Source organism: Aggregatibacter actinomycetemcomitans, assembly GCF_003130205.1.
GTDB classification, from domain to species: domain Bacteria; phylum Pseudomonadota; class Gammaproteobacteria; order Enterobacterales; family Pasteurellaceae; genus Aggregatibacter; species Aggregatibacter actinomycetemcomitans_A.
The window spans coordinates 1-115343 of the sequence record NZ_NRDF01000005.1 but is presented as its reverse complement, the minus strand read 5'-3'; the positions used below and the strand labels follow the sequence as shown (position 1 = coordinate 115343).

Here is a 115343-nt window from a genome sequence, read left to right as displayed (position 1 = left end):
TTTGCTCTATCGTCAACTTTTATTACCCATAAAATAAGATCAAGCTCTTTAATTTTCTCTGCATAAAGTTTCTCGTATTCTGAATGTCGATCCTTATTTTCAGCTACTCCAGGCAAATCAACAAAAGTAATTTTTGTACCATTTATTACGGCTTTCTCTTCTTGAATTTCTCTAGTACAACCTCCAACACCACCAGTTTCACAAATGGCTTTAGTTAGAATAGCATTCACAAGAGATGATTTTCCTGCTCCTGATTTCCCCATTATGCCAATTTTAGGCTCATAGTTAATTGTTTTAAATAGGCGTTCTTTTATCTTTGAACGGAGTGATTCTGGTAACTTATCTAACCATTCATCCAGAATTTTTTGATTATCCTTTTCGGAAGGATTGGTTCTATTATCCTCTACAACTAAATTATTCGTATTAGTTTGAGAAATGGATTGTTGAATTAAAAAAGGTGATATCATAATTTTTCCCTATTGTTTGTTGCTAAAAAATATTGGCATATTCGGATCAAGTTTCTCCAATAACGCTAACTTTCTATCAATTTTCTTCTTTACATTTTTAGAGCGATTTTCTACCCATTTCCATCTTCTTTTGGCTTTTAATAAATCCCGTTTCAGTTTCTTTTTATTTTTCTGCTTAAACCATAAACTTTCTTTTCTTGCTTTTCCTTTATAGTCTTTAAATTCTTCAAGACTTATTTTCTTTCTAACATAATATTTCATATTAAATCCATCCTAATTTCTGACCGCACTTATATAATTTTTAAGTTTATTCACCAACTTTTCCTGCAGATTATCTAGGCTCACAATGGTTAAATGAGGAAGCCAATATTGCACCAATGGAATAATTTCCATTTAGTGAATATTTTTACAGGCAATCAGGAGTTCGCCGTTTTCTATATGGCGAATAATTTCCTGATTCGGCAAGAGGGGGCGTCGGGTGAAATAATGGGCGACTTTGGCATCTACTTTGATGATGACTTCATCTAATTGATTGCCATGAGAAATGCTGTCGCTTTGGCTAATTTTTTCCAGGAATTCCAGCTTTGGCGTAAACGTTTGCTTCGTCAGTTTTAAAAAATGGATTTGGCTGAAACAAAAGGTTTTTTCTTTGCCGTTTTCCAAACCGATTAAATACCAAATGCCGTTTTTATTAAGCAGGATATAGGGTTCAAGCGTTCTGTTTGAATCGGGATAACCTTGCTTTTTATAAGAAAATTCAACCACCTGATGATGATCAATAGCCTGTTGTAACAGCTTAAATTCTTTTTGTCGGTGTTGGATGGATTCGTATTAAAAGCCTTTAACTTTAATGCTTTCCGTTAGGCTATGCTGGAAGAATTCGCGATCCAGTTTGGGGAATAAATTCTGTACGCTGGCGAAGCGGGCGAAACGCTGAATGTCAGATTGGGTGAAAACGCCCAGTTGGTTTTGGTTGATGGAATAATAACGCGGACCGGCTTTTTCCCAATTCAGAAATGCCAGACGGACATTGGGGTCTTTTTGTAGCGTTCGGGTTCCAATGGAAAAGCGCTGTGCTAATTCCGTTATATCGACTTGCCCGCGTGTGTTTAGCTCAATCAGAATTTCCGCTAAACGCAGGGCAAGCCTTTCGTTTTTACTTGTCATTGTTTTTGTCCTCTTCAGCAAATGTTGATGTAGTTTATTTTGCTGAATTGCACGGTTGGTTCGGGTTATAAAAAATGTTGTATATAAATGAAATAATATTTTGGGCGGGTATTGTAGAGTGTTTTATGTTCACTTCAAGTGGGGGCAATTTTTTAAATCTGTAAAATAATACGTTTAATATGAATGAGGTAATTGGAATGCGGGTTGGTTAGATAAGTAAAGTTGTGTAAATTTTTGAACTTTATCGTTAGGGGTGAAAATGTATGTAGGCGGAACTTAAATCGATTTAAAGTGCGGTCAAAAAATCCAATGGATTTTGAGCGTGGGCGATGTTTATGACTGCGTTAAAGATGAATAAACGAGTTTGTGAATAATTTTTAAGCAAGTTCCACTTTTCACAAGACAAAAAAAGCCCTTTCAAGGGGGAAGGGCTGAATAAAGTATTTTGAGTTATATTTTTCTAGGGTATGCGCGCATTATATACACCTAAATTAATATTGCAACATAATTTTAACAAAATATTAACTTTTATTTTCGTGAGGGTTGCGGGTGTTGGTGTTGACTAGGTTCCGCATTAACAGTGCGTAATCTAAGCCGATGTCTTGCGGCACGTCCAAGAAGACAAAATGTCCGTCGCCTAATGCGGCGTCCACTTCAGCGTTTTTGCGGTTGAGCATTTTGTTGATTTTGAAAACGATATTGCCTTGCGGTGTCATCATTTCCACTTCGTCGCCGAGCAGGAATTTATTTTTCACCGCCACTTCCGCCATGCCCTGTTCGTTACGTTTGCCGGTGAATTCGCCGACGAATTGTTGGCGTTCGGAAATGGAGTAGCCGTATTCGTAGTTTTGATATTCATCGTGAGTATGGCGACGTAAGAAGCCTTCGGTGTAGCCACGGTGCGCCAAGGATTCCAAAGTATCCATCAGGCTTTCATCGAACGGCTTGCCGGCAACCGCATCATCAATGGCTTTACGGTAAACTTGAGCAGTGCGGGCGCAATAGTAGAAGGATTTGGTGCGACCTTCAATTTTGAGCGAATGCACACCAAGTGCGGTCAATTTTTCCACGTGTTGTACGGCGCGCAAGTCTTTTGAGTTCATGAAATAAGTGCCGTGCTCGTCTTCAAAGGCGGTCATTTGTTCGTCAGGATTTTGTGCTTCGGTGTAAAGGAACACTTTGTCGGTGACGGCGCCTTCACCCAAGGTCGGGGCGACATTTTTCACTTCAATTTGTTGGCTAGGATCGATTTTCGCCACGATGTTGCCTACGTCGTCCACTTTGCCTTCTTCCATTTTATATTCCCAGCGACAGGCGTTGGTGCACGTGCCTTGGTTCGGGTCGCGTTTGTTGATATAGCCGGAAAGCAGGCAACGACCGGAATATGCCATACACAATGCACCATGAACGAAAATTTCCAGTTCAATATCCGGCACCTGTTGGCGAATTTCGGCAATTTCATCAAGGGACAGTTCGCGCGACAAAATTACGCGGGTCAAGCCCATTTGCTTCCAGAATTTTACCGTCGCCCAGTTTACCGCGTTGGCTTGCACGGAAAGGTGAATGTCAATGTCGGGGAAATTTTCACGCACCAGCATAATCAAGCCCGGATCGGACATAATTAACGCATCCGGCCCCATGTCGATAACCGGTTGTAAATCTTTGATAAAGGTTTTGAGTTTGGAGTTGTGCGGCGCGATGTTCACCACTACATAGAATTTTTTGCCGAGGGAATGAGCTTCATTAATACCGATTTTTAAATTGGCGTGATTGAACTCGTTATTGCGTACGCGCAAGCTGTAACGCGGTTGACCGGCATAGACCGCATCCGCGCCGTAAGCAAAGGCGTAGCGCATATTTTTTAACGAGCCGGCAGGAGAAAGTAATTCGGGTTTAAATGGGGTTGTCATAAAAGTCTCGTCTGATTTCAAGTCAGTAATTTGCCCAAGGCAAATCGTAAGGACGGCTATTTTAGGCGGATTTTGGTTTTTGTAAAGAAAAAGTGCGGTGGGTTTTTCATGTGTTTTTTACGCAAAACGCCCGCTTGGTTTGCGGGCGTGAAAACGTTGATTGAAACTCAAATTTTGGATTTATTCGTTAGTCCGATATAAAGACAGACAACAAAACCCAGAACCAATACATAAGGCGTAAATTGTGTCACGCCGGCAGGGGAGGCGGCGAGTAAAAAATTATGTGCAGCCGCCGCACCCAACAACATCCCTAATACAAAGAGCGCAGCGTCATTATTGCCTTCACCGATGTTCACCAATTGTTTGCCCGGGCAACCGCCGCCGAGTGAGAAGCAAAGTCCGCAAAGTGCCATGGATAAGAAATTCCAGACGTATTGATTGTGGGCGATGGGTTGTTGATCGAATCCCACATGGAATTGCCCTAATATGCTGTTGGTGATGGCAGCGAAGAGGACTAAGGCGATGACGCCGTTTAATAAATGGGCGTCGCGGAACAACACGAAATTACGGAATGCGCCGATGGTGCAGAAGCGTGATTTTTGCATTAACACGCCAAGTAATAACCCGCCGCCCAAAGACATCCAAATGGCGGCGTGTTGTGCGCCGGGACCTTTTTCGGAAAAAAAGACAGGCAAATTTTCGCCGAATTTAAATTGGCTGAGAAGTAACACCAATAAAATCAAGCTGAATATCGGGCCGATTAAACCCGAAGATTGGCTTTGTTCGGCAGATTTGCCGAGTGAAAATCCTCGGTTGGCGAAGAAAATGCCGCCTAATATACCCGCAAATAAGCCGAGGATACCTGCGATGGCAGTTAAATCGCCGCCGCCCAGACGCAAATAAGCACGCCACGGACAGCCCAAGAAAATGAGCGCGCCCAACATGGCGAAAAAGCCCAAGCTAATGCGTGCAAGAGGCGCCGAACCGCCCCGTGGACGGAATTCTTTGGAAAGAAAGGCACTGATTAATGCGCCCAGCACTAAACCGATAAGTTCGGGGCGCAGATATTGTAACGGTGCGGTGCGGTGCGGTACAGTCCTAACGCCCCTGCGGTGTCGCGCAAGAAGCAGGCTGCGCAAAAGCCCATATTGTCGGGATTGCCGTTGTAGGTTAGAAGTGGAGCAACGATACCAAGTGCAGCACCTGCAACCACAGGCCAAGTTAAGATTTTCATAATAAGACCCTTGTGATATCTGAAGTAAACGTGAATGATGTTTTTAATGCTTTAAAAACGCTTTCATTGTAAAAAGACGATAAAAATAAGAAAAGTATCTTGTGATGATATTGTGAGCGGGATCAAGGATTTGTTTTAAATGAAAAATTGACCGCACTTTTAGCGACGGGAAGCGCATTTTTCTCTCAAAGTGCGGTGGTTTTTGATGGCGTTTTTTTGATGTAAACTAATTAAAGGTTCAGATGATAATGAAATTGCATTTATTACGGGCGTATAATCGGCTTGTCGCCTGCTTATTGGGCGACAAGCAGTTTGGTTTGACGATTTAAAAGGAGCAAAAATATGTTAAAAAATATTGAAAAAGCTACCGTTCTTAAACTTAATGATCTTTTGGTATATCAAGACGGACAGGTTATCAGTAAAACATTTTCACAAAATCCCGCCGTGGGGTTAACCATGTTTTGCCTGCCGAAAGGCGAGGAAATCAGCGCCCATAAATCCCGTGGCGATGCCCTGGTGACAATGTTGGAAGGCAAAGCCAGAATCACCATCGACACAACCGACTACGAAGTCAATGCCGGCGAAAGTATCGTACTGCCTGCGGACATTCCTCATGCTTTGTATGCCTTGGAAAATTTCAAAATGTTTTTGACGGTGGTGTTCCCGAAAGAGGGAAGATAGTGAGGTAAGCAGAGAGGCACTTAATGTGCCTTTTATTTTTGTTGGTTAAAAAAGCCTGTTTTACCGGGCCTGTCTAAATTCTGCGTTTTTGTATGCGTTTAATCTGTTCCGTTTACACACGGATAAAACAAGAATATAAATTTGGTTATCATTAACTTCATAAACTAAGCGATAACCGGCAGCGCGGAGTTTGATTTTATAAAGGTTTTGATAACCTCTTAATTTGTCGCCGGGTACTCTCGGATTTTCTAAGCGTTCCGCAAGTTTGTTTTTGAATTGTTGGCGTATGGTATCGCCTAACTTTTCCCACTCTTTTAAAGCCCTTTTATCAAAAGTGAGTTTATAAGTCATCAAGGCTCACCTCAATCGGATCAAGGGTTGCCAGGCGCTCTTCAGCAATTCTGCCTAATTCTGCGTCTTCGGCCAGATTTTGAAAATATTCAAATAATGCAGGCGTGACGCAATAAAAGGCCGGTTGATTACGGTTTAATATGGCTACGGCACCATCTTGTTGGCTTGCGTACGCAATACCCATCGGATCCCGTTTTAAATCGGTAATGCTTGCGGCTTGTTGTGTCAAAATTTGATGTATTGCCATAATTTTTCCCTTTTTAGTGATTCCGGAGTCTTATAATAATACTTTAAAAAAATTTTTAAAGATATTCTTGAGTTATTTGGGCGGATAGATAAATAGTAAATCTTTAATCAAGAAAGTTAGTGTGGATGTGAATTATAAAATTTTAGTGATAGAAATAATGTGAATATTTCGAGAATTGGCGGAACGGACGGGACTCGAACCCGCGACCCCCTGCGTGACAGGCAGGTATTCTAACCAGCTGAACTACCGCTCCGAATTAGAATAGATAAAAGAATTGGCGGAATGGACGGGGCTCGAACCCGCGACCCCCTGCGTGACAGGCAGGTATTCTAACCAGCTGAACTACCACTCCGCACAGGTGAGGTGCATAATAATGGCGCGGGGGCACTCCGTCAACTTTTTTTTCTCTTTTGGGGTTACTTGTTTAATCGGTGAACGATTTTATTAATGACGGGTTTCTTCTTGAGATTGGCGCTCCCAAAGGCAATTATCCTTGCTTTTTTTATTGATTAATTTGAGGTATTCCAAATGCGCCTGCAGTTCTTCTTCCGTTGGGGTGAGCAGACGCAAATTGTGTGAAAAAACGACCGCACTTTGCACCTGCTGTTCGCCGGCGTGCTGAATAATTTCCGGTTCACTTTCATCAAACAAGCTGGTTTGCCCGCCCGTCATGGCAAGATATACATCCGCCAGAATCTCCGCATCCAGTAACGCGCCGTGCAGCGTACGTTTACTGTTATCTATCCCCAAACGGCTACAGAGCGCATCCAAGTTGTTTTTTTTGCCGGGATACATTTGACGCGCCATGGTCAGCGTGTCGGTCACCAGGCAAATGTCGTTGGTTTTAATCGGCAGGTTCAGCTTGGCGAATTCATAATCCATGAAGCCCACGTCGAAGGGCGCGTTGTGAATAAGTAATTCGGCACCTTTGATATATGCGATGAATTCATTGGCGACCTGACTGAAATCCGGTTTGTCCGCCAGCATTTCATCGGTAATGCCGTGCACCTTGATGGCATCGGGATCCACCGGGCGATTCGGTTTAATATAAATGTGAAAATTATTGCCGGTATAACGGCGGTTAATCATTTCCACCGCACCGATTTCAATAATACAGTGACCTTCATAATGGGCGCCTAACTGGTTCATACCGGTAGTTTCCGTATCCAGTACAATTTGGCGATTCGGGTTAATTTGAATACTCATAACGCTACTTTTTATCCGCAAAAATTTCGGGTATTATCGCCTCATTTGAAATAAATTAGTAGTCAATATGCGCAAACAAATCGAAATTTTTACCGATGGATCCTGCCTCGGCAACCCCGGCGCGGGCGGTATCGGCATTTTGTTACGTTACAAACAGCACGAAAAACAATTGTCCAAAGGCTTCTTTCTGACCACCAACAACCGCATGGAATTATTAGCGGTGGTGGAAGCCTTAAACAGCCTGAAAGAGCCCTGCGACATCCATTTATACAGCGACAGCCAATACATGAAAAACGGTATCACCCAATGGATTTTTAACTGGAAGAAAAATCATTGGAAGGCGAGTAGTGGCAAACCGGTGAAAAATCAGGATTTATGGATGGCGTTAGATCAGGCGATTGGCCGTCATAAGGTGGATTGGCGCTGGGTGAAAGGACACGCGGGGCATCGTGAAAATGAAATTTGCGATCAACTGGCAAAGCAGGGCGCGGAGAACCCGACGCTGAATGACGATGGTTACCAAGCGGAAGCATAAAATCCACCTGAAAAAAGAACCGCACTTTTCTCAACTACAGAAACAATCACATTTTCCTCCCGGATCCGAAGAAGTTTAAAAATCATCAAATCCGCTAAATAAAAAATCTGCTCAATGCCCAAAAGCGCAGGCTTTTTTCACGGTATGCTTACAATATCATTTTCACATTCCAACAGATTTATGGTATTTTAGGCGGCGGTTTTTTATCAGTTACGGACGCTTCACGGCGTCTTTATATTTTCATTAACTAAAAGGAAATTTGAATGGAAACGCAACAAGGCAGCCCAATGTCAATGTTATTTATTTTCGTCATATTCGGATTGATTTTCTATTTCATGATTTATCGTCCGCAGGCAAAAAGAAATAAAGAACATAAAAAACTTATGTCTGAACTAGCCAAAGGCACCGAAGTGCTTACCGCCGGCGGTATCATCGGTAAAATCACCAAAGTGGTTGAAAACAGTGACAGCATTGTTATCGCATTAAACGACAGCACCGAAGTGACAATCAACCGCAACTATATTACGGCTGTGTTACCGAAAGGTACAATCAAAACCCTTTAATCATACATTCCTCAAGGGAACAGGAAATCTATGTTAAATCGTTACCCTTTATGGAAGAATCTGATGGTGATCTTCGTGGTCGCCATTGGTATTTTATATGCTCTTCCAAATCTTTACGGTGAAGATCCTGCCGTACAAATTTCAGGAACTCGCGGTCAGGAAGCCAATTCCGCCGTCCTTAGCGATGTTCAATCCGTGCTTAAAGATAATAATCTGGCAACCAAATCCATCGTATTGGAAAACGGCTCGATTTTAGTGCGTTTTAACAATACAGATACGCAATTACTCGCCAAAGACAAAATTACCGAAAAATTAGGCACCAACTATTCCGTCGCGTTAAACCTTGCACCGGCAACCCCGAAATGGTTAAGCAGCATTGGCGGCAACCCGATGAAATGGGGTCTGGACTTACGTGGTGGCGTACGCTTCCTGATGGAAGTGGATATGAATTCCGCGCTTACCAAACGTCAGGAACAATTACAGGATTCCTTGCGTACCGAACTGCGTAAAGAAAAATATCAATACAGCGCCATTAAATCCATTGATAATTTCAGCACCGGTATAACCTTAGCCAATCCTGAACAACTTTCTGACGTACAACGTTACTTACACAGACAGCACCCGAATTTAGATGTTCGTACCACATCCGATAACACTTTGTCCTTAGGCTTATCTGATTCCGTATTGAATGAAGCCCGTGAGAGTGCTATTGAGCAAAATCTGAGTATTTTGCGCAAACGTGTTACCGAATTGGGTGTCGCCGAAGCCGTTATTCAACGTCAAGGGGCAGAACGCATCGTGGTTGAATTACCGGGAGTACAAGACACTGCCCGCGCGAAAGAAATTCTCGGTGCAACGGCTACCCTTGAATTTCGTATAGTTAATACAAACGCTAATTTAGAAGCGGCAGCACGTGGTATGGTGCCTTCCGATTCCGAAGTGAAATACGACAGAAACAATCGTCCTGTGGTGTTATATAAACGCGCAGTACTCGGTGGCGAACACATTACCAATGCCAGCTCTGGCGTCGATCAAAACACTTCCTTGCCGCAAGTGAGTGTGACCTTAGATAGCGAAGGCGGCGAAATCATGTCACAAACCACCCGCTTAAACCTAAAAAAACCGATGGCGACCTTATATGTAGAATATAAAGACAGCGGTAAAAAAGACGAAAACGGTAAAACCATTTTACAAAAACACGAAGAAGTCATTAACGTCGCGACCATTCAAGGTCGTTTCGGCAGTCAATTCCAAATTACCGGTATCGACTCTCCGGCAGAAGCACAAAACCTTGCCGTGCTACTTCGCTCCGGTGCGTTAATTGCGCCGATTCAAATTGTGGAAGAGCGTACCATCGGTCCGTCTCTCGGGGCGCAAAACGTAGAACAAGGCTTACAGGCCAGCTTCTGGGGATTAATGATCGTGGTGGCATTTATGGTCATTTACTACCGTAAATTCGGCATCATCGCCAGCATTGCTTTAATCGCCAACATCGTTTTATTGGTCGGTTTAATGTCGTTATTGCCGGGCGCCACGCTCACTATGCCGGGCATTGCCGGTATCGTATTAGCAGTGGGGATGTCGGTGGATGCGAACGTGTTGATCTTCGAGCGAATTAAAGAAGAAATCCGCAACGGTCGTCCAATTCAGCAAGCCATTAATGAGGGTTATAGCGGTGCATTCAGTTCCATCTTCGATGCCAACTTAACCACGATTTTAACCGCAGTCGCCCTCTACGCGGTGGGTACCGGTCCGATTAAAGGTTTCGCAATCACCCTATCTTTAGGAATTGCCATCTCAATGTTTACCGCAATCACCGGAACACGCGCAATCGTGAATTTCTTATACGGCGGCAAACGAATTGGTAAATTATCAATTTAACGGTGAGGAACATATTGTGAATTTAGAAAACAGAAGTCAGTCAATTCGAGAAATTCAAGGCATTAAACTCCCTTTCCGTTTAGTTGAGTTTATGAAATACCGCATGTGGGGTTATCTTGCATCGGTGATCATCATTGCCGTTTCCCTGTTCTTTGTATTTACCAAAGGCTTCAACTGGGGTCTGGATTTTACCGGAGGTGTGGTGGTAGACACCCACTTTTCTCAACCGGCGGATTTGGAAAAAATCCGCTCCACGTTGGTACAAAACGGGATCGAAAGCCCATTGGTGCAAACCACCGGCGGTGTGCGTGATGTGATGATTCGCCTGCCAGCGACAGATAACGCGCAAATCGGTGATAATGTTAAGAGGATGCTAAGTACGTTAGATAGCGATATTCAGATTCGTTCTACCGAGTTTGTTGGTCCGAATGTTGGAGAAGAACTGACTCAAGGCGCCATTTATGCCACGTTAACAACTCTTATCATGTTGTTATTTTATGTCGGTATGCGTTTTGAATGGCGCTTAGCTGTCGGTGGTGTACTTTCCCTTACGCACGACGTGATAGTCACCTTAGGTGCTTTCTCCTACTTGCAAATTGAAATGGATTTAACCTTTATCGCAGCGATTCTTTCCGTGGTGGGCTATTCCCTCAATGACAGTATCGTAGTATTCGATCGTGTGCGTGAGAACTTCCGTAAAATCAGACGGATTGCTTCTATCGACATTATTAACATTTCATTAACACAAACTCTCTCCCGAACTATTATGACCTCGGTGACGACGTTAATTGTGGTGATCGCCCTTTTTGTCTTCGGCGGCCCGACAATCCATAGTTTCTCATTAGCCCTCTTAATAGGTATCGGATTCGGGACATACTCTTCTATCTTTGTTGCGATTGCTATTGCATATGACTTAGGTCTTGACCGTGAGCACATGGTGCAACCCAAAGTGAACAAAGATGATATTGATGAACTGCCTTAGTCAATAACAAAAGTGCGGTTAAAATTCATAATGAATTTCGACCGCACTTTTTACTTTCAAACTTATCAATAGAATAAGACGGAGAATTAGAAGTAATATCTAATAGATTCTCAGATGAAAGTGCGGTTATTTCAATGAATTATATTAATTTTCACGAGGTAATATAACTGCTAATCGAATACCGTCCCTAAAATTATAATTATATTTTAAAAAAATTTTAAAGGAGCAGTATGAATTTTAAATTTAGAAAATCACAAAAAAGTGATAGAAACAACCCTGCACTACTCTTTTTGACCACTTTGCTCTGCACGTCACAAAGTATCGATGCTGCCCCCCAAACTACGGTTCTACCGGACATAGTAGTTACCGGGCAAAGTAAAACTTCATACGAGGATGAGCTGGAAAGCTATCTAAAATCCGGTTCGTATTCATATCTCAATGATACAAAAATCCAACGTTTTCGCGGTTCATCAGTAGGCGATTTTTTAAGCGGAATTCCGGGCGTCATGGTCGGCAACAAACGAAATAGCGGCGCTATAACCCCTATAATCAGAGGTATAGCCAACGAAAACAGAATTCCTGTTTTGATCGATGACTCGCTTCAGTCTATCCCTTCGTGGCAAGGTTATGCAGGTTCAAGTACCAGAACGTATCTGGATCCTGATCTCATCTCGCGCGTAGAAATAGAAAAAGGTCCGTCACTCAAAGCGGATGCCACCGGCGCCACAGGTGGTGTAGTGAGAATGAATACCGTAGGCTACAAAGACATAATCCCCGAAGATAAGAACTGGGGATTTCGCTTGCGGTTCGGCACGATGTCTAATACTACGGACAAACCGCCTCTTTATACACGCGGCGGATACCGCACCAAATGGATAGATGAATGCCGTACCAACCGTTCGGGTAAATGTCCCAAGCAAACCTACAACCCCGATGCGAAATACACATCCAAAAATCCTTTTCAAAATTTAGGCAAAAGCTACAACTACTCGCTCGCGTTTTCTAAAAAGTGGGAAAATGCCGACATTGTGTTGGCCTACGCGAAAAAGAAGCAGGGCAATTATTTCGTCGGACGCCATGGTGCCGTACCAGTGATAGAAGATATCGAATATAAAAATGAAGATGATTTTGAAGTACACAGAGACCCTACGAGAAAGGACAGATTCGGCAGACCTCTTGTGACTGAAGAGGATGTTAGAATCGGTAGACTGAGATTTAAAGAACAAAACGGTTATACCTACTTTCGTGGCGGCGAGGAAGTACTAAATACCAGCCAGAATAATAAGTCCTATCTGGCTAAATTTAACACCTACAACGACACCCATGCTTTAAATTTGACCTACCGCGGCTATAGAAGCAAATTCGGCGAGCTGATGCCATCCATTACGAGCTTTCGTGGAGATGGTGCGCTACAGGGAGAAGGAACGGAAGTAAAGACCGATAGCTACAGCGCAAAGTATATCTTCGATCCGGCAAATCCATTTATCAAGCTGACTTTAAGCGGATATTACACTAAAAGTGATACTTCTAGCTTTACGCCTTTCATTGAAGATCTGGTTGATTTCAGCTCTCGCCATGCGCGCTTTACGATCTCCGAGCAGAAGGGGCTAAATTTAAGCAACACCAGTGTAGCGCAAATTTTCGATAGACCACTAACAATAAACTACGGCATAAGTTACTCGCGTGAAAGAATTCATCCGCCTAAAGATATGGCCGATAGAGTACGCGCCAAAGGCTATCCTAACAATGCCGTCGCACCGTTTTACATCAGAAATGCAAAGCGTAAAGAAAAAAGTGTCTTCATTTCGCTTAACTATCCGATCATGAACTGGCTTAAAATAGATCTAGGTCTGCGACATATCCGCACCGCAATTCATGATTTTCAGCCCAGAGTCGAAGACAAATTCGTACGCAAAAATATGCCTGATCCGAAGAATTCCGTCTGTGAACCGGTGCGCAACAACCCGTTTCAAAAAAGATGCCGGATTTACTCTTGGCCGCAACCTCCAAACGTTAAGGCCACATCACCAATCGCGATGCTTACTTTTGAACCACATGAGAACGCACAAATTTACATAAAATATGCCGAGGCTGTACGCTCAGCGAGCTTGTTTCAAGCGTCGCGCGGATTTAGCACGCAGATAGTCGATTATCAAACCTACAAGTTAAAACCTGAGAGACAAAAGAACTGGGAAGTTGGTACAAATCTGTTATTTGATGATATAGGCGGCAGCGATAATCTTTTAGGTTTTAAATTTGCTTATTTTAATAACTTCACGAAAGATTATCTCACCAGAACGAGTACGCAAGGCAGACTACAAACCGTCAATATTAGATCCACCCTTTTTCGTGGGTATGAGACTTCGGCATATTTTGATATGAAAAGCTTCTATACACAGATAGGTATGACACACTATCTAAAAACGAAATTTTGCCGTAGGGACGATCAAGTCGGACGAATAAGAGATACAACGCAGTGCTTTGAGGGCGGTATCAGCGGAAGCAATCTCGCCAATACGTTGCCTCCTAAAACAACGATAACGACTACAGTCGGATTTAGATTTTGGGATGATAAACTTGAACTGGGTGCGCGCCACAATTACTACTCAAAACGCATAGTTTCGATATTTTCGCCAAACAATAGTACCGGGGAGACAAATTCTGCCGAATGGAAGCCATATGCAGTAGTCGATCTTTTCGCAAATTATAAAATTTCAAAGGATCTAACAATATCTGCAACGCTGGATAATCTGACTAACAGATATTATTTAGACGCGAACAATATGGGATTAAATCCTGCACCGGGCAGAACCTTGAGATTAAACCTGGATTATAAATTTGGGTCTATATTCAATTAGCCTTAAATGCCACACTAGTGTCATAAGGTTATTAATTGCTGCGTTTATGTTCTCAAAGTTAAATCTAAGTTTATATTCTTAAAAAAATAACGGAAAAGATTCTTTATCGATTCCGTTATGTCTCTCAATTTCTTTGGTTTGCAATGCGTTACCTTTATTTTTATATGACCAGCATAACCGCGCCAATCCAATCAACCCCAAATAAATAATGGTAGTCAAAGCAGTTTGTTTTTTGACTCAGATCAAACATTTCAGCTAATCACCAAAAAATGTGATTAAGATCACTTGTGCATACAATATAATTCTAACCAGTTATATTTTAATTTTTAAACTTTAGGAGAAAACATTATGAGTAATGTTGAAAATGCAGTAAGTCCTGCACAAGCAGAAGTGAATGCTCTGGTTGAAAAAGGTTTGGTTGCGCTGGAAGAATTCCGCCAATTAAACCAAGAGCAGGTGAACTACATTGTGGCGAAAGCCTCTGTGGCGGCGCTGGATCAACATGGTGTGCTGGCAATGCACGCTTATGAAGAAACCGGGCGCGGCGTATTTGAGGATAAGGCGACCAAAAATTTATTCGCCTGTGAATATGTCGTGAACAATATGCGGCATTTAAAAACCGTTGGCGTAATAAGTGAAAATGATGTAACAGGCATCACCGAAATCGCCGATCCTGTGGGCGTCATCTGTGGGATCACCCCGACAACCAACCCGACATCCACCGCCATTTTCAAGTCCCTCATTGCGCTAAAAACCCGTAACCCAATCATTTTTGCCTTCCACCCCTCCGCCCAACAATCTTCCGCGCACGCCGCCCGCATTGTGTATGAAGCTGCTATTGCCGCCGGTGCGCCGAAAAATTGTATTCAATGGATCGAAAAACCATCTATGGAAGGCACATCCGCATTAATGAAACACCCAGGCATCGCCACCATCCTTGCCACCGGCGGGAATGCCATGGTAGAAGCTGCTTATTCCTGCGGCAAACCGGCATTGGGCGTCGGTGCAGGTAACGTGCCGGCGTATGTGGAAAAATCCGCCAACTTAAAACAAGCAGTGCACGACATCGTGATGTCAAAATCTTTCGATAACGGCATGGTGTGCGCCTCCGAACAGGCGGCCATCGTCGATGAAGAAATCTATAACGATTTTGTAAAAGAAATGCTTTCTTACGGCGTTTATATGGTGAACAAGAAAGAAAAAGCCATGCTGGAAGAATTCATGTTCGGCGCAAAAGCCAACAGCAAGAACTGTGGCGGTGCGAAACTGAATGCCAATGTGGTGGGTAAACCTGCCGCGTGGATTGCGGAACAGGCGGGCTTCAAAGTGCCACCGCGAACCAATATTCTGCTTGCCGAATGTAAAGAAGTGGGCGAAAAAGAGCCGTTAACCCGTGAAAAACTCTCTCCGGTACTGGCTTTAATTAAATCCACTTCCCGTGAAGACGGTCTTGAAAAAGCGGAACAAATGGTGGAATTCCATGGTTTGGGTCACTCCGCCGCCATTCACACCTCCGATGCGGAGCTTGCCAAAGAATTTGGTAAACGGGTGAAAGCCATTCGCGTTATCTGGAACTCGCCTTCCACCTTCGGCGGTATCGGTGATGTGTATAACGCCTTCCTGCCTTCCCTTACGTTAGGTTGTGGTTCTTATGGTAAAAATTCCGTGGGCAACAACGTAAGTGCGGTCAATTTAATTAACATTAAACGAGTAGGCAGACGGAGAAACAATATGCAATGGTTTAAAGTGCCGTCAAAAATCTATTTTGAACGGGATTCAATTCAATATCTTCAATCCATGGGTGGCATGGAACGCGTGGTTATCGTGACCGACCGTACCATGGTGGACTTAGGTTTCGTAGAAAAAATCGCCCACCAAATTATGGCTCGTGGCAATCACGTAACCTACCAATTATTTGCCGATGTAGAACCGGATCCGTCCATTGAAACCGTACGCCGTGGTACGGAGTTAATCCGTAACTATAAACCGGATACCATTATCGCCCTGGGTGGTGGTTCGGCAATGGATGCGGCAAAAGTGATGTGGTTATTCTATGAACAACCGGAAGTGGATTTCCGCGATTTGGTACAGAAATTCATGGATATACGTAAACGCGCGTTTAAATTCCCGCAACTAGGTCGTAAAGCCAGATTTATCGGTATTCCGACAACATCCGGTACCGGTTCTGAAGTGACACCGTTTGCGGTTATCACCGAAGGTAATAAAAAGTACCCGATTGCCGACTACTCGCTTACCCCGACCGTCGCCATTGTGGATCCGGCATTAGTGATCACTGTACCGGCACATGTCGCCGCCGACACCGGCTTGGACGTATTAACCCACGCCACCGAAGCTTATGTATCCATTCTTGCCAATGACTTCACCGACGGTCTTGCACTGCAAGCTATTAAACTGGTGTTTGAGTTCCTGGAAAAATCCGTGACCGAAAAAGATCCGGAATCGCGCGAAAGAATGCACAACGCCTCCACCATGGCAGGTATGGCATTCGCCAATGCGTTTTTAGGGATGAACCACTCCCTTGCCCACAAAATCGGCGGTCGCTTCCATACACCACACGGACGCACCAACGCGATTTTAATGCCGCACGTGATTCGTTATAACGGTACCCGTCCGGAAAAAACTGCTACGTGGCCGAAATATAATTACTATAAAGCAGATGTAAAATACCAAGACATCGCCCGTATGCTCGGCTTGCCTTGCAGCACACCGGAAGAAGGCGTACGTTCTTACGCCCAAGCCTGCTACGATTTAGCTGTGCGCTGCGGCATAAAGATGTCCTTCAAAGAACAAGGCTTGGATGAAAAAGCGTGGATGGATGCCCGTCGCGATGTGGCACTGCTCGCCTTTGAAGACCAATGTTCTCCGGCAAACCCTCGTTTACCGATGGTCACCGACATGGAAGACATCCTGACCCGCGCTTATTTTGGTTATGATCCGAAGGACTATTAATTCGCCATTATGCGTTCCACAAAAAAGCCTGGAAATATTTTCCAGGCTTTTCTTTTTGGCTAAAAAGTGCGGTCAAAAAAATTATCCTCTTTTACGGCGTTTTAAGGTATCAAGCAATACGGCGATAACGATAATTGCCCCTTTAACGATTTGTTGCCAATACGGGTCAACGCCAAGCATATTTAATCCTTTATTGGTTGTACCGATAATCAATGCCCCAATAACGCACATTGGGATCGTACCGAAACCACCGCTTAAGGAAACCCCGCCGATAACGGCTGCCGCAATAGCATCAAGTTCCCATGCCAAACCGTAAGACGGGTTACCCGCATAAGTACGTGCCGCCAGCAATGCGCCGGCTAAACCGGATAGCGCCCCGCCAAGGATATAAACCCAAATTAAAGTTCGATTGGTGTTAATCCCGCAAATTTTGGCCGCATTTAAGTTTCCACCGACAGCATAAACGTGACGACCGAATGTTGAGCGGCTAAGTAAGATATGGCTAACGATAACAATTAAAATATATAACAGCACCAATCCCGGCAGCCCTAAAATATTGACATCGGCAATCCAGGTAAAGGCTTCGGAAGAAGCGTCAATCGGACGACCATCGGAATAAAGTTGCGCTGCACCACGTGCAATAATCATCATCCCCAATGTGGCGATAAACGGCGGAATGCTGCCAATTGCCGTAAGCCCACCGTTAATTAACCCCAATCCTGCACCGATTAAAATAGACACGGCAAAAGCAAGTAATGCGGCAGAAACAGTATCGCCGCCCGTTACCACTGAAGCGGAAACTACAGCAGTTAATGCGACCACTGAACCTGATGACAAATCAATACCGGTAGTAATAATGATAAATGTCACTCCAATGGCAATAATACCGAACATAGAGACCTGTTCAACAATACTCCACACTGTTCTTGCCGAGAAAAAACCATCAATTGAAACGGATAAGCCCAAAAAGAGAAGAATTAAAATTAGGACCATTCCATAAGCATTGATAATTTTCTTCAATGTCACGTTTTCCATAATAAGCCTCTCATTTTCTAATTAAAAAACCGATCCTGATAAATAAAAAAATTAGCCTGAAGCCAATTCAAGAATGCGTTCTTGTGTCAGATCCGTATGAGGAATAATACCCACTTGATATCCTTCATGCATTACCATCACGCGGTCGCTCATTGATAAAAGCTCCAACATATCCGAGGTAATCATAATGATGGTTTTGCCTTGTTTTGATAGCTCGACCATCAGCTTATATAATTCCGCTTTTGCCCCCACATCAATCCCTTTGGTCGGTTCATCCAGAATCAGAATGTCCGGTTCTAACAATAGCCAACGGGCAAGTAAGACTTTTTGCTGATTTCCCCCTGAAAGATTATTTGTAATCACTTCCACATTCGGGGCTTTTATCTTGAGCTTTGTTTTTTGTTCATTTGCTGTTCTTTTTGCTCTGACGACAGACACTAGGAAATTTTCCAGATACGGCGACATTTTCGGCATAATCATGTTGTCTGTAATGCTCAAATTTAAAAACAACCCGGTCAGTTTTCGGTCTTCCGTCACAAAACCGATTTTATATTTCATGGCATCTAACGGATTATTAATAATCGCTTTTTCGCCTTTAATATAAATTTCGCCGCTATCCGCCGGTTTATAACCGAATAACCCCTCCACGATTTCCGAACGACCCGCACCGACTAACCCCGCGATACCGAAAATTTCGCCTTTGCGCACGGCGAAATTAATATCCTGATATTTTCCTGCGCGGGTAAAGTGTTTAATTTCCAACACAATTTCATCGGATAAATCAAAACGCTCACGCTGGAACATTTCCGACATATCACGCCCTACCATCATGGAAATAAGCTGTTCTTTGCTAACGTCTTTGGTTGGCTTGGTATCCACATATTGACCGTCACGAATAACCGTAATTTCATCGGATACGCGGAAAACTTCGTCTAATTTATGGGAAATAAAAATAATCGCGATACCTCTCGCTTTTACCGTTTTAATAATGCGGTAAAGTTGCTCGACTTCATTTTCAGTCAACGCTGTGGTCGGTTCATCCATAATAATGACTTTTGCATCATTGGAAACCGCCGTAGCAATGGCAACCAACTGCGCTTTCGCCACCGAGACATCGGACATTTTGGCTGTCACATCCATCGGTACGCCCAAATCTTTTAAAATCGCCGAAGCCTGTTCATCCATTGCTTTTTGATCGAGAAAAAACTTGGCTTGCGTGATTTCACGTCCTAAGTAAAAGTTATCGGCAATGGTTAAATTGGCAGCCGGAGAAATTTCCTGCGGTACCATGGTTAAACCGCTATGGATAGCATCAATAGGGCGACTTGGCTTAAAAGGCTTGCCGTCTAAAATTAATTCTCCGCCATCATCCGGGATATAGATACCGTACAACACTTTCATCAAGGTGGATTTTCCGGCACCGTTTTCCCCCATTAACGCATGCACGCTTCCGCGTTTAACGCGAAGATTAATGCCGTCAAGCGCCTTCACCCCCGGAAATGTTTTCGACACATTTCGCATTTCTAAAATATAGGGAGAATTTGAACTGTTAGTCATTTTTAACTCCTTAAATCGGTTAAGAACGAATATTAAAATCGTCGTTATCGTTATAAAGTGCGGTCAATTTACTCCTTATATTTGTTGATATATTGCTCCTTCATATCGGGTGTAACCAATTCAAAAGGAATCCAGTTATATTTTGGAATATCTTCGCCTAACGCGGCTTTGTATGCCATCTCGGCACTCAAACGTCCCTGCCCTGACGCCGATTGATAAACAGTCGCGTCAAGACCGTTACCCAAATAACCTAAAGCATCCGGCGTCGCGTCAATGCCGACAATAAGTAGATCTTCATCTTTAAAGCCCAGTTTTTTCGCCGCGAGCAATGCCCCGATTGCCATTTCGTCGTTATTACTCAGAATCACATTGGCATCGCGATGTGCCGAAAGCAGATTTTCCGCCACTTCCATACCTTTTGAGCGATCCCATTTTGCCTCTTGCTCCGCCACCACCTTAATTTCAGGATGTTGTGCAAAAATCTTTTTATTGCCTTCCGTACGTTTAATTTGCGCTTCCAAACCCAATGGACCGAGTAAAATAATCGCTTTTGCTGGTTTACCGTTGAGCGAATTAACAATAAATTCCCCTTGCATTTCCCCGCTTTTAATTTCCTCGGATCCCACATAACTTGCCACATATTGCATATCTTCTTCATTCGGTTTCACGGTGACGACAATTAAAGGAATCTTGACTTTTTTCGCTTTTAGCCCGATGGCTTTTACAATTTTTTGATCCGTCGGCATAATAATTAACGCGTCCACATTGGAATCAATAAAATTTTCCACATCATTCAGCATCTTTGCCGGATCGCCATTGGCATCGGCATATTTAAATTTAAGATCCGTTTGCGAACGAACAAATTTATCCATTGAATCCTGCAAGTAAGTCGGGTATTTATCAGCAAGGCTATACATTGAAACGCCAACAACAATGGGTTTGGCAAGAATGATCGGAGTGAAAAGGAGACCAAGAACCAAGATACCTATCTTCTTTAACATTGTTTATCCCTCCGTTTGAGATGACTTGGTGAGTAACGGGAAAGGACAATGTCGTCCTTTCCGTTAGCGTTGATTAAAAAACTATTTTTTATATTTTGCTTGGTATTCCTCTTTTTTATCCGGTGTGACAAGTTCAAAAGGAACCCATTTCACAGACGGCACTTTTTCGCCTTTGGCGGCTAGATATGCCATTTCCGCGCCCGCAGCCCCCTGACCGGCGGCAGATTGGAACACGGTCGCATCCAACCCTTTGCCGAGGTAATCCAAAGCATCCGGTGTGGCATCCAAACCCACAATAATTAAATCTTCGTCTTTAAGCCCTAACTTTCTCCCCGCCAATACGGCACCAATCGCCATTTCATCATTATTACTTACCACAACATTCAGCTTTTTGTTTGCCGCAAGTAGGTTTTCTGCAATTTCCAATCCCTTAGCTCTGTCCCATTTACCTTCTTGTTCGGTAAAGATTTTGATATTTTTATTCTGTGCAAAGATCTCTTTGTTACCTTGTGTCCGTTTAATTTGCGCATCCTGACCTAAAGGCCCCATTAAAATGGCGGCTTCGGCAGGATTACCTTTCAATGTATTCACAATGAAGTCCGCTTGAATACGTCCGCCCTCAATTTCATCGGATCCCACATAACTGGTGACGTACTGCATATCTTCATCTAACGGTTTACGATTAATAATAATGAGAGGAATACCGGCGCGTTTGGCTTTTCTGCCGATGACCTTAACAATATTCGGATCGGTCGGTACCACCAGTAACGCATCAACTTTTTGGTCAATGAAGGTTTCCGCATCGTTTAATAAGCGGGCAGGGTCGCCGTTAGCATCGGCAAGTTTGATTTCGACATCATCGTGAGTTTTATCAAATTCACGAATCGCATCTTGAAGATAGGTTTGCCATTTATCGGAGAAGGCAACCATTGGAGCACCAATTACAACATTTTTAGCGATAACAGCTTGAGACGTTAATAGGATTCCACCACAAAGTAACGCAAGTAGTGTCTTTTTCATAATGCTACTCCCTTTTATCGGTTAAACGAATAACAACAAAAATTGAAATACAGCTATATCCCACCACAACAATCACATACGAATATAAATTTCACTAATAGACAATTTGAAACAAATCATCCGTTTAGTATCTATATCATTAAAATAAGATTTCCTGCAACCGCCATTTTTTGAAAGTGTGAGATAGATCTTATTTTTTGGAAGGAAAATTTAACTACTGTAAAAATAAACTAAATATTTTATTTTTAGCAAAAAAATAGGATCCAAAAGACTCCTATATTCATAATCAATACGGGATTGATTTACGCAATTTCTTCTACGTTTACCCAACGTTTTTGCTCGCAAGAAAGGGCGATGGCGTCCAGTACGCGGGAAACCTTGTAACCCTCTTCAAAATCCGGATATAACCTGTTTTCAGAGGAAGCCAGACCATTGACCAAATCCCTGATCTCCACCGTTTTTTGATCATTAAAACCGATACCATGACTGGCACTTACGCAAAAATGCTTGTAATCAGGGTGTAATGGTCCGGTGAGAATGGTTTTAAACCCTTGTCTTGCAGGATCTTCATCATGCAGATAAAGCTTCAATTCAGCCATTCTTTCCTGAGTATAGGAAATTGTGCCTTTTGTTCCCGTAATCACGTAACTTAGCCCCATTTTACGCCCGCAAGCGATACGGGAGGTTTCAATCGTTCCCATACAGCCATTGGCAAAACGAACCAATGCTGTTGCCTGATCTTCATTTTCTACCGTCAGACGCTCTTGAAGATTATTAGGCTTAGGTCGGGTTTGAATTACCGTTTGCATATCACCGATAACGGTACGAATCTCTTGCCCTAATAAATACTGGGACATTTGCACAATATGTGCGGCAAGATCACCTAATGCGCCTAAACCGGCTTTTTCTTTCACACAATGCCAATCCAACGGTGTATTTTCATTGGCTAAATAATCTTCATTATGCGTACCATAGAAGTGAACGACCTCGCCAATTTCTCCCTTGGCAATAATTTCCCGTGCCAATTGGGTTGTCGGATTCTTGATGTAGTTAAACCCGACTAAAGTCTTCACCCCGGCTTTTTTCGCAGCTTCATACATTAACTTGGCATCTGCTGCCGTCAAGGCAAGCGGTTTTTCGGAATACACGTGTTTGCCATTTGCAATGGCCGCCAGCGCAATTTCTTTATGGAGAAAATTCGGCGTACATATATCCACCACATCCACATTCGGATCCTGCACAATATCACGCCAGTCACCGGTAAAACGTTTAAAACCAAATTCTTTTGCTTTTTTCTCCGCTAATTCGGGCGTGACTTCCGCCAAATACTCTAAAACCAACTCGGCATCAAGAGGAAAAACCGTCGGCGCCTGAGCATAAGCAATTGCATGACAACGTCCGATATACCCTGTTCCCACTAAACCGATACGCACTTGTTTCATACCATATCCTTACCATTCATGACATAAAATAAGAGGAGATAAGTTCTCAAGTTCCACTATCTCCTCCCCATGATTTAAAAATGACGCCGATTAAAGCGTAGGCATACTAAATGCTGCATTTTCAATCACATATTTGTTCGGCCAACGTGTTGTAACCGTTTTCATCTTCGTATAAAAACGTACACCGTCCGGGCCGTAAACATTCAATGTGCTGTAAGAAGAATGCTTCCAACCGCCAAAACAGTGGAATGACATCGGCACCGGAATCGGCACATTAATGCCCACCATACCCGCTTGAACGTGATAAGCGAATTCACGCGCCGCGCCACCGTCGGAGGTAAAAATTGCCGTACCGTTTCCGTAAGGATGTTCATTAATCAGCTTCATCGCCTCTTCAAAACTTTTCGCTCTGACAATGCCGAGCACCGGTCCAAAAATTTCTTCCTTATAAATCACCATATCGGAAGTCACATTGTCAAATAAGGAACCGCCGATAAAGAAGCCATTTTCATGACCTGCCGGTTTTTTGCCGCGTCCGTCAACCACTAAAGCAGCACCTTCTTCTACGCCGGTTGTAATGTAATTAGTCACGTTATTCAGGTGCTGTTGCGTAATGAGCGGACCAAAGTCCATTTCTTTTTCACCCGGTTTCGGAATACCCGGACCACAACGAAGCGCTTCCACTTTCGGTTTTAACGCGGCAACCAATTTATCTGCGGTTTCATCGTCAATCGTAACCGCCAGTGCCAGCGCCATACAACGCTCCCCAGCCGCACCGAATGCTGCGCCTAAAAGTGCATTAGCGGTAGATTCAATGTCCGCATCCGGCATAATAAGTGCATGGTTTTTCGCCGCACCAAAGGTTTGTACGCGTTTGCCGAATTCAGAACCGACTTTATATACATGCGCCGCTGCCGGTGTTGAACCTACGAAACTTACTGCATGAACGCGCGGATCGCGTAATAAAATTTCATTGTCATTACGATCGCCGTGTACCACGTTAAACACGCCATCAGGCAGACCTGCCTCTTTTAATAGCTCGGCTAAACGAATAGACAAAGAAGGATCGGCTTTTGCCGGTTTCAAAATGAAGGTATTACCACAGGCCAATGCAATCGGGAACATCCACATCGGCACCATTGCCGGGAAGTTAAATGGTGTGATTCCCACAGTTACGCCTAACGGTTGTAATGAAGAATGGATGTCGATACCGCGTCCCGCCTGTCCTGAAAATTCGCCTTTCAATAAATGAGGAATACCGCATGAAAATTCCACAACTTCCAAGCCGCGGGTCAACTCACCGCACGCATCGGAATACACCTTACCATGTTCTTCAACAATCAAACGAGCCAATGAATTCCAATCTCTTTCCAATAATTCTTTAAATTTAAACATGATACGGGCGCGGCGTAGCGGAGAGGTTGCCGACCAATCAGCAAAGGCTTTATGTGCCACTTCAATCGCTTCATTGACATCCTCAGGCGAACTCATGATCACCTGACGAATTTGCTCGCCGGTCGCCGGGTTATAAATCGGATGCGCTTTTGTCCCTCCGCTTGGAACTTGTTTACCATTAATAAAGTTATAAACGGTTTCCATTTTGAACTCCTTCTTATAGTTTAAGAAATTAACATTGCGATAAACGAATGGCAATTTACATAAAACGACGATGCTTATCACCCAAGGTAGCTATAGAGTAGGAAAATAAAATGAAATTTTCAAATCATTTTATTTTAAATTAAATTTTTTATTCCATTTTTGTGATCTGTGTCTGATTTTAGTCAATCCCATAAAAAAGTGCGGTGAAAATCCACCGCACTTTTTTGTCCATTATGATTAATTTGCAACCCGTCGGGTTTGATAATACACAACCACAGCAAATAGCACGGATGCCAATACGGAGCACACATCGGCACCGACCCAGAAATAGGACAAGCTGTCGAAATCATAAATTTTCTTACCGACTTCATTAATCACCGTGGTTTTATCTAACATAAATCCGGTGAGAAACTCCCCTGCCGCCGCACCGGCATAGCCGAATACGCCCATCATGCCTAATGCGATACCGGACGCGGATTTATGGGAAATATCCGTCGCCAATAGACCGCCTAAGAAACATAACTGAATACCGAGCGTAATACCAAAGACGGAAAGCGCAATAATGGAGAACCAGGTATTGCCGTTCGGGGCGAATAAGAAGGCTGCCAAAGAAATGGCGTTCAGCAAGCTGACCCCAATAGTCATGATATTCCGTTTACCCTGTAAGAAACGGTCGGATAACCAGCCTGAAACCACTGTTCCCAGAATACCGACAATACTGTTTACGCTAATAATGGAAGCCGCTTCAATGGTGGTATAACCTTTGCCGTTTTCCAGGAAAAATACTCCCCAACTATTCACTCCATAACGGGCGATGTACATACAACAAGAGGCGACTGCCAGGATCCAAATCGCCGGATTTTTTATCACTTCCCATTGGTGTTTTAATACTTCTTTATTATCGAAAGTTTCCTCTTTTGATTCGGTTTTAATAATCGGTTTAAATCCGCAGGATTCCGGTGAATCTTTCATAAACATAATGGCCACAAGCACACCTAACAAGCCAGTGATACCGGCAAAATTAAACCCGGCGCGCCAACCGAATGCAGTAATAATGGCGGCAGTAACCACAAAAGTAATGGCTTCTCCCGCATTATGCGCAACAGACCAGAAACCGTAATAAGAACCACGATCTTTGTCATCATACCAACGGGATAACGCCACGACGCAAGGTCCCACCCCCATGGATTGCACCCAGCCGTTGAATCCCCAAATAATGGTCAACACAATGGCGCTGGTGTTCATGCCCATGGCGAAATTGGCAAGCGCGGAAAAGAATAACCCGACAGACAAGAAACGAACGATGTTGGAATGATCCGCCAACGCGCTGTTCACGAATTTCCCTACCGCATAAGTAATAAAGGTTGCGGAACCGATAACCCCCAATTCCGTTGCGCTTAATATGCCGTTATTGACTAATGCAGGCTTCGCCACATTAAAAGATAAGCGGCAGACATAATAAATGGCGTAGGCGAATGAAAATGCCCAAAAGTTTTTCATTCGCGTACTTCTAAACATTTTTTCCGTGTAATCCTTCAACGGAATCGCCGAACTGGCTTTAAAAAAGCTGAGAACAGACATATAGCCTCCTTTCCACGCTAACGTATTTCGTGTGAATTTCTGATCTGATTGAGTTCTGCAAACAGCGCTTCGGTACAACAACCTAAAATATAATTTCCTTTGATGAGTCCTTCATTTTCAAGGAAATTATTCACATACCCGCCCGCTTCTTGAACAATAATGATCGCGGCGCAAACATCCCAAGCATTAATATGCGGCTCAAAATAGCCAATTAAGCGACCTGCCGCCACATAAACCAGCATTAACGCGCCAGAACCGTTCCGAATGAACATACCGCCATCCAGCAAAATTTGGTGTAGCACAGGGGTAAAGGTATCGGGATGGATACGGTGGGACACGCCCAATCCCATTAATCCCTCTTTTAAAGAGGTGGAAGAGGAAGCGTGAATAGGCTGATCATTCAGAAATGCGCCATCCCCTTTCATTGCTCGGAACAACTCATTGTGGACGGGATCAAAAATCACACCGGAGACAATTTGATTTTTATGCAAAATTGCAATGGACACGCACCATGCGTTTAATCCATATAAAAACGGGCTGGTGCCATCAATCGGATCCACAACCCAACAATATTCACAGGCTAAGTTTTCAGCACCGGATTCTTCGCCTAGAAAACCATCTTGCGGAAAACGCTGTTTTAATGCTTCTTTAATTTTCGCTTCAACGGTTTTATCCGCGATACTGACTTGATCCTGCAAATCGCCTTTTTTACACTCAATTTTCAATTCCTTACGCTTAAGGTAAAAATCCAGTGCAATTTTCCCAACTTCTTTGACTAACTCCTGAGAAAATAAATATCTATTTCGTAGTTCAACGTCCATATATATTCTCCTGATAATATATCGTTGTAGGCTTACAACATAAACTATTAAATGAAAATTTGTGTGCTTATCCTCCTTGTTCATTTTATGAACATATTCAAATTAATCCTGTCATTTGAAAAATACAATACATCTAAACCATAAAATGAACTTTTTATTCCACTTTTGTGATCTATATCTGATTTTAAAGAAAAGCCGGTAGATTAATTAAGTTAAGGGGGTATTATCTGAGGGGTCTATTGAGTCATTTTAGGAGAATGTGATGAGTTACTTACTATCTAAGTCTAAAAAAAATCATCCTGAAAAGAACGGTGAAGTCCAAAAAATCACGCCACAAACAGCCAATTGGGAATATGTCGGTTTTGAGATGTATCACCTGCAAAAAGACCAAGCGCTTACCTTCGATACGGAAAATACCGAGGTTTGCTTCGTGCTGATTGCCGGTCAAGCCACCGTGACCACCGCACAGGCTACATTTGAACATATCGGCAACCGCACGTCGCCTTTTGAACGAATTCCGCCTTATTCCGTGTACGTGCCACATCATCAGCAGGTCCACATTAAAGCGGAAAGCTATTTAGAACTGGCAGTTTGCCGCGCGCCAAGCCAAGGGAATTTACCAGTGCGTTTAATCGAACCAAAAGATGTGGGTGTAGAAAAACGCGGATACGGCAATAATAAACGTCTGGTGCACAATATCCTGCCGGAAACCGAAACCGCAGATGCGTTATTAGTAGTTGAAGTATTTACCGATGAAGGCAATACCAGCTCGTTCCCGAGCCATAAACACGACGATAAAAATTCTCCGACCGAAACCTACCTGGAAGAAACCTATTATCACCGTTTCTCCCCGCCACAGGGCTTCGCATTACAGCGCGTCTATACCGACGACCGCTCGTTAGATGAGTGTATGGCGGTATATGACGGCGATGTGGTTCAGGTGCCAAGAGGTTATCATCCCGTTGCCACCATCGCCGGTTATGACAATTATTACTTAAACGTGATGGCCGGTCCGGTGAGAAAATGGCGTTTTACCTGGGAACAGGATCACGCTTGGATCAACAGTGAAGAATACGCCGATAAATTCAAATAAAGCTTAACGCCATAAAATCGACGAAAAGTGCGGTCGTTTTTTCAAACGAAATAACCGCTTTTTTATTGAATTTTCCATTCATCCCGATAATATTTATAAATATTTATTTTACGGATATAACAAGATGAAAGAAAAATCTCAATTAATCAATTTACAAACTGAAATACAAACCCGTTACGACAGCTTAAGCAAAAGACTCAAACAGGTTGCTCAATATATTCTGGACAACAGCGACAGCATCGTTTTTGATACGGTTGCCACTATCGCCGAAAAAGCGAATGTACCGCCCTCCACATTAATCCGTTTTGCTGCTGAATTCGGTTTTTCCGGCTTTAATGAAATGAAACAAATTTTTCGTGAGAATCTCATAGAAAAAACCACAAACTACACGGAGCGACTACAGCTTTCACACAAAATCGCCCAATCGGAAGGAGAAGAATCCCCGGAAGATATTTTGACGATTTTCTCGCAATCCAACAGTCGGGCATTGATTCAACTGGCAGAGCAAACCACAAACGATCAAATTTACGCCGCCGCAAAAATGTTAAAAGAAGCCAATAACATTTTTATTATCGGTTTAAAACGATCTTTTAGCGTTGCCTGTTATCTCAATTATGCCCTTCATCACTTAGATTGCAGTTCCTTTTTAATTAATGGGTTGGGCGGAATGTTTGATGAACAGCTCAATCAGGTTAAAGAAGGCGATGTGGTGGTTGCCATTAGCTTTTCGCCTTATGCGCCGGAAACCGTCAATATTATGAATACCAGTGCCAAAAAAGGCATTAAACAAATTGCCATTACCGACAGCCAAATCAGCCCGCTACTTGCCTTCAGCGATATTGCTTTCGTGATAAAAGAAGCGCAGGTGTTGGGATTCCGTTCCCAATGTTCCACCATGACATTGGTTCAAACACTGGCGATTGTGTTGGGATTGGAAAAAGAAAAAGAGAAAAAGTAACAAAAATGCCCCGAACGGGGCATTTTACGTTGATGGGTTTAACGGGATTTCCAAAGTTTAATCAGTCTCCGGTATCTTTCTCCCACTGCGGCGATCAGTTCGTCATCCGTTAATTTTCCGGCAAACCAATCCGCCGACGGCTGCCCGAAAATTGTCCGCCCCACCGCAAAGCCTTTTACCAAAGGCGCATTGGCAGACGCATCGAATACCGCTTTAAACTGTGCTTCCGGCGCATCCAAGCCGAGAATCAGAATACCGCGACAATATGGATCATTTGCCTGAATCACCTCGCTGATACGTTCCCAACCCTGCGCCGAAACGCCCGGTAATTTCCACCAATCCGGCTTGATACCTAATTGATAGAAGTGTGCGAGAATATCCGCATAATATTGTTCGTTTTGTTCCATATCCGCCAGCAAAATCACTTCCAGCAACAGTTCATGGCCGGTTCGACAGCAGGCTTGATACACTTGTTTTAACGTGGCATCCTGCTCCGCTTTCATCTCTGCGCTGTCTTTCGGATGATAAAAGACCAAACATTTCACCACATGTTCTTGCGGCCAGCCGGCTAGTTGGCTACCTAAATCGCCGTGTTCCAAACGCAACGGACGGGAAGACGGAAGCTCAATCGGGCGGCCAATCCACCATTTTTTACCGGTAATTTCATTCAGTGCCGCTTGCCCGAAAGTCGTATCCGCAAGAATCCCCGCCTGACCGTTATAAATACCTTCTTCCTGCGCCGTTTTTTCCGCCGTCTGCAAGAGAAGCTGTTTCAATTTAGGAATACGTTTGACATCCGCGCCGTATTTTCCCGCCATATCCACCAATTGCTTGCGATGGTCAAAAGCAAAAATACATAAGTTATCCCATTTGGCTTTTCTGGTTGTCACGCGATGTAAATGGTTAAGTTGCTCATCTAAATCAGGGCGCGGCACCGATTGTGCGCGGGCAAGGTAATTATCCAGCTCCGCTTTTGTCGGCATTGCCGGTGCGCAACCATGACGGGAAACCACCAACGCCCCGCAGGCATTGGCATAACGGCAAGCCTGTTCCCAGCCTTCATTATTAATGTAACCGCGAATCAGCCCCGACATAAAGGCATCGCCGGCACCCAATACGTTAAGCACTTCCACTCTCACGCCGTAAACATTTAACCCGCCGTCCAAATCGTCAGGAATTTCCCCTTCAAACACCGAACAGCCCAGCGCGCCACGCTTGCAAACTAAAACGGCATGGCTGAATTTACGCACATTCTTAAGTGCAGTTAAGGTATCTGTCGAACCGCCGGCAATGTGAAATTCTTCTTCCGTCCCCACCAATACATCAAAGTGGTGCAATACCTCTTGCAAGGATTTGGTTACCGCCGCTGAATCAATAAAACGGGTTTCCCCATCACCCAAGGACGTCAGCCCCCATAATACCGGGCGATAATCAATATCCAGCAAACGTTTCGTATTATTTCTGCCCGCATATTCCAGCGCCGTTAACACGGCTTCTCTTGTTTTCGGATGCGACAAATGCGTGCCGGTAATGGCAAGCGCTTTGGCGGAAGCGATATAACTTTCATCAAAGTCATCTTTGGTAATCGCCATATCGGCACAATTTTCACGGTAAAAAATCAACGGGAAAGTATCTTGATCTTTAATGCCTAAAATCACAAGAGCGGTCAGGCGTTCTTTATCCGTAATCAAATGACCGGTATCCACGCCGACACGTTGCAATTCCTCACGCAAAAAACGTCCCATATGTTCATCACCGACACGCGCCAGCATAGAGGATTTCACGCCCTGCACCGCCGTACCATAGGCAACATTACCGGACGAACCGCCAAGATATTTGGAAAAAGAAGAGGCATCTTCCAATCTGGCACCGATTTGTTGTGCATAAAGATCAACAGCAACCCGACCAAGACAAATAAGGTCTAATGTTTTTTCTACCGTTTTCATAATGCAATTCCTTCTTATTTAATGAAATTGTTTTACCTACACAAATTGAAACATATATTTCAAAAAAATCAACATTGAAATTCGATTTTTTAGACGTTAATCACAAAATCAAGTCCGTCAGATTTTCTTTTCGACATTTCCCGTGCCAAGATTTAAAAGGCTGTTAATCTGTTTTTACAAGATAAAACATAAATTCGGGAAAATTTGATCTATGTCGCAAAAATGAAATTTTTATTTCAAAAGCATTTAAAATTAAAAGAATGCTTATATACTTGGTTCAATGCTCGCTACCCGTAAAGGAGATTCTGATGAAAACCGTAAGACTTACTGTTGCACAAGCACTCATAAAATTCCTTGATAATCAATATGTTGAATTTGACGGCAAAGTAACAAAATTTGTTGAAGGTATCTTTGGTATTTTCGGTCATGGCAATGTGCTCGGCATTGGTCAGGCGCTGGAACAAGACAGCGGTGACCTGATTGTGCGCCAAGGGCGCAACGAACAAGGCATGGCACATGTCGCCATCGGTTTTGCGAAACAAAATCTGCGCAAAAAAATTTACGCCTGCACCTCTTCCGTCGGTCCCGGCGCCGCCAACATGATTACTGCCGCCGCCACCGCAACCGCCAACCGCATTCCGCTATTGCTTTTGCCCGGCGATGTGTTTGCCACCCGCCAACCGGATCCGGTTTTACAACAAATCGAACAATTTCATGATCTGAGCCTCAGCACAAACGACGCGTTCCACGCCGTCAGCAAATATTGGGACAGAGTCAGCCGCCCGGAACAACTGATGACCGCCTGCATTAACGCCATGCGGGTGTTAACGGATCCGGCGGACACCGGCGCCGTCACCATCGCCCTGCCGCAAGACGTCCAAGCGGAAGCCTATGATTTCCCGGAATATTTCCTGCAAAAACGCATTCACCGTATTGAGCGCACGCTCCCTACCGAACCTATGTTGAAATCTGCCGTGGATCTGATTCTGAAAGCGAAAAAACCGTTAATTGTCTGTGGTGGTGGGGTGCGTTACTCCGAAGCGGCGGAACAGTTAAAACAATTTGCCGAAACCTTCCAGATTCCTTTAGCCGAAACCCAGGCGGGAAAAAGTGCGGTCATTTCCGAACACGTTTTGAATGTGGGCGGCGTGGGAGAAACCGGCTGTTTGAGCGCTAACCTGTTGGCAAAAGAAGCGGATCTGATTATCGGTATCGGCACGCGCTATACGGATTTCACCACTTCCTCCAAATGGATCTTCCAGAATCCGAATGTGAAATTCCTGAACATCAACGTTGCCCGTTTCGATGCCTATAAACTGGATGGCGTCCAAGTGGTTGCCGACGCCAAAGAAACGCTGGAAAAATTGACCGCACTTTTAGCGCCGACAGGCTATCGTTACCGCGCCCAATGGGGCAATGCCGTTGCCGAAGCCAAAGCGCAATTTGCCCAGGAACTCCAACGGATTTATCACGCGGTTTACACGGAAACCGATTTCGTACCGGAAGTGGACGATGCTTTGGATCGCGAAAAAGTCTATGCGGAATTTATTAAATTGACCCAATCCCATCTGACTCAAAGCCGCGTGTTAGGCATTCTCAATGAAACCTTGGGCGAAAACGACATTATCGTAGGCGCCGCGGGCAGCTTGCCGGGCGACTTACAACGCGCCTGGCAGTCCAAGGGTGAAAACACTTACCATCTGGAATACGGCTATTCCTGCATGGGATACGAAGTGAACGCCGCGTTGGGTGCCAAATTAGCCCAACTGGAAAAAGAAGTTTATGCCTTATTGGGCGACGGTTCTTACATGATGCTTCATTCCGAACTGGTGACCTCCGTACAGGAACACAAAAAAATCAACGTGGTTTTATTCGATAACATGACAAACGGCTGTATTAATAACCTGCAAATCGGCAACGGGATGGACAGTTTCGCTACCGAATTCCGCTTCAGAAATCCGCAAACCGATAAATTGGACGGCGGATTCGTGCCCGTTGACTTTGCCATGAATGCGGCATCTTACGGTTGCAAAACCTATAAAGTCACCACCGAAGAGGAATTACGCGCCGCCCTCGCCGATGCGCAAAAACAAACCGTCTCTACGCTGATTGACATAAAAGTCTTGCCGAAAACCATGATCCACGGCTACGGCAGCTGGTGGCACGTCGGCGTGCCGGAAGTGTCGGAAAAAGAAAAAATCCGCAAAGCGCACAAAAACAGCGTGAAACACATTAACGAAGCAAGACGTTATTAATCCGTCATTTAATTTATTTCTCCAATTTAACCACTCTGTTGAGAAGGAAAACACTATGAAAGCTGAAAACGTGAAATTAGGTATCGCGCCAATCGGTTGGACTAACGATGATATGCCTGATCTTGGCAAAGAGAATACCTTTGAACAATGTGTAAGTGAAATGGCACTTGCGGGTTTTACCGGATGTGAAGTTGGAAATAAATATCCGCGCGATGTGGAAGTGTTAAAACATAAACTGGCGGTTCGCGGTATTCAAATTTGTAATGCGTGGTTCAGTACGTTTTTTGTCGATGGTAAAAAAGAGGAAACCATCAAAGAATTTATCAAACATCGTGATTTCCTCCATGCCATGGGCGCCAAAGTGATCGGCTGTTCCGAGCAAAGCCGTAGTATTCAAGGCACCACCAAAGCCGTGTTCAAAGAGAAAACCGTATTCACCGAAGAAGAATGGCAACGCCTCGCCGAAGGTTACAACGAACTTGCCAAACTTGCCGCCGAAAAAGGCATGAAAGTTTGCCTGCACCACCACATGGGCACCGGCATTCAAACCCCGGCAGAAATTGATAAGTATATGGCGGTGGTTAATGATGATGTGTATTTGTTATTCGATTCAGGTCATCTCTACTATTCCGAAGGCTCACAAAAAGCCATGCTGGATGTTTTGGAAAAATACATCGATCGCATTTGCCACGTGCATTTGAAAGACGTGCGCGATGAAGTGGTCGCCGACGTAAAAGCCAATAATCTGAGCTTCCTGGAAGGCGTGCGTAAAGGCACCTTTACCGTGCCGGGCGACGGTGTGATTGATTTCAGACCGATTTTCGACATTCTCGAGAAACACAATTACAAAGGCTGGATGGTCGTTGAAGCGGAACAGGATCCGGCAATCGCCAACCCATTTGAATATGCCGTCAAAGGCCGTAAATACATTAAAGAAACAGCGGGGATTTAATCATGATTAAAGTAGGTATTATCGGCGCCGGTCGTATCGGTCGCGTACATTCCGAAAGCATTACAAAATATGTCAAAGGCGCTGAAATCAAAGCGATTTCCGATGTTCGCGTCACCGATGAGCTCAAACAATGGGCGAAAGGCATGGGCATTCCGCACGTTTATGAAGACTATAAACACATTTTGCAGGATCCTGAAATTGATGCCGTGTTGGTTTGTTCCTCCACCAACACCCACGCGCCGATTTCCATTGAAGCCGCCCGTGCCGGCAAACACATTTTCTGCGAAAAACCGGTGGATGCCGATGTAAATCGCATTAAAGAAGTCTTAGCCGAAGTGGAAAAAGCGGGCGTGAAATTCCAGGTAGGATTCAACCGTCGTTTTGACCACAACTTTAAAGCCATCAAGACCCGCGTGGAAAACGGCGACATCGGCGAACCGCACTTAATCCGCGTCACCTCCCGCGACCCTGACGCACCGCCGATTGAATACGTTAAAGTGTCCGGCGGGATGTTCTTTGACATGACCATTCATGATTTCGACATGATCCGTTATTTATCCAGCAGCGAAGTCGTGGAAGTGTATGCGGCGGGTGGCGTGTTGGTGAATCCGGAAATCGGTAAAGCCGGCGATATTGACACCGCCGTCATCACCTTAAAACTGGCGAATGGCGCGATCGGTGTAATCGACAACAGCCGCAAGGCGGTTTACGGCTACGACCAACGGGCGGAAGTGTTCGGCTCGAAAGGCGCAGTACAAACCCGTAATGATACCGATTCTACCGCCGTGTATTCCTGTGAAGCAGGCGTGATTGCCGAAAAACCGAAATATTTCTTCCTGGAACGCTATATGCAATCTTTCGCTGACGAAATGGCGTGCTTTGTGGATTCCGTAGTGAACGACAAACCGACTTTAGTCAACGGCAACGACGGTTTGCAACCTGTGCTTATCGCGTTGGCGGCAAAACGTTCTCTTGATGAAGGACGCCCGGTGAAACTGGCGGAAATCGCCTAAAAGCATTTCCGATGATAAAAAAAGACCTGAAGCGAATTCAGGTCTTTTGTTTTTCGGCGGGTTAAAAAACACTTGAATTTTTGACCGCACTTTTGCCCCGAAACCTACAACGGGCTTTCGGTTTGCAGGCGTTCGCAAATGTCGGTAATGGTGAGAATGAGGCTGGAGCGGATAACTTTTTCCTTGCGCTGACGTTTGATTTGGTAAAGCAAGGAATCCTGATTGTCGGCTTCGGGCGGGAAATCGAGGAGCTGTTTATCTTCCAATAAATGTAAATGGCGGGCGAAATCCAAAATAATATCATCGGAAAAATCATAGTCTTTTTCGTCGTTATTTAAGGTTTCTTTTAGCCCGATAAAGTGAAGAATGTCGGCAAAAACCGGCTGTTCCACAATGCTTAAACCCAGCAGCACTTTTAAGCGAATGCTTAAATCGGAAAGCGGGCCGGAGGTTTCAAACAGGGAATCCACCACGGATTTCACGGCGAAATCCGTTTTACGAAAAACACGGTTAATCAATGCATCTACGGTTTCATCAAAAATCGCAACGGAGACGGTGATGAAACCGCGAAGAGACATTGCGCCATTTAATTTTTCATAAACCTGATCAATCGGCACCTGAAAATCCTTTTAAAAACCCATTATCTTAAATTTCACAACGCAAGGGCGAACGTTCATTCGCCCTACTTCACTTAAATCGCCTGATAAGCCGCGACAATGCGTTCAATCACGGCATCGCCCTGCAACTCGGTATATTTACGCACGGTTCCCGCGACGCCGTTTTCAGCAAGCGATGCCGCCAATTCCAAGGCTTGCGAATCCTGTTCGTTGCGATACGCCAAGGCTGAGGCAATGGCGTTGACCAAATGCTGATTCGGCAAACCGTATTCCAATGTGCCGCGCAACGGTTTGATTAAGCGGTCGTTGTAGCTTAATTTGCGCAAAGGCTCGCGCCCCACACGATCCACATCATCCACCAGGAACGGATTCGCAAAGCGTTTTAAGATTTTTTCAATATACGCCGCGTGCGCCTGCGGATCAAAACCATAACGTTTAATCAACACCGCGCCGCTTTCCTGCATGGTGGCTTTCACATCCGCTTTAATGGCGTCGTCTTCAATGCTTTCTTTCACGAAGCGATAGCCTTTTAGTTTGCCTAAGTAAGACGTAGTAGCGTGTCCGGTATTCAGGGTGAACAATTTGCGTTCCACAAACGCCATCAGATTATCGGTTTTCTCCATGCCACGAATTGCCGGAATTTGCCCTTTAAACTGGGTTTCATCCACGATCCATTCGCTGAATTCTTCCACAGTGACCAATAACGGATCGCTTTCATCCGCTTGTACCGGCGGTACGATACGATCCACGGCGGAATCCACGAAACCGACTAATGCTTCCGCTTTAGCTTGTTGTTCCGGCGTTAAGTGGGTGAAAACCTGCTCTTTTAAGAAGGTTGTGCCGCGCACCATATTTTCACAAGCGATGATATTTAACGGCGTGTCGTTTCCGGCGGCGAAACGGGCAACCAAGCCTTTTGCAATAGTGCCGGAAATAATTTTCAGCACATTCGGCCCGACGGCGGTGGTCACCAAATCTACAGTCTTGAATAATTCAATCACGGCATTTTCATCTTTAGAATTGATGCCGGTGACGTTAGTGACTTCTTCCACCGTATTCACGCTGTCGCCGACGATTTTGACATGATAGGACTGTTGCGTTTTCAGCAAGTCAATCACCTTATCATTCACATCGGCAAAAATCACTTCAACACCGCTGTCCGCCAATAATTTTCCGATAAATCCGCGACCGATATTGCCCGCACCGAAATGTAATGCCTTCATGTTATTTCTCCTTTAAGTAAGGCTACATACCGCACTGCCTGTCGCCTGTAAAAACACCTTTAAAATCAACCGCACTTTTAGGCTTTGAGTAACGCCAAGACTTTTTCCACATCGTTGGTGGTGGTCAATAATTCAATGGCTTCGTCGCTGTCTAAGGCGTTGGTAATCGCCGATACTACTTGAATATGCTCGTTGTTTTTCGCCGCAATCCCCACCACTAATTTGGCAATGCCGTCCTCTTCGTCGGTGAAGCGCACGCCTTCCGGATATTGGCACACCACGATACCGGTTTTCAGCACTGCATCTTTCGCTTCGATAGTACCGTGTGGCACGACAACACCTTCGCCAAGATAAGTGGATACCAATTTTTCACGCTCAAACATAGCATCGACATAGCTCGGTTCAACAAAGCCCGATTTGACTAATTGCTCACCGGCAAAACGAATGGCATCTTCTTTGCTATCGGCTTTTAAACCCAGGAAAATTTGTTCCGGTGTTAAGGTGAATTTCGTGCCGTTCACTTCCACCACGTCCTCATGCGCCTGCGCTGCTTCTGCTTTCGGTTGCGCTGTTAATTGCTCTTTCAAATCCTGCACCAGGCTGTCGTAGAATTTGTTATCCAGGAAGTTGGTTAAGGATAAGTGCATGGCGTTCGGCACTTGTTTTTTCGCACGCAGGGTTAAATCCTGGTGAGTGATAACCAAACGGGCATCTTCCGGTAAATCGTTAATTGCCACGTTAGTGACATCCAACGGCAAGCCCGCGTCTTTCACTTTTTTGCGTAACATACTCGCACCCATGGCACTGGATCCCATGCCCGCATCGCAAGACACATAGATTTTGGTTAAGCCTTTGTAATCAGTCACCACACCTTGATTGAGGTTACCGGATTTCATGGCTTTAGACGCCGCCTGCATTTCTTCCAAGTTGGTGGATTCTTCTTTTTGGATTTTCAGGAAGAAGACGGACAAGGCGAAGGAAACCGTACAAGCCACCACCACGGAACTGATCACGCCCACTAAGGATGTTTTCGGCGTCATAAGCAACACCGCAATGATGGATCCCGGAGATGCCGGTGACACTAAACCTGCGTTAAATAAAGTCAACGTAAACACGCCGGACATACCGCCTGCAATAACCGCGAGTAACAAGCGCGGATTCATTAACACATAAGGGAAATAGATTTCGTGGATACCGCCGAAGAAGTGAATCACCGCCGCACCGCCTGCGGTTTGTTTAGCAGACCCTTTACCGAAGAAAATATAGGCTAACAACACGCCCAAGCCCGGACCCGGGTTGGCTTCGATTAAGAAGAAAATGGACTGACCGAATTCTTGTGATTGTTGAATACCAAGCGGTGAGAAAATGCCGTGGTTAATGGCGTTGTTTAAGAACAGAATCTTCGCCGGTTCAACGAAAATGGAGGTTAATGGCAACAAGTTGTTATCAACTAACACTTTTACGCCTGCCGCCAACACTTCGGTTAAGGATTTCACCACAGGACCGACCACAAAGAAGAACAGAATCGCCAGAATCATCCCGATAATGCCAGAGGAGAAGTTGTTGACCAACATCTCAAAACCGCTTTTGATTTTACCGTGCGCCCATTTATCAAAGGTTTTAATCGCCCAACCGCCTGTCGGACCGGCAATCATCGCCCCCAAGAACATCGGAATATCGGTCCCGATAATCACCCCTGCCGTGGTAATCGCACCGACTACCGCGCCACGATCGCCACCGATCAATTTACCGCCCGTATAACCGATTAATAACGGCAGTAAATACGTAATCATCGGGCCGACCAGTTTCGCCAAGGTTTCATTTGGCAACCAACCGCTCGGAATAAATAACGCCGTAATAAAACCCCAGGCAATAAACGCGCCGATATTCGGCATCACCATATTAGACAAAAAGCGTCCGAAGCTTTGAATCTTCACTTTTGCACTTGCTGATAACATAATTGTCTCCGTCACAGGTTTAAAGTGCGGTCAAAATAGCACAAGAAAATTTTTGTCAAAAACTTTTTTCGGAAAAAATGTGAACTACATCACAATATTTTTTAACCAAAAATTTTTAAAACGTAATACAGATCACAGTTTTTAATTCAAGGAGACAATTATGTGATTTAGATCACATTTTAATCCCAATAAAGTAGGATAAAAAAACACCGGGGAAATCCACCGCACTTTTGCACCAGAAAACTACAACGGGCTTTCGGCTTGCTGGTATTCGCAAATGCAGGTAATACGATTTCAATTATAAATCCATCATCAAGTTACCGTTTTATACTGTCTAACCAAATCCATTTTCAATTTAGACTTTTGATACATTGCGGAAAATCAGAATGTTATATTCTATCTTTTATAATTAACGTTCTCTTAAACTTTTATCAATAGATTCTTCTAATGGGCTGAGTAGATAGCTTATAACACTTCTCATGCCTGTCTTAATTTCTGCAGTAATTTCCATCCCTGCAGAAAGCGGGATTTCTTTTTCTTCGGTAGAAAGTGTTTTTTTATCCAATTCAATAATTGTATTAAATACAAGTCCAAGCTTTGGATGTTCAATCGCATCTAAAGTAATATTTTTCACTTTTCCTGTTAAGTAGCCATAACGGGTATAGGGGAAGGCTTCAACCTTAATTACGACGTCTTGCCCTTCTTTCACAAAACCAATATCTTTATTTTGAATAAGTGCGGTGACTTCAAGGGAATCTTCTTCCGGCACAACTACCATTAATGTTTCAGCCGTAGTAACAACGCCATCTATTGTGTGAACCTTTAATTGCTGTACAGTACCCGATACAGGGGCTCGAATTTCAGAGACTTGCTGGCGTTGATTGTTTTTGTCCAGCTCGAATGTCAATAAATTCACATTATCCGTCGCCTGTTTTAGCTTGTCTAAAATATCATTTTTGAACAATTGTGTGACTAATTCCTGCTCTTCTTTGGCCAATAAAACTTCATTTTCAACTTGCATTAAACTCGCCTTATATACTTCAAGCTCATTGATTGCATCCTGATATTTATTTTCTTCATCTAAAACCGTATGTTTTGCAATAGCATGTTCCTTATATAAGGCTCTAAAATCATCCAATCGGACTTGTTCTGTATTAATCAAACCCTCATATTTTTTTATTCGTGCCAAATAACTGAGTTTTTCTGCTTCTTTTTTATTAAGATTCAAGGTTTTCTGATGGCGTTGTTTTTGCCAAGTAGAGAATTGCTCTTCAATCAGTAAAGTCACCCTTTTTTGATCGTTTTCCGTCATAAAAGGCAAATCAATTTTAGAAAAATCTAATATTGGTAATTGATCTTTTTCAACAGCTTCCAATAAAGATTTATAACGAAATTCCTCTAGTTTAGCTTGAGAAAGCGATGTCTTCGTTTTTAACGTATCCGCTTCGGCACCAAGTGCGGTCAGTTTTAACAATAGTTCACCCTTTTTCACGTATTCGCCCTCTTTCACAAAAATATCTTTAACCAATGAATTTTCAATCGGTTTAATTTCTTTGCTTCTCCCGCTTAGTGCGAATTTTCCTGAAGCGGTTGCGATAATTTCCACATTGCTAAAGATAGAAACAATAATCGCTAAAGTTAAAAAGAGCATAATGGAATAAGACACGAATCGTGGTGCATTTGATACAGGTGTCTCAATTAATTCCAAATGCGCGGGCAGAAATTCATTTTCATCTTTTTCTCTAATCGGAGAATCAAGCTGTTTACGAATTTTCCAAGTTTCATTCCACACGTTTTTATAACGGGAAAGCACATCATACAATGCCAAAAGCCAAGTTTTCATTATCGTTCGTCCCTTTAATTTACTTGTAATTGGTGTAAATAATAGTAAAGGCCTTTTTCATCTTTCAGTAATTCTTGATGCTTGCCTTGTTCGATGATTTCACCTTTGTCCATCACAATGATGCGATCAGCATTTTTTACAGTAGAAAGGCGGTGAGCAATGATAAGCACGGTACGATCTTGGCAAATTTTGTGCATATTATGCATAATGATATTTTCAGATTCGTAATCAAGTGCACTGGTTGCTTCATCAAAAATCAAAATCCGTGGGTTATTGACTAATGCCCTTGCTATCGCGATCCGTTGGCGTTGTCCTCCGGACAGACCGGCTCCCTGTTCCCCCACAACAGTGTTATAACCTTCTCTTAATTCAGAAATAAAATCGTGCGCGCCCGCAAGTTTTGCCGCGGCAATAACCTTTTCCATTGGCATTCCCGGATTGGTTAACGCAATATTCTCTCTGATACTTCGATTAAGCAACACATTATCTTGCAGGACGACACCTACTTGCCGGCGTAACCAGTTTGGATCGGCTAGTGCCAAATCGTGACCATCAATTAAGACTTGCCCCTGCTCCGGAATATAAAAACGTTGGATAAGTTTAGTAAGCGTACTTTTTCCCGAACCTGAACGACCAACAATACCAATCACTTCTCCCTGACTGATATCTAAGTTAATACTGTTTAAAATCATAGGGGAATCCGGTTTATAGCGGAACTTAATATTTCTAAAACTAATCTCACCCTGAATTTCCGGTAATGATACTGAGGCGGTATTATTCTCTGTAGGCGAATTAAGCACATCACCTAAGCGAGTAACAGAAATACCGACCTGTTGGAAATCTTGCCAGATCTGGGCTAAACGAATCACGGGGCTAATAATTTGTCCCGCAAGCATATTAAATGCAATTAGCTGACCAATACTTAAATCACCGGAAATAACTAAATGTGCGCCAAGCCATAGATTGATCACCATAACGGCTTTCTGGATAAGTTGGATACCTTGCTGCCCGATCGTTGCAAGCACGGTCACTTTAAAACTCGCAGCAACATAACTCGCCAACTGTTTATCCCAAATGTTAGTCATTTGAGGAGAAATAGCCATCGCTTTAATTGTATTAATGGCAGTCACTGATTCAACAAGAAAAGACTGATTGTCGGCATTTCTTGCGAACTTATCATCAAGCCGTCTCCTAAGAATAGGACTAATAAAAACAGACCAAATGACATAACAAGGTAAAGAACCGAGTACAACTAATGTTAATTTTGGGCTGTAATACCACATAACGGCGAAGAAAATAAAAGAGAATAACAAGTCTAAAATAGAGGTAAGTGCCTGCCCTGTTAAGAAATTCCGAATTTGATCTAATTCACGAACACGAGCCACCGTATCCCCAACCCGACGAGCTTCAAAATAAGAAATCGGTAAAGCTAATAAGTGACGAAAAAGTCTTGCTCCCAGTTCGACATCAATACGACTTGTGCTATGAGCAAACACATAGGTTCTCAGCCCCCCCAAGACTATTTCAAATAAGACTACAATAGCAAGAGCCACTGTAATCACATTCAATGTTGAAAATCCACGGTGAACCAAGACCTTATCCATCACGACTTGAAAAAAGAGCGGTGTAATCAGTGCAAAAATTTGCAAAAATATAGAAACGATTAACGTTTCTATAAAAATTTTGCGGTATTTAATTACAGCAGGAATAAACCAGGTAAAATCGAATTTTGCTAAATTTCCTACAATAGATGCGCGTGACGCAACTAAAATCACCTTGCTTTGATAACGTTCTTCAAATTCATTTTTGTCTAAAACAATAGGATTTTTTTGCATTAGATCAAAAATGAGGTAACGATCGGTTTCTTGATCTATTTTCAATAAAATAAAGTGGTCACCATCATCACGCCAAGCCAATACCGGTAAATGTAAAAAAGGTAATCTATCAATTGTTTTGTTCGTAGTTCTTACTTTTAATCCAAGTGATCTTGCTGCAAGCAACCATTTAGTTTGGTTCAGCCCATGCCCATCTATATCAAATTTATGTTTTATTTCTTCAGGGTTAATTGAAATATTATGATATTGAGCCAGTACTTCCAATGCCTGAAGAGCAAGATTAGTATTTTTCTGTGAGTCCATTACATATCCTGAAAAACAGTGATTCCACACATACAAATATGCGGAATCACTAAAAAGCCAATAACTCATTAAGCAGTAGTTGCTAACGAATTTGCGTAAGAGTTAAAGTTATTATTGGTCTGCAATGGCGAAGCGGATAACGCTTTACCGGATGAACCAAAACCACTGGTTGCTGAAATCATACGACTAATATCATTTGACAAACCGGACTTTTGTGTAAGCATACTTGACGAACGAGAAGAAGACATAAGGCTACTTGACTTACCTTTATTCTTAATAAGCCCGGCAAGCTCTTGAGGTGAAATTGTCTTTTTATTCCCACTTTTATCAAGAAGATTATCAATGTCTTGCGAAGTAATCCGCTCCCCATCTTTACCGATAATTTCTTCAACTTTATTATTGAGTGATTTGTCGACTTTACCTCGCTGTAACTCAAATTGTCTCTTAAGTCGTGCACGATCCTTTTCAGGTGCGTATTCAAGAAGTTTTCTTTGATACTCATTTAACCCCGCCGACGAATTAGGTTTATTAAACCATCCTTTAAATGTTACTGCTGTTCTATTATTTGTTTTCAATAGTAGATCATTGCCGTTACGTTCAAATGACACCTCTTTGAGGTTGATATTTGCTAATGATAATTTATCTTTATCACCGCTATGTTCCGTAATAGTGTGGTGGCCATATTCCTTACGGTAAACATAAATATCATTTCCTTCTCCACCGGCAAGTTGATCATCACCTTTTCCGCCATCAAGCAAGTCATCTCCTTGGTTTCCAAATAATTTATCATTGCCACTTCCGCCTCTTAGAATATCGGAACCATTCCCCCCTTCTAAATGGTCGTCGCCTTCACCACCGTCTAGATAGTTGTTACCATATTCACCAAAGAGCCTGTCATTGCCGGCGCCACCATAAAGTTTGTCGTTGCCTTTTCCTCCATGGATCTCATCATTACCATTATCTCCATATAAGCGGTCATCACCATCATAACCATAAATCACATCATCACCATCGTGACCATGGAAAACATCATTAAATCTAGAACCATAAAAATGATCCCGTAATTTACTGCCGATAATTTCCTCTACTGAGTTTAATTCATCATGAGCTTTAAAGCCCTTATTCGTATAATAGTAATCTAATTTATAGTTACGATATTCAAGTAGATCGGTAACCTTCCCTCGTTTAGTTTCTTGCTTTGATACGGTTTCCTGCAAGACTTGAGTACCGCTAAGATCTCTTTCAACCTTATATTGTCCGGCTTTAGTAGCATTACGACCGTCGATTGTTAATGCACCGGTGCGACCTTTACTATAGTCCACCACATCATAACCGTCTCCAGCATTAACTATTGTTGAACCGGATCCGACAAAAACATAATCATCTTTAGCACCCAAATTAGCAATTAATCTTGCTTCTAGAACTTTATTATCACGTGTAACGGCATGTTGAATTAAGTTAGAAAAATCATATACACCATTAGAATTAGGAACACCTTTTACCTTCCAATCGGTACGTCCTTTTACTTTTAATTCAGTAATAAATTCATATTTACCTGACTGACGTCTTTTCCGTTCTTCCTTACCTGCGGTTAACAACGGATTTAAAAAAGTTAGAGTGGTAGAACCTTTTATACCCGAAAGATCAATATTACCTTTGATTGGATCTAAAATCTGTTTAGTGAATTTATCGCTATGCTTTGCAAGCTCCTCACCCTTTTTCAAATAATCCACATAAGCTTTACCACTTTGAATACGATCTCCATTACGAGTGATACCTGCTAATTCACCAATGCGCTGATCCCAACCTTGTTGAGTGATAGATAATATATTTTCGGTTTTATATTTTTCACGTAACTCATTAAATAATTTTAGTGAATCTTCCAAGAAGGCGGAATGACGGGCATCATAGCCATTTTCAAAGTAATTCTTACCGTACTTATTCTCCCATGCTTTAATTTTATCGGCGAGCTGATTCGCGATATGTTCAAAAACGGCTTGTTTAGAAGCATCAAGAATTCCTGAAATTAAGCTGGTAATCGCACTCACTAACAAACCGATTGGCGCACCAACTAAAGAACCGGCGGAGGCTGCACCAACCCCTGCTGCAATAGCACTTAATACAGTGTTAATCGTTGTAATCGCAGCATCTGCGATCCCTGTATTTTTGTAGAATTGACCAAGTAAACTATCGCCGTTATAACCAAATTTCTTAAAGCGTTTCGAGTATTCCTCAAGCATTCTCGCACGATCAAATTGTTTCGCAATACCTAGGAAAGACAAAGGGCTGATTGCCAAGCTGACCACAGAGGCAATTAACCCTGCGACAGGTCCCGTAGTAGAAAGCCCCGCTGCAGCACGTTGAGCAATCAAGTATTGTGTGATCGCTTTACCGATGTTACCTAGCACTTTATTTGTCAATTCAGCTGCAGCCGCTGCTTTCGTTGCAGTATCAGCATCTTTATTTGCAAGTAATAGAGCCGCTGATATAGCCGACAATACACCGGATAATGCACCTAAACCTTTTCCAAGATTACCTAACTTAGGTAAATTCTTTAATTTATCTCCAAAACTACCAAAATGTTTTACTTGTCCTAGTGCTTCACCTAACTTATTAAGTTGTTTAGAAAAAGTATCTACATTATTTGTAATGCTAGAAATAGTACCAATCAATTCATTAATCAGGTTAAGACTGGCTTTTGCTAGCTGTACATCTGTTACATTTTTACCATTTTGACGGGCTTTAATTAAGGCATCTAAATCCATGCCCGAAAATGCGGTGTTCAAAAACGCTTGTAACGTACCAAGAACACTCTGAACCTTATCTATCGCTTTTGTCAAATTTCCAGTACTACCCACAGAATTACTTAAATGTTTATTACCTTGAATCCATTTATCTAATTCCGGAGCAAATAAAGTTAAACCTCGTTCGGTAAGACCAAGTAATTTTTTCCCAGTATTTAAAATACCATTAGTTAATGCCGGGCCGTCTTTCCCTTCATGATATACTTCAATCCCTAACTTCTGTGCTGCTTTTATAAGCGCAGTAAGACCATTTCCTTTTTTGTAATTCTTAGGGATATATAAAGTTAATTTCTTACCTGTCTTCCCTAATTTATCTAACGCCTTTTGCAATTGTTCTTTTGCAGCATCAATATTTTCCTTAGCTCTATCTGCAACTGAATTTGCAAACTGTGCAGCTTGCTGTTTTGTATTTGGCAGTGTAGTAGTTGCCATAATCTATTCTCCTTAATTAATAGATATAACTTCAGATTTGTTTTTTAATTCATTGATTAACTCAAAATGATATTGTTGAAAGATTTTATTAGCTAATTGTTTATCGACTTTACCTCCATGGAATTCAGTAATTTTGCCCTCTGACGAACCTTTATAAACACGAATTGATCTGAATAAATCATAGGGAAATGATTTACGCATATGTTTATAAAGCACATAATTGTGACCAAATGGCGCAATCCAATCAATAAACCATTTACGATCACCGGAATTCCAATCGTCATAAACAAGAGATGATACATCTTCAAGATATTTTATCTCATTCTCAAGGCTTAAATTTGCCCAGCTACAAAAAGCAATAGGAACCCCATCTCTCATTAATAATGTATATTGCCCATATTGAATTGCAGGCAGTACATTAATAGCAAGTAATGATAAAGACCAATTTCTATGCAAAGGAGAATTTGCCCATAACCAAGCCACATACCCTAACACTTCAAAATTATTATTTTTCTCCATATTAAATCTCCTTGTTAATAATTTATTTTGAATAAGATAACCAAACCACAATATACAAAATAACTTACACGATCGCATGACAGAAAATGCCAAACTCATTACGAAATCAAATAGACTATGATTTAATTATTATTGTTAAACAATAAATAGAAATATAACTTATTTAACCTTATATTACAGGAATATATTCAAGCTTTATTATTTTGCATAATAAACCTATTTAATTTAAATGAGTGATTCGTAGTTGGGTAAAAATAAAGTCGGCTTCAGATTATTTCTTATATATTTTTAAATTTACAATGAAAACCGGGATTTGATCTTCATAGCTATATAGCAGCTAGCCCCATGGCAACGGTAGAAGGGTAATTTTAAATTCAGTTAATCGTCTGCGTAATAAGCAAGAGAGGTAGAGGGGGAAGTATTTACTTTTTTTAGATTTAGGGCGATGTCTACAATATTGTGTAATCTGTGACAGTATAAGAAGGTTGGTAAAATTAGATTTAAAGTGGATAACTATGGCACTTGCGACAAGTAAAGCACTATTTCTTAAAGTGAGGGAAACTTCTTGTTTAGCTACCTCACCTTCCAGCATGCCATCATTAAAAGTACTTTGGTATTTCCAAATAGTTTTTTCGCCGAGAATGCCAACGATTTGTGCTAATCTTACCGTTATTTTACTAACCTTTTGTACAAAATTCTGAACAAGTTTCCAGTATTCATAGAGTAAAACTTCATTACTTGGGAACTGAATAAAACGGAGATAAAATGGAGCATATTCTGTACTGGACATACTCGTTTTCCTTTTTCTTAGGGTTAATACTTAAGATAACCTTTGACCGGATAAATTACCTAGTTTTGGTTAATTTTGGAGACTAATTTACTCCGGATTCTTTAATAGTCAATAGAAAAAATTATTTAATTTCATAAAATTATTAGTTTTTTGATAATACTTTATCTACGCAATCCCGTATTGTATTAATACGCAAAAATTAGACTGAGAAAATACTGTTATCAGGTTTTGATCTGTAAGATTTTGACTGTCATATTTCTCAAAAAGAAAAAGCGGCAATTTTCATTACCGCTTTGTTTTTTTTCATTTGATTAAAATTACGCGTAAACTGGAAGACGTTTACAAATTGCCAAGACTTTGTCTTTGGTGTCGGCAATCACTTCCGCTTCGTTATCTTTGCCGATGGAGTCTAATACGTCACACATCCAGCCGGCAAGTTCTTTCACGTCCGCTTCGTTGAAACCGCGACGGGTGACGGAAGGCGTGCCCACACGGATACCGGAAGTGATGAACGGTTTTTGCGGATCGTTCGGCACAGAGTTTTTATTCACGGTAATGTTGGCCTTGCCTAATGCGGCATCGGCGGCTTTACCGGTCAATCCATGGCTGACTAAGTCCACTAAGAACAAGTGGTTTTCAGTGCCGTTGGAAACGACTTTATAACCGCGTTGTTTGAACACTTCCACCATGGCTTTGGCGTTTTTCAACACATTTTGTTGATACACTTTGTATTCCGGCTCCAAGGCTTCTTTGAAGCACACCGCTTTCGCCGCGATAATGTGCACCAACGGACCGCCCTGACCTGCAGGGAAAACGGCGCTGTTGAGTTTTTTATAGATTTCTTCATCACCGCAAGAAGAAAGAATCAAACCGCCACGCGGACCGCCTAAGGTTTTGTGGGTAGTAGTGGTCACCACATGGGCGTACGGCAATGGATTCGGGTAAATACCTGCAGCGATTAAACCCGCAACGTGCGCCATATCCACGAATAAATATGCGCCCACTTCATCGGCGATTTCACGCATTTTTTTCCAATCCACTACTTGAGAATACGCGGAGAATCCGCCCACGATCATTTTCGGTTTCACGTCATGGGCTTGTTTGCGTAACGCATCATAGTCGATTAACCCTTCGTCGGTAATGCCGTATTGTTCCGCGTGATAAATCTTGCCGGAGAAACTCACGGACGCGCCGTGGGTTAAGTGACCGCCGTGCGCTAAGCTCATGCCTAAAATGGTATCGCCCGGATTGAGTAACGCCATGTAAACTGCCGCATTGGCTTGCGAACCGGAGTGCGGTTGCACGTTCACATAATCGGCGCCGAATAATTCTTTCGCACGCTCAATAGCGAGCTGTTCCACAATGTCCGCGTATTCACAACCGCCATAATAACGCTTGCCCGGGTAGCCTTCCGCATATTTGTTGGTGAATTGGGAACCTTGCGCTTGCATTACGCGCGGGCTGGCATAGTTTTCAGAAGCGATTAATTCGATATGTTCTTCCTGGCGGCGGTTTTCATTTTGAATAGCTTGCCATAACACGGGATCGTAATCGGCGATGTTCATACTTTTTTTAAACATGGTGTTCTCCTCTTGGTAGTGAATTGGAACTGCGGTCTATTGTACTCAATTTCGCAATAAAATCTTAATAACTCCGGATGTGTTTTTTTTCATTCTAATTATGAAAATTTTTCACTCGGCAGTATTTGTCGGTGTTATTGGCGAAAGCAAGCTGTGGTGTAGCTTTTTTGTGCTGTTTTTTGCGTTAAAGTCATCATATCTCTGCCAAGCTCCATATCGCGTGTCAGTGAGCTAATCACAAAATTAATCGTGTTCGATTTATTCACGCGCTTACTGTATTTCTTAAACAAATTTTCTTCATAAAGTTTATATCTGGAATCCTTTTTAATGGCGTCCAAAGCCTCTTCCGTATGCCTACGCTGTACCCAATTAGTGGTAAACGTATAGGTCAATTTGTGATCAAGTTCACTTAGCTGCCATGTTCCCGTGCCCGTGATTTCATACACAAAAAATGGCTTATCAATAGGTTCAATAATGGTGCGGTTATTCACCAACGTGCCATCCCGATTTAAGTGCAGATTATTTACGATTGTTAAATTGTGTTCAGGGTAAATACTGGTACATTGCCATTCCCCGCTCACTTTGCGTTGGGTAATTTTACCATTGTCTATTAAATCCGTAAGCGTACAGCCGCTCAAAAAAGACAGGGTTAATCCGAGTAAAAATAATTTTTTCATTTGCATCTCCTCTAAAAGTGCGGTGCATTTTTTCAGTGTTTTTTTATTCCTAATAGGGAATGTCCAAAATACGACAAGGATTTTTTATTGTAATCCATGTAATACGCTTATTTCTGAGTAAGTGCGGAAAAGAATTTACACCAAGTGCGGTCGTCTTACAAAACGTTTTTCATTATCAGAAAAGTACCAACCTGTTTGCAGATTCGCGCTTTAATGGAACAAATCTAAATCACATTTTTAGCATTTGAAGGGAGTGGAAAGACTGAAGGAAATAAAGAAAGCAGCATACCGGGCCATTTAATCAATTCGGCGTGGACCTTATTCATCGTTCCGCAACCGAAAATAATCTGATACTGTCCTGCTACGGCAAACTGCACTTTTACACCTTCAATGTTGTCAATGCCTTGTCAACTTTGCTTTCGTTATTCAGAACAACGCGCCAACGCATGGCGCAGTGGGTAGCTGTCACAATATTTCCTTTGTCGCCAAGTTTTTCAATAACCTGTTGGACGATTTTAAGAAGATTCATATTATTCGCCGGAAGTGTCTTAAATAATAAGTAGAATTCTAACTAAAAGGCTTCGCTAAGCCAGCGGAATTTCGTGCACACTTAACTCATCTGCGCACCGAATATACCTTAAACTTGTTATTTCTCGCCAGGACGTCATGACTGCCGAAATGTTGATTCAGCCAGTCGGCGTAAGGCAGAAACGCATTTGCCACGATGCGCAGCTCACCGCCCGGTTTCAAATGCCATTTTGCCTGTTTTATCAGTTCGTTAACGGCGGTGTAAGCGGTGTCAATGCCGTCATGAAAAGGCGGATTGGAAATGATCAGATCGAATTTGCCGTCAATATGGGAAAACACGTCACTGGCAACCACCGTGCCTTGCAACCGATTTTCCTGTAAAGTGCGCTTTGCGGAAGCCAACGCCAAGGCGTGAATATCCGTCATGATTAATCGGGTGTTCGGGTTGTGCTGTTGAATATAACTGCCAATCACCCCTGCGCCGCAGCCCACGTCCAACACCTCGCCCGCGATGTTTTTTAGCGTAGAAAGCAATAATGCCGTGCCGCCATCCAGCTCGGCGGCGCTGAATACGCCGGGCAACGCATAGATAGTTAAATCGGCAAGTTGCGACGATTGATAGGATTTCCAGAAAGTTTTCAGTTCAAAGTGCGGTGGATTTTTTAATTGAAAATGATACAGACTGCAACGACGGGCGGAGTCGATTTTGTGAATATCGCCGTAATCGGCAAGCATTTTTTCGGCGGAACGCACACCACTACGATTTTCGCCCACCAGTAAAACTTCCTGTCCGGCGGTACATTGTGAGAGAAGCTGCATGAGCTGGAAATGGCATTCCTGTTTATTCTTCGTCCAATAAAACAGGATCACATCGGCGCTGCCATGAAATTCAAGGGAAAAATCCACCGCACTTTGTGGCGTTTGGTGTTGTCGGTTGGCGTAGTCAAAATACCAGCTCCATGCGCGGGCGTTGAATCCCTGGCGTTGTAAATCGGCGAGAAAATCATCATTCACCACCCCGGTGAGCAGCAGAGACTTCCCGCTTAAAAAATCCAAATGCCGTTCCAACACTTCGCTTTCTGCACAAATCACGCTATTAATCCTATGGCTTATTGGTTAAAATGGGCGCCCATTATACTGGATTGAATTGATTTTAGATATGCAAGAAACGCGCCGACACACTTCCCGCCGAGATTTATTATTGCAGCAAATGGGCATCAGCCAATGGCAATTGGTGCGCCCTGAAGCCTTAAAAGGCGCGATTAATATCGCCGTGCCCGAGTCGGTTCGTTTGGTTATCGTGAGCCATCAAAATCTGTTGCAACAACCCATCGCGCAGGACCTGTTGCGCGCTCTCACACTTGATAGCACGCAAGTGCTGAATATCACCTTTGAGCAGCTTGCCTATTTGCAAGTCAACCACACCGTCAATTATTGGCTACTCCATAAAAACGCCGACGAAATCCACCGCACTTTAAGCGGGCTGCAACAGCCGTTGAATGTCTGGCAATCCGTCGATCTCGCCGCGTTTAAACATGATCCGCAGGCGAAACGCCAACTCTGGCGGCAAATTCAGCAATCCGCACCGATAAAGTAAGGATTCGCCGTGATACACATTTCTCCTATTGAACCCTCGGATTTTGATCGTCTTTATCTCATTGAGCAGGCGGCACACGCGGTGCCTTGGAGCTTAGGCACACTGAAAAATAATCAGGGCGAACGTTACTTCAATTTGAAAATCGGCGAAGAAAGCCGAATCGACGGCTTTGCTATTTGCCAAACGGTGTTGGATGAAGCCACGCTGTTTAATATCGCCTTGGATCCGCAAAAACAGGGGCGGGGATTGGGGCGCCGTTTATTAACCGAGCTGATGACGCAGTTAAAACAAAAAGGCATTTTGACCTTGTGGCTGGAAGTGCGCGAATCCAATAAAAAAGCCCTGGCACTGTATGATTCGCTGGGCTTTAATCAAGTGGATATTCGCAAAAATTATTATCCCACCGCCGACGGCAAACGGGAAAATGCCGTGGTGATGGCGGCGTATTTATAGGCTATTTTTCCCTTTTGATAGCTTGCAACATCGGTGCAAACCAAGCGTTTACCTGCCGATTGATCCAATTCAAATCCAATTCCTGCGTTTGCACCAGTACGCGCCGCCAATATAAATCGCCAGGCGAACGCTCATCGCCCATAGCGATTTTATTTAACAGGGAAAAACACTTGTCAACATCCACCGCACTTTCATCGGCAATCAGCTTCAAATACGCTTCAAGGTTTGTGGTCGGAATAAGCTGTAATTGCGTCCGCCCCGCCAAATAACTTTCCACATAAATTTGTAGCTGGGCAACGGCGTCCTGTTGAGGCAACACATTAAACCGCACGCGCTGATCTTTCCCCTGGAAAAGCGATTCCGTCGGCTGTTCCTGCGTGGCGCATAACAATAAGTGATAAAGCCAGGCTTCAATACGATCTTTGTCTTTTACCGTCGCCATGCGCCAAGTGACGCGCTGTAGATTGTCACCGTATAAATAGGATATGTTGCCCGACAACGTCATGTCACCCTCTTGGGTCAGCACGGTGAATTGCAAAAAACGGCTTTGCGGCGTTTGGCTTACATAATCGGCGATATTGCCTTTAAATTCCGCCACATCCGCCAGCAACTGATTGGCATAAATGGCGGAGAACTCCCCGCGCGGCAACACGCCTTTGACTTTCAGACGCGCAAAAAACGCGTCGGTTTGCTGCTCGTCTGCTTCTAACAAATCCGCATGAATGGCGTATTTTTCCAAGGCATTATCCAAGGCGAAATTTTCGCTATCGGCAATGCTTTCTTCCTGTTCGGAGAAATTCACGCCAAGGCGTTTTTCAAAGAAAAATTTCACCGGATTTTTCACAAACGCCACCAAGCGGGAAAACTCGATTTCTTCTTCCGGCTCCGCATCCGCCATCATCGGCTGAATAAAATCCTGCAAGGTTTGATTTGCCTGCGAATTTGCCAAAGGCAGCCACTGTTGCGCGAAAGATTGCATAAAAGTGCGGTCGTTTTTTTCAAAGTTTTTGCGACTGAACGCCGTCATGCCATGTTGTTGAATCAGTCGTTCGCGCCACTTGAGATTTCCCGCTGGGGTATTTTCTGCCGGCAGATTTTCCACGATGTAATCCAACAACTGACTCACCAGCACCGACGGCTCCCGTTCCTGATTATCGGCGATGGAACGTCCGATGTAGCTGATGTACAAATAATCCTGCGCCGACAGCAAGGCTTCAAGGAACAGATAACGATCGTCATCACGACGGGCGCGATCGCCTTTTAAACGATGATATTGCATTAAATCGAAACTGTTCGGCGCTTGTTGACGCGGGTATTCGCCGTCGTTCATACCGAGCAGACAAACTACTCTGAACGGAATAGAGCGCATCGGCAGCAATGTACAAAAATTCACTTTGCCGGCGAGGAAGCGGTAGTGATTCGGATTTTCCTCCAACGCATTGTTCATGACATCTGCCACCACATCCACGCCCAACGCGTCGTTAAAATGCACCTCCGCTAACTGTTCGGCAAATTGCTGGATCACCTCTTTAATATAAAACAGGGTTTCATCGGTTTCCGCCGTGGCGGAGAAGAATTTATCGGTGAGCGCCAGTAAATGCTGTTGCCATTGTTCCATGGAATAACGGCTTTGCAGCGTTTGGAACCAATCAAATAACGCTGCTAAAAATGCCGCCAATTGCCCCGCCAGCTGCCCTTTTAAGCCGAAACTGTTATCCAGCCCGAGGCTGTCTTGCCAAATGCCGTTTTCTTCACGCAAGGCATAGCCCAACAACATTCGCTCCAAGCCCGCCTGCCATGAATTGTAGTTACTTTCCGCTTCGTCATTTTTTGCTAAGCCGAAACGCACGCCGGCATTTTTCACCCAATCGCGAATTTGCGCCAAATCCTGCAATTCAATATTAAAGCGTTGGCGAATTGCCGGCACATCAAGCAATGCCAGCACGTCTTCTGCACTAAACGTGCTTTCTTTCAGCTGCAATAAGGTCAGAAAACCGGCGATAATCACGTTATTCTCCGATAATTTGTTATCGGAAATGGAAAACGGAATAGCGGTCTGCGGCGTTGCATTTTGCCCGAATACAGCGCGGATATACGGTGTGTATTTATCAATATCCGCCACCATCACAATAATGTCTTTCGGCGTTAAATCGGGTTCTTGTTGCAACAAATGTAGCAAATAATCCTGCAACACTTCCACTTCGCGCATCATGCTGTGGCAGGAATGGAAGGTTAAAGTGCGGTCATTTTCCCGATAGTTTAACGGCGTGGAGCCATTCGGAGTTAAATGCAAAATACGGTGTTGGATTTGGCTTAATAAATTGTGCGGCGTGATTTCCACATAGGCAGAAATATCATTGGGTTCCAGCTGCGCCAATAAGTAGGCAAAATCCCGTCCCAGCTTACCCCAAGATGCCAATAAGGGATTGCCCACCTGTAATTTTTCCTGCGCATAAGTCAGCTCCCAATGTTGCTGCGCCTGTGCAGCCGATAATAAAGGCTTGTCAGCCTGATTAAAATAATCGGTGCGGGTACGCAACGCCAGTTTTTCCACGAATTTCGGATCAACGATGTCGCCCCAATATTCCTCGCAGGGATTATTAAAAAACAAGTGCACATCGCAATATTGGCTGATCGCCTGAAAAATTTCCAAATAAGCCTTTGGCAAGGCGGGAATGCCGAAAATAAACAGGCGTTCCGGTAAAAAGTGCGGTCGATTTTCACGGAGTTTTTCTAGCAGCAGTTGGTGCAAATGGGCGCGGTGTTGTACCAAATCCAGCCCGGTATCGGCTTTCACCGCCCGCACCAACGCGCGCCACAAAATGCCTTGCCATGCGATATTTTGCGTAATCTGCGCCAATAAACGTTCGTTATTAAGGGTTAACTGGCTTTCGATTTGTCGGCGAATGTCATCGTCTTGCTGATTTTCCCAGGCGCTAATCCAGTCCGGACGATAAACCAGGTATTGGTCGAATAAATCGGCGATTTTCCCCGCAAGTTGATAAAGTTTAAATTGCTCCGATTGGGCGGAATAGGCTAAGTAATGACGCAAAGGGCGCAGCGCATCCCGCTGTAAATATTGGGGAATCAGGCGAACCAGGCGCCACGTCATGGCGTTTTTGTTGAACTGATTGCTTTGCGCCACATCAGGCAGGTTTTCCGCATAAAGTTGCCAAATGAAACTGGCGGGCATAGGGAAGGCGAAGTTCGCCGCAATGCCCTTTTGCCCGGCAATCTGCAATTGCAGCCATTGCGCCATGCCCGGGCTTTGCACCAACACGATTTCCGGTTGTAACGGATTGGGCAGCGGTTGGCGTTGAATTAATTCAACTAAAATGTCCTTTTGCACCTCAAGTTGGTTGGAATGATAAACAGTAAACACGCCGCCTCCGGAAATTCGCCTTAATACTTAATCTAAGTGGCGCCATTATAAACTAATTTCACCGCGAGGATATTTCACCGACACCTGATTTTGCGAACAAATCACCTGAAAACGAATTTGATTTTGGAGCACCTGTGATTCACAAGGCAACCCAAGAAAACGGCGTTGATGCTGATTTTCGGCAATTTGGATGGCTTGAAAACGCTGATAAATTTCCACCGCACTTTTTCGCTGCACATTGCCCCATTGATTAAAGGTGAGGAAAAGCCCGCTGAATAAGCTCAACGTGATCAACAAAGACAACAGGCTCATGCCTTTGTGATTAATTTTCCGTAACCGCAAAATCATACCAACTGTTCTCCGCCAAACGCCATCGGCTGTACTGTTGCACAACGTGCGCAACGGTGCTTTTGGAATAGGTAACTTTAATGCCTTCATCCAAGGTTAATCGCCCTTTCGTGATGACACTCCCGCTGATTTTGCCTTGCCCGCGAATCTGCAAATCGCCTTCCGCCACAATCACCGCGTTTACATTATTACCAAGCGTCCATTCCGTTTCGTCGGCGTTAAACCAATATAAGGGTGGCGGTTGATTTCTCATGGGATTTTTGGGCGGTCCGGAAAGGTGTTCACGAAAAGTCATCAGCCCGCTTTCAGCAATAAATTGTGCGAACAAGCCTTCATACAGATTTCTCACCGGCGATTTTTGAAATAATTTATCTCGCCGACACCAAACATAATGCTTAATCTCCTCGGAAAATGGTGTTTCCTCCAAAGCAAACGGCACTAAAAATACGTCACCGGTTTCGTCAAGCGGCACTTGTTCACATCGTTCCTGTTGTGTACGCTGACTTAATGCCTGCAATTTAACCTGCTGTATAACATAGAGATTTCGCTGACCGGCAATGGCGGAATACAGGCGCAATAAATCATCATTAAATAGCATGGTTAACAGCAAAAATACACTGAGCAACAATAACAGACTCATGGTCACCATACCGCGGTGAAGCTGTTTCATTCTTTGGCCCCGTTCAATAAAGGCACAACTATGGAAGTTTCGTATTCGATCTGTTTATGGTGTTTAAAACGTCCGCTGAGGCGAATTTCAATGCCTTTTTGTTCCGACAGCCAATCAAAACTCAACTGCGAAATTTCATATTCTTTTTCATCCAATAAATCCGCCCAGCCGCCGTGATGACAAGCGGATTGCTGCGTATAACGGCGGCATTCTTCTTGTGTGCAGTTTTGCTTCACCGCATTTTTGTAGGTCAAACGGGTTTCCAGCATGTTTTTGTTAAGTCGATAGCCAAACAATTCGCGCTCAATTTCTTTTGTGCTGTTATGCCCGTTCACAACACAAGCATCGCCTTTATAATTTCCGCCGATACACCCATTGGCATCCAGGTCATAAAAGAACAACACGCAGCTGTTATTTTTCTCGCCGTTCATTTGCGCGATAGTCACTGCCGATGGTGTATTTTCCTGCTCGAATAAGACAAGATTATTTTGTTTTAATTTATTATTCACGGCACGAAAACCACTCCTAACCAAATCTTTTCCCATTAATTGAATGATACGTTGTAATTCCATTTGTAACTGCAAATGCAGTAACATTTCCCGATTTTGTTGCTGATGTTGACTATAAGACTGCATGATGACCAGCAATAAGAAGCTGGAAAGGGCCACGGAGATCATCAGCGCAACGAGGCTTTGCCCGCGATAAGACGACACATGGAAAAACGTTCTACTCTTTATCATTGACACAAGCACTCAGAGATTGATTACCTTTTAATTTCAAACTGCCCACATTAAAGAACGAAAATAAAGTACGCTGCTGATTGGCTTGTAGCACAAAACAGGTGGTAGAAGCCGTATTCCGAATACCACTTAAACGGGTAAACTCCAAAGGATAATAGCGTTTACTCACCAACATAGTTTCTGCAAAAGCAGGATAATAAAAGTGTGCGGAAACATTTTGCGGGCAAGCAACAGGATTTAGGCAGTCACACAAATGGCTATTTTTAATTTGCGCTGTCAAACACCAGCGCTTTCCTACAGGATCACGATTTGCCAATAATAACCAGATGTCCGTGGAATTTTCCACGCGCGCCTGAATTTGGCGAAGAAAAACATAGAGTTTTTGTTGCTCTTTTTGCAGAATAGTTTGTTGCGAATGCTGTTGCCATGCCGGTAAAGCGAGGGTCAGCAACAGGCTGATAATAAACAATGCAATTAACATTTCCAGCAACGTGAATCCCTTTTGCATAAACGTTCCTTTTTTTGACCGCACTTTAAAGGAATAAGGCATGGGGAAAAATAAACGAAAGGCAATTTTGCGAGCAAGATCGCAAAGTGAAATCATTTGATGGGTATTTTTGAGTAACGATGGAGAAAATTACGTCAGATTGAGATCGCAAAAAATAGCTAAAAGGTTATAGTGTAAGAGATTATAAACCGAGGTATAAAGATTTTAGTTGGTGGGTCGTATAGGATTCGAACCTATGACCAATGGATTAAGAGTCCACTGCTCTACCAGACTAAGCTAACGACCCGTTATTCGGATATGTTATTTAAAATGGTGGGTCGTGAAGGATTCGAACCTTCGACCAACGGATTAAAAGTCCGCTGCTCTACCGGCTGAGCTAACGACCCGTTAACATCTAACGACGAGGGCTTATAATACTGATTTTAGTTTAATAATCAATAAAAAATTTTGGTTTTTTATTGATTTGTTTGAATACCATCAAAGATATGGATTTCAAACAAAATAAAGTGCGGTCAGTTTTTTATCATTTTTCTACTAATTAGGCGAATTGATACTAACAAAAAACCAGGCTTATACCCGGTTTTATACGCCCCAGCAAAATTAGTATGCTAATACTGCACGACGGTTTTTAGCATAAGCGGATTCGTCATGACCTAATACTGCCGGTTTTTCTTCACCGTAAGAAACGGTGGATATTTGACCTGCTTGTACGCCTTTAGCAGTTAAAAAGTTTTGTACTGCACGTGCACGGCGTTCACCTAATGCCATATTATATTCCGGTGTACCACGTTCGTCGGTGTTACCTTCAACACGCACGCTTGTCGCAGGTGTCGCATTTAAGTACGCTGCATGAGCATCTAAGATTTGAGTGTATTCACCTTCAATATCATATTTATCAAAGCCGAAATACACGGTGTTGTAGCGTTGTTGTAAATCTTGAACGGAATAGCCACCAAATGTTTGACCATTATTGCTACCACTACCGCTTTCGTTTTTGTTGGATGATCCACACGCCGCTAACACGGCCACAGAACCAGCAACTAACAATGCTTTCGTAAATTTATTCATTGATTTCTCCTTGTTTATTTAGTTAAGTATGGTGACCAAGCCGGAAATTTAACTTGTCCATCATTCCCAGGTAAACGTGCCTTAAAGCGACCGTCAGTGGATACTAATTGTAGCACCTTTCCTAAGCCTTGGGTAGAACTATAAATAACCATGATACCGTTTGGTGAAATACTCGGACTTTCATCCAAGAAGGTGGAACTTAACACCTCAGAGCTGCCTGACGTCAAATCTTTTTTGATGATATTATTGTTTACATCAACCATAACTAATATATTACCATCTGAACTGATTTGACCGCTACCGCGCCCACCAATAAGAGAAGCACCACCGCCGGATGCGCTCATACGATAAACTTGAGGCGAACCACCTCTATCAGAAGTGAACACGATAGACTGACCATCAGGCGACCATGACGGCTCGGTATTATTACCCGCACCGCCGGTTAACTGCGAAACCTGTCCACTGCCTAAATTAGTCACATAAATATTTAACACACCGTCCTTTGAAGACGCAAATGCAAGTCTGGAACCATCCGGTGAAAATGCCGGTGCCCCGTTATGTCCTGGGAAAGAAGCAACCACTTTACGCGCCATAGAAACTAGATCCTGCAAGACAACCTGTGCTTTCTTATTTTCAAAGGTTACATAAGCGAGTTTTTTGCCGTCCGGTGACCATGCCGGTGACATAAACGGTTGAGAACTTCTATTCACGATAAATTGATTAAAACCGTCATAATCTGCTACGCGCACTTCATAAGGCTGGGAACCGCCATTTTTTTGTACGACATAAGCGATACGGGTTCTGAACGCACCACGAATACCGGTAAGTTTTTCAAATGTCTCATCACTTATCGTATGTGCACCATAACGCAACCATTTTTGCACTACCGTATATTGATTTTGTGACAAAATTGAACCAACACTGCCCATGGTATCAACCAATTGGTAAGCAATATCAAAACCACCATTGGAAGGGGTAACTTGTCCAACAATAACGGCCTCAATGCCTAATGCCGACCAGACTTCCGGATTAACTTCCGATGCCGAAGTCGGCTGTTGCGGCATCTTGCTTTCCGGCAACGGATTAAATTTACCGCTATTACGCAAGTCTGCAGAAATAATCTCAGCGATATTTGCCGGCGCACTACCGGGTCCATTCCATTTAAACGGCACGACAGCAATAGGGCGGGCAGAATCCATGACTTCATCAATCACGATTCGCACTTCTGCACGGGCCACCATGGTAAACCCTAACAGCATAATAAATAAGCTAAAAATTCGAATAACTACTTTCATTTTTTCTCCTATTGTTTAAAAGTGCGGTGAAAATCTACCGCACTTTTCTTGGGTCAAAGGTTATAATGGACCTTTTAAATATTTCATATTCTTCCGGTGTAGGCGGTTCGTTCATTTTTCTGGTTTGACCAATAGCATTTAAAGCCGCCCCGCATAAATCATTTGGTCCGGAGACCTTTTGGTAAGATAAAATAGTACCATCACTAGAAAGCTCAATTCTAATATCACAGACCTTACCAAAGAAACGACTATCACCACGAAAATATGGCTTCACAGATTTATAAATAATACCTGCATACCTCGACCCTGTCTTACCGCCATCGCCTGCGCCCGCTGAAGCACCTGAACCCCAGCTGCCTTGTTTATTTTTATTACCGCCTTGTGAAGCGCTACCGCCACCCACATCACTGCCATTAAAGAAATCATCTAATGCATTTTGATCGGCTCGACGTTGCGCATCCGCTTTCGCTTTGGCTTCCGCATCTGCCTTCGCCTTGGCGTCAGCTTTCGCTTTCGCATCGGCCTTAGCTTTTGCGTCGGCATCCGCTTTGGCTTTTGCATCAGCTTCCGCCTTCGCTTTAGCCTGCGCTTCTGCTTTTGCCTTGGCTTCCGCCGCTGCTTTGGCTTTTGCCTCTTGTTTTGCTTTCTCTGCTGCCTGCGCTTTCGCTTTGGCTTCTTCTTCCGCTTGTTTGGCAGCAGCTGCCAAACGTTTTGCCTCAGCTTCAGCTTTGAGCTTAGCGGCTTCAGCAGCTTGTTTGGCTTTCGCTTCTTCCTCCTGTTTTTGTTTTTCCAAGGCTTCTAAGCGGGCTTTTTCTTCCTGTTGTTTTTTCTGTTCAGCCAAAAGTTTTTGTCTTTCCAGCTCTTTTTTCTGTTCCAGTTCTTTTTGACGGGCAATTTCCTGTTGACGTTGTTGCTCTTTTAACGCTTCTTGTTGTTTTTCTTCTTCCCGCTTCTGTTCTTCACGTTTTTGGTCTTCGAGGGCTTGTTTCTTTTGTCTGTCCACCTGACCTTTTTTCTGTTGTTGAATTCGCCCCCACTCCTGCGCTGCCGAGCCCGTATCAACCATCACGGCGCCGATAACTTCACCGTTATCGCCCTCACCGCCGCCCATAATGTCAATATTATGGTAGAGCGAGCTTAAGATTAACAATCCGAACAACGCTAAATGCATTATGATGGAAATCACAACTGCATCAACATCACCTTTTTGTCGCTTATTCTGCACAATGTTACCTATTTAATTAGATTGGGTTTGTCATTAAACCAACGGATTTGATGCCGGCAAGATGAAGCAAATTGAGCGCTTTAATAATCTCTTCATAAGGCACTTCCTTGGCACCGCCGACTAAGAACATTGTATTGTTATCTTTATCAAATTCTTGTTTTGATAATTGGGTAACCATATCTTCGGTAAGATTTTCCGTACGGCTGCTGCCGATTGAAATGGCATACTGACCAATTCCCGACACTTCTAAAATTACCGGTACTTTGTCTTCAGTAGAAATATTTTGACTTTGAACCGCATCCGGCAGTTCAACTTCTACACTTTGGCTAATAATGGGCGCGGTAGCCATAAAAATTAAAACCAATACTAAAAGCACGTCCAAAAACGGAACAATATTGATTTCGGATTTTATATCACGGCGCTGGCGACGATAAGACATATCAACCTTCTAAATCTGTAATCTAAAAACGCTTAAAATAATGACCGCACTTTTAGCATAAAGTGCGGTAAGAATTTTCGGTAAATTAATTGTGATGGTTTTTACCAAACACTTGACGGTGCAAAATGGTGGTAAATTCATCGATGAAATTGCCGTAATTTTGCTCAAGTTTATTCACACGTAAACTCAAACGGTTATATGCCATTACCGCAGGAATCGCAGCAAACAAGCCGATAGCCGTTGCAATCAACGCTTCCGCAATGCCCGGTGCTACCATTTGTAAGGTGGCTTGTTTTGCGCCACTTAAGGACAGAAATGCGTGCATAATCCCCCAAACGGTCCCGAACAAACCAATATACGGGCTGATGGAAGCCACTGTTGCCAAAAACGGTACGCGGGTTTCCAGATCTTCAATTTCACGGTTCATGGATAAGTTCATAGCACGGGTGCTGCCTTGGATAATGGCTTCGGGCGCATCCGGATTGGCTTGTTTTAAGCGGGAAAATTCTTTAAATCCTACATAAAAAATCTGTTCGCTGCCGGTTAACCCATCACGACGGTTAGATAAACCTTCATACAGTTTACTTAAATCTTCGCCGGACCAAAAACGGTCTTCAAATGCCATGGATTCCTTCAGCGCTTTAGTTAACACGCGGCTACGCTGAATGATGATAGCCCAAGAGGTAATTGAGAAAATGATTAAAATTAAGATAACGAGCTGAACTACGATACTCGCTTTTAAAAATAAATCTAAAAAGTTTAACTCTGCTGCCATTACATACTCCGAAAACAACTGGTTAATTGTTACTTGATTAACATTGTCTTGATTTTCTGCGGAATTGCCACCGATTTCATCTTACCAAGATCAACATAGGCTACCTTGACGGTAGCCTGACATAAAAGGACATCATCCCGCTTAATCGTTTGAGAAAAAATAATTGAAGCGCCTTTTAGCTCGGTTACAGCGGTTTCCACTTGTAACAAATCGTCTAATCTCGCCGCAACACAATAATCAATGTTCATTGATTTAACGACGAAAGCGCCTTTATTCTCATTTAACAACGTTTGTTGGGAGAAATTAAATTCTCTTAAACATTCTGTTCTTGCACGCTCCAAAAAATGTAAATAGCGTGCGTGATAAACTACGCCACCGGCATCGGTATCTTCATAATAAACACGAGCAGCATAGTAAAAAGCTTTTTGCTCCAATCTTTCTCCCTTACCTTACGGAAATTTAGAACACAGGGAGCTAGCTATTCTAGAGTGCCTAAAAATGATTGGCAAGCTTGAAATCATACTTATTCCAAATATTAATGAGTTGACTTTAACTTATCAGGTTATGCAGGAACGCACCGATCCCCGCAATATAACCAATCCAAGGCATGAAAATCGCACGCCATAAGTTTAGCCGAATTTCAAATCCAATGCCGTGAATCCATAAAATTACCATTCCCCAAATTAAGCCCAAAACGTAATAAAATTCGACCGCTCTTAGTTGTGTGGCAAATTGATTGACATTGAAAAAGAAAAATATCGTGAGTATTAGAGCTAAAATAAATGAAAGGGTTCGAAACGAACCCTTATTTAGTGATTGGTACAATGAGTTAATCATTCAATTACTCGTCAAATTTACCTGTTTTTTCGATGCTAATGGTCACAACCACAGTTAGCATAATGGCTAACAAAACACCAAATACCCAAATAACATAGAACATAATATTTCTCCTTAATATAGTGAGTTTTTGTTTTCTTCAATGAAACTGCTATCAATACGACCAAACATTTTGTAGTAAGCCCAAATGGTATAAGAAAGCAGAATCACCACAAAAATTAATGATAAGAAGAACATTAATGTTAAGGTTAATTTACTTGAAGTGGCGTCCCACATTAATAAACTCATTTCCGGATGAGAAATGGATGGCATCACAAACGGGAACATGGCAATTGCAGCGGTTAAAATCACACCGGCCATGGTTAATGATGAGAACAGGAAGGCAAAGCCACAACGATTTGCTTTCGAGAATATTGCATTAAGCAATGCGCCACCTACAGCCAATACCGGGAATAACCATAAAATCGGCATTTCTTTATAGTTGTTAAACCAAGCACCGGCTTGTACTGCCACTTCTTTACCAATCGGGTTGGAAGGAGCGTTGTGATCAATCACACTGGTGACAACAAAACCGTCTTTGAAAGATAACCATACACCTGCCAATACAAAGGCTATTAACGTCATGGTTGCGCCCACCTGAGAAATCACGCAAGCACGTTCACGCAATTCTGACGTGGTTTTCATTTGCAACCAGTTCGCGCCATGGGTGGTTAACATTGCCAAACTGATTACACCACAAAGTAATGCAAACGGATTTAACAACCCAAAGAATGTACCGGTATATTGCACCTGTTGTAACTCATTGAATTCAAACGGAACACCCTGTAATAAGTTACCGAATGCCACACCGAATACCAAAGACGGAACAAATCCACCGATAAACAAACCCCAATCCCATGCCTTACGCCAGGTTGGATTATCAATTTTGGCGCGATATTCAAAACCGACAGGACGGAAAAATAAGGCGGCTAACACTAAAATCATCGCAATGAAGAAACCGGAGAATGAGGTTGCATAGACTAACGGCCATGCAGCAAACATCGCACCACCGGCAGTTAATAACCAAACTTGGTTACCATCCCAGTGCGGCGCGATAGTATTAATCATAATACGCTTTTCAACTTCTTTTTTACCGGTAAAAGGTAATAGGCTTAAAACGCCCATATCAAAACCATCGGTAACGGCAAATCCAATAAGCAATACGCAAACCAGGATCCACCATACGAAACGTAGAAATTCATAATCAAACATAGTTAAGCTCCTGCCTATTTAGAGGATTGTTCGAAATAATAACGACCGGTTTTTAATGCACTTGGACCCAATCTTCCGTATTTAAACGTTAAGTACATTTCTACGACGAGGAATAAGGTATACAACGCACAAATCAAACCGATAGAGAACCACAAATCGCCCGGCGCAAGCTTGGAAGCAGAAACACCTACCGGCAATACTTCATAAATCGCCCAAGGTTGACGACCATATTCCGCCAAAAACCAACCGCACTCAATACCAATCCACGGCAGTGGCACCCCCCACAATAATGCTTTTAATAATAACGGACTACGACCTACAGTTTTACGAACATTTTGTACAAAGGCAAACAGCATTAGCAGTAAAATCGCACCACCGGTAGCCATCATCACACGGAAAGACCAGAATGTCGGCGCTACTTTAGGAATTGTATCTGCTGCTGCCTGTTTAATTTGTTCTTCAGTAGCATCCACCACGTTATCGGTATAGCGTTTTAACAACAAGCCGAAACCTAAATCTTTTTGTACTTCATCAAATTTCGCTTTTGTTTCTTCACTTGCCTGACCGTTTGCCTTTTTCTCCGCTCTCAGTTGCTGCAATAAGGCATAGGCTTGGATACCACTACGCACACGTTCAAGATTACGTTCTTGCAAATCGATTAAACCACTGAATTGTTTATCAAATGAACGGGTAACGATAACCCCTGCTACATATGGAATTTGCAAGGAGAAATCATTTTTCTGCTCTGCTTGATTTGGAACAATAACCATATTCCAGGCTGCCGGAGCCGGCTGGGTATGCCATTCGCCTTCCATTGCAGCCAACTTAGTCGGCTGTGCGTAGCCGATTTCATAACCGGATTCGTCCCCCATAATTAACACGGAAACCACAGAGATAATACCGAAAGTAGAAGCTACAGAGAACGAACGTTTGGCAAAACCGATATCGCGGCCTTTCAGTAAATAGTAAGAGCTGATTGCCAATACAAAGAATGCACCGGAAACATAACCGGCGGATAAAGTGTGTAAGAATTTGCTTTGCGCAATCGGATTCAACCACAAATCCATGAAACTGGTCATTTCCATCCGCATGGTTTCAAAATTAAATTCGGAACCGACCGGAGATTGCATCCAGCCGTTTGCCACTAGAATCCACATGGCGGAAAGATTTGAACCGAACGCAACACAGTAAGTTGCCAAAAGGTGTTTACCTTTACTTAAACGATCCCATCCAAAAAAGAAAAGACCGACAAAAGTAGATTCCAAGAAAAAGGCTAACAACGCTTCAATCGCAAGAGGTGCGCCGAAAATATCTCCCACATAATGAGAATAATATGACCAGTTAGTGCCGAATTCAAATTCCATTGTAACGCCGGTAGTTACACCCAGCGCAAAGTTAATACCAAACAACTTACCCCAGAATTTGGTCATATCTTTATAAACTTCTTTATTTGTGACGACATAAAGTGTTTCCATGATAACCAACAGAAAAGTCATCCCTAACGTTAATGGCACAAATATGAAGTGATACAATGCAGTTAAAGCAAACTGCAGTCTTGAGAGTTCAACAACGTCTAACATCTCGACTCCTTGTAAATGCTACAAGTCCTTAAATTATGATTACTTCGTAATCACCCCAGAAACTCAAAAATCTTTGAATTTTTAATTTAGGATTACCTTATATAATGACTGCCACTTGCAGTTGTCGGAGTCGATTATTACATAGATAATCCAAACAGGTCGCATATTCTACTATTAAACGTAAGGATAAAAAATAGTAAATTATGCCAAGCTGATCACATTTTTAGATATAAATCAAAAATAATCAAACATAGGCATTTTTCACTATTTTGATCAAGATCAAATTATAAATTTCAATAACATCTTTGCAACACAAGGCATAGCGCCCTTAACCCGGTATGATTCAGTTCTAACAATTGAAATTAAAAACTAGACATCACACATAAATTTTGATAACTTTTCGCCCAGTTTTATTGATTTCTTTCAACTTAACAAACGTAGGTCTCTCAGATGATAAACAAAATAGCCGGAATTCTAACCGCACTTTGCATGGCCACTGTCAGCAACGTTGCAAATGCTGCTGAAAACGATAAAAAAACCGTAGGAAAAAGTGCAGTAGAAATGCCAAAGCAGTGCAAAGATTTATTTAGTGAAACCGAAAATTTAATTGCCGAAGCGGAAAGGCAGCCCGGTACACATACCCAAGTAAATAAAATCAGAAGCAAGTTAAATCAAAGCAAAAAGCAAATTCTGGAAATGGAATTGGCGACACAAATCAAAAGTTGTAATGTGGCATTAGCGAAACTCACCAGCATGAAACAACAGCAACAGTAATCTACCCCAATTCACGCTAAAGGCTTATTGGATTCCAATAAGCCTTCTTTTTGCTTAATCTTCGCGAGTAATTTTCTCAATACCGAAATGGCGATATGTGGTGAGTGTAGCAATTCGCCCCCTTGAGGTTCGCTGTAAAAAACCTTGTTGAATTAAATATGGCTCCAATACGTCTTCAATGGTATCCCGCTCTTCGCCAATTGCCGCCGCCAAATTATCCAAACCGACCGGACCACCGTCAAAGCGCTCCAAAACTGCCGTAAGCAATTTTCTGTCTAAGTAATCAAACCCCGCATCATCAATATCCAGCATGGATAGCGCTGCTTTAGCAACCTCTTCGCTAATCATGCCATTGTTACGCACATCAGCGTAATCACGCACCCGACGTAATAACCGATTGGCAATCCGTGGTGTGCCGCGAGAGCGGCGGGCGATTTCATAAGCTGCTGTATCGTTAATTTTAAGCTGTAAACAGACCGCACTTCTGGACACAATAGAAGTTAAATCCGGCACAGAATAAAATTCCAAACGCTGCACAATACCAAAACGATCGCGCAGCGGAGAGGTTAAAGAACCCGCACGGGTGGTTGCACCGATAAGCGTAAAAGGCGGCAAATCCAATTTAATGGAACGCGCTGCCGGCCCTTCGCCAATCATAATATCAAGCTGATAATCTTCCATTGCCGGATAAAGCACTTCTTCAATCGCGGGAGAAAGACGATGAATTTCATCAATAAACAATACATCATGAGGCTCCAGATTGGTCAACATTGCCGCCAAATCCCCCGCTTTTTCCAGCACAGGTCCTGATGTGGTACGAATATTCACGCCCATTTCATTGGCAACAATATTCGCTAAAGTGGTTTTCCCCAAGCCCGGCGGACCAAAAATCAGCAAATGATCCAACGCATCCTGACGTAATTTTGCTGCCTTGATGAAAATCTCCATTTGCTCGCATACCTGCGGTTGCCCCACATAATCTGCCAGCAATTTCGGGCGAATGGCACGATCGATAACATCCTCGTCTAATTTTGCCGTCGCACTGATAATTCTGTCTGCTTCAATCATTTTCATTATCCGAATTATAATGCCGCTTTCAGGGCTTCACGAATGAGCTGTTCGCTGGAAAGTTCAGGCTTAGAAACTTTCTTCACCATTTTTTCTGCATCTAACGGTTTATAACCTAATGCCACGAGCGCCGCCACCGCTTCGTTGGAAGGTTCAACCGTCGCCGATATTTCCGTACTAAAACGAGGTAAATGATCCGCCTGTACGAAGAAGTTGTTTGTTTTCACTTCTTTAAATTTGCCTTTTAATTCCACCAATAACCGTTCGGCGGTCTTCTTGCCGATGCCGGGAATTTTCACTAAACGGGAGAGTTCCTCACGTTCAATAGCATAAGCAAATTCATCTACCGACATAGCGGACAAAATCGCCAATGCCAATTTGGGTCCGACGCCATTGGTTTTTATCAGCTCGCGGAATAAAGTGCGGTCGGCTTTTTGGGCAAATCCAAACAACAAATGGGCATCCTCACGCACCACCAGATGGGTAAATAAACTGGTTTGTTTGCCTACTTCTGGCAAATTATAAAAACTTGTCATCGGCAGCAATAATTCATAGCCTATACCTTGCACATCCAACAAAATTTCCGGCGGCTGTTTTTCCATTAAAATACCGGTGAGATGACCAATCATAAGAATCCTAGTGATGAGTAAAAAATTGTGCGTAGCATAAAATAAAACTGGATATTTATCCAGTTAAATTTTTAAACGGAAGCGCCCCCGGCTGTATCGAGTACGTAAAAGTGCGGTCAGTTTTTCCTGCGTTTCGTTTTGGCTTGCCGAACTTGCCACATGGAAAGAGTGTTGTATGGAATGGGCATGCGTAATGGCGATCGCCAAGGCATCTGCCGCATCGGCTTGCGGTTTATCGGAAAGTTTAAGAATGCGGGTGACCATCTCCTGCACTTGAATTTTATCCGCAGAACCAACACCAACCACCGTTTGCTTGATTAAGCGTGCCGCATATTCAAATACCGGCAAATTATGATTCACTGCCGCCACAATTGCCGTACCACGGGCTTGTCCCAGTTTTAATGCAGAATCGGCATTTTTCGCCATAAAAACTTGCTCAATGGCAAACATATCGGGCTGAAATTGCGTGATAATTTCCGTTACGCCGGCATAAATACGCTTTAAGCGAGTTGGCAAATCTTCCACCCGGGTACGAATTGCGCCGCTACCAAGATATTCCAAATGCCGTCCGTTTTGCCGAATTACACCATAACCGGTGACACGGGAACCGGGGTCAATGCCTAAAATAATGCTCATTCGCTCATAAACAAACGGGTAGAAATCCTCTACCCGTTTTACCTCAAATTAAAAACTATTGGTTAGCTCTTGCTGTGGCTTTTGCATTGACTTTACAATTTTTAGCCAAGATTCTATCCACTTTTTTACCGCGTTGGGTCAACATTACGCCATCGGTTGCTGTCGCGGTATTTAATGAAAACCCGCTGTCAACGCTCCAGATGTATTTATCGGAAATAAATGAAGGGAAATCTTTATCCACGTTACTCACCGGAAGAGATTCCGCAATCACTTTTTTACGCATAACAACTTTCGCTTCAGTGGCTTCTTGGTTTTCAAATTGGTAAGTCACAGTAACGGCTCTCTTGTTACAAGAATAAACCACCGTTTTCTCCGATTTAACCGGTTGTGGTTCTTTCTTAGAAGCAGAACACGCGGACAGTACCGCAATGACTGCAACAGCAGATAATGTTTTTACTAATTTCATATATATGCTCCTTATAGCATTGCTGCGATTTCATCGCTAATTTCACCGTTATGATATACATTTTGTACATCATCACAGTCTTCTAACATATCGATTAAACGTAGTAGCTTCGGCGCAGTTTCTGCATCCAAGTCTACTGTAGTGGAAGGAATCATTGTCACTTCCGCGTTTTCAACGTTAAACCCTGCCGCTTCAATGGCATCACGTACAGAACCCAAATCTTCCCAAGCGGTATAAATTTCGAAGGAACCGTCTTCTTGTGGCTGAACATCGTCTGCGCCGCCTTCAATTGCCGCTTCCATCAAAGCGTCTTCATCCGCCTGATTCACTAAAATCAAGCCTTTTTTGCTAAACAAATAGCCCACGGAACCCTCGGTGCCTAAATTACCGCCACATTTAGTAAAACTTGGGCGCACTTGGGAAATGGTGCGATTGGCGTTATCACTTAAACATTCCACCATCACCGCCGTGCCGCCCGGGCCGTAACCTTCATACACGCGGGTTTCCATGTTGGTATCATCACCACCGCCGATACCGCGCTCAATTGCACGGTTAATGGTATCGCGGGTCATATTATTGCTCAATGCTTTATCTACCGCCGCACGCAGACGCGGGTTAGAACCAACGTCACCACCACTGATTTTAGCAGCAGTCACCAATTCACGAATTAATTTAGTAAAAATTTTCCCGCGCTGTGCATCTTGTGCCGCTTTACGGTGTTTAATATTTGCCCACTTACTATGGCCTGCCATTTTGTTTTCCTTCTCAATTTATTTAAATTCGGTTTATTTCAATAAATATTTTTTTATCGCCTCCGCATTATTCGGCGACTTTGTCATTTCAGCAGCTTGTTCGCCAGGTATCCATTGAAACGCTAAATGTTCTGTTAATTTAGGGGTGAATTCCTGCTCGACCGCCAATAAAAACCAATGTTCCCGACAATGGGTGATATGCGGTGCGTATTTATAGCGGAAATGCGGGAAAATTTCAAACGCTATGCTTTCGTTGCAATCAAAAAGTGCGGTGGTTTTTGACGGTGTTTTTAACCTGATTTCTTCCCATAACTCACGAATTGCCGCTTGTCGCGGCGTTTCATTTTCTTCCAGAGATCCCGTTACAGACTGCCAGAAATCAGGATCATCACAGCGTTGCAGCATTAACACCCTGCCACTATTTCGGGCGGAGATCACAACCAGGACCGACTCATTACTTTTGTATTTCAATGTGGTCATTCGTGTTATTGGAAATGAATGGCATAATACCTTGTCTTTAAAAAACTTTCAAAAAAATTACCGCACTTTACGGTAATAAAGTGCGGTAATCTTCTACGTTGTTTTTTAACTTAGCCGGCCTGCTTGTTGAGCGATAAATAACGCAGCGAATGCGGTTAAATAGAATAATCCAATAAAAGACAACCACAATAACCCGCCTTTCACGCTGTGCTTAGATTTCTTGGTTAAGGATAAATTTAGCCAGGCAAAAACCGGGGCAGAAACAAATGAGGCGATCATTGCGAATTTGAGCATCGGGCCCACCGCATTATTAAAACAGAAAATAATCGCCAAACCCGATAATGCCGCCAAAACCATAGAAATATTTAAGGTTCTGACCGAACTCTCATGTTTACCGAGCAATAAACGCAAAGATTCCACGTTAGTGCGGGAATAGCCGTCAATAACGGTGATAGTTGTGCCGAACATGCACATAAAGGCAATCACTGCGATCAGTAAACGCGCCCATTCACCGATGGTGCTTGCATACATATTAATAAGTTGTGCAATATATTTTCCACCAACCATTTCAACGGTTTCAGGCGAGCCAAATTGCACTAAGGCGCCTAGTGCCAGGAACACCACCGCTAAAATCGCCGTGCCGATATACCCCACGTTAAAGTCAAACAAACCGTCCTGATAAGACACCTTGGTCAAACGACGTTTAGCCACCACCCACATGGAATTAATCGCTGAGATTTCAATCGGCGCCGGCATCCAGCCCATGAGTGCGACTAAGAATGCCAATTTGCTCAATTCCCATGGCGAAGGTGCAACAAAATCCGCCGGTGCCACGCCTTGCATGCCGTTACGCATGATGGCAATCACTACTGCACTCACCGTCGTGATGGTCAAGGCAATCATGATGATTTTGGATAATCTGTCTAAAAGACGGTATTTACCTAACAATAGAATTCCTGTTGTAACAACAATAACTAATGAACTTAATACCGACATTGGCAAAGGGATTGGTGTAATAAATATCAGGATCGCAGCAGTTAATAACCCCACTGCTGCCGTATTAACGACTGTTGCAAAGACATTTAAAATAAGAAATAACCATAAATAGAAACGCCCTTTTTGGCGATACCCTTCCAACAAGGTATTACCTGTATCCAAGGTATATTGCACACCAAATCTGAAAAAAGGATATTTGAATAAATTAGCCAGGATAACAATGCTCACCAACTCCCAACCGTAAATTGCACCGGCTTGGGTTGAAGCGATAATATGGGATCCACCAACAGCAGCTGACGCCATGACAATGCCCGGACCTAAGGCAGAAAATTTACTCGCCCAAGTGGATTTTTCTACCGGATTTGAAACTTCACTCATAAAATATTCTCTTATAAATTGACCATAAAAATGCTAGGGAAACCATTTATAATAGAATTTAACAATTGAGTAAAGAAAATAAAATTCTACCACAGAGAAAATAGCAGAATAAAACTCTGATTATTTAATAATTTCAGGAAATAATATTAAGATAAAAAATAAATAACCGGTAATAACACCAAAAAATCAATTTATTTCAGAGAATAAAATTTTTCTGATAAAAAAAGTGCGGTCAAAAACGCCGATGTTTTTTACCGCACTTTTATGTATGCCAGCCGCCCCACATTCTTGACAAAAAACCAATCAGCAGAAGCGTGATATAAACAAATTTACCGATTTATGCAGGGTGTAGTAACATTTCTCGATAAGTTTGTTCTATATTAAATCATGCCTCCGTTTTGTCGGTCTTCACTACCTGAATGCTTAATTCCGACAATGCCTGCGGATTTGCCACACTTGGCGCTTCCGTCATTAAACACGCTGCGGCGGTGGTTTTCGGGAAGGCGATCACATCACGAATGTTTTCGGTGCCGGTTAATAACATGGTTAAACGATCTAAACCGAATGCAAGACCGGCGTGCGGTGGTGTACCGAATTTTAACGCATCTAACAAGAAACCGAATTTTTCGCGTTGTTGCTCTTCGTCAATACCAAGAATACGGAATACGGTTTGTTGCATTTTCGGATCGAAAATACGCACAGAACCGCCACCCACTTCATAGCCATTGATGACCATATCGTACGCGTTAGCTACCGCACTTGTCGGATCCGCTTCTAATTGTTCAGGCGTGAAGTCTTTTGGTGACGTGAATGGATGGTGCATTGCCGCCAAATTACCTTCATCATCACGTTCAAACATTGGGAAATCGATGACCCAAAGCGGTTGCCATTCGTCTAAACGGGTTAAACCGAGATCACGTCCTAATTTCAAACGTAACGCGCCCATTGAATCTGTAGTGGTTTGCCATTTGTCGGCGCCGAAGAATAAAATATCGCCGGTTTGCGCGCCTACGCGTTCAAACAAGGCTTTGAGTACGTCTTCATTTAAGAATTTCGCAATAGGGCTTTGTACGCCTTCAAGACCAGCATTGACATCATTTACTTTTAACCACGCTAAGCCTTTTGCACCGTAGATGCCAACGAATTGGGTGTATTCATCAATTTGTTTGCGGGTGATTTCATTGCCGTTCGGCACACGAATTACGGTGACACGGCCGTTCGGATCATTTGCCGGACCTTGGAATACCTTGAAATCTACGTTTTTGACAATATCAGCCACGTCCACCATTTCTAACGGATTACGCAAATCCGGTTTATCGGAACCAAAACGGCGCATCGCTTCCTGCCAGGTCATCACCAGGAATTTGCCCAAATCCACACCTAAAATATGTTGCCACAAACCGTGCACCATACGCTCCATAATTTCACGCACTTCCGGCGCCGTTAAGAACGAGGTTTCCACATCGATTTGCGTGAATTCAGGTTGGCGATCCGCGCGCAAATCTTCATCCCGGAAGCATTTCACGATTTGATAATAACGATCAAAACCGGACATCATCAGAAGCTGTTTGAAAAGCTGCGGTGATTGCGGAAGCGCGTAGAATTTGCCTTTATGCACACGGCTTGGCACGAGATAATCGCGCGCGCCTTCCGGAGTGGCTTTGGTTAGCATTGGCGTTTCAATATCCAAGAAACCGTTGTCGTCCATAAAGCGGCGCACAAAACCGGTGATTTTCGCGCGGGTTTTCAAACGTTGCGCCATTTCGGGGCGACGTAAATCCAAATAACGGTATTTTAAGCGCTGTTCTTCGGTATTATTTTGGTTGAAGTCAAGCGGTAACACATCGGAGGCATTATAAACTTTCAACATTTTTGCCAACACTTCTACTTCACCGGTCGCCATATTTTTGTTGATTTGATTATCCGGGCGGGCAATGACTTTGCCTTGAATCTGAATACAAAATTCGTTACGCAAACCGGCTGCGGCGGTTAAGGCTTCTTGATATTTCGGATCAAAACACACTTGCACGATGCCTTCTCGATCGCGCAGATCAATAAAAATTAAACCGCCTAAATCACGGCGACGATGAACCCATCCGCTTAAGGTTATGTCTTGACCAATATTGGTACGGTTTAACGCACCGCAATAATGTGAACGCATCATTTTTATACCTCATTTTGATAAATCTACGTAGTATGCGGAAAAATATAGTAACTTAAAATACCTATCAATAAAAATTATATTTCTTATTACAAGAGATATTATACTATAGCCATTATCAGCTTCTTACATGAGTGATACTCATGGAACGATAAAATAAACATAACCCTTTGTTATCATACGACATATCACTTAAAAAAGGATAACCTTTATGTTACTTATTAACATTTTCTTTGCGTTAGCGCTATTATTACGGTTTTATACTTTATCTATTTCAATCAAAAATGAAAAAAATTTACTAAAAAAAGGCGCCATACAATATGGAAAGAAAAATTCAATTGCTTTATCGGTAGTACATATTTTATTCTATTTTTCATGTATTACAGAAGCCAATTACAATCAAGTTATTTTTAATAAAGAATCTCAGATTGGATTAATGATCTTGATTTTCTCTCTTATAATGCTGTTTTACGTAATCTATCAACTACAAGAAATTTGGACTGTAAAAGTTTACATCTTGCCTAATCATAAGATAAATACTTCATTTATATTCAAATATTTTAGACATCCTAATTATTTTCTGAATATCATTCCCGAATTAATTGGCTTAAGCTTACTATGCCAAGCTAAACTAACTGCTATGTTTATATTACCTTTATACATGATCATATTAGCTATCCGTATTATGCAAGAAGAAAAGGCGATGAAATGCTTGTTTAAACAAAATCACAATATCTAAATCTATATTTAGAACACCATAAAATAATTATTTTTAAACCATGTAATTTTTTATTTACTCTCATGAACAAAGACATCATTTTCGCCGCCCCCATTGAAAAATTGGGTGATTTTACTTTTGATGAAAGCGTTGCGGAAGTTTTCCCCGACATGATCCAACGCTCCGTGCCGGGCTACTCCAACATCATCACCGCTATCGGTATGCTTGCCGAACGCTTTGTCAGTGCCGGCAGCAACGTTTACGATCTGGGCTGCTCCCATGGCGCGGCGACCTTATCCGCCCGTCGTCATATTCAGCGCACAAATGTAAAAATCATCGGTGTGGATAATTCTCAACCAATGGTGGAGCGCTGTCGTCAACATATCGCCGCCTACCATAGCAACATCCCGGTAGAAATTTTATGTGATGACATTCGTCACATTGAGATCAAAAACGCGTCCATGGTGATTTTAAATTTCACCCTGCAATTTTTACCGCCGCAGGATCGCATTGCGTTACTGGAAAAAATTTATCAAGGACTAAATCCCAATGGCGTGTTGGTGCTATCGGAAAAATTCCGTTTTGAAGATGGGAAAATTGACGAATTGCTTATCGACCTGCACCACCAATTCAAACGCGCCAACGGCTACAGTGAATTAGAAGTGAGCCAAAAACGCACCGCCTTAGAAAAGGTTATGCGCACAGACAGTATTGAAACCCATAAAGTGCGGTTAAAAAATGTGGGATTTTCCCATGTGGAACTGTGGTTCCAGTGCTTTAATTTCGGTTCGATGATCGCAATCAAATAACGCGTTCTTGCAAGAGAAAAGTGTGGTGGATTTAAAAACATTTTAAAAATCCACCGCACTTTTTGTTGAACGCCCTTTCTACAAGCCTTTCAAGTCCTTATCCAATAAACGGGCAAGCAATAAGATGCCGTCTTTAAAGCGATATTCGGCATATTCCGCTTGTGCATAATGTTGTCCTTTGCCTTCCGCAAAGAAATATTCCTGACTTGGCAGTTGTGGAAACCAACCGACATTATTGACCGGCAAATACATATCAGGCACACAATCGTGGAAATCCGTCGGAATACGATTCTCTACACGACATAATGTAGCGACGCCCTGCTCATCCTGGTGTACTAACGCATAAACCCGTTTAGGGCTTGTTTTTCGTCCACTAATGACAGCTTCTTGATCATTCATGGAAGTATTTAATTGTGCACGAATATCCGTCAAAATAGCATAACTGAGAGACATATAATCGCCTTGTATGATGGAACGCGGATCAACTGGCGCAATTTTTAACACCACCGGTTTACCCGTCATCAACACACTTTCAAATTGCCACACTTTATAATTTAACGGAATCAGAATCAGCAACACCGTACAGAGCGCAACCATCGGTTTCACTTTAGAAACGCTGTAAAAACTGACCGCACTTTGTGTTTGCAGTGGATGTTTTCCATGTAAATAAATAGCAACCGCAGAGAATAACAAAGCAAAGAACAGCAGTAAAAATGCCTTGTAAAGCAGTGGGATAAATAACAAATAATAGTAAATTGCCAAGTTACCGACTGAGGATAAAACACCGATAAAAAACAACGTGCGGCTTTGCACAAAGTAGGCAATTAGCAACAACGTAACGAAAAATAATACGGAAGGCTGACCGACAAAGAGGAAAGTAAATAGCGCCAGGATCGCGGCAATGCACATTTTTTCACTAGTTTTTAAACTGAAAAAACGGCTGATGGCGAAATACATGACCAACGGCGTAAAACAAACTAAGAAAGGAATTATCCAACCTAATCTGAGCACAGCGCGAGAATAAAACCCGGCGGTGATCATCGTAAAGAAGCCGCTGAAAGTATCAATTTCCGGTAGCGCATCCACAGTTTCGGTAACGTAGGCTACAAACAGAGATAAGAAATTATCAGTAGAAAGCGCCCAACCGCCTATGCTGAACAGTAAAAACGCCCAAGCAACAGGAGTGATCTGCACTCTGACTTTACTGTTTTCTCCATATATATTTTGCACAAAGAAAGCAATAACACAGCCCAACATCGTGACAAAATACAAAGGCACATAACGGTATTCGATGTGATTGGCACGGCTAAGATCACCCATGGCACAATCGGTTAAATAAATATGCCACACGCCCAAAACAATCACGAGAGTTAAAGTTCTCAGCCAGCTCTCTTTGCGTAAAAAATAAAGCAGAGAAATTATCGCAGTAAACAATAACGGTATATCACAGGCCAAGGCGCGCTCACCGTAAGAGTCAAATACATCGGCAAGGAAATAACCGGCAAGCAGATTGTAGCCCATAAAGAAGAAAATCCCGATGATAATCGACATATGACTTTCCGCGTGAGGATTGCCAAAATGCAACCCCAGAGCGATAAACAGCACAATAACGCTTAGAATCAGCAAGCCGGTTTTCGGTTCAGACACATTTAACGTTAAAAAAAGCCAAATTAATGCAGTTACAATACCGATAAAAATGGCAAAAATTAATAAAATGGACAATGCCCAAGAAATGTTCTTAAGGTGTGGATAATGCTGCTTATACCAACTGTGTAATAACATAATGGCAAAGATCGTAATAATAAAAAGCAACAGACCTGCCAATACGGCAAAATCACCGGAATTCACATTGGAGAACAGGAAAATACCAAAAGCAACGATAGAACAGATAGTTGCAGTAATTAAATTAACAAAATCAAATCTGCATTTTTTATACACATAAATCACGATCCCCGATGGAATCACTACTTGTAAAAACACAAGAAAAAAATACACACCGGAGTAAATATCGTTAGGTAAATTATCGGTAATAACACGGACGCCGAATAAATGACTTAACACTAAAAAGGTAAGAATTTTAGGCAGAATGCGCCAATTTTGATCGTGTAATTGGCGAATAAAAATTTCACTTAACAACAAGAAAATAAAATTTAACAGGACAACATAATTCACCACATCATGATCAAACCAAGCATCATAATACAAATACAAGGTGAGATTGGTCGTGGCGATAAGTAATAACGCGGAAGCTATATTCGGCAGCAACAATAACAACGGCAGTTGGCACAACGACCACAGCGCAAACAATTCCCATGCATTCGCACCCGTTTGATAGGTCTGCCCTACCAAGGCAAACACCGCGCCGATAAGCACTGCGCTCAGAAAGAAGAAAGTAGTGGAAAGCAGTTTTAATTTCTCTTTTGCGACTTTTTGGCTTTCACGCAAAAAGAAATAACTCCCTAATAAAATCGAAGCAACTAAAATTAGTTGCAAGCTGTAAATTTTGGCTAAATCGGAAAAATAATCTAAATTGGCGGCAATTAATGTCACGATACCGCCGGCTAAAAATCCCGCACTTAAGATTAAAAACAATAAATTTAAATAACGTGGCCAAGATAAATTAAACAGAGAAGATTGATTTATCATTTTTTGCTTTCCTTGATAATTTATAATTATGCGTAAAAAATCGAGGCTATTCTGCCAACTTCGACAGAAAAATGAAAGAAAAAGTGCGGTGGATTTTCGTCGTGAATTTCAACCGCACTTTAGTATTATTAAGAATAAAGATTATTTCTTGGTATTCGGTTTATGGAATAAGGTGACGGCAATGAAAGCAAAGCCGAGGAAACAAGAAAGGATGAGCGCATAAAACCCGCCGTCCCAACCGAATACATCCACCAGTTTACCCATCACATAACCGGCACTGGCAGATCCCAACAAGTAACCAAACAAACCGGTTAAGCCCGTTGCCGTACCGGTCGCAACACGAGGTACCAAATCTGCTGCCTGCAAGCCGATCATCATCACCGGTCCGTAAATCAGGAAACCAATTGCGACCAAACAGATATTATCTACCAATGGATTACCCGCCGGATTTTTCCAATAAACAAAAATCGCAACAAGTACACCTGTCAGGAATAATAGCATTGGCGGGGCACGGTGACCTTTGAACACTTTATCGCTCAAATAACCACTGGTCAGCATGCCAAAAATCCCTGCATACTCATATAGGAAATACGCCCAGCTTTGTTTATCTACGGAAAAATGTTTCACTTCTTTTAAGTAGGTCGGCGCCCAGTCGATAATGCCGTAACGAATGAAATATACAAACACATTGGCAATAGCAATTGCCCATAAAAACTTGTTATTTAAGATATATTTCATAAAAATATCTTTTGAAGAAAGGGTATGGGCTGATTCAACCTGCTGCACGATTTTTTCGCCCTTCCACTCATCCACCGGCGGTAAGCCTTGTGACTCCGGTGTATCGCGCATTAGCCAAAACATAATAAACGCTAACACGATAGCAATTAATGCCGGCAAATAGAAAAGTGATTGCCATGTACCAAAAATCGCCAAACCTAAAATCGCTAACGGACCGATCAAGCCGCCGCCCAAGTTATGGGACACATTCCACCAGCTCCACCACACACCCCGTTCGGATACGGAGAACCAGTTGGTCATGGTTTTTGCACCCGGTGGGTAACCCATGCCTTGGAACCAGCCGTTAAAGGCGGCGAGCACGATCATGATCGGAATGGAAGCCAACACGCCGGGCACCAAGCCGAAAATTAAACTCACGATTGCCGAACCAAGCAAACCTATAGTGATAAAATACTTAGGATTACTACGGTCGGAAACATTCCCCATAATGAACTTACTAAAACCATAAGCAAGGGACAACGCAACACCCACAGTGCCTAAATCCGCTTTAGTAAAGCCATATTCATCAATTAGGTAAGGGATAGCGAGGGAAAAGTTTTTGCGGATCAAATAATACGCCGCATAGCCTATAAATACACCGGCAAATACCTGCCAACGTAATTTCTTATACTCCGCATCAACTCGGGAAGACTCAATTCGAGGTGCCGGCGGAGAGGCCTTAAGAAATGAAAACATCTTAAATCTCCTTGGTTTACATGTAATTTTTAATCTTGCGTAGAAATGAAAATTAGGACCGGAAAAGTGTCATTGCCATCTACGCTTTTTTAAAATACCAAATATTTTTCCAACTAAAAAATCCATCACTTCATATTGAATAAAAAAATAAAAAGTATAACCATTTGAAATAAAATGAAATAATCTTTAAAAATAGTTCATAGCATACGTTCAAAATCACATCAGACCAGTTAGTTAGGGAACTTTTTGACCAAAATTTCACGTTGTTTTTCCGCTTTAATAACAGTCGGTTAACAAACGACGTTAAAATTAGCAACAATTATCATTTGCAAACAGAATCCAAATAAGCTAAATTTCCCCGCGATAAATTTCATACTTTATTAATCTTTACAGGAGCATTTATGCGTAAACATTTTTCATTGCTTCCTCTGGCAATATTAGTTGCCACAGCAGTTCAGGCTGAGGAATTAGATATCATCAATGTAGTATCCGAAAATACCGGTGCCAAAAGTAAGACTAATGTAATTACTACGGAATCAGTTAATCGTAGTACCGAAACCGAGCTAAAAGGTTTACTCAAGGAAGAGCCCGCACTTAACTTCGGGGGAGGACGCGGAACTTCTCAATGGTTTACCATTCGTGGTATGGGACAGGATCAGGTGGATGTTAAAATTGATGATGCCTACACTGATGCTCAATTGTTCCACCATCAAGGTCGCTTCGTTTTTGATCCGTCTTTGTTTAAGAAAGTCAGTGTACAGAAAGGCACAGGCTCTGCCAGCGCAGGCATTGGTGCCACCAGTGGTACAATTGTGGCGGAAACTGTCAGTGCAAAAGATTTGCTGAAAGAGGAACAAGACTTTGGTTTTAAAGTTAATGCCGGCGTAAGTTCTAATAGCGGTTGGAGCAAAGGTGCCACCATTTATTCCAAAGTCGGCGCATTCGATGCTTTAATTTCCGGTAACTGGGTAAAAGAACGTAATTACAAAGCGGGTAATGGCTATAAGATCAAAAATAGTGCCCTGGGTCAGCGTGGTTTATTGGCTAAAGTTGGTGTGGATCTGAACGAAGATCATCGTATTGAGTTAAGCCGCCGCCAAGAACGCCATTATGGCGTCCGCGCATTACGTGAGGAGTTTGACTTTACTCAGGATGGAAGAGAATCAGTTAATGCTCCACGCTATCGCATCACCACTAATGATACCGGCAAAATTGAGTGGACCGGCAAAAACATTGGCTTTATCAGTACTGCAAAAGCCAATGTTTGGCGTACAGTTATTAGCCGAGAAGAACCTACCGAACGTTCCAAAATCCATTTGGTTGCCAATGGTGCAAACCTTAACTTAGACTCTCAAATCGGTGAGTCTCACTTAATCAAATATGGTGTCAATTACCGAGATCAAGAAGGCAGACCAAATTCTCTCACGGTACAAAACGGGGTACAAATAAGAAATCAAAAGAAACGTGATGTGGGCGTTTATGCAGAAGGTATCTGGGGTCTCGGTGCATTCACCTTAACCACAGGTTTACGTTACGACCACTTCTCATTCCGGGCTATGGATGGCAGAAAATCAAACAAAGGCAATTTAAACCCAAGTGTTGGTTTAATCTATGAAGTAACGAAGGATTTAAGTTTTAGTGCCAGCTTAAACTACGCAACCCGTAGTCCCCGTTTCCGGGAAATTCTATTGTCGTCAGGAACTACCAGAGGAAACCCTTCAGTCTATTCCATTGCCGGCAATATTAAACCTGAAAAGTCACGCAATACGGAAGTCGGTTTCAACTATAAATTAGCCGATAGCCTTTCATTAAACGGTAGCTATTTCTGGCAAACGATTCAGGATACTCACGCGTTCACCCAAATCAGACCGGGTTATTTTGAAATTCAAAATGCAGGTAAGTTGAGAAATAGCGGTTACGAATTGGGTGCGGCATATAAATATGAAGGTTTAACTTTACGTGCCGGCGTAGCCTATAGCAAACCTGAATTAGATGGCAGAACCGTCGACAGTACGGTTACTGCCATTCCAATTGGTCGTACTTGGACCACCGGCGTGTCTTATCGCTTTGAACAACCTGATGTGGAAATTGGTTGGAGAGGACGTTTCGTACAGCATACGAGTTATGATACCAGCACGAATAACCGTGGTGGCGGTTCAACCACTACTAAACGCCCTGGCTATGGTGTGAACGATTTCTACGTCACATGGAAACCGGTTGAAAACGTCAACGTTAACTTGGCGTTAAATAATGCGTTTAATAAATATTATCGCAGCCACAGCCAACGTGCAGGTGTTTCCACCCTACCTGAACCGGGTCGCGATGTTCGCTTAAATGTCAATTACACCTTCTAAGCCATAAAAGTGCGGTGGGTTTTCATCGCATTTCTATGATACCTCATATTCAAAAAGGATTAAGCCTAAGCTGCTTAGTCCTTTTTATTTTCTCAAAGCAAATGCCCTCATTCTGTGGCATAATTGGCGCAGTTTTTACTTATGAGAAAATACCATGCGAATTTTACACACCATGTTGCGCGTCGGCGATTTACAACGTTCCATTCGGTTTTATCAAGATGTGTTGGGTATGCGTTTATTGCGCACCGGCGAAAATCCCGAATACAAATATTCTCTGGCATTTTTAGGTTACGACGATGAAGACAAAGCGTCCGTGTTGGAACTGACGTATAACTGGGGCGTGGATAAATACGAACTCGGCACCGCTTACGGGCATATTGCCATCGGCACGGACGATATTTACGCCACTTGTGAAGCCGTGCGCAAAGCCGGCGGCAATGTTACCCGTGAGCCAGGCCCGGTAAAAGGCGGCAAAACCGTGATTGCCTTTGTGGAAGATCCGGACGGTTATAAAATCGAATTCATTGAAAACAAAAATGCCCAAGCGGGTTTAGGTAACTAAGCGAAAAGTGCGGTTAAAAATTCAAACGTTTTTTAACGTGGATTATGAACGATAATCCACGTTTTATTTTTAGGATGAGCTATGTCAGAAACCCAAGAAACCATTAATTACAATATATTAAAACATCGATTCCGAGGCTATTTACCGGTGGTAATCGATGTGGAAACCGCCGGTTTAAACGCCAAAACCGATGCCTTGCTGGAGCTGGCGGCGATTACCCTCAAAATGGACGAAAACGGCAATTTGAGGCCGGATCAGAAATGCCATTTTCATATTCAACCTTTTGCAGGGGCGAATATCGATCCCGAATCCATTAAATTTAACGGCATTGATATTGATAACCCATTGCGTGGCGCGGTGAGCGAAAATATTGCCATTAGCGAAATGTTCAAAATGGTACGCAAAGCGCAAAAAGACGCGGATTGTCAGCGGTCTATTATCGTGGCGCACAATGCGGCGTTTGATCAGGGATTCCTCATGGCGGCGGCACAACGCATGAATGCCAAACGCAACCCGTTCCATCCCTTTTCTACCTTTGACACGGCGACCTTGAGCGGTTTTATGTTCGGGCAAACGGTGTTGGTGAAAGCCTGCCAAGCGGCAAAAATTCCTTTTGACAGCCAGCAGGCCCACTCGGCGTTATATGACACGGAACGCACTGCCGAGCTGTTTTGTTATATGGTGAATCATTTGAAACGGTTGGGTGGGTTTCCGCATATTGTGGCAACCGATTAAAAAACTTGGCTCCCTCCGTTTACGGGGGGAGCTGCCGAAGGCTGAGGGGGAAAGCCCCCTTCCGTCCTTCGGACACCTTCCCCCGCAAGCAGGGGAAGGAAAGTAATTACAGCTTTTTTTGAAAAATCACTTGCGATGAAAAAACTTTTCCAGTAGTTTAAAAAGCAATTCACATAGGAGAAACAAAATGAACGTTATTCGCAACAACAACCATCATCACCATCATTTCACTGAATAGTCTTTCAGGTATTTGATGTGCTTGGAAGATCACTTCCGGGCAAGGTGCGAATAATTCATGGTTTATCACAACCCCTCGGAAGTTAGCTTTCGAGGGGTTTTCTTTTCAACCCAACGAACCGAAAACCCAAAATCGTGATTTCATTAGACAAATTTTATTTTTCTAGTAAATCGTCAACAATTTAACTTATAAGGATAAACAAATGTTAACCAACCCTGTTGTCATCTCGATCATCGTATTGCTGGCACTCAGTTTGCTACGCATTAACGTGGTCATCGCATTGGTGATTTCCGCCTTAACTGCCGGTTTAGTCGGTGATTTAGGTTTAACCAAAACCATTGAAGCCTTTACCGGCGGACTTGGCGGCGGTGCCGAAGTTGCTATGAACTATGCGATGCTCGGCGCTTTTGCTATCGCCATTTCTAAATCCGGCATTACCGACTTACTTGCCTACAAAATCATTACCCGCATGAACAAAGTGCCGACGGCAAACAGCCTTGCCATGTTTAAATATGCCATGCTCGGCATCTTAACGCTGTTCGCCATTTCTTCACAAAACCTGCTGCCGGTGCACATTGCCTTTATTCCTATCGTGATTCCGCCGATGCTCGCCATTTTCAACAAATTGAAAATTGACCGTCGCGCGGTGGCTTGTGTGCTAACCTTCGGTTTAACCGCCACTTATATGTTATTGCCGGTAGGTTTCGGGAAGATCTTTATTGAAAGCATTCTGGTGAAAAATATCAATACCGTAGGCAGCCCGTTAGGCTTGCAAACCAGTGTGGGTGAAGTGTCGCTGGCAATGACCATTCCTGTTATCGGTATGGTTTTGGGTTTATTAATTGCCGTGTTTATCACTTATCGCAAACCGCGCGAATATGTGGTGATGAGTGCCGAGCCGGCAACAAAAGACATCGAACAACACATTGCCACCATTAAACCGAAACAAATTGTGGCAAGTTTAATCGCCATTGTCGCTACCTTCACCGTGCAATTAGTCACCAGCTCCACCATTATCGGCGGCTTGGTCGGTTTAATCATCTTCGCCGCATTCGGTATTTTTAAACTCAAAGAAAGCAACGACATTTTCCAACAAGGCTTACGCCTAATGGCACTGATCGGTTTTGTGATGATCGCCGCCTCCGGCTTCGCCAATGTCATTAACGCCACAACCGGAGTAAAAGAACTAATAGATGTGTTAAGCACCGGTATGATTCAAAGCAAAGGCACCGCTGCATTCCTGATGCTGCTCGTGGGTTTACTCATCACCATGGGTATCGGCTCGTCCTTCTCCACCGTGCCGATTATTACCTCCATTTATGTTCCGCTGTGTTTATCTTTCGGCTTTTCGCCGCTTGCCACCGTGTCTATTGTCGGCGTAGCTGCCGCGCTGGGCGATTCAGGTTCACCGGCATCCGACTCGACCTTGGGGCCGACTTCCGGTTTGAATATGGACGGTAAACACGACCACATTTGGGATTCCGTGGTGCCGACCTTTATTCACTACAACATTCCGTTAATTATCTTCGGCTGGATTGCCGCGATGTATCTGTAAACTAAAAAGTGCGGTTGAAAAAACAATTAAATTTTCGACCGCACTTTTACCCTTACCATCAGTGAGCCTATGAACAGTATTTCCATCCGACACCTCAAACAAAGCCTTCAGCATTTCTTTGAGCATTACGACGCACAAAAGGAAGAAACGGTTTATGCCAAATTTTCGACGAATTTATTCACGGAAAACCGCCAAAAAACGGCATTTTATTTTCAGCAAATCGAACAAACCTTTGCGTGTCTTGAGCAGGTTGAAGCCGGTAATCTTGAAGCCTTGCAGTTTTACTCGCAAAAACTGTCGGCGCAATGCACCGCACTTTCCGATGCCTTAACCCGACAACAGCAAAACGATCAACGTTTTCCGCGCAAAACCAAGGAAGAAGAGCCTGAACCCGCCGATAAACGCCGCCATCCCGTACACCGTTTGCCGCTCCGTGAACGTCTGGCGAAATATTATGACTATTTGGCATCGTTCAATGAAAAAATTCAGCTTGAACAGGATACGTTGGAAAAAGCACAGCGTGAAGGGCGGCTTGTTAATAAACAAACGTTGGAACAATTAGAACAGCGCCGCGCCCGTTGTTTGGAAGCGATTGACGTGCTGGAAGACTATTTGGTTTTTATGGAAAAGCAAAAATAGGCGGAATAAAAAACCTCACGAAAATAGCGAGGTTTTTTATTCCTGATGAAACCGGCTTAGCCGACATAGCGCCCGACGCCAAGTTCATCTTCTTTACGGGTGCGGTTAATCACCATTTGCGGCGATTGCAACACACGTAAGCCCATTCGATCTTCGGTGCGCACGACGTCACCGCGTAAAGAGTTGGTGAATACGTCGGTAATTTTAATGTCCACAAATTTGCCGATCATATCCGGTGTGCCTTGGAAATTCACGATGCGGTTGGTTTCGGTACGTCCCGTCAATTCCATAATGTCTTTTTTCGACGGGCCTTCCACCAACACGCGTTGCTCGGATCCCAACATGGCACGGCTGAATTGTGCCGCTTGGTTATTAATGCGTTGTTGCAACAAATAAAGGCGTTGTTTTTTCTCTTCTTCGCTGACATCGTCGGGATAATCCGCCGCCGGCGTACCGGGACGGGCGGAATAAATGAAGCTGAAGCTCATATCGAAATTCACTTGCGCAATCAAATTCATGGTTTGCTCGAAATCTTCGTTGGTTTCGCCCGGGAAGCCCACGATAAAGTCGGAGCTGATTTGAATATGCGGGCGCACCGCTTTGAGCTTACGAATAATAGATTTATATTCAATCGCCGTATGTCCGCGTTTCATCATGTTCAGCACATGATCGGAACCGGATTGCACCGGTAAGTGCAGGAAACTTACCAACTCCGGCGTATCGCGATACACATCAATAATATCGTCGGTGAATTCAATCGGATGGCTGGTAGTAAAACGCAAACGATCGATACCGTCAATGGCCGCTACCAAACGCAACAATTCGGCGAAAGTACAAATGTCGCCGTCAAATGTCGGACCACGGTAGGCGTTCACGTTCTGACCGAGCAAATTCACCTCACGCACGCCCTGCTCCGCCAACTGGGCAATTTCAAATAAAATATCATCCACCGGACGGCTCACTTCCTCACCACGGGTATAAGGCACCACGCAGTAAGTGCAGTATTTATTACAACCTTCCATGATGGAAACAAAGGCGGTCGGACCTTCTGCGCGCGGCTCCGGCAAACGGTCGAATTTTTCGATTTCCGGGAAGCTGATATCCACCACAGCACTTTTGCCACCACGGATTTGGTTAATCATTTCCGGCAAACGGTGCAGGGTTTGCGGGCCGAAAATAATATCTACATAAGGGGCGCGGGTGCGAATATGCTCGCCTTCCTGCGATGCCACACAACCGCCCACGCCGATCAATAAATTCGGATTGCTTTTCTTTAATTCTTTCCAGCGACCTAATTGGTGGAACACTTTTTCCTGCGCTTTTTCACGAATGGAACAGGTATTCAATAGCAAAACATCCGCTTCTTCCGGCACTTCAGTGAGTTCCAAACCGTGCGTACTGTGCAATAAATCTGCCATTTTCGATGAATCGTATTCGTTCATCTGGCAGCCCCAAGTTTTAATATGTAGTTTTTGCGTCATATTGGCTAAAATTTACTCTAATGGTTCATAAAAATTGATTGGCTATTCTACAGATTTGCGCTTTTTCTGGCTAGTTAAAAAGCAGATTTTCTTCAGAATTTTACCTATTGGAGGATAAAATAAATACCACTCAATATCGTCAGGGGAATGAAAAAGTGACAGGAATTTTAAAAGATATTATTGTCGTCACCAGATTCATGATTGGTACGGTCTCGCTCTCGATTTTAAAGATGTGAAAGTCTTAATTTAAATCATACGCTCTGCGCTTTATTAGTAGGAAAATATTGCCAATGATCGGGTGCTGCCACATTATCAACAAAAACGGAAAACCGATAATTTGGTGATGCAATCAGATATAGACCTATTTTATAAAACGTTTAGGAAAGAGATTTTGCCGCTGAAAGTGTTGCGAAATATCGCATGAGTAGCGGCAGATAAAACCCCGTTGTTGAAAAAACAAGCCCTGCGTTACGCTTTGGGGTTATGATCTGCCGTTGGTAAATTAATGATTCGGTGAATAATAAAGTTTGCCGATTTCGATTTTCTGGCGACCGCTTTGTTCACGCCATTTATTGCTGTCCCGTAAAGAATAAACGCAACCGCAATATTCTTGCTGATAAAAACGCTCGCGTTTACTGATCTCGATCATCCGTTGCGAACCGCCCTCTTTGCGCCAGTTGTAGTCCCAATAAATCACGTCATCATATTTTTCCGCCGCGCGATGTCCGCAGCCGTTAATTTGCTCCATATCTTTCCAGCGGGAAATGCCCAGGCAACTGGTAAAAACGGGGAAACCGTGTTCATGTGCGTACTCAGCGGCTTTTTCAAAGCGCATATCGAAACACATGGTGCAACGAATGCCGCGCTCCGGCTCCCATTCCATGCCTTTGGCGCGATCAAACCATTCCTGACGCTCATAATCCGCATCAATAAACGGAATGCCGAACTTTTGCGCAAAACGAACATTCTCTTCTTTACGAATTAAATATTCTTTTAACGGGTGGATATTCGGATTGTAAAAATAAATGGTAAATTCAATGCCGGACGCCAAAATCGCTTCCATCACTTCGCCTGAACAAGGCGCACAACAGGAATGCAACAGCAGTTTATTATGCCCTTCCGGCAATTCCAGTTTTTCACGAATAAAAGGAGCATTGGAATCTTTGCGCGGTTTTTGTTTGCGAATTTTGTGTTGAAAATTGACCGCACTTTGAGATTGTTGTTCTATCATACGTTAAAGATATTTTGTATCCCAGAATATTTATTACTGACATATTCATATAAGCTATGAGCAGGAATTGAATCATTGATACTTTGCCAAGTTATTTGATCATTATTAATAAGTGCTAATCCAACCTTTTCTAAGTTGAAAAACTTATCATATTCTCCTGAGTACTCAGGTACTCTATATTTAAATAGGTATAACTTTCCTGAAGTGTTATTTATACCAGAAGCTGTATAACATGAGATTATAGTGAGTTCAGTAGTCGCAGATAAAATTCTTGGTGGAACTACCATGTTCCATGTAACAATATCTTCTACTGACTTCTTTAGTAATTCATTAATAATAGAAATTTCGTTTGCAGTCATATAAACATCTCTTTAGCAATTATGCGGTTTTTCTCGCGTTTAACGCTTGTATATTTCTTAATGCTTGATACAGAGTTGATAAATAATCGTAATAACTCCAAGCATCATTATATGTTAAATTATCCTTTGAAAAATTAATAAACATCTCTGTTTTAGATTTGAATGTACCAACATGTTTGCCAATTGATGTTGTTGGATATTCATAAGTAATAACAATTCCATTAATCTTTTTTATTAGCTTCCATACAGCTAACTTTTGTTCTTCAAAATCTCTCTTTGCAGTAATCACATTAGTGTATTCCTCATACGCTTGAGAAATCTGATCTGTAATGTAAAAGTTAGAGCTTTTTTCATTATACAGTTTATATAGCTTATTCGTTTTAAACCACACAAAGCATGTTATAACCGTTCCCAGTATAGTTGCAATAATTGATAAATTCTGAACAAAAATAGGAAATAAATTATCTGTAATCCATTCAAATCCCATCTAATAGCTCCTAGAAACAGATAAGTACGCCAAGGAAATCAACGCCTGTTTATATTCGCTTTCCGGCAAACATTGAACGGCGTCAACGGCTTTTTGCGCTTCCTGTTTGGCGCGATTCATGGCGTAATCTAAAGAGTTGTGTTCCGCCATAATGGCTAAAACGTCATCAATGGCGTCACGTTTTCCGCCTTGTTCAATGGCTTCGCGGATTAAGGCGGCTTGTTGTGCATTGCCGTGGTACATGGCGTGTAATAAAGGAAGAGTCGGTTTGCCTTCGGCTAAATCATCGCCGACATTTTTCCCCAAGGCGTTTGCGTTGGCGCTGTAATCCAACACGTCATCCACCAATTGAAATGCCGTACCGAGATAGCGACCGTAATTCTGTAACGCTTTTTCCTGCGCCTCATCCGCACCGGCAATGATCGCCGCCGCTTGCGCCGCCACCTCAAATAAACGGGCGGTTTTGCTGTAAATCACCCGCATATAGTTTTCTTCGCTGGTTTGCGGATCATTCACGTTCATTAATTGTTGCACTTCGCCTTCTGCCAACACATTGGTGGCATCCGCCATAATGCGTAAAATTTTCAAAGACTCCAGCTGCGCAACCAATTGAAATGCACGGGTATAAATGAAATCGCCCACTAACACGCTTGCCGCATTGCCGAATTCCGCATTCGCCGTAGCACGCCCGCGACGCATATCCGATTCATCGACGACATCATCATGCAATAACGACGCAGTGTGAATGAATTCCACAAAGGTCGCACAGGTAATGGCTTGCTGCCCTTGAAAATCCAATGCTCTTGCCGACAACACGGCAATCAAAGGACGAATACGCTTGCCGCCGCCTTGCACGATGTAGAAACCCAACTGGTTAATTAACGCCACATCGGAGTTCAGTTGGGCTAAAATTGATTCGTTTACTTTTTGCATATCCTCATGGCTTAGCGCCTGGATTGCCTTCATATCCATTAAATTTGTTGTATTCATTCTGTTAATTCGACTGATTAAAACCGATTAAATCAGGTTGGGAGGAAACTAAAAAATTAAAGTGCGGTGGATTTTACCTGATTTTTCAGGCTTTCTGAAATCAAACTGCCGAAATTGCGAATTTTTTTATTTTCTCGCAAATAAATTCTTGCTATCCCCTAAATTTTTCCGTAGAATTTGCGCCCTATTTATATGAATTTTATGTGCGAAATGAAACAACATTAGAGCACAATTATAGCGGAGTATTTATGTACGCAGTTTTCCAAAGTGGCGGTAAACAACACCGAGTAAGCGAAGGTCAAGTCGTTCGTTTAGAAAAACTTGAACTTGCAACCGGCGCAACAGTTGAGTTTGATTCGGTGTTGATGGTTGCTAATGGTGAAGATGTTAAAATCGGTGCACCGGTCGTTGCCGGCGCGAAAGTAGTGGCTGAAGTGGTTGCACAAGGTCGTGGCGAGAAAATTAAAATCGTTAAATTCCGTCGTCGCAAACACAGCCGTAAACAACAAGGTCATCGTCAGTGGTTCACAGAAGTGAAAATCACTGGGATTCAAGCATAATTTCAGAGGAGATCAAGTAGATGGCAACTAAAAAAGCTGGTGGTTCAACTCGTAACGGTCGTGATTCTGAAGCTAAACGTCTTGGTGTTAAACGTTTCGGTGGTGAGTCTGTATTAGCAGGTAGCATCATCGTTCGCCAACGTGGTACTAAATTCCACGCAGGCAACAACGTTGGAATGGGACGTGACCACACCTTATTCGCGACAGCCGATGGTAAAGTAAAATTTGAAGTAAAAGGCGAAAAAAGCCGTAAATACGTAAGTATCATTACTGAGTAATTTTACCCAAACAGAATAAAATGCCCTGCTTTCATGCGGGGCTTTTTTATAGGTGAAATTTAGGTAGAATCATGCAACAACAACCTTTAGCCGGTTTTTTACTCGTGTTAACCGCCGTCTGTATGTGGGGGGCGTTGCCAATCGCCTTGCAACAGGTCGTCGCAGTGATGGATGCTCAAACCATTGTGTGGTATCGCTTTATCACATCGGCTATCGGTTTATTTATTTTATTGGGATTACGCAAAACGCTGCCAAAACCCACCGCACTTCGTCAGCGTTATCTCATTTTGATTATGCTCGGCATTCTTGGACTATCGGCAAATTTCTTCTTATTTAATCTGGCGCTGAATTATATTCCACCGACCAGCAGTCAGGTGCTCAGCCCGTTATCTTCGTTTATCATGCTGTTTTTCGGCGTTTTTGTATTTAAAGAACAGATCGGGCTCCATCAAAAAATCGGTTTGGTTATTTTAATTCTCGGCTTGATCTTATTTTTTAACCAACGCTTTGGCGACTTCCTGCAGCTCAACGATTATTTTAAAGGCATTGTCATTGCCCTATGCGCCAGCTTCTGCTGGGTTGCCTATGGCATGGCGCAAAAGTTGATGTTGAGCCGCTTCAGTTCGCAACAAATTCTGCTCATGATTTATATTGGCTGCACGATTATTTTTACCCCCATTGCCAACATACAGCAGGTGAGCGCGTTAAATTCCTTTCAGCTGGGCTGCTTGATTTTTTGTTGCCTTAATACCATTATTGCTTACGGCACTTACGGCGAAGCGCTTAATCGCTGGGATATTTCAAAAGTCAGCGCCATCATGACGCAGATTCCGATTTTTACAATTATTTTCACTGACATCTTAATTGCCGTTTATCCACAATTCTTCGTTGATCAGGAACTCAATTGGATCAGCTACCTTGGCGCGATTACCGTCGTTTCAGGCTCGTTGCTCTCCGTATTGGGACACAAACTCCCCGCGATTTTTCATCGTAAAAATCATCAGGTTTCGCTTTGACAGGTAAAAAAACGTTGGTAAAAATGACCGCACTTTTAAGTGCTCGCTCGAAATGTAAGGAAGATAAATGAAACAACAACCGTTACTTGGTTTTCTTTTTGCACTCATTACCGCGATGGCATGGGGCTCTTTACCCATTGCGCTGAAACAGGTGGTTGCGGCAATGAACGTACAAACTATCGTATGGTACCGCTTCGTTGTCGCCGGTTGCGCCCTTTTGTTATTACTCGGCTATAAAAAAACGCTGCCCGATTTATCCAAACTGGGGTATTTCTGGTTACTGGCGATCATTGGTGTACTGGGTTTGGCAGGCAATTTCTTCTTATTTAACAGTTCATTAAATTATATTGAACCCTCCGCTGCACAAATTTTTATTCACTTATCCTCTTTCGGCATGCTCATTTGTGGCGTAGTGATTTTTAAAGAAAAATTAGGCTTGCATCAAAAAATCGGTTTGGTCTTACTGTTCATCGGCTTAGGCTTATTTTTCAATGATCGACTGGAAATTTTCAGTGGATTAAATACCTACACCACCGGCGTACTTATCAGCGTGAGTGCTGCACTGGTGTGGGTGGCTTACGGCATGGCGCAGAAATTAATGTTACGAAAATTCAGCGCCCAACAAATTTTATTAATGATCTATTTCGGCTGCGCCATCGTCTTTACGCCCTTCGCCGAATTTTCACAAGTTCAGGGATTAACGCCACTGGCGCTAGGCTGCTTCATTTATTGCTGCTTAAATACCCTATTCGGCTACGGCGCCTATGCGGAAGCTTTGAACCGCTGGGAAGTGTCCAAAGTCAGCGTGATAATTACGTTAGTCCCCTTGTTTACCATTTTATTTGCTCATATGGCGCACTATATCTCCCCGACGAATTTCGCCGCGCCAGAATTAAATACTATTAGCTATATTGGTACGTTTATTGTAGTATGCGGAGCAATTTTATCCGCCATAGGACATAAGCTATTTCCTGCTAACCGATAAGTGCGGTACCTATTTTAAGTGTTTTGGAGAACTTAAATGAAATTTATTGATGAAGCTTTGGTTCGCGTCGAAGCCGGTGACGGCGGCAACGGTTGTGCCAGTTTCCGTCGTGAAAAATATATCCCGAAAGGCGGTCCTGACGGCGGTGATGGCGGTGACGGCGGTGACGTTTATTTAATCGCCGATGAAAACCTCAACACCCTCATTGACTACCGCTTTGAAAAACGTTTCGCCGCCGAACGCGGGGAAAACGGACGCAGTGCAAACTGCACCGGTCATCGCGGCAAAGATATTACCTTACGCGTACCGGTGGGAACCCGCGCCATCGACAACGATACGCAGGAAGTCATCGGTGATTTAACCAAAAACGGCATGAAATTATTGGTGGCGAAAGGCGGCTATCACGGCTTGGGCAATACCCGTTTTAAATCTTCCGTCAACCGCGCACCGCGCCAAAAAACCATGGGTACGGCAGGGGAAAAACGTGATTTACTATTAGAACTAATGCTCCTCGCCGACGTGGGAATGCTCGGTTTACCGAATGCCGGCAAATCCACCTTTATCCGCGCCGTTTCCGCCGCTAAACCGAAAGTCGCCGATTATCCGTTTACCACCTTAGTGCCAAGTTTAGGCGTAGTGAAAGTGGATGATAACCGCAGTTTCGTTATCGCCGACATTCCGGGCTTAATTGAAGGCGCCTCGGAAGGAGCGGGCTTGGGTATTCGCTTCCTGAAACATTTGGAACGTTGTCGCGTCTTGATTCATTTGGTGGACATCAACCCAATTGATGATTCCGATCCGGCGGATAACGTGGCGATTATCGAATCGGAATTGTTCCAATACAGCGAATCCTTGGCGGAAAAACCGCGCTGGCTGGTGTTCAACAAAATCGATACACTTGGTGACGAAGAAGCCCATGCGCGGGCGAAAGAGATCGCCGAACGTCTGGGCTGGGAGGAAGATTATTATTTAATCTCCGCCGCCACCGGTAAAAACGTCCCGCAACTGTGCCGCGATATTATGGACGTCCTGGAAGCCAACCCGCGCGAAACGGAAGAAACGCCGGTAGAAAATGAGGAAGTCAAATTCAAATGGGAAGATTATCATCAGGAGCAATTGGAAAATGCCGATGTTGATGATGAAGACGATGACGACTGGGATGACTGGTCGGAAGACGATGAAGAAGGCGTGGAAATTATCTATAAGCCTTAATCTGAAGTGAAAAAGTGCGGTCGTTTCGAAAAACGTTTTTTAAAATGACCGCACTTTTTGCTATCCGCTACCCTTTCCGCGCGTTTTTCATAATGCGTTCTTTTGCCACTTTCCATTCACGTTCTTTAATCTCTTCCCGCTTGTCCTGTTGTTTTTTCCCTTTTGCCAAGCCAATTTTGACTTTCGCCCACGCGCCTTTCCAGTAGAGGGAAAGGGCGATCAGGGTGAATCCGTCGCGGTTTGCTTTACCGAATAAAGAATCCAGCTCACGCTGTTTAAGCAATAATTTGCGGGTGCGGGTCGGGTCGCACACAATGTGCGTTGATGCCATGCTTAATGGCTGAATGGTTGCGCCGAATAAGAAAGCTTCACCGTTTTTGAAAATCACATAGCTGTCGCTCAGGTTGGCTTTGCCGGCACGCATGGATTTTACTTCCCAGCCTTGCAATTCAAGACCGGCTTCGATTTCATCTTCAATAAAATAATCGTGTCTGGCGCGTTTATTCAGCGCAATCGTGTTGGAACCGGGTTTTACTTTTTTCTTGGTCATAATCTGTTGGAAATGAAAAATAAATTGGCGCTCATTCTACCGAATCCACACAAAGATAGCAAAACCCCGCCGGATTGCTATAACATAGCGCCCATTATTGGTAATTAACGGGTTACATGATGAAATATAACAACTTATGCAATTTTCTTGTGCCATTGAAAGCCAAGGAAACTCAAACGCATTACACAGGAAATCGATCCTTATTTAGAAACGTGATTTTTAAATAAAACATAATTTTTCGCCTTTATTTTTTCCTTTTCTATAGAAGCATAAATAAATCGTCCTTTTTTGTGAATTGATCTTTACAAAATAACTATTTTGCGATAAACCATTTTTCTAACTCTTACGATAATTCATTGCTCATAACAAGGAGATTCAAATGCAACAAAAATTACTTGTCTCAACCATTGCGCTCGTCTTATCTTGCAGCGTTTATGCCGCCAAAGTACCTGAAGGGACCCAGCTCGCAGAAACACAGAATATCGTGATCAACAACGGCTCCGAGCCACAAAGTTTTGACCCGCACAAAACTGACGGGATCCCGGAAGCAGAAGTCGCTTATCAATTATTTGAGGGTTTGGTGACTACTGATTCCGACGGCAATTTGATTCCGGGTGTGGCGGAAAGCTGGGAAAACACGCCCGATTACAAAACCTGGACATTCCACCTGCGCAAAGATGCCAAATGGTCAAACGGCGAACCTGTTACGGCAAATGATTTCGTCTTCGCCTGGCGTCGCTTAGTGACACCGGCAACCGCCTCACCTTATGCCAGTTTCTTGGATTATCTACAAGTTGAAAACGCACAAGACATTATTGACGGCAAGAAAAAACCGGAAGAACTTGGCGTGGAAGCAAAAGACGATCACACTTTCGTCGTTCACACCACAAACCCGGTGCCTTATGCGGTGGGTTTGACGACCCACCAATCCTTGTTACCGTTGCCGCAAAAAATCGTGGGAAAATTCGGTGACGATTGGGTGAAAAAGGAAAATATCGTCGGTAACGGTGCCTATAAATTAAAAAATCACGTCATCAACGAAAAAATTGAATTTGAGCGCAACCCGCAATATTGGAATGACAAAGAAACGCAAATTAACAACGCCACCTTCTTAGCCATTGAGAATTCCAGTACCGATGTGGCACGTTATCGTGCGGGAGATTTGGACATCACCAGCCACGCCCTTCCGCCGGAGCAATTCGCCAAACTGAAAAAAGACGTTCCGGATGAAGTATTTACCGCCAGAACCCTTTCAACCTATTTATATGAAATCAATCACACCAAGGCACCGTTTAACGATATTCGCGTGAGAAAAGCATTAAATTTAACCTTAGATCGTAATGTGATTACCGATAAAGTGCTGGGACAAGGTCAAACACCGACTTATGTGTTTACCCCGCCGTACATTAATGAAGGCGGGCTGATTCAGCAACCGGCTTACAGCAAAGAACCGATGGCGCAACGCAACGAAGAAGCCATTAAACTACTGGAGGACGCTGGATTCAGCAAAGCGAATCCGCTGAAATTCACTATTCTTTACAACACCAATGAAAACCACAAAAAAGTGGCGATCGCCGCCGCCTCCATGTGGAAAGCTAATACTAAAGGCTTAGTGGATGTCAAGCTGGAAAATCAGGAATGGAAAACTTATATTGATAATCGTCGCGGACAACGTTATGACGTGGCGCGCGCCGGTTGGAACACAGACTACAACCAAGCCAGCACTTTCGGTAACTATTTCTTATCCAATTCCAATAACAATACCGCCAAGTACAAGAATGTAGAATACGACAAAGCCATTGCCGATTCTTACCTTGCTACCGATGAGAAAGGTCGTGCGCAAGCCTATGCCAAAGCCGAAGAAATTCTGGCAAATGATTTTGCCGTGATTCCGGTATATAACTATGTGAATCCACGCTTGGTGAAACCTTATGTGAAAGGCTACACCGGCAAAGATCCGCAAGATAACGTTTTGTTACGCAACCTTTATATTATTAAACATTAATCAAAAAGTGCGGTCGGAAAATTCGATGGATTTTTTGACCGCACTTTATTCTTATTTTTTGCTTTTACGTCCGTATTTTATCAATACGTTGGGGACAATTTCATGTTTAAGTTCATCTTAAAACGCGTGTTGGAAGCGATACCTACATTATTTGTTCTGATTACGTTTTCTTTTTTTCTTATGCGCTTGGCGCCGGGCAGCCCGTTTACCTCAGAACGCGCTTATCCGCCCGAAGTGATGGCAAACATTGAAGCCAAATATCACCTAAACGAACCGCTGCATACACAATATTTTTTATATTTAAAAAACTTGGCCAAGGGGGATTTCGGTCCGTCTTTTAAATATAAAGATCAGTCCGTAAATAACCTGATTGCTTCCGCCTTGCCCGTTTCGCTGAAACTCGGCACCATTGCCTTTTTCTTTGCCGTGACCCTGGGTGTTGCCGCAGGCACGCTCGCCGCCCTGAACCAAAACAGCAGATGGGACTACATTCTGATGAGCTGTTCCATGGTAGGCGTAATCATGCCGAGCTTTGTTTTCGCGCCCTTATTGGTACTGTTGTTTGCCATTACCCTGAGCTGGCTGCCGGCGGGTGGTTGGAATGAAGGCGCATTGAGCTACATTCTGTTGCCGGTGGCATCCTTAACCATCGGCTATGTGGCGGGCATTGCGCGGATTATGCGTGGCTCCATGATTGAAGTGTTGCACTCCAATTTTATTCGTACCGCCAAGGCAAAAGGCTTGTCCACTTCACGCATTATCTTAAAGCACGCGCTGCGCCCCGCACTGTTACCGGTGATTACCTATTTAGGCCCGGCATTTGTAGGCATCATTACCGGCTCCATGGTGATTGAAACGGTGTTCGGTTTACCGGGCATGGGTAAACTTTTTGTCAACGGTGCGCTTAATCGTGATTATTCCCTCGTGTTGAGCCTCACGATTTTGGTCGGTACTCTGACTATCGTCTTTAACGCCGTGGTGGATATTTTATACGCCGTGATTGATCCGAAAATTCGTTATTAAGGAAGTAACATGACGAAAAATGATGGTGTAAAACCAGTAAATCAAAAAAATACCGAATTTGTTGAACAACTTGCGGAACGCATGGATGAAATGCAACTGGAAGGGCGTAGCCTATGGCAGGACGCCAAACGACGTTTCTTCCGCAATAAAGCGGCGGTGGTCAGTTTAATCATGTTGGGCATCATCGTGCTTTTCATCACCTTCGCCCCCCTCGCCTTTCCCTTTACGTATGAAGACACCGACTGGAACATGATGGGCGTGGCACCGACGCTGGAAGGCTACCATTTCTTCGGCACGGACTCCTCCGGTCGCGATCTTTTGGTGCGTACCGCCATCGGTGGGCGAATTTCCTTAATGGTGGGCATTGCGGGCGCGCTGATTTCCGTCTTAATCGGCACCATTTACGGCGCGATTTCCGGCTATTTCGGCGGCAAAATCGACATGGTGATGATGCGCCTTTTAGAAATTTTAAGCTCTTTTCCGTTCATGTTTTTCGTCATCTTATTGGTGACCTTATTCGGACAAAATATTTTCCTGATTTTCGTGGCAATCGGCGCCATTGCCTGGCTCGGTTTGGCACGTATCGTACGCGGACAGACCCTTAGCCTGAAAAACAAAGAATTTGTGGAAGCGGCAATTGTATGCGGCGTGCCTCGTCGTCAAATCATTTTTAAACACATCATCCCGAATGTCTTGGGCTTAGTGGCAGTTTATGCCTCTCTTGAAGTGCCTGGCTTCATTTTGTTCGAATCGTTTCTGAGCTTTTTAGGCTTGGGCACGCAAGAACCCATGAGTAGCTGGGGCGCGTTATTAAGCGACGGCGCCGCACAAATGGAGGTGTCTCCTTGGTTGCTGATTTTCCCGGCATTCTTCCTTTGTTTAACCCTTTTTTGCTTTAACTTTATCGGTGACGGGTTGCGCGACGCACTCGATCCGAAAGACCGTTAGGAGCTGATAATGACAAACTCAACGCACTTATTGGATTTGCAAAATTTGCATGTCAGTTTTAAAACACCGGACGGCATTGTGACCGCCGTCAACGATTTAAATTTCACCTTAGATGCCGGACACACCCTTGGCATCGTGGGCGAATCCGGCTCCGGTAAATCACAAACCGCTTTTGCCCTTATGGGTTTGCTCGCGTCCAACGGCGAAGTTTCCGGTTCCGCGCTATTTGACGGGGTTCAGTGGGTCAACTTGCCAACGGCGCAACTGAATAAAATCCGCGCGGAACAAATTTCCATGATTTTCCAGGATCCCATGACGTCGCTGAATCCTTATATGAAAATCGGCGAGCAGCTTATGGAAGTGTTAATGCTGCACAAAGGCTACGACAAACAGACCGCCTTTAACGAATCGGTGAAGATGCTGGATGCGGTAAAAATGCCGGAAGCCAAGAAGCGCATGGGGATGTATCCCCACGAATTTTCCGGCGGTATGCGTCAGCGGGTAATGATCGCCATGGCGCTGTTATGTCGTCCGAAGCTGTTAATTGCCGACGAGCCGACCACCGCCCTCGACGTGACCGTGCAAGCGCAAATCATGACCTTGTTAAACGAGCTGAAAAATGAGTTCAATACGGCGATTATTATGATTACCCACGATCTCGGCGTGGTGGCGGGCATTTGTGATCATGTGCTGGTGATGTATGCCGGTCGCACTATGGAATACGGCAATGCGGAACAAATTTTCTATCACCCGACCCATCCTTATTCCATCGGATTAATGGACGCCATCCCGCGCTTGGATATGGACGAAGAACATTTGGTCACTATTCCCGGTAACCCGCCGAATCTGTTGCATTTACCGCAAGGTTGTCCGTTTTCACCGCGTTGTCGATTCGCTTCCGAGCAATGCCAAAAAACGCCGCCAAAACTGACAGCACTTCATGACGGACGACTCAGAAACTGCTGGCTGTCTGCAGAGGAATTTGCCCTATGAATGAACAAGTAGAAAGAAAATTATTGTTGGAAGTGAGTCATCTCGGCGTGAGCTTCAAAATTAAGAACGACAAATCCCTGTTCTTTACCAAACCGCAGGCGCTGAAAGCGGTGAAAGATGTATCCTTTAAACTCTACGCCGGTGAAACCCTCGGCGTGGTGGGCGAGTCCGGTTGCGGCAAATCCACGCTGGCACGCGCCATTATCGGCTTGGTAGAGGCTTCTGAGGGGCAAATCCTGTGGCTTGGCAAAGACTTACGAAAGCAATCGGCAAAACAATGGCGCAATACCCGTAAAGATATTCAGATGATTTTTCAGGATCCGCTGGCATCGCTTAATCCGCGCATGAATATCGGTGAAATTATTGCCGAGCCGTTGAAAATTTATCAACCGCACTTGAGTAAAGCGCAAGTCAAAGAAAAAGTGCAGGCGATGATGTTAAAAGTGGGCTTGCTGCCGAACCTGATTAACCGGTATCCGCACGAATTTTCCGGCGGACAATGTCAACGTATCGGTATTGCCCGCGCATTAATTATCGAACCGAAAATGATTATTTGCGATGAGCCGGTTTCCGCCTTGGACGTTTCCATTCAGGCGCAAGTGGTGAATTTGCTGAAATCGCTGCAAAAAGAAATGGGCTTGTCTCTCATTTTTATTGCCCACGATCTGGCGGTGGTGAAACACATTTCCGATCGCGTATTGGTCATGTATCTGGGAAATGCCATGGAGCTTGGCACCGATGATGAAGTGTACAAACACACGAAACACCCTTACACCAAAGCCTTGATGTCCGCCGTACCGATTCCTGATCCGAAACTGGAACGCAATAAATCCATCCAGCTGTTGGAGGGCGATCTGCCATCACCGATTAATCCGCCTTCCGGCTGTGTTTTCCGCACCCGTTGCCTGCTTGCCGATGAGGGTTGCGCGCAACAAAAACCAGCATTCAACAGTGACAACAACAGCCATTTTGTTGCCTGCTTGAAGGTTTCTTAACAACAAAAAGTGCGGTCGAAAAAAACATTGTTTTTTATGACCGCACTTTTTTGCTTTCCGCATAAAAAATCAGCGCATTATGCGCTGATTTTCCTTTAGGATTCCAATTCACCACAGAAGCGATAACCTTCGCCGTGAATCGTGGCTATGATTTCCGGTGTGTCGTGATGATCTTCAAAATGTTTGCGAATTCGACGAATAGTCACATCCACCGTACGATCCTGCGGTTTGAGCTCACGCCCGGTCATTTTCTTCAATAATTCTTCACGGGTTTGAATTTTGCCCGGATTCTCGCAGAAATGTAACATAGCGCGGAACTCACTGCGCGGCAATTTGCGCTCCTCGCCTTCCGGCGTAACCAACGTGCGGCTGTTTAAATCCAACGTCCAGCCGTTAAATTTATATTGTTCCACATGGTGCGCGCGTTGATTTTCCTGCATAGTGCGCTGCAACAGGTTTCTGGCGCGAATCGTTAATTCACGCGGATTGAAAGGTTTGGTGATGTAATCGTCGGCACCGATTTCTAGGCCTAGAATTTTATCCACTTCGTTATCGCGACCGGTTAAAAACATCAGCGCGATGTCCGCATTTTCACGCAACTCACGGGCAAGCATTAAGCCGTTTTTGCCCGGCAAATTAATATCCATAATCACTAAATGAATATCCTCGGTATCCAGCACTTGGTGCATTTGCGTACCATCCGACGCTTCAAATACGTCATATCCTTCCGCTTCAAAAATACTTTTTAGCATGTTTCTGGTGATCGTTTCATCTTCAACGATTAAAATTCGTGGTGTTTGCATTGGCAAATCCTTATTTTGTCGTTATAGTTTTTCCATGAGGCTGTTATTTAAATAAACTCTATTTTATAGTTGCAACATTATTGTAACAATAAAAAAATGCATAATTCGGCATATTAGAATTTAATTTTATGATCTAAGTCATAAAATTTCATACTTCAATCTCTTGTTACCAAAATAAAAAATCCTCCGATGCAATGCATCATCGGAGGATAATTGAGCGCACAGCTCAAAGTTACACACAAAAACTGGAACACTTTTTTAACGTTTTTTCTTGCCACCCTGGCGCGCTTTAAAACGTGGATTTTCTTTACAGATCACATAAACCACACCGTGACGGCGTACGACTTTACAACCGGGCGGGTTTTGGCGCTTTTTAATGAAGATAATACTTGCATGAGGATTCCTTATTTTGATTTAAATGCACCGAATTTGCCGTAACGGTTGGCGAAATCACTGGCGCGCCCTTCGTTGGCGACCTGTCTGGTTTTGCCGGTGTAAAATGGATGTGAGGCGGAGGACGTATCACACATAAAGACCGGATATTCTTTGCCATCTTCCCATTTCATGGTGTTGGTGGTTCTGGCACAGGAACGAATCAAAAAGCCTTGTTTGGCATTGGAATCATAAAAGAGAACGGTACGATAATTTTCCGGATGGATACCTTTTTTCATTTTTCTGCAATCCTTATTTTTTAGTGAAAAATAACAATGCGCGCCATCTTACACAAAAAAATTCATGGAAGCAAACTTATTTTAAAATAAAAAATAAGATACCGAAAAAAGTAACAACTTAGATTGGAGTAATAAGAAAAATCATGTAATGTACGAAAAACCCACCGGGTTGATTCTCATAGAAAAACAACTTTATTTTTGACCGCACTTTTTACACATCTTCATAACTACGAATTTCAGGCACTTGATAATCAAGAATAAAACGTTCTATCTCAATAAGATCTATGCTAAATAATAGTTTATCAAAATGACTTTGCGTCAAGAAACCGGCAGTGACCATGCTTTGATATTGACTTCTCAGCGGTTCATAAAAACCGTTTTGGTTAAATAAAATACAAGGATGGGGATTTTTACCGATTCTCGCCCAAGAATAGACTTCGCTGATTTCTTCCAGTGTACCCGGTCCACCCGGCAAGGCAATACAAGCGTCGGCTAATGCCAGCATTTTGGTTTTTCGCTCCGACATGGAGTTCACAATGATAATTTCGGTACAACCTTGGTGTGTCAATTCCCGCGCCTGTAAAAATTCAGGGATCACACCAATAACGGTGCCGCCGTTGGAAAGTACCGTATCTGCCACCACGCCCATCAATCCCGCCTTGCCACCGCCATAAACCAACGTATGCCGATGTTGCGCAATCCATTCGCCTAATTGAATGGTCGCCAGGCGATAGCTCGGTAAATTACCGAGTGCCGCGCCACAATAAACCGCAATGTTCATTTGATTACCTCAGTTATTTTGCATTGATAAATTTTACGCCGAACTCCATACGGAATAAATCGCAACAATAGGTATAACAACCTCTAAAGCATGATATTTTACAGCAATTTATTTTTGCTAATGCTAGAATGGGCAGCATTTTATAGAAGATAGCAACCGTTTTATGAAAAAATTTCTCCTCATTATCCTCTGCTTTTTCGTGATATTCAATGCGCAAGCCGTGGATCTGTTTAACCAAAAGCCGAAATTCTTACCGGTCGATCAAGCGTTTCAACTTCAGGCAGAACAACACGGCAACGACATTTCACTTAATTGGCAAATCGTCGAAAATTATTATCTCTATCAGGACAAACTGGAATTTGCCCTTAATGGACAGCCCATTGAAAGCCAACCGCAATTTTTAAGCCGGGCAGAACAATACGAAGATCCATATTTTGGCACGGTACAAATCTTCAAGCACCAACTTCCTTTACGCCTGTCATTGCCAAATAGCAAACCGCAAGATATTCTGGAAGTCACTTATCAAGGTTGTACTCCCGGCTTTTGTTATCCGCCAAAAACTAAACAATTTACGCTTGGCGGACTGCCACACAATGCCGTAGAAACTTCACTGACAGCTAAAGAAGAAACTAAAAGTGCGGTCAAAAATCCAAGTGTTTATTTATCTCAACAAAATCAGCTTGCCGACAGTTTATTCCAAAGCAAATATGCCATGTTGTGGTTTTTTATACTGGGCATCGGTTTGGCATTCACCCCCTGTGTGTTGCCCATGTTGCCGCTGTTATCGGCGATTGTCATCGGCAACAGAACGGAACATAGCCATACTTGGCGCGCCTTTGCTCTGAGTTTCGTGTATGTGCAAGGCATGGCGCTAACTTATACGCTCCTGGGCTTATTGGTCGTGCTTATCGGTTTACCGTTCCAAGTGGCGTTGCAAAGCCCTTATGTGTTAATCGGCTTATCGGTGGTGTTTACCTTGCTGGCACTTTCTATGTTCGGCGTATTTACTTTGCAATTGCCGCCATCCTTACAAACCAAGCTGACTCAATTAAGTCAACAACAAAAACGTGGCGCGTTTTTCGGTGTATTTGCCATGGGTGCCATCGCGGGCTTGGTCGCTTCCCCCTGCACATCCGCACCACTTTCCGGTGCATTGCTTTATGTAGCGCAATCGGGAGACTTTGTTATCGGCGTATTAACCCTTTATTTATTGGCACTTGGCATGGGCTTACCATTAATTCTGATTACTGTCTTCGGTAACAAAATCCTGCCGAAATCCGGTGCCTGGATGGAGAATGTGAAAACTGCCTTCGGCTTTGTGATGCTTGCTTTACCGGTCTTTCTGCTTTCTCGCGTTCTTCCATTGGACTGGGAACCGCGTTTATGGGCGCTGCTTGGCGCCAGCTTCTTTATTTGGCTCACCACTCAAATGCGCACCAACGGTATGGGTTTACTGTTCCGTATTCTTTTTCTGATTGCCGCCATCACGCTGGCGCAGCCACTCCAAAATTGGCTGTGGCAAAATAATACCCTCCACGCAGAAACCCATAGTGCGGTCAAAAAAAGCAACGCTTTTTCAACGTTGGCTTCGCCAACGGCCCCTTCAGGGGTGAATAAGCGAACGAGTGAGCTTATGAATAAAAATTCACTTGAATTTCAATCCGTGCAAAGCTACGAGGAGTTACAACTGGTATTAGCGAAGAACCCGAAACCACTGGCGCTATTGGATCTTTACGCAGATTGGTGCGTCGCTTGTAAAGAATTTGAACATAAAACCTTTGCAGAACCACAAGTGCAAGACGCTTTAAAAGACGTTTTACTGTTAAGAATCGACATGACAAACAACAGCGAAAAAAACCGCACTTTAATGAAGCAATTTTCAGTAACCGGCTTACCGACATTGATGCTTTTTAACCCACAGGGAAAAGAAATTTCATCGCACCGCATTACCGGTTTTATGGACGGAGAAGCATTTTTACGAACATTACAAGCAGCAAAAGCTTTAAATAATTAACCAATATTGTTTTTTTCTTTTAAATTTACTGTTAGCATACGCGCCTTCAATTTTCATTATTTTATTTAAGGAAGGAAAAATGTTTTTAAACAAATACAGTAATTACTTTTTAGGCTTATTACGCATTACTTCAGGTTACGCATTCGTATTACATGCTACGGCAAAATTCTGGGAATTCCCGATTTCCGTGACCGGCGGCAATGGTTCCGTTCAACCGGCATCCTTAATGGGTGTTGGTGGTGTGATTGAACTGGTGTTCGGTATCCTACTGATTTTAGGTTTGTTTACCCGCGTATCTGCGTTCTTACTAAGCGGGCAAATGGCGATAGCTTATTTCATGTTCCATGCTTCCCCATACCCACTCTTGAAAGAAGGTGAACCGGCATTTTTATACTGCTTCATTTTCTTATACTTTATTTTCTCAGGCGCCGGTGCCTTTGCATTAGATAATAAAATCGGTAAAAAATAACTTCTACAATATTTCGGCAAAAGGATTAGGCAACCCCTAATCCTTTTTTATTGCCAGAAATCAACTAAATAAAATAAAGTGCGGTAGATATTCAAGTTGTTTTAAAAATGATACAAGGGATACAAGAATCGGATAACCGCAGACTCGCCAGTACGTGATTTACATGCATAAATTAAATGATATAGCGCGCTGGAAAAAGAAGGAAATGAGAAAAGCAAAAGACGCTAAGTTCTTCACTTAGCGTCTTTTATGAATATGGCGGAGGAACTGGGATTCGAACCCAGGGAGGGCGCAAACCCTCGCCGGTTTTCAAGACCGGTGCCTTCAACCGCTCGACCATTCCTCCGCGTTTTGAGCGAGGTGAATAATACGAACTTTGCCACACCAAGTCAAGCAGTTAAATACAAGATTCTATTTAACTGCTTTATTTTCAAGCGATTACTTCACCGCTTCCGCTTTAGTCGGTTCGGTGTAAATATGGCTGATTGCGGCGTGGTGCCCTGCTGCGCCTTTACCGTAGAAATAATAACGGGATTCCTGCCATTCTTGCACCGGATAAGTCGCAATCGGTGCATCGGAAGACTTCGCTAAAGTCGCTTCTGCTTTAGTGTGGGCTACTGCCGAGAATGTCCCTACACGTCCGTTAAACACGTAAGTGCGGTCAGTTTCATCCATGAATTTCACATCATCGGAGACGTCCATTGTTACAATCACTTCCGCTGTCGCTTCCATTGGAGCGGATACCACATTGTTATTTAAGCGTTGTAACGATGCCTGTACTTTTTTCTTAACGGAATCATTTGCCGGTTGGATAATAAATTCCGTTAATGGCTGAACATCATTTTTACTTTTTTCAACAATCATATCCAACGCTGGCACAGTGACAGTGATACTTTGATCCGGTTCGCCTGCATCAGATTGATTTTGTTGCTCAAGAAGTTCATCAACAGATAAGAAGCTATTTTCTTTTGATTGAACTGACTGTCCCATGTCGATCCACACTTTACCGCTCGCCAACTCCGGTGAAGCCACTGCCGCAAATAATGGCATCGGCGATTTTTCTTGCGTATTGCGACGACGGCGCTGATTATTGACGCGCAAATGACGTGGCAAACGACGTTGACGTGAATTATCGCGCCCTTTATCGGCTTCAGCATTATCATCAACATCAACCACATCCGTCACTATCATCTCTTCATCCGCTTTTGATTCAACAACGGTGTTTTCTGCAAATTGTACTACTGTCGATTTAGAAGGCAGAACCTCATTCATTTCCTCCTCATTAAGACGCACTTTTTTGCGCAAATCGCGACGTTGACGACGTTGTGTCGGCTCCGCCTTTTCTTCGCTAACCGGTACGGAAGCCTCCGGCTTAATCACCTCTTCAATCACTTCAGGTTTGCGACTACGTTTGGCATTACGCTCCTGATTGCGATTTCTGCTTTCAACTTTCTCAGCCTTTTCTGTAGTTTGCTCTTCAACCACATTTTCCGCATTGTCATTACGGTTACGGCGATTATTACGACGTTCCTGATTACGACGATTGCGATTATTGTTACTGTTTCTATTGTTATTACGCGTTTTCTTATTTTGCTCTTCCGGTTTCGGTTCGGAAGCAAATAAGCCTTTTAACGCCGCCAATAAACGGCTCAACAACGACGGACCGCTTTGCTCTTTACGCTCAACAGGCTCCGGTGCCGGCATTGGAATGGATAAAGAAACCGCCGCACTTTCCACCGCCGGCGTTTCCGCAGGCGCAGTGTCAATGTTACGGGAAACCAGAGACTCTTCAGCCACAAAGGTTTCATCTTGATCCTGGTGTAATCTGGCTAAGTTATAACTTAACTCATTAACCTCTTCCCCATCACGCACACGGAACACACTAAAGTGCGGTGTTTCCATAGCTTCATTCGGCACCACGAGAATATCCACGTTATGGCGTTTTTCGATGCTATGAATAGCTTTCCGTTTTTCATTGAGTAAGTAAGACGCGATTTGCACCGGAACGATGGTGTGAACCTGTTTGGTATTTTCTTTTAACGCTTCTTCTTCCAATAAACGCAAAATGGAAAGGGAAAGTGACTCGTTATCACGAATTTTGCCGGTGCCTTGACAACGCGGGCAGACGTGGTGAGAGGATTCGCCTAATGACGGACTCAAACGCTGACGGGACATTTCCAACAACCCGAAACGGGAAATTCGGCTGATTTGAATACGCGCCCGATCCTGACGCACCGCATCACGGATACGGTTTTCCACTTCACGTTGATGGCGAACCGGCGTCATATCGATAAAGTCGATCACGATTAAACCGCCCAAATCGCGCAAACGTAATTGACGGGCAATTTCATCAGCAGCCTCAAGATTGGTATTTAACGCGGTTTCTTCAATGTCGCCGCCACGGGTGGAACGGGCGGAGTTAATATCAATGGCTGTCAAAGCTTCAGTTACATCAATAACAATAGAACCGCCGGAAGGCAAACGCACTTCACGTTGGAATGCCGATTCGATTTGTGACTCAATTTGATAATGGCTGAATAGCGGCACTTCGCCTTGATATAATTTCATCCGATTAATGAAATCCGGACGAACTAATTTAATGTGCGCCTTGGCTTTTTCATAAACTTGCGGGCTATCAATCAGGATTTCACCAATATCACGACGCAAATAATCGCGAATGGCGCGCACGATAACATCACTTTCCTGATGAATTAAAAAAGGCGCCGGACGGCTTTGAGACGCCTGTTTAATGGCTTCCCAATGATGCAACAGCACTTTCAAGTCCCATTGCAATTCTTCAGGGGTCTTTCCCACACCTGCGGTGCGTACGATTAAGCCCACGCCGTCAGGCACATCCAAAGAACTCAACGCATCTTTTAGCTCCAAACGTTCGTCCCCTTCAATACGACGGGAAATCCCGCCGGCGCGCGGATTATTCGGCATAATCACCAAATAACTTCCTGCCAAGGAAACAAAAGTCGTCAGCGCTGCACCTTTGTTACCACGCTCTTCTTTATTAACCTGAACAATGACTTCCTGTCCTTCCGAGATAATATCGCGAATATTCGGGCGACCTTGATATACATAATCCGCCGGGAAATATTCACGTGCAATTTCTTTCAACGGTAAAAAACCATGACGTTCTGCGCCGTAGTCCACAAAAGCGGCTTCCAAACTCGGCTCAACCCGAGTAATTTTTCCCTTGTAAATATTGGCTTTTTTCTGCTCATGTCCCAGACTCTCAATGTCCAGGTCGAATAAGCGTTGCCCATCGACTAATGCAACGCGCAACTCTTCTTTTTGAGTCGCATTGATTAACATTCTTTTCATTCGTTTTCTCTTTTATAAAAAAGGGCGAACCCTAAAAAAACTCCACCAAAAATGACCGCACTTTGCTTAGTAATCGACCTCGTGTCTGTCGCAGAATGTCCGTCTTCCCGACCGTCATCTGCTGGGTGCATTGACTACCTATTAAAATCAATCGAATGTCGAAATTTTAATAAAACAAAACCTGTTAAAAAATGGTCTGCAAGCCGACGCTCATTTTGATGCTAAAAAATCACTGACCTATCAATGTCTTATGCCGAATGCTGCATTATATTCCGTCAATGATAACGTATTTATTTTTAAGCGTTTTTACAACTTAAAAATACTTACTATTATCGCCCGAATAGGGATTTTTAGCAAGGCGGTTATCATAATTCGACGAATACTCTTCACCACATTCAAACCCATGGCGCGATATGCTATGATGCGTGCCGAGTTTTGTAACCGCGGCAATAAATAGGCAAATATGAGCGAAAAAATCATCAACCCAAGTGTGCAATTTTTAACTGTCAGCGACGATGAAGCCGGTCAACGATTAGACAATTTCTTACTGGCGCGTTTAAAAGGTGTGCCAAAAAGCCTGATTTATCGCATTGTGCGCAAGGGCGAAGTGCGGGTGAATAAAGGCAGAAGCAAGCCTGAATATAAATTGCTGGCGGATGATGTGGTGCGCATTCCGCCCGTTCGTGTAGCGGAAAAAGCGCAGGCGACGATTTCCAATAAGCTCACGAAAGTTGCCCAACTGGAACAACATATTATCTTTGAAGATAATTATTTATTAGTGCTCAACAAACCTTCCAGCATTGCCGTACACGGTGGCAGCGGGTTGGATTTCGGGGTCATTGAAGCTTTGCGTGCACTTCGTCCGGAAGCTCGTTTTTTAGAACTGATTCATCGTTTAGATCGCGATACGTCGGGCATTTTATTGGTGGCAAAAAAACGTTCTGCTTTACGTAATCTGCACGAACAACTGCGTGAAAAAACCGTGCAAAAAGATTATTTGGCACTCGTGCGTGGACAGTGGCAATCGCACTGCAAAGTGGTGCAGGCGCCTTTGCTGAAAAATGAACTTGCCGGCGGTGAGCGGATCGTGAAAGTGAGTGAGCAAGGCAAGCCCTCAGAAACCCGTTTTTCCGTGGAAGAACGCTATACCAATGCCACGCTAGTCAAAGCGTCACCTGTCACCGGACGTACCCACCAAATTCGGGTGCATACCCAATATGCCGGTCACCCTATTGCGTTTGATAGTAAATACGGTGATAAAGAATTTGATCAGCACATGGCGAAATTAGGATTAAATCGCTTATTTTTACACGCCTACGCTATTCGTTTTGAACATCCGCACAGCGGCGAAATGTTACGTTTAACCGCGCCATTAGACGAAAAAATAAAAGGCATTCTGAAACAGTTGCGTGAGACGAAGTAAAAAGTGCGGTCACAAAAAATAATGTTTTTTGAATGTTGATTTTGACAATGGTCCGAAGGGTGAATAAATAGCTCAAGCATTTTAAAAAAAACGCCGGAAAAACTGACCGCACTTTTAATGCGATTAATGCGATGGAACAAAAAACGCCGAGCAAAGTATACTCGGCGTTTTTATTCTGACTAAAATCAGATATTTTGGCTGATAAATGCGGCCAATTGATTTTTCGGTAAGGCGCCAACTTGGGTTGCTACCAGTTTGCCATCTTTAAATAATAATAGTGTCGGGACACTACGCACGCCGAACTGTGCAGGGGTGGACTGGTTATCGTCAATATTGATTTTCACAATTTTCACTTTACCATCAAATTCCACCGCCAAATCATCAAGGATCGGGGCAATCATTTTGCACGGTCCGCACCATGTAGCCCAAAAGTCTAATAATACAGGGACCTCTGAATTTAAAACGTCTGCAACGAATGTTGCATCGCTGGAATGTAATACTTCGCTCATTTTTTTTCCTTTTGTTACTGTTGTGTACTAGTGTTTAATTTCCTGCGCATAATAGCATAGCGCTATACGAATAACACAAATTATTTTAATTGTTAAAAGCTAAGAAGGCAAAACTACATTATTGCAAGGTTTGCCTTTCCCAATAGCATAAATATTAGACAGGGTAACATCGGCAATACTGGTTAGCGCTTCTTCCGTTAGAAATGCCTGATGTCCTGTTAATAACACATTGTGACAGGAGGATAAACGACGGAATACGTCATCCAGAATCACTTCATTAGATTTATCCTCAAAGAATAAATCCCTTTCGTTTTCATATACATCCATACCTAAAGCTCCGATTTTACGCTGTTTCAACGCATCAATTGCCGCTTTAGTATCAATCAGCGTACCGCGACTGGTGTTGATGATCATCACGCCGTCTTTCATTTTGGCAAAAGCTTCGTGATTCAGCAAGTGGTAGTTTTTCGGTGTTGCCGGGCAATGCAAAGTAATAACATGAGAACGTCGATAAATCTCATCCAGGCTGACATATTCCGTGCCCAACTCTTCTGCTGCCGGATTTTTGAATGGGTCGAAGGCTAAAATATGCATACCGAAGCCTTTTAGAATACGTATGACCGCAATACCTATTTTACCTGTGCCGATAACACCGACGGTGCGACCGTGCATATTGAAACCGATCAGCCCTTCCAGGGAGAAGTTCGCTTCACGGGTGCGTTGATAAGCGCGATGAATACGACGGTTTAACGTCATCATTAAGCCGACCGTATGTTCCGCCACCGCTTCCGGCGAATATGCCGGCACACGAACAACCGTCAAACCGAGTTCTTGTGCGGCTTTTAAATCCACGTTATTAAAACCGGCGCAGCGCAAGGCAATAATTTTTACCCCAAGTGCGGCGAGTTTTTCCAACACTTTTCGGCTTCCGTCATCATTCACGAAAATACATACGGCCTCACAATGTTCCGCCATTTTTGCCGTGCGCTCACTGAGCATGAAATCGTAAAATTCCAAATCTAAACCATATTTAGCATCAATTAACTCTAAATATTTTCGGTCATAACTTTTCGTGCTATATACTGCAACTTTCATTTTGCCCTCCAAATACATTAAATTTATTTAAGCTGTGCAAACGCCTGTGCCAGATCCGCTTTGATGTCTTCCACATTTTCCAAGCCGACGGAAAAACGCAACAGATTATTGGTGATACCGCGCGCGATACGCTCCGCTTCCGGAATATCCATGTGTGTTTGGGTTGCCGGATAAGTAATGAAACTCTCCGTGCCGCCAAGGCTTTCGGCGAACGTAATCAATTTAATCGCTTTCAAAAACGCATTCACCCAGTTTTCGTCCTGCAGACGGAAAGACAACATACCACCTTTATTCGGATACAACACATCTCTCACCTGCGGTTGTTGACGCAAAAAATCGGCAATCGCTTTGGCATTTTCTTCATGACGTTGCATACGCAATGCCAAAGTTTTCATACCGCGAATGGTTAGCCAAGAATCAAACGGCGATAACACCGGACCCGCACCGTTTTGGATATAAAACAAGCGATCGCACAGTTCTTGCCCTTTCGCGACAATCAAACCGACTAAAACGTCATTATGTCCGGCAATATATTTGGTTCCGCTATGAATCACAATATCAGCCCCGTGTTCCATTGGACGGAATAACACCGGCGTGAGGAATGTGTTATCGACAATAAGTAATAAATTGTGCTTTTTCGCCACCTTGGCAATAGCATCCACATCACATTCTTCCATTAACGGATTGGAGGGGGTTTCAATAAAAATCGCTTTAGTGTTCGGTGTAATCGCCCCTTCAATCGCCTGAACAGAGGCGGTATTCACATAAACCGGTTTGACACCGTTGGTGTTTTTGTAACAAAAATCCAATAAACGATAAGTTCCGCCATAAACATCACTGGATACAATCCATTCATCGGGTGACGTAAATAATGACATCAATAATTGAATTGCCGCCATGCCGGAAGAGCAGGCAAAACCGCGCTCGCCCTTTTCTAATTGGGCGATAGTCTCTTCTAATACAGCGCGGGTTGGATTTTTGGTTCGGGTATAATCAAAACCGGTACTTTCACCAATGCCATAGTGCCCGTAAGCGGTAGAAAGGAAAATTGGAGTGGAAACGGCGCCGGTGCGCTCGTCAGTGCGATTGCCGGCTTGGGCTAATAGGGTATCAATCGCATATTTTTGTGTCATAAATCCTCCGCGAAAACAACATATTTTTATACCGCACTTTTTGCAAAAAAGGTGCTTCATTCTGGCATAAACTCCCTCCTGATAAAAGGATATTTTATAACTACTTGATTGCACAAGCTAAAATTTAACCCCGGAAAAATTTTAACCTTTTGTATTTTTTCAACAAACTCATCGTTTTTTTTAATTGTTTGTTGACAGTTTTAGATAAGTCAGTAAAATGCACCGCACTAAAGACAAACGCGGGAATAGCTCAGTTGGTAGAGCACAACCTTGCCAAGGTTGGGGTCGCGAGTTCGAGCCTCGTTTCCCGCTCCAAAACTAACGGCGTGTTAGCAAAGCGGTTATGCACTGGATTGCAAATCCATGTAGCTCGGTTCGACTCCGGGACACGCCTCCATAACTCCCTACGCAATTAGCCGGTCACTCAGCTCGAGTGGTGGAGTCGTGGGTATAAGGAATTGAGAAGATTTAATGTTTATAAAGCAAATGAACTCACAGTCAGTAGCCATAAACTGACGGAGTAATAAACAAAGTTAATTTATATAGTTTTGCTTGTTTAAATTTTCTTAAACTTTAAAAATGGAATGGCTAGAGAATATAAAACAGTGAAAGTTTCATATATAAGGGTTATACTAGGTTTATAGAAGTTCTTGAACTCCTTGCTCAGACGAATTTAAATAATGTAGCGAGAAATCTAATTTAGACTAATATGGAGCAATCGTTAGACTTAGTATTTATTGAATATGTTCAACCCTATTTATTCAAATTGAAAAAGTTTATTTAATAATGATGGAGAAAGTTCTTCATATTCTGATTTTAGTTAGAGAGTTTAAACGCAGTATCCTTAAACCGGTTTTAAAAGATCCCGGTCAGTATTCTAATATGATTGTTAGCATTAAAACAAAAGGTCGTCCTGTTAGATAATTGATCTTTATATTGCCTTATTAATGGCATTATCTCTAAATACCGTCCTAGCTTGTAATAACAATAAGGTTGCTATTTAATGGTCCCTGAAATTTTATTAGCTTGCTCAACAATAGTTCACATTGAAACACTTCACGCATTAATTCAAACAGAAAGCTCATATAATCCTTATGCTATCGCAGTAGTAAATGATATTCCTCTTGCTAAACAGCCTAAAACACTCCAAGAAGCAGAATCAGTCATAGATGAACTTGAGGCTAAAAAAATGAATTATTCGGTTGGGTTGGGACAAGTGAACAAAGGGAATTTTGCAAAATATGGTGTAACGGGTAGTCAACCTACAATTTTAGGCTTTGACCGTTCCACAGGCATTGTAGAACCTATTAGCGTAATTTCAAAAGATACTA

The 115343-nt window shown here is 43.2% G+C and carries 99 protein-coding genes, 7 tRNA genes, 5 pseudogenes and 1 other annotated feature (1 of these 112 running past the window's edge); of the genes and pseudogenes, 38 read left to right on the top strand and 73 right to left on the bottom strand.

Annotated elements, in window-relative coordinates:
• The 5 genes and pseudogenes from DK423_RS05715 to yedE all read right to left on the bottom strand — a co-directional run.
• Positions 1-467: the beginning of a GTPase family protein gene (locus DK423_RS05715; protein ID WP_005557984.1), read on the bottom strand. Its footprint begins 514 nt before the window's first position; the window shows 467 of its 981 coding nt (coding positions 1-467); the start codon lies at positions 465-467; its stop codon lies off the left edge, out of view.
• Between the two features lie 9 nt (positions 468-476).
• Positions 477-728 carry a hypothetical protein gene (locus DK423_RS05710; RefSeq protein ID WP_005557982.1) on the bottom strand — a complete coding sequence of 84 codons (252 nt, stop codon included), beginning with the start codon at positions 726-728 and terminating at the stop codon, positions 477-479.
• A 12-nt stretch (positions 729-740) separates the two neighbouring features.
• A pseudogene (locus tag DK423_RS11585) lies at positions 741-1634 on the bottom strand (WYL domain-containing protein).
• Between the two features lie 521 nt (positions 1635-2155).
• Entirely contained in the window at positions 2156-3544 is a 1389-nt protein-coding gene (gene trhP, locus DK423_RS05700; RefSeq protein ID WP_005557974.1) for a prephenate-dependent tRNA uridine(34) hydroxylase TrhP, read from the bottom strand.
• Positions 3545-3711: 167 nt separating this feature from the next.
• Positions 3712-4778, bottom strand: a pseudogene (gene yedE, locus DK423_RS05695) (YedE family putative selenium transporter).
• A 342-nt stretch (positions 4779-5120) separates the two neighbouring features.
• Between yedE and DK423_RS05690 the strand changes: the two are divergent.
• Entirely contained in the window at positions 5121-5459 is a 339-nt protein-coding gene (locus DK423_RS05690) for a cupin domain-containing protein (protein WP_005557969.1), read from the top strand.
• Positions 5460-5519: 60 nt separating this feature from the next.
• Here the strand turns inward: DK423_RS05690 and DK423_RS05685 are convergent, their stop codons facing one another.
• The 5 genes from DK423_RS05685 to dnaQ form a co-directional block, all read right to left on the bottom strand.
• Positions 5520-5810: a type II toxin-antitoxin system RelE family toxin gene (locus tag DK423_RS05685; RefSeq protein WP_005557968.1), complete on the bottom strand. Its 291-nt coding sequence runs from the start codon at positions 5808-5810 to the stop codon at positions 5520-5522.
• Positions 5800-6057, bottom strand: a complete 258-nt coding sequence (locus DK423_RS05680; protein ID WP_005557966.1) for a type II toxin-antitoxin system Phd/YefM family antitoxin — start codon at positions 6055-6057, stop codon at positions 5800-5802. Before DK423_RS05680 ends, DK423_RS05685 begins: the two co-directional genes overlap by 11 nt.
• A gap of 176 nt (positions 6058-6233) precedes the next feature.
• A tRNA-Asp gene (locus DK423_RS05675) sits at positions 6234-6310 on the bottom strand.
• Between the two features lie 22 nt (positions 6311-6332).
• A tRNA-Asp gene (locus DK423_RS05670) sits at positions 6333-6409 on the bottom strand.
• A 92-nt stretch (positions 6410-6501) separates the two neighbouring features.
• Positions 6502-7263 (bottom strand): DNA polymerase III subunit epsilon, encoded by a 762-nt coding sequence (gene dnaQ, locus DK423_RS05665; RefSeq protein ID WP_005557964.1) that lies wholly within the window; start codon positions 7261-7263, stop codon positions 6502-6504.
• A gap of 67 nt (positions 7264-7330) precedes the next feature.
• Between dnaQ and rnhA the strand changes: the two genes are divergently transcribed.
• The 6 genes from rnhA to adhE all read left to right on the top strand — a co-directional run bounded on the left by rnhA (position 7331) and on the right by adhE (position 17052).
• The gene (gene rnhA, locus DK423_RS05660) at positions 7331-7798 is read left to right on the top strand and encodes a ribonuclease HI (RefSeq protein ID WP_005557962.1); all 468 of its coding nucleotides are present in this window, start codon (positions 7331-7333) and stop codon (positions 7796-7798) included.
• 263 nt (positions 7799-8061) lie between these two features.
• Positions 8062-8361 (top strand): preprotein translocase subunit YajC, encoded by a 300-nt coding sequence (yajC, locus tag DK423_RS05655; protein WP_005557959.1) that lies wholly within the window; start codon positions 8062-8064, stop codon positions 8359-8361.
• 30 nt (positions 8362-8391) lie between these two features.
• Positions 8392-10242: a protein translocase subunit SecD gene (secD, locus tag DK423_RS05650; RefSeq protein WP_005557958.1), complete on the top strand. Its 1851-nt coding sequence runs from the start codon at positions 8392-8394 to the stop codon at positions 10240-10242.
• Between the two features lie 16 nt (positions 10243-10258).
• A complete protein-coding gene (gene secF, locus DK423_RS05645; protein ID WP_032996735.1) occupies positions 10259-11224 on the top strand; it encodes a protein translocase subunit SecF in 966 nt (321 codons plus the stop codon).
• Positions 11225-11454: 230 nt separating this feature from the next.
• Positions 11455-14082: a TonB-dependent receptor domain-containing protein gene (locus DK423_RS05640; protein ID WP_109043901.1), complete on the top strand. Its 2628-nt coding sequence runs from the start codon at positions 11455-11457 to the stop codon at positions 14080-14082.
• A gap of 348 nt (positions 14083-14430) precedes the next feature.
• Positions 14431-17052 carry a bifunctional acetaldehyde-CoA/alcohol dehydrogenase gene (gene adhE, locus DK423_RS05635; protein WP_005557950.1) on the top strand — a complete coding sequence of 874 codons (2622 nt, stop codon included), beginning with the start codon at positions 14431-14433 and terminating at the stop codon, positions 17050-17052.
• 81 nt (positions 17053-17133) lie between these two features.
• On the opposite strand, the gene DK423_RS05630 is transcribed toward adhE, so the two are convergent.
• From DK423_RS05630 to DK423_RS05595, 8 genes are all read right to left on the bottom strand, one after another.
• Positions 17134-18087: an ABC transporter permease gene (locus DK423_RS05630; RefSeq protein ID WP_005557948.1), complete on the bottom strand. Its 954-nt coding sequence runs from the start codon at positions 18085-18087 to the stop codon at positions 17134-17136.
• Between the two features lie 51 nt (positions 18088-18138).
• A complete protein-coding gene (locus DK423_RS05625; protein WP_005557946.1) occupies positions 18139-19644 on the bottom strand; it encodes a sugar ABC transporter ATP-binding protein in 1506 nt (501 codons plus the stop codon).
• A gap of 68 nt (positions 19645-19712) precedes the next feature.
• A complete protein-coding gene (locus DK423_RS05620; protein WP_005557943.1) occupies positions 19713-20645 on the bottom strand; it encodes a substrate-binding domain-containing protein in 933 nt (310 codons plus the stop codon).
• Between the two features lie 81 nt (positions 20646-20726).
• The gene (locus tag DK423_RS05615; RefSeq protein ID WP_005557941.1) at positions 20727-21665 is read right to left on the bottom strand and encodes a substrate-binding domain-containing protein; all 939 of its coding nucleotides are present in this window, start codon (positions 21663-21665) and stop codon (positions 20727-20729) included.
• A 302-nt stretch (positions 21666-21967) separates the two neighbouring features.
• Positions 21968-23107, bottom strand: coding sequence for a Gfo/Idh/MocA family protein (locus tag DK423_RS05610; RefSeq protein ID WP_005557939.1), 1140 nt, complete (start codon positions 23105-23107; stop codon positions 21968-21970).
• A gap of 90 nt (positions 23108-23197) precedes the next feature.
• On the bottom strand, positions 23198-24706 hold the full coding sequence (locus DK423_RS05605; RefSeq protein WP_005557925.1) for a CoA-acylating methylmalonate-semialdehyde dehydrogenase: 1509 nt from the start codon (positions 24704-24706) through the stop codon (positions 23198-23200).
• A 237-nt stretch (positions 24707-24943) separates the two neighbouring features.
• Positions 24944-26287, bottom strand: coding sequence for an MFS transporter (locus tag DK423_RS05600; RefSeq protein ID WP_005557923.1), 1344 nt, complete (start codon positions 26285-26287; stop codon positions 24944-24946).
• 17 nt (positions 26288-26304) lie between these two features.
• Positions 26305-27108 carry an inositol monophosphatase family protein gene (locus tag DK423_RS05595; protein ID WP_005557921.1) on the bottom strand — a complete coding sequence of 268 codons (804 nt, stop codon included), beginning with the start codon at positions 27106-27108 and terminating at the stop codon, positions 26305-26307.
• 262 nt (positions 27109-27370) lie between these two features.
• Here DK423_RS05595 and iolB point away from each other — a divergent pair, with 262 nt between their 5' ends.
• Together iolB and DK423_RS05585 are read left to right on the top strand one after the other, a co-directional pair.
• On the top strand, positions 27371-28201 hold the full coding sequence (gene iolB, locus DK423_RS05590; RefSeq protein WP_005557919.1) for a 5-deoxy-glucuronate isomerase: 831 nt from the start codon (positions 27371-27373) through the stop codon (positions 28199-28201).
• Positions 28202-28325: 124 nt separating this feature from the next.
• A complete protein-coding gene (locus tag DK423_RS05585; protein ID WP_005557918.1) occupies positions 28326-29159 on the top strand; it encodes a MurR/RpiR family transcriptional regulator in 834 nt (277 codons plus the stop codon).
• 38 nt (positions 29160-29197) lie between these two features.
• On the opposite strand, the gene DK423_RS05580 is transcribed toward DK423_RS05585, so the two are convergent.
• A complete protein-coding gene (locus DK423_RS05580) occupies positions 29198-31105 on the bottom strand; it encodes a bifunctional 5-dehydro-2-deoxygluconokinase/5-dehydro-2-deoxyphosphogluconate aldolase (RefSeq protein ID WP_005557917.1) in 1908 nt (635 codons plus the stop codon).
• A gap of 308 nt (positions 31106-31413) precedes the next feature.
• On the opposite strand from DK423_RS05580, the gene iolD reads away from it, so the two are divergent.
• The 3 genes from iolD to iolG are packed head-to-tail and all read left to right on the top strand — an operon-like array spanning position 31414 to position 35325.
• A complete protein-coding gene (iolD, locus tag DK423_RS05575; protein WP_005557916.1) occupies positions 31414-33360 on the top strand; it encodes a 3D-(3,5/4)-trihydroxycyclohexane-1,2-dione acylhydrolase (decyclizing) in 1947 nt (648 codons plus the stop codon).
• Between the two features lie 55 nt (positions 33361-33415).
• The gene (iolE, locus tag DK423_RS05570) at positions 33416-34312 is read left to right on the top strand and encodes a myo-inosose-2 dehydratase (protein WP_005557914.1); all 897 of its coding nucleotides are present in this window, start codon (positions 33416-33418) and stop codon (positions 34310-34312) included.
• 2 nt (positions 34313-34314) lie between these two features.
• Entirely contained in the window at positions 34315-35325 is a 1011-nt protein-coding gene (gene iolG, locus DK423_RS05565; protein WP_061886057.1) for an inositol 2-dehydrogenase, read from the top strand.
• A gap of 104 nt (positions 35326-35429) precedes the next feature.
• Here the strand turns inward: iolG and DK423_RS05560 are convergent, their stop codons facing one another.
• From DK423_RS05560 to rsmC, 12 genes and pseudogenes are all read right to left on the bottom strand, one after another.
• A complete protein-coding gene (locus DK423_RS05560) occupies positions 35430-35942 on the bottom strand; it encodes an MltR family transcriptional regulator (RefSeq protein ID WP_005557911.1) in 513 nt (170 codons plus the stop codon).
• A 74-nt stretch (positions 35943-36016) separates the two neighbouring features.
• A complete protein-coding gene (locus DK423_RS05555; RefSeq protein WP_005557909.1) occupies positions 36017-37165 on the bottom strand; it encodes a mannitol-1-phosphate 5-dehydrogenase in 1149 nt (382 codons plus the stop codon).
• A gap of 77 nt (positions 37166-37242) precedes the next feature.
• The gene (locus DK423_RS05550; protein ID WP_109043900.1) at positions 37243-39123 is read right to left on the bottom strand and encodes a PTS mannitol transporter subunit IICBA; all 1881 of its coding nucleotides are present in this window, start codon (positions 39121-39123) and stop codon (positions 37243-37245) included.
• Between the two features lie 409 nt (positions 39124-39532).
• Positions 39533-40966 carry an HlyD family type I secretion periplasmic adaptor subunit gene (locus DK423_RS05545; protein ID WP_005557906.1) on the bottom strand — a complete coding sequence of 478 codons (1434 nt, stop codon included), beginning with the start codon at positions 40964-40966 and terminating at the stop codon, positions 39533-39535.
• Between the two features lie 14 nt (positions 40967-40980).
• Entirely contained in the window at positions 40981-43104 is a 2124-nt protein-coding gene (locus DK423_RS05540) for a type I secretion system permease/ATPase (protein WP_005557904.1), read from the bottom strand.
• A gap of 68 nt (positions 43105-43172) precedes the next feature.
• Positions 43173-46340, bottom strand: a complete 3168-nt coding sequence (ltxA, locus tag DK423_RS05535) for an RTX family leukotoxin LtxA (protein ID WP_005557902.1) — start codon at positions 46338-46340, stop codon at positions 43173-43175.
• Between the two features lie 12 nt (positions 46341-46352).
• On the bottom strand, positions 46353-46859 hold the full coding sequence (locus DK423_RS05530) for a toxin-activating lysine-acyltransferase (protein ID WP_005545611.1): 507 nt from the start codon (positions 46857-46859) through the stop codon (positions 46353-46355).
• 337 nt (positions 46860-47196) lie between these two features.
• Positions 47197-47649, bottom strand: coding sequence for a serine hydroxymethyltransferase (locus tag DK423_RS05525; protein ID WP_005557900.1), 453 nt, complete (start codon positions 47647-47649; stop codon positions 47197-47199).
• A 317-nt stretch (positions 47650-47966) separates the two neighbouring features.
• Complete coding sequence (glyA, locus tag DK423_RS05520) at positions 47967-49229, bottom strand: serine hydroxymethyltransferase (RefSeq protein WP_005557899.1); 1263 nt, start codon at positions 49227-49229, stop codon at positions 47967-47969.
• 134 nt (positions 49230-49363) lie between these two features.
• Positions 49364-49906 (bottom strand): hypothetical protein, encoded by a 543-nt coding sequence (locus DK423_RS05515; protein ID WP_005557897.1) that lies wholly within the window; start codon positions 49904-49906, stop codon positions 49364-49366.
• Between the two features lie 284 nt (positions 49907-50190).
• Positions 50191-50435, bottom strand: a pseudogene (locus tag DK423_RS11325) (PTS transporter subunit EIIB); the annotation flags it as partial.
• 86 nt (positions 50436-50521) lie between these two features.
• The gene (rsmC, locus tag DK423_RS05500) at positions 50522-51526 is read right to left on the bottom strand and encodes a 16S rRNA (guanine(1207)-N(2))-methyltransferase RsmC (RefSeq protein ID WP_005557893.1); all 1005 of its coding nucleotides are present in this window, start codon (positions 51524-51526) and stop codon (positions 50522-50524) included.
• Between the two features lie 67 nt (positions 51527-51593).
• On the opposite strand from rsmC, the gene DK423_RS05495 reads away from it, so the two are divergent.
• Complete coding sequence (locus DK423_RS05495; RefSeq protein WP_005572487.1) at positions 51594-52031, top strand: DNA polymerase III subunit psi; 438 nt, start codon at positions 51594-51596, stop codon at positions 52029-52031.
• A 9-nt stretch (positions 52032-52040) separates the two neighbouring features.
• Positions 52041-52484: a ribosomal protein S18-alanine N-acetyltransferase gene (gene rimI, locus DK423_RS05490; RefSeq protein ID WP_005557888.1), complete on the top strand. Its 444-nt coding sequence runs from the start codon at positions 52041-52043 to the stop codon at positions 52482-52484.
• Between the two features lies 1 nt (position 52485).
• On the opposite strand, the gene recC is transcribed toward rimI, so the two are convergent.
• The 17 genes from recC to DK423_RS05405 all read right to left on the bottom strand — a co-directional run bounded on the left by recC (position 52486) and on the right by DK423_RS05405 (position 66602).
• Entirely contained in the window at positions 52486-55866 is a 3381-nt protein-coding gene (recC, locus tag DK423_RS05485; protein WP_005557886.1) for an exodeoxyribonuclease V subunit gamma, read from the bottom strand.
• A gap of 45 nt (positions 55867-55911) precedes the next feature.
• Positions 55912-56214 (bottom strand): DUF5374 domain-containing protein, encoded by a 303-nt coding sequence (locus tag DK423_RS05480; protein WP_005557884.1) that lies wholly within the window; start codon positions 56212-56214, stop codon positions 55912-55914.
• Positions 56189-56884, bottom strand: coding sequence for a DUF2572 family protein (locus DK423_RS05475; RefSeq protein ID WP_005557882.1), 696 nt, complete (start codon positions 56882-56884; stop codon positions 56189-56191). Before DK423_RS05475 ends, DK423_RS05480 begins: the two co-directional genes overlap by 26 nt.
• Positions 56881-57624, bottom strand: a complete 744-nt coding sequence (locus tag DK423_RS05470) for a PulJ/GspJ family protein (protein ID WP_032996731.1) — start codon at positions 57622-57624, stop codon at positions 56881-56883. The genes DK423_RS05475 and DK423_RS05470 overlap by 4 nt, the downstream gene beginning before the upstream one ends.
• Positions 57611-58132 (bottom strand): type II secretion system protein, encoded by a 522-nt coding sequence (locus DK423_RS05465; protein WP_109043899.1) that lies wholly within the window; start codon positions 58130-58132, stop codon positions 57611-57613. Before DK423_RS05465 ends, DK423_RS05470 begins: the two co-directional genes overlap by 14 nt.
• Positions 58133-58341: 209 nt before the next feature.
• Positions 58342-58418: transfer RNA gene (locus DK423_RS05460), tRNA-Lys, on the bottom strand.
• Between the two features lie 24 nt (positions 58419-58442).
• Positions 58443-58518 (bottom strand) — tRNA-Lys (locus DK423_RS05455).
• Between the two features lie 214 nt (positions 58519-58732).
• Entirely contained in the window at positions 58733-59200 is a 468-nt protein-coding gene (gene pal / locus DK423_RS05450) for a peptidoglycan-associated lipoprotein Pal (RefSeq protein ID WP_005557862.1), read from the bottom strand.
• Positions 59201-59214: 14 nt separating this feature from the next.
• A complete protein-coding gene (gene tolB / locus DK423_RS05445) occupies positions 59215-60495 on the bottom strand; it encodes a Tol-Pal system beta propeller repeat protein TolB (protein ID WP_005557860.1) in 1281 nt (426 codons plus the stop codon).
• 34 nt (positions 60496-60529) lie between these two features.
• Positions 60530-61720 (bottom strand): cell envelope integrity protein TolA, encoded by a 1191-nt coding sequence (gene tolA / locus DK423_RS05440; protein ID WP_005557858.1) that lies wholly within the window; start codon positions 61718-61720, stop codon positions 60530-60532.
• A 16-nt stretch (positions 61721-61736) separates the two neighbouring features.
• Positions 61737-62159, bottom strand: coding sequence for a colicin uptake protein TolR (gene tolR / locus DK423_RS05435; protein ID WP_061885974.1), 423 nt, complete (start codon positions 62157-62159; stop codon positions 61737-61739).
• A gap of 85 nt (positions 62160-62244) precedes the next feature.
• Positions 62245-62934, bottom strand: coding sequence for a protein TolQ (tolQ, locus tag DK423_RS05430; protein WP_005557855.1), 690 nt, complete (start codon positions 62932-62934; stop codon positions 62245-62247).
• A 29-nt stretch (positions 62935-62963) separates the two neighbouring features.
• Complete coding sequence (gene ybgC / locus DK423_RS05425; protein ID WP_005557854.1) at positions 62964-63368, bottom strand: tol-pal system-associated acyl-CoA thioesterase; 405 nt, start codon at positions 63366-63368, stop codon at positions 62964-62966.
• A 115-nt stretch (positions 63369-63483) separates the two neighbouring features.
• Positions 63484-63771: a cyd operon protein YbgE gene (gene ybgE, locus DK423_RS05420; protein ID WP_032996723.1), complete on the bottom strand. Its 288-nt coding sequence runs from the start codon at positions 63769-63771 to the stop codon at positions 63484-63486.
• A gap of 4 nt (positions 63772-63775) precedes the next feature.
• Positions 63776-63874 carry a cytochrome bd oxidase small subunit, CydX/CbdX family gene (locus tag DK423_RS05415; protein ID WP_005578781.1) on the bottom strand — a complete coding sequence of 33 codons (99 nt, stop codon included), beginning with the start codon at positions 63872-63874 and terminating at the stop codon, positions 63776-63778.
• Between the two features lie 11 nt (positions 63875-63885).
• Positions 63886-65022 (bottom strand): cytochrome d ubiquinol oxidase subunit II, encoded by a 1137-nt coding sequence (cydB, locus tag DK423_RS05410; RefSeq protein WP_005557852.1) that lies wholly within the window; start codon positions 65020-65022, stop codon positions 63886-63888.
• A gap of 14 nt (positions 65023-65036) precedes the next feature.
• On the bottom strand, positions 65037-66602 hold the full coding sequence (locus tag DK423_RS05405) for a cytochrome ubiquinol oxidase subunit I (protein ID WP_005557851.1): 1566 nt from the start codon (positions 66600-66602) through the stop codon (positions 65037-65039).
• A gap of 450 nt (positions 66603-67052) precedes the next feature.
• Between DK423_RS05405 and DK423_RS05400 the strand changes: the two genes are divergently transcribed.
• Positions 67053-67376 (top strand): DUF5339 domain-containing protein, encoded by a 324-nt coding sequence (locus DK423_RS05400; RefSeq protein WP_032996721.1) that lies wholly within the window; start codon positions 67053-67055, stop codon positions 67374-67376.
• Positions 67377-67430: 54 nt separating this feature from the next.
• Here the strand turns inward: DK423_RS05400 and ruvB are convergent, their stop codons facing one another.
• The 8 genes from ruvB to aspS all read right to left on the bottom strand — a co-directional run bounded on the left by ruvB (position 67431) and on the right by aspS (position 74945).
• Complete coding sequence (gene ruvB / locus DK423_RS05395; protein ID WP_005557849.1) at positions 67431-68444, bottom strand: Holliday junction branch migration DNA helicase RuvB; 1014 nt, start codon at positions 68442-68444, stop codon at positions 67431-67433.
• Between the two features lie 14 nt (positions 68445-68458).
• Positions 68459-69073 carry a Holliday junction branch migration protein RuvA gene (gene ruvA, locus DK423_RS05390; RefSeq protein WP_005557848.1) on the bottom strand — a complete coding sequence of 205 codons (615 nt, stop codon included), beginning with the start codon at positions 69071-69073 and terminating at the stop codon, positions 68459-68461.
• Between the two features lie 63 nt (positions 69074-69136).
• Entirely contained in the window at positions 69137-69709 is a 573-nt protein-coding gene (gene ruvC, locus DK423_RS05385) for a crossover junction endodeoxyribonuclease RuvC (protein WP_005557847.1), read from the bottom strand.
• Between the two features lie 55 nt (positions 69710-69764).
• Entirely contained in the window at positions 69765-70175 is a 411-nt protein-coding gene (locus tag DK423_RS05380; protein ID WP_005542301.1) for a hypothetical protein, read from the bottom strand.
• An 11-nt stretch (positions 70176-70186) separates the two neighbouring features.
• The gene (locus DK423_RS05375) at positions 70187-70927 is read right to left on the bottom strand and encodes a YebC/PmpR family DNA-binding transcriptional regulator (RefSeq protein WP_005557845.1); all 741 of its coding nucleotides are present in this window, start codon (positions 70925-70927) and stop codon (positions 70187-70189) included.
• A gap of 33 nt (positions 70928-70960) precedes the next feature.
• Positions 70961-71407, bottom strand: a complete 447-nt coding sequence (nudB, locus tag DK423_RS05370; RefSeq protein ID WP_032996718.1) for a dihydroneopterin triphosphate diphosphatase — start codon at positions 71405-71407, stop codon at positions 70961-70963.
• 105 nt (positions 71408-71512) lie between these two features.
• The gene (locus tag DK423_RS05365; protein ID WP_005557841.1) at positions 71513-72781 is read right to left on the bottom strand and encodes an NRAMP family divalent metal transporter; all 1269 of its coding nucleotides are present in this window, start codon (positions 72779-72781) and stop codon (positions 71513-71515) included.
• A 385-nt stretch (positions 72782-73166) separates the two neighbouring features.
• Complete coding sequence (gene aspS, locus DK423_RS05355) at positions 73167-74945, bottom strand: aspartate--tRNA ligase (RefSeq protein WP_061886456.1); 1779 nt, start codon at positions 74943-74945, stop codon at positions 73167-73169.
• Between the two features lie 208 nt (positions 74946-75153).
• On the opposite strand from aspS, the gene DK423_RS05350 reads away from it, so the two are divergent.
• Both DK423_RS05350 and cmoA read left to right on the top strand, forming a co-directional pair.
• Positions 75154-75681 carry an isoprenylcysteine carboxyl methyltransferase family protein gene (locus DK423_RS05350; protein ID WP_005557838.1) on the top strand — a complete coding sequence of 176 codons (528 nt, stop codon included), beginning with the start codon at positions 75154-75156 and terminating at the stop codon, positions 75679-75681.
• Positions 75682-75743: 62 nt separating this feature from the next.
• Positions 75744-76469: a carboxy-S-adenosyl-L-methionine synthase CmoA gene (gene cmoA / locus DK423_RS05345; protein WP_061886992.1), complete on the top strand. Its 726-nt coding sequence runs from the start codon at positions 75744-75746 to the stop codon at positions 76467-76469.
• Positions 76470-76547: 78 nt separating this feature from the next.
• Here cmoA and DK423_RS05340 read toward each other — a convergent pair whose 3' ends face one another.
• Both DK423_RS05340 and pgtP read right to left on the bottom strand, forming a co-directional pair.
• Positions 76548-79115 carry a GDYXXLXY domain-containing protein gene (locus DK423_RS05340; RefSeq protein WP_005557834.1) on the bottom strand — a complete coding sequence of 856 codons (2568 nt, stop codon included), beginning with the start codon at positions 79113-79115 and terminating at the stop codon, positions 76548-76550.
• A 141-nt stretch (positions 79116-79256) separates the two neighbouring features.
• Entirely contained in the window at positions 79257-80588 is a 1332-nt protein-coding gene (gene pgtP / locus DK423_RS05335) for a phosphoglycerate transporter protein PgtP (RefSeq protein ID WP_005557832.1), read from the bottom strand.
• Between the two features lie 401 nt (positions 80589-80989).
• Between pgtP and DK423_RS05330 the strand changes: the two genes are divergently transcribed.
• The 5 genes from DK423_RS05330 to priC all read left to right on the top strand — a co-directional run bounded on the left by DK423_RS05330 (position 80990) and on the right by priC (position 86671).
• Entirely contained in the window at positions 80990-82942 is a 1953-nt protein-coding gene (locus tag DK423_RS05330) for a TonB-dependent receptor domain-containing protein (RefSeq protein WP_005557830.1), read from the top strand.
• A 154-nt stretch (positions 82943-83096) separates the two neighbouring features.
• On the top strand, positions 83097-83504 hold the full coding sequence (gene gloA, locus DK423_RS05325; RefSeq protein WP_005557828.1) for a lactoylglutathione lyase: 408 nt from the start codon (positions 83097-83099) through the stop codon (positions 83502-83504).
• Between the two features lie 81 nt (positions 83505-83585).
• Positions 83586-84239: a ribonuclease T gene (gene rnt / locus DK423_RS05320; RefSeq protein ID WP_061886455.1), complete on the top strand. Its 654-nt coding sequence runs from the start codon at positions 83586-83588 to the stop codon at positions 84237-84239.
• Between the two features lie 213 nt (positions 84240-84452).
• Positions 84453-84582: a sequence feature (His leader region), on the top strand.
• Between the two features lie 97 nt (positions 84583-84679).
• On the top strand, positions 84680-86032 hold the full coding sequence (locus DK423_RS05315; RefSeq protein ID WP_109043898.1) for a Na+/H+ antiporter family protein: 1353 nt from the start codon (positions 84680-84682) through the stop codon (positions 86030-86032).
• A gap of 69 nt (positions 86033-86101) precedes the next feature.
• The gene (gene priC / locus DK423_RS05310) at positions 86102-86671 is read left to right on the top strand and encodes a primosomal replication protein PriC (RefSeq protein ID WP_005559157.1); all 570 of its coding nucleotides are present in this window, start codon (positions 86102-86104) and stop codon (positions 86669-86671) included.
• A 56-nt stretch (positions 86672-86727) separates the two neighbouring features.
• Here the strand turns inward: priC and miaB are convergent, their stop codons facing one another.
• The 5 genes from miaB to ispB all read right to left on the bottom strand — a co-directional run bounded on the left by miaB (position 86728) and on the right by ispB (position 91201).
• Positions 86728-88152: a tRNA (N6-isopentenyl adenosine(37)-C2)-methylthiotransferase MiaB gene (gene miaB / locus DK423_RS05305; RefSeq protein ID WP_005559156.1), complete on the bottom strand. Its 1425-nt coding sequence runs from the start codon at positions 88150-88152 to the stop codon at positions 86728-86730.
• Between the two features lie 502 nt (positions 88153-88654).
• A complete protein-coding gene (locus DK423_RS05295; protein WP_005559152.1) occupies positions 88655-89383 on the bottom strand; it encodes an epoxyqueuosine reductase QueH in 729 nt (242 codons plus the stop codon).
• Entirely contained in the window at positions 89380-89742 is a 363-nt protein-coding gene (locus tag DK423_RS05290) for a hypothetical protein (RefSeq protein ID WP_032996860.1), read from the bottom strand. Before DK423_RS05290 ends, DK423_RS05295 begins: the two co-directional genes overlap by 4 nt.
• 19 nt (positions 89743-89761) lie before the next feature.
• A complete protein-coding gene (locus tag DK423_RS05285) occupies positions 89762-90229 on the bottom strand; it encodes a hypothetical protein (protein WP_032996859.1) in 468 nt (155 codons plus the stop codon).
• Positions 90230-91201: an octaprenyl diphosphate synthase gene (gene ispB, locus DK423_RS05280; RefSeq protein ID WP_005559150.1), complete on the bottom strand. Its 972-nt coding sequence runs from the start codon at positions 91199-91201 to the stop codon at positions 90230-90232.
• A gap of 266 nt (positions 91202-91467) precedes the next feature.
• On the opposite strand from ispB, the gene rplU reads away from it, so the two are divergent.
• The 5 genes from rplU to cgtA all read left to right on the top strand — a co-directional run bounded on the left by rplU (position 91468) and on the right by cgtA (position 95270).
• Positions 91468-91779, top strand: coding sequence for a 50S ribosomal protein L21 (rplU, locus tag DK423_RS05275; RefSeq protein WP_005559149.1), 312 nt, complete (start codon positions 91468-91470; stop codon positions 91777-91779).
• Positions 91780-91799: 20 nt separating this feature from the next.
• On the top strand, positions 91800-92057 hold the full coding sequence (gene rpmA, locus DK423_RS05270; RefSeq protein ID WP_005559148.1) for a 50S ribosomal protein L27: 258 nt from the start codon (positions 91800-91802) through the stop codon (positions 92055-92057).
• Positions 92058-92128: 71 nt separating this feature from the next.
• On the top strand, positions 92129-93073 hold the full coding sequence (locus DK423_RS05265) for a DMT family transporter (RefSeq protein WP_005559147.1): 945 nt from the start codon (positions 92129-92131) through the stop codon (positions 93071-93073).
• Between the two features lie 67 nt (positions 93074-93140).
• Positions 93141-94058: a DMT family transporter gene (locus DK423_RS05260; RefSeq protein ID WP_005559146.1), complete on the top strand. Its 918-nt coding sequence runs from the start codon at positions 93141-93143 to the stop codon at positions 94056-94058.
• 36 nt (positions 94059-94094) lie between these two features.
• Positions 94095-95270, top strand: a complete 1176-nt coding sequence (gene cgtA, locus DK423_RS05255) for an Obg family GTPase CgtA (protein WP_061886990.1) — start codon at positions 94095-94097, stop codon at positions 95268-95270.
• 67 nt (positions 95271-95337) lie between these two features.
• On the opposite strand, the gene smpB is transcribed toward cgtA, so the two are convergent.
• The gene (smpB, locus tag DK423_RS05250) at positions 95338-95820 is read right to left on the bottom strand and encodes an SsrA-binding protein SmpB (RefSeq protein WP_005559144.1); all 483 of its coding nucleotides are present in this window, start codon (positions 95818-95820) and stop codon (positions 95338-95340) included.
• Between the two features lie 379 nt (positions 95821-96199).
• Here smpB and DK423_RS05245 point away from each other — a divergent pair, with 379 nt between their 5' ends.
• From DK423_RS05245 to oppF, 5 genes are all read left to right on the top strand, one after another.
• Positions 96200-97825: an ABC transporter substrate-binding protein gene (locus DK423_RS05245; RefSeq protein ID WP_061886989.1), complete on the top strand. Its 1626-nt coding sequence runs from the start codon at positions 96200-96202 to the stop codon at positions 97823-97825.
• A 102-nt stretch (positions 97826-97927) separates the two neighbouring features.
• Positions 97928-98848: an oligopeptide ABC transporter permease OppB gene (gene oppB / locus DK423_RS05240; protein ID WP_005559142.1), complete on the top strand. Its 921-nt coding sequence runs from the start codon at positions 97928-97930 to the stop codon at positions 98846-98848.
• A 9-nt stretch (positions 98849-98857) separates the two neighbouring features.
• On the top strand, positions 98858-99796 hold the full coding sequence (gene oppC / locus DK423_RS05235; protein ID WP_061886048.1) for an oligopeptide ABC transporter permease OppC: 939 nt from the start codon (positions 98858-98860) through the stop codon (positions 99794-99796).
• Positions 99797-99805: 9 nt separating this feature from the next.
• Complete coding sequence (oppD, locus tag DK423_RS05230) at positions 99806-100789, top strand: ABC transporter ATP-binding protein (protein WP_005559140.1); 984 nt, start codon at positions 99806-99808, stop codon at positions 100787-100789.
• A complete protein-coding gene (oppF, locus tag DK423_RS05225; protein ID WP_109043897.1) occupies positions 100786-101784 on the top strand; it encodes a murein tripeptide/oligopeptide ABC transporter ATP binding protein OppF in 999 nt (332 codons plus the stop codon). The genes oppD and oppF overlap by 4 nt, the downstream gene beginning before the upstream one ends.
• A 95-nt stretch (positions 101785-101879) precedes the next feature.
• Here oppF and arcA read toward each other — a convergent pair whose 3' ends face one another.
• From arcA to DK423_RS05205, 4 genes and pseudogenes are all read right to left on the bottom strand, one after another.
• Entirely contained in the window at positions 101880-102587 is a 708-nt protein-coding gene (gene arcA / locus DK423_RS05220; protein WP_005559138.1) for a two-component system response regulator ArcA, read from the bottom strand.
• A 258-nt stretch (positions 102588-102845) separates the two neighbouring features.
• Positions 102846-102982, bottom strand: a pseudogene (ykgO, locus tag DK423_RS05215) (type B 50S ribosomal protein L36).
• 9 nt (positions 102983-102991) lie between these two features.
• The gene (locus DK423_RS05210) at positions 102992-103258 is read right to left on the bottom strand and encodes a type B 50S ribosomal protein L31 (protein WP_005559134.1); all 267 of its coding nucleotides are present in this window, start codon (positions 103256-103258) and stop codon (positions 102992-102994) included.
• A 211-nt stretch (positions 103259-103469) separates the two neighbouring features.
• A complete protein-coding gene (locus tag DK423_RS05205) occupies positions 103470-104039 on the bottom strand; it encodes an LOG family protein (RefSeq protein ID WP_005559133.1) in 570 nt (189 codons plus the stop codon).
• A 163-nt stretch (positions 104040-104202) separates the two neighbouring features.
• Between DK423_RS05205 and DK423_RS05200 the strand changes: the two genes are divergently transcribed.
• Together DK423_RS05200 and DK423_RS05195 are read left to right on the top strand one after the other, a co-directional pair.
• Entirely contained in the window at positions 104203-106053 is a 1851-nt protein-coding gene (locus tag DK423_RS05200; RefSeq protein WP_005559131.1) for a protein-disulfide reductase DsbD, read from the top strand.
• Between the two features lie 79 nt (positions 106054-106132).
• Complete coding sequence (locus DK423_RS05195; protein WP_005559129.1) at positions 106133-106522, top strand: DoxX family protein; 390 nt, start codon at positions 106133-106135, stop codon at positions 106520-106522.
• Between the two features lie 256 nt (positions 106523-106778).
• Here DK423_RS05195 and DK423_RS05190 read toward each other — a convergent pair.
• Positions 106779-106868, bottom strand: a tRNA-Ser gene (locus DK423_RS05190).
• A 92-nt stretch (positions 106869-106960) separates the two neighbouring features.
• Complete coding sequence (gene rne / locus DK423_RS05185; RefSeq protein WP_005559127.1) at positions 106961-109852, bottom strand: ribonuclease E; 2892 nt, start codon at positions 109850-109852, stop codon at positions 106961-106963.
• A gap of 463 nt (positions 109853-110315) precedes the next feature.
• On the opposite strand from rne, the gene rluC reads away from it, so the two are divergent.
• Positions 110316-111275 (top strand): 23S rRNA pseudouridine(955/2504/2580) synthase RluC, encoded by a 960-nt coding sequence (gene rluC / locus DK423_RS05180; RefSeq protein ID WP_005559123.1) that lies wholly within the window; start codon positions 110316-110318, stop codon positions 111273-111275.
• A gap of 185 nt (positions 111276-111460) precedes the next feature.
• Here rluC and trxA read toward each other — a convergent pair whose 3' ends face one another.
• The 3 genes from trxA to DK423_RS05165 form a co-directional block, all read right to left on the bottom strand.
• Positions 111461-111784 carry a thioredoxin gene (gene trxA / locus DK423_RS05175; RefSeq protein WP_032996856.1) on the bottom strand — a complete coding sequence of 108 codons (324 nt, stop codon included), beginning with the start codon at positions 111782-111784 and terminating at the stop codon, positions 111461-111463.
• 99 nt (positions 111785-111883) lie between these two features.
• Positions 111884-112879: a 2-hydroxyacid dehydrogenase gene (locus DK423_RS05170; RefSeq protein WP_032996863.1), complete on the bottom strand. Its 996-nt coding sequence runs from the start codon at positions 112877-112879 to the stop codon at positions 111884-111886.
• 23 nt (positions 112880-112902) lie between these two features.
• Positions 112903-114012: a methionine biosynthesis PLP-dependent protein gene (locus DK423_RS05165; RefSeq protein WP_005559116.1), complete on the bottom strand. Its 1110-nt coding sequence runs from the start codon at positions 114010-114012 to the stop codon at positions 112903-112905.
• Positions 114013-114251: 239 nt separating this feature from the next.
• Between DK423_RS05165 and DK423_RS05160 the strand changes: the two genes are divergently transcribed.
• From DK423_RS05160 to DK423_RS05150, 3 genes and pseudogenes are all read left to right on the top strand, one after another.
• Positions 114252-114327: transfer RNA gene (locus DK423_RS05160), tRNA-Gly, on the top strand.
• 8 nt (positions 114328-114335) lie between these two features.
• A tRNA-Cys gene (locus DK423_RS05155) sits at positions 114336-114409 on the top strand.
• Positions 114410-115015: 606 nt separating this feature from the next.
• Positions 115016-115343, top strand: a pseudogene (locus tag DK423_RS05150) (transglycosylase SLT domain-containing protein); the annotation flags it as partial.

Bases quoted from the DNA above. Each gene is read 5' to 3' on its own strand.
- DK423_RS05710 (WP_005557982.1), bottom strand. From the start codon at position 728: ATGAAATATTATGTTAGAAAGAAAATAAGTCTTGAAGAATTTAAAGAC.
- trhP (WP_005557974.1), bottom strand. From the start codon at position 3,544: ATGACAACCCCATTTAAACCCGAATTACTTTCTCCTGCCGGCTCGTTA.
- DK423_RS05690 (WP_005557969.1), top strand. From the start codon at position 5,121: ATGTTAAAAAATATTGAAAAAGCTACCGTTCTTAAACTTAATGATCTT.
- DK423_RS05685 (WP_005557968.1), bottom strand. From the start codon at position 5,810: ATGACTTATAAACTCACTTTTGATAAAAGGGCTTTAAAAGAGTGGGAA.
- DK423_RS05680 (WP_005557966.1), bottom strand. From the start codon at position 6,057: ATGGCAATACATCAAATTTTGACACAACAAGCCGCAAGCATTACCGAT.
- dnaQ (WP_005557964.1), bottom strand. From the start codon at position 7,263: ATGAGTATTCAAATTAACCCGAATCGCCAAATTGTACTGGATACGGAA.
- rnhA (WP_005557962.1), top strand. From the start codon at position 7,331: ATGCGCAAACAAATCGAAATTTTTACCGATGGATCCTGCCTCGGCAAC.
- yajC (WP_005557959.1), top strand. From the start codon at position 8,062: ATGGAAACGCAACAAGGCAGCCCAATGTCAATGTTATTTATTTTCGTC.
- secD (WP_005557958.1), top strand. From the start codon at position 8,392: ATGTTAAATCGTTACCCTTTATGGAAGAATCTGATGGTGATCTTCGTG.
- DK423_RS05640 (WP_109043901.1), top strand. From the start codon at position 11,455: ATGAATTTTAAATTTAGAAAATCACAAAAAAGTGATAGAAACAACCCT.
- adhE (WP_005557950.1), top strand. From the start codon at position 14,431: ATGAGTAATGTTGAAAATGCAGTAAGTCCTGCACAAGCAGAAGTGAAT.
- DK423_RS05630 (WP_005557948.1), bottom strand. From the start codon at position 18,087: ATGGAAAACGTGACATTGAAGAAAATTATCAATGCTTATGGAATGGTC.
- DK423_RS05625 (WP_005557946.1), bottom strand. From the start codon at position 19,644: ATGACTAACAGTTCAAATTCTCCCTATATTTTAGAAATGCGAAATGTG.
- DK423_RS05620 (WP_005557943.1), bottom strand. From the start codon at position 20,645: ATGTTAAAGAAGATAGGTATCTTGGTTCTTGGTCTCCTTTTCACTCCG.
- DK423_RS05615 (WP_005557941.1), bottom strand. From the start codon at position 21,665: ATGAAAAAGACACTACTTGCGTTACTTTGTGGTGGAATCCTATTAACG.
- DK423_RS05610 (WP_005557939.1), bottom strand. From the start codon at position 23,107: ATGAAACAAGTGCGTATCGGTTTAGTGGGAACAGGGTATATCGGACGT.
- DK423_RS05605 (WP_005557925.1), bottom strand. From the start codon at position 24,706: ATGGAAACCGTTTATAACTTTATTAATGGTAAACAAGTTCCAAGCGGA.
- DK423_RS05600 (WP_005557923.1), bottom strand. From the start codon at position 26,287: ATGTCTGTTCTCAGCTTTTTTAAAGCCAGTTCGGCGATTCCGTTGAAG.
- DK423_RS05595 (WP_005557921.1), bottom strand. From the start codon at position 27,108: ATGGACGTTGAACTACGAAATAGATATTTATTTTCTCAGGAGTTAGTC.
- iolB (WP_005557919.1), top strand. From the start codon at position 27,371: ATGAGTTACTTACTATCTAAGTCTAAAAAAAATCATCCTGAAAAGAAC.
- DK423_RS05585 (WP_005557918.1), top strand. From the start codon at position 28,326: ATGAAAGAAAAATCTCAATTAATCAATTTACAAACTGAAATACAAACC.
- DK423_RS05580 (WP_005557917.1), bottom strand. From the start codon at position 31,105: ATGAAAACGGTAGAAAAAACATTAGACCTTATTTGTCTTGGTCGGGTT.
- iolD (WP_005557916.1), top strand. From the start codon at position 31,414: ATGAAAACCGTAAGACTTACTGTTGCACAAGCACTCATAAAATTCCTT.
- iolE (WP_005557914.1), top strand. From the start codon at position 33,416: ATGAAAGCTGAAAACGTGAAATTAGGTATCGCGCCAATCGGTTGGACT.
- iolG (WP_061886057.1), top strand. From the start codon at position 34,315: ATGATTAAAGTAGGTATTATCGGCGCCGGTCGTATCGGTCGCGTACAT.
- DK423_RS05555 (WP_005557909.1), bottom strand. From the start codon at position 37,165: ATGAAGGCATTACATTTCGGTGCGGGCAATATCGGTCGCGGATTTATC.
- DK423_RS05550 (WP_109043900.1), bottom strand. From the start codon at position 39,123: ATGTTATCAGCAAGTGCAAAAGTGAAGATTCAAAGCTTCGGACGCTTT.
- DK423_RS05545 (WP_005557906.1), bottom strand. From the start codon at position 40,966: ATGAAAACTTGGCTTTTGGCATTGTATGATGTGCTTTCCCGTTATAAA.
- DK423_RS05540 (WP_005557904.1), bottom strand. From the start codon at position 43,104: ATGGACTCACAGAAAAATACTAATCTTGCTCTTCAGGCATTGGAAGTA.
- ltxA (WP_005557902.1), bottom strand. From the start codon at position 46,340: ATGGCAACTACTACACTGCCAAATACAAAACAGCAAGCTGCACAGTTT.
- DK423_RS05530 (WP_005545611.1), bottom strand. From the start codon at position 46,859: ATGGAGAAAAATAATAATTTTGAAGTGTTAGGGTATGTGGCTTGGTTA.
- DK423_RS05525 (WP_005557900.1), bottom strand. From the start codon at position 47,649: ATGTCCAGTACAGAATATGCTCCATTTTATCTCCGTTTTATTCAGTTC.
- glyA (WP_005557899.1), bottom strand. From the start codon at position 49,229: ATGTTTAAAAAAAGTATGAACATCGCCGATTACGATCCCGTGTTATGG.
- DK423_RS05515 (WP_005557897.1), bottom strand. From the start codon at position 49,906: ATGAAAAAATTATTTTTACTCGGATTAACCCTGTCTTTTTTGAGCGGC.
- DK423_RS05495 (WP_005572487.1), top strand. From the start codon at position 51,594: ATGCAAGAAACGCGCCGACACACTTCCCGCCGAGATTTATTATTGCAG.
- DK423_RS05480 (WP_005557884.1), bottom strand. From the start codon at position 56,214: ATGATTTTGCGGTTACGGAAAATTAATCACAAAGGCATGAGCCTGTTG.
- DK423_RS05475 (WP_005557882.1), bottom strand. From the start codon at position 56,884: ATGAAACAGCTTCACCGCGGTATGGTGACCATGAGTCTGTTATTGTTG.
- DK423_RS05470 (WP_032996731.1), bottom strand. From the start codon at position 57,624: ATGATAAAGAGTAGAACGTTTTTCCATGTGTCGTCTTATCGCGGGCAA.
- DK423_RS05465 (WP_109043899.1), bottom strand. From the start codon at position 58,132: ATGCAAAAGGGATTCACGTTGCTGGAAATGTTAATTGCATTGTTTATT.
- pal (WP_005557862.1), bottom strand. From the start codon at position 59,200: ATGAATAAATTTACGAAAGCATTGTTAGTTGCTGGTTCTGTGGCCGTG.
- tolB (WP_005557860.1), bottom strand. From the start codon at position 60,495: ATGAAAGTAGTTATTCGAATTTTTAGCTTATTTATTATGCTGTTAGGG.
- tolR (WP_061885974.1), bottom strand. From the start codon at position 62,159: ATGTCTTATCGTCGCCAGCGCCGTGATATAAAATCCGAAATCAATATT.
- tolQ (WP_005557855.1), bottom strand. From the start codon at position 62,934: ATGGCAGCAGAGTTAAACTTTTTAGATTTATTTTTAAAAGCGAGTATC.
- ybgE (WP_032996723.1), bottom strand. From the start codon at position 63,771: ATGATTAACTCATTGTACCAATCACTAAATAAGGGTTCGTTTCGAACC.
- DK423_RS05415 (WP_005578781.1), bottom strand. From the start codon at position 63,874: ATGTTCTATGTTATTTGGGTATTTGGTGTTTTGTTAGCCATTATGCTA.
- cydB (WP_005557852.1), bottom strand. From the start codon at position 65,022: ATGTTTGATTATGAATTTCTACGTTTCGTATGGTGGATCCTGGTTTGC.
- DK423_RS05405 (WP_005557851.1), bottom strand. From the start codon at position 66,602: ATGTTAGACGTTGTTGAACTCTCAAGACTGCAGTTTGCTTTAACTGCA.
- DK423_RS05400 (WP_032996721.1), top strand. From the start codon at position 67,053: ATGATAAACAAAATAGCCGGAATTCTAACCGCACTTTGCATGGCCACT.
- ruvB (WP_005557849.1), bottom strand. From the start codon at position 68,444: ATGATTGAAGCAGACAGAATTATCAGTGCGACGGCAAAATTAGACGAG.
- ruvA (WP_005557848.1), bottom strand. From the start codon at position 69,073: ATGATTGGTCATCTCACCGGTATTTTAATGGAAAAACAGCCGCCGGAA.
- ruvC (WP_005557847.1), bottom strand. From the start codon at position 69,709: ATGAGCATTATTTTAGGCATTGACCCCGGTTCCCGTGTCACCGGTTAT.
- DK423_RS05380 (WP_005542301.1), bottom strand. From the start codon at position 70,175: ATGAAATTAGTAAAAACATTATCTGCTGTTGCAGTCATTGCGGTACTG.
- DK423_RS05375 (WP_005557845.1), bottom strand. From the start codon at position 70,927: ATGGCAGGCCATAGTAAGTGGGCAAATATTAAACACCGTAAAGCGGCA.
- nudB (WP_032996718.1), bottom strand. From the start codon at position 71,407: ATGACCACATTGAAATACAAAAGTAATGAGTCGGTCCTGGTTGTGATC.
- DK423_RS05365 (WP_005557841.1), bottom strand. From the start codon at position 72,781: ATGAGTGAAGTTTCAAATCCGGTAGAAAAATCCACTTGGGCGAGTAAA.
- aspS (WP_061886456.1), bottom strand. From the start codon at position 74,945: ATGATGCGTTCACATTATTGCGGTGCGTTAAACCGTACCAATATTGGT.
- DK423_RS05350 (WP_005557838.1), top strand. From the start codon at position 75,154: ATGTTACTTATTAACATTTTCTTTGCGTTAGCGCTATTATTACGGTTT.
- cmoA (WP_061886992.1), top strand. From the start codon at position 75,744: ATGAACAAAGACATCATTTTCGCCGCCCCCATTGAAAAATTGGGTGAT.
- DK423_RS05340 (WP_005557834.1), bottom strand. From the start codon at position 79,115: ATGATAAATCAATCTTCTCTGTTTAATTTATCTTGGCCACGTTATTTA.
- pgtP (WP_005557832.1), bottom strand. From the start codon at position 80,588: ATGTTTTCATTTCTTAAGGCCTCTCCGCCGGCACCTCGAATTGAGTCT.
- DK423_RS05330 (WP_005557830.1), top strand. From the start codon at position 80,990: ATGCGTAAACATTTTTCATTGCTTCCTCTGGCAATATTAGTTGCCACA.
- gloA (WP_005557828.1), top strand. From the start codon at position 83,097: ATGCGAATTTTACACACCATGTTGCGCGTCGGCGATTTACAACGTTCC.
- rnt (WP_061886455.1), top strand. From the start codon at position 83,586: ATGTCAGAAACCCAAGAAACCATTAATTACAATATATTAAAACATCGA.
- DK423_RS05315 (WP_109043898.1), top strand. From the start codon at position 84,680: ATGTTAACCAACCCTGTTGTCATCTCGATCATCGTATTGCTGGCACTC.
- priC (WP_005559157.1), top strand. From the start codon at position 86,102: ATGAACAGTATTTCCATCCGACACCTCAAACAAAGCCTTCAGCATTTC.
- miaB (WP_005559156.1), bottom strand. From the start codon at position 88,152: ATGACGCAAAAACTACATATTAAAACTTGGGGCTGCCAGATGAACGAA.
- DK423_RS05295 (WP_005559152.1), bottom strand. From the start codon at position 89,383: ATGATAGAACAACAATCTCAAAGTGCGGTCAATTTTCAACACAAAATT.
- DK423_RS05290 (WP_032996860.1), bottom strand. From the start codon at position 89,742: ATGACTGCAAACGAAATTTCTATTATTAATGAATTACTAAAGAAGTCA.
- DK423_RS05285 (WP_032996859.1), bottom strand. From the start codon at position 90,229: ATGGGATTTGAATGGATTACAGATAATTTATTTCCTATTTTTGTTCAG.
- ispB (WP_005559150.1), bottom strand. From the start codon at position 91,201: ATGGATATGAAGGCAATCCAGGCGCTAAGCCATGAGGATATGCAAAAA.
- rplU (WP_005559149.1), top strand. From the start codon at position 91,468: ATGTACGCAGTTTTCCAAAGTGGCGGTAAACAACACCGAGTAAGCGAA.
- rpmA (WP_005559148.1), top strand. From the start codon at position 91,800: ATGGCAACTAAAAAAGCTGGTGGTTCAACTCGTAACGGTCGTGATTCT.
- DK423_RS05265 (WP_005559147.1), top strand. From the start codon at position 92,129: ATGCAACAACAACCTTTAGCCGGTTTTTTACTCGTGTTAACCGCCGTC.
- DK423_RS05260 (WP_005559146.1), top strand. From the start codon at position 93,141: ATGAAACAACAACCGTTACTTGGTTTTCTTTTTGCACTCATTACCGCG.
- cgtA (WP_061886990.1), top strand. From the start codon at position 94,095: ATGAAATTTATTGATGAAGCTTTGGTTCGCGTCGAAGCCGGTGACGGC.
- smpB (WP_005559144.1), bottom strand. From the start codon at position 95,820: ATGACCAAGAAAAAAGTAAAACCCGGTTCCAACACGATTGCGCTGAAT.
- DK423_RS05245 (WP_061886989.1), top strand. From the start codon at position 96,200: ATGCAACAAAAATTACTTGTCTCAACCATTGCGCTCGTCTTATCTTGC.
- oppB (WP_005559142.1), top strand. From the start codon at position 97,928: ATGTTTAAGTTCATCTTAAAACGCGTGTTGGAAGCGATACCTACATTA.
- oppC (WP_061886048.1), top strand. From the start codon at position 98,858: ATGACGAAAAATGATGGTGTAAAACCAGTAAATCAAAAAAATACCGAA.
- oppD (WP_005559140.1), top strand. From the start codon at position 99,806: ATGACAAACTCAACGCACTTATTGGATTTGCAAAATTTGCATGTCAGT.
- oppF (WP_109043897.1), top strand. From the start codon at position 100,786: ATGAATGAACAAGTAGAAAGAAAATTATTGTTGGAAGTGAGTCATCTC.
- arcA (WP_005559138.1), bottom strand. From the start codon at position 102,587: ATGCAAACACCACGAATTTTAATCGTTGAAGATGAAACGATCACCAGA.
- DK423_RS05210 (WP_005559134.1), bottom strand. From the start codon at position 103,258: ATGAAAAAAGGTATCCATCCGGAAAATTATCGTACCGTTCTCTTTTAT.
- DK423_RS05205 (WP_005559133.1), bottom strand. From the start codon at position 104,039: ATGAACATTGCGGTTTATTGTGGCGCGGCACTCGGTAATTTACCGAGC.
- DK423_RS05200 (WP_005559131.1), top strand. From the start codon at position 104,203: ATGAAAAAATTTCTCCTCATTATCCTCTGCTTTTTCGTGATATTCAAT.
- DK423_RS05195 (WP_005559129.1), top strand. From the start codon at position 106,133: ATGTTTTTAAACAAATACAGTAATTACTTTTTAGGCTTATTACGCATT.
- rne (WP_005559127.1), bottom strand. From the start codon at position 109,852: ATGAAAAGAATGTTAATCAATGCGACTCAAAAAGAAGAGTTGCGCGTT.
- rluC (WP_005559123.1), top strand. From the start codon at position 110,316: ATGAGCGAAAAAATCATCAACCCAAGTGTGCAATTTTTAACTGTCAGC.
- trxA (WP_032996856.1), bottom strand. From the start codon at position 111,784: ATGAGCGAAGTATTACATTCCAGCGATGCAACATTCGTTGCAGACGTT.
- DK423_RS05170 (WP_032996863.1), bottom strand. From the start codon at position 112,879: ATGAAAGTTGCAGTATATAGCACGAAAAGTTATGACCGAAAATATTTA.
- DK423_RS05165 (WP_005559116.1), bottom strand. From the start codon at position 114,012: ATGACACAAAAATATGCGATTGATACCCTATTAGCCCAAGCCGGCAAT.